Below are 115,343 nucleotides of genomic sequence, written 5' to 3'. Positions count from 1 at the left end.
CCTGCGCCGTTTCGGTGACGAGGGCGGCGTCCGTTCCGGTAACCGGCGGCGCGGGCCGCAGCGACAGCCCGTGGCCGGGCGCGTGCCCGCCGCCGAGCGCATGGGCCGACCACTTCAGCGAGCCGTCCGGCCAGTAGGCCAGCGGCCAGCTCTGCAACACGCGATCCGTCTGGCCGTCTTCGCGCAGCACGAACCCGCTGTCGGCAGGCACCTGCCCTTGCGGCCAGGGCACGCCCCAGGTCACGCCGCCGAAGCTGGCGGGCGGTTGCCGCTCCAGCCAGTTCAGCCGTACCGTTGGCGTAGCGTCGGCAGCCGCGCCGCCGCCCGGTGCGCGCGCCGCCAGCGCCCGGTTCCACAGCGGCGCCGACAGCGCCAGCAGGGCGCCGTTACGGATGAAACGACGGCGCGAGGTATCATGCAGTGGCATCGGCGTATCCTTAGAAGTCATAACCCAGCGTGATCCCCAGCGTGCGCGGTTCGCCCAGTACGCCGTACGCCGACCCGTAATCGCCCGATCTGACGGTGCGGTAGTAAGTCTTATCCAGCGCGTTATTCAGCCACAGGGTGGCGCGCCAGGCGTGTCCGTCCTGTTTGCCGCTCACGCCGGTGGACAGGTTGAGCACGCCGTAAGCCGGAATGCGGGTAAAGTCGGAGTTGTCCACCGTGCCGTATGCCCAGCTGCGCCAGGCCCATCGTCCGGCCACAAACGCCTGCAGATTATTGAAGGCTTGCCACTCATAGCGGATGCGGGCGTTGTAGGTCAGCCTCGGCGAACTGAACACCCGCTCGCCGCTCAGGTCGCAGGAGGCGGGCGGGTTGGCCGCCAGCGTCACTTCCGGCGGGCATTTGGCGTTTTTGAAGTCCAGATAGCTGGCGTCCAGCAGGGTGCCGTTAAGGCTCACCGTCAACCCATCGACCGGGCGCAACGCCAGTTGCGACTCCACGCCGCGCGAGCGGAATTTACCGGCGTTCACCAGATAGCTACTCAGCGTTTCTTCGTCGTAGGCCGTGGTTTGGAACTCGCTGACCTCATTCCAGAACAGCGCGGTGTTCCATTCCACCCGGCGTTGCAGCCAGTGCGTTTTCACCCCCAGCTCCGCGGCGCGGGTTTTCTCCGGTTTGATATACAGGCTATCGATGCCCGCCTGCTTCGCCGCCCCGGAGGAGATGTTGAGGCCGCCGGCCTTTTCGCCGTAAGCCAGCGTCAGGTACGGCGTCACGTTGGGCGTGGCGTACCAGTTAAGGCTGACGGTGGCGGACGGCAGGTGATTACTCTGCGACAGATCGCCGGAGTCGAAATCGTTTTTGTTGATGCGGCGGAAGGTGCCGGTTTTCTTCTCGTAGGTTTCCCGCACGCCGGTGGTCAGGTCGAACCGGTCGCCCAGATGCCAGGTGCTGCGGGCGAAGGCTGAATACACCGTGTCTTCCAGCGAGCCGAAGCGTTGTACGAATTTGCCGGTGTTGCTGGTGTTGCCGTACCAGCGGGTGACGCGCGCATTATTGTAGTAACGGTCATGCGCGAAGGTATCCAGATTCTCGCCCCAGTAATCCACCCCGAACGAATAATCCGCCAGACCGCCTTTGGGCGAATCCACCCACAAGCGCTGCCCCCAGGTGCGGTCGCGGGCATCCGCGCCGCTGTCCTGATACAGCGGAATGCTCAGGCCGTCGGCGGTGCCCGGCAAAAAGCGAAAGTAACGCAGCGATGACAGCGAATTCAGGGTATAGCCGTTGCGCAGCCGCCAGTTGGCTTCCACCGAGCCGCCGCCCTGCGCGACGCGGTTTTTGGTTTCGTCGTCCAGCGCCACCTGACGGCCGTCCACCACCCGCGCCCCGACCGCCGCCGCGCGCGTCCGGAACTGATCCACGCCGCCGACCGGGTAGCTGTCCACCAGCGACATCACCGGGTAGCTGGTCGCCTCGCTGTAATCGCCGATGATACGCAGGCTAAAGCCGTCATCCGGCTGGTACAGCAACTGACCGCGCACGCCGTTGCTGTTGCTGCCGCCCAGTTGGTGGCCGTTTTGCACGTTGTAGACGTAGCCGCCCTTTTCGGTGTGCGACAGGTTGATGCGCCCGGCCCAGTTATCGCTAAGCGCGCCGGACGCCATCAGTTTGGACTGCACGTAGCCGCGCTGGCCGAACGACTGTTCCAGCGACACTTCCGGTTTGAACGTCGGCCTGCGGCTACGGATATCCACCGCGCCGCCGGTAGTGTTAAAGCCGTACAGCGTACCCTGCGGCCCCTTCAGCACGCTAACCGCATCGATATCCAGCAGGTCGTTGGACAACATACCGGGGCGGGACAGGTAGACCCCGTCCAGAAACAGACCGACGCTGCTCGGCATGCCGATGTTGATTTCGCTGCCGCCGCCGTCGCCGATGCCGCGAATGGTCACCCGGGTATCCAGCGCATCCGCCGCGGCGATATCCACGCCGGTGACCGCCTGTGACAGGTCTTCAAAGCGGTAGAGCCGATCCTGCTCCAGTACCTTCCCCTCCACCACCGACGCCAGGCTGGTTTGCTGCTGCGCCTGGCGGCGCTGCGCATTGACCTGTACCCGTTTGAGCCGCACTGCCTGGGCGGGGGCCGCCGTGGCTTCGGCACTGGTCGCGGCGTCCGGCGTCGCCACGGCATTTGCCATCGTCGTCGGCGTATCGGCCGCCTGCGCCATCCCCTGCATCGCCAGCACGCTGCCGATAACGACCGGGTATCGCCAGAACATCATTTTTTTATTGCGCATATCCACCCCAGTTTTTAAATAAAGCCGCCCTTGCCGCGCCAGCGCGACAATAAATAAGGCGGAGAGAAAAAATAATGAATGAAAAAAAATCAGCGCTGATGTTTTAAAAATGTGCTATCAAGCCATTCCTCCACCGCAAAGGATTTACGGATTAATTTCGCGTCATACGCCAGTGCAACGGACTGTTTGAGAATAGCGACAAAAGCGGGGTCCAGTTCCGGCGATAATAATTGGGATAACGGCGGCATACCGTCTAAATCTTCACGCAGCAATTTTTCCGGATAACCGGATTGCGCCGCCAGCAACTGAATATAATTATCCCGGTTGGCGGGCTGACCGGCCCACGCGGACGCTTCTTTCTGCACCTTGATAATACGCGTCAGCAGGTTCTGATTCTGACGGGCAAAATCGCCGGCGACCAGAATCAGCCCGGTCAGTTGGCCCGCGCCCTGCAAATCGCGGGTGGATACCGCGATATCCGCCAGCCCTTTATCGCGCAACGCCAGCGCGTTGCTGCCGCCCCAGGTGGCGTCAATCTGGCCGGCGGCCAGCGCGGCGCTGGCCGCGGCGAAGTCCAGATTAATGATTTTCATATCCGATTCGCTCAGCCCGCGGGAGTGCAGCGCGGTGACGAACGACAGTTCCGCCGCGGTGCCGCGAAACAGCCCCACCCGCTTGCCTTTCAGATCCTCCAGCCGGCGGATCGGCGAGCCGCGGGACACCGCCAGATAGTGGTTGACGCCGCGCGCCGCCGCGCCAATCACCGTCGAATCCAGACCGCGCGAACGGCCGATGATGCTGGCCAGATCGCCCAGATACGCCATGTCGATCTGATGATTGGCGAAGCCTTCGTTAATCACCGGTCCGGCGCCTTTGATAAACAGCCAGCGCACGCTAATGCCGTCGCGGGCGAACTCCCGCTCCAGCAGTTTCTGGCTGTAAATCAGATCCACCAGCCCGCCGCCGCTCGGTTGAGAACCGGCGCCGATATCCGATACCGCAATGCGGATCTCGGTGGCGCCGGCCGCCTGCGCTCCCGCGTGCCAGAACACCGTTAAGGCCAGCAGGCCGGACAGTAACCAGTGTTTTCCCGTTTGCTTCATGTTTCCCCCAGCGTGAAAAGTCATCAGCGGACCCTGTTGTTGTGTTTGCTTCGGCAACATTTAAAGGGTGGGAAATAAACTGGCTAATATAAAAATGTCATTTGTATTTTTATGAATTAACTAAAACAGGAAATACCGGCGTTGTCCGCCTCATGCAGCAAACGCAAAAAAACTATACCGATGATGCATTAGCCTTTTTTTCCCGCCGACGATTAGGGTAAATGCCATCTGAGCGGGGAAATAACATAAATAACGGCTGACGCTGCAGGAATTCCATTCAGGCTCAACCGATAAAAGACGGCATATTGATATAGAGATATGGCATTTGACATCAAAAGCAAATGATTAAAAATCGACAACGCCGTTATTTATTTTATGGCCCGGTATTTTTGCTAAAAACCGATCCACCAGGCGCTCAGCCACGCGAATATTCGCTACGCCGGCCTCATTGACGCGTAAAGCACATCATCGGCGAGTAACGCATACCGCCTGAACGGCCCAGACGGGTCAGGCTCTTATTCAGTTGAGGAGTAACGCCATCATGACTCATCCCCTGTACGCCGGGGCTGCCAGCGTCAACTGGCCGGACACATCAGGCAACGGCGCGGCCCCCCGACCGGCTAGCGCCCGCGCGATTGCGCCGGTCTGGCCGACGGCTTTGTCCGGGCGGCGTTCGGAAACGTGGCTCACCCTCACGCTGGCGCTGGCGTTGCACGCCGCGGTACTGGTGCCGCTGGCGCTGCATCCGTCGCCGACGCTGGTTCCGCCGCGCCCGCTGCCGGTAACCATCGAATTCGCCGCCGCGCCGGCCGAAGCGACGCCGGCTGACACAATACCGCCCGAAGCGATACCGACAAAAACAGCACCGTCGGAACCGACGCCAGCGACCGATAGCGCGCCGGTCGAACCGCCAGTGGATGAGCAGGCGCTGACGCCGCCACCGCCGCCACAACCAACGCGCGCCACTGAAACCGCGGCGCGGAAGACGCCAACACCGGTCAAACCTCTCGCTAAAAAACCGTCGCCGCCGCGCCAGCCGGCGACGCCTGCGCCGCAGAGCGCGCCCGTCAGTACCGCCACGGCGGCCCCTGCCGCGGCACCGGCGGCGGCTGCAACGGTGACGCCGCCTTCCGCCAGCGCGGCGTATCTGCGCAACCCGCCGCCCGCTTACCCGGATGTGGCGATCAACCGCGGCTGGGAAGGCACGGTGCTGCTTAATGTCCAGGTACGGCCGGACGGCAAGGTGCAAACCATTCGTCTACAACATTCCAGCGGCTACCCGGCGCTGGACGACGCCGCCCGCGAGGCGGTGCAGCACTGGTCGTTCGTACCGGCCCGCCGGGGCGACCAGCCGGAAAGCGGCTGGGTCGTGGTTCCTGTCGATTTCACCCTGAACTCATAGAGGCATCCATTATTATGACGCTCGAACACATCGCTCTGCTGTCCCCGGAAGGGGGCGTAATCCTGCTGTTGCTGTTTTTCTCGCTAGTCACCTGGTCCATCGGGCTGCTCAAGCTGGCGCAGTACGCCCGCCAACGGCGGCGTAATCAACAGTTCCGCCAGCTGTTCTGGCAACAGGAAAACATCGATACCGCGCTGCGCGATGTCGCCCATCCCGGCGCGCTGGCGAATCTGGCGCGCGCCACGCAACTGACGCTGGAACGGGTGAAAGACCGCATTACACCGGTCGCGCATCTGCAAGACCGGGTCGAGCGGGCGTTACAGCAGCAAATTCAGCGCGAGCGCCGCTCGCTGGAAACCGGCCTGGCACTGCTGGCCAGCATCGGCACCACGTCGCCGTTCATCGGCCTGTTCGGCACCGTGTGGGGCATCATGGCGGCCTTGCAGACCATTGGCCAGTCGGGCTCCGCCAGTCTGGACACCGTCGCCGGCCCCATCGGCAATGCGCTGATCGCCACCGGCATCGGCATCGCCGTCGCCGTGCCCGCCGTGCTGATTTACAACTATTTTCTGCGCCGACTGAAACTGGAAGTGGCCGACATGGACGACTTTGCCCATGACATTTACAGCGTGGCGCAGGCGCAGGAATTCCGCCTCGCCCCGGAACAACCGGCCGCGCCTTATGCGGTGCAGACGATCCGGGAGGTGGTGTAATCATGGCGTTTGCTTCCCGCGACAATGACGAGGTGATGAGCGAAATGAACATTACTCCGCTGGTGGACGTGATGCTGGTGCTGCTGGTGGTGTTTATCGTCACCGCGCCGATGCTGACCAACAGTATCCCGATTCGTCTGCCTAAAACGACGGCGGTGGCGCCGGCCGACTCGCCACGCCCGCTGGTGGTAAGCCTTGATGCATCGCAGCAGTTGTTTATCGACCAGGAAGCCCTGCCCCGCGAGGCGCTGACGGCGCGCCTGCAACAGGCCAAAGCCGCCAATCCGGAGCTGGTGGTGCAGGTGCAGGCGGAAGACGCCGCCAACTATGGCGCGGTGGCCGCGCTGCTGGCCGATCTGGAAAAAGCGGGCATCACTCGTTTGTCGCTGCTAACCCGTAAGTGACCACGGCGCGCCATCATAATGTCGACGATGCCCAAACTAACGCTGACCCCGCCGTGGCCGACCGCCCGCCTGTCGGCGGTGTGCAGCGCACTGCTGATGCCGTTGCTGCTGCTGTGCGGCTGGTGGCTCGCCAGCCACTACGACTGGATGTCGGAACAAATTCTGCCCTCCCCCGCCACGGTGGCCGACAGCGCCCGCGACTTCATCCCGCAGGAACTGGCGCCCCAGTTGCGGGTTAGCCTTGCCCGGCTGGCGATCGGGCTGGCGGGCGGCATCGCGCTTGGCCTGACGCTCGGCGTGCTGTTCGGCCTTAGCCGCACGCTGGACCGGCTATGCATGCCGCTGTTCAACGTGCTGGCGCAAATCCCGACGCTGGCCTGGATCCCACTGCTGATGCTGGCGCTGGGCATCGGCGAAGCGCTAAAACTGGTGGTGCTGATCAAGGCAGTGACGGTGCCGGTCACGCTTTGCACCTGCGCCGGCATCCGCCAGACGCCGCAGACGCTCTACGAGCTGGCGCGCACGCTGCGCCTGCCCTGGCTGACCCGGCTGCGTCGGCTGGTGATCCCCGCCATGCTGCCGTATGTGATGACCGGCACGCGGCTGGCGTTCTCGCAAGGCTGGGTATCGCTGATCGCGGTGGAGTTGCTGGCGTCCAGCGAAGGGTTGGGTTACCTGATGGTGCAAAGCCGCCAGCTGTTTATGCTGGATCTGGTGTTCGTGTGCATTCTGGCGATCGGCGCTTTCGGTCTGGCGGGCGAGCAGGCGCTGCAACGGCTGGAGCGGCGCTGGATTTTCTGGCCCGCGCCGGTGCTGAGTCACGAAGGCCCGACGCCGCGCGCCGCCTGGCACTCGCTGGCGGGCTGGTGCCTGCCCGCGCTACTGTGCCTGCTCTGGCAACTGGTCACCTATCAGCGCTGGGTGCATGCCGCGTTTCTGCCCGCACCCGATGAGGTCGTGACCGCCCTGCTGGCCGGGTTTGGCAGCGGAGAACTGACATCCGCGCTGAGCGCCAGCCTGTCACGCACGCTGGCGGGGTTCGTGCTGGGGGCGGGTCTGGGTTGTCTGCTGGGCTGCCTGTTAGGCCGCAGCCGCGTTGCCGATCGCCTGTTGACGCCGTTGCTCTCCGCCCTGCGCAGCGTCGCGCTGTTTGCCTGGTTGCCGCTGCTCACCGCCTGGTTCGGGCTGGAAGAGAGCGCCAAAGTGGTATTCATCGCGCTGGCGGCGTTTTTCCCCGCGCTGCTGGCAAGCTATCAGGGCATTCGCCATCTGCCGCCGTCGCTGCTGGAAACCACCCACGTGCTGCGCCTCAGCGCGTGGCAGCGGCTACGGTGGCTGACGCTGCCCGCGATGCTGCCTGCGCTGTTTTCCGGGCTACGGTTGTCGCTGATGCACGCCTGGGTCGGCGCCATCGGCGCGGAATACTTCATCTCCTCCGGCAACGGCCTCGGCAGCATGATGATCCGCGCCCAGCAACTGTTCCAGTCGGAACGGGTGATCGCCGGCGTGGTGCTGATAGCACTGGTCAGCACGCTGTTTTATCGGCTCATCACGCTGGCGGAACGGCGTCTGACCGCCTGGCGTTTCCGCTGACGCCCGAAATCGCGCTTCCCGCATGACCGTTATTTATCGCATAAGCGCCGGGTCATCCGGAAAGTGGTGCGTCCAATCGTCAGCCGGATCGCCGGCGGCCTGACGATTGTCATTACGGTAGGTTTATTGACGGAACAATTAATGTGAGAAAAAGTTAATGCCCGGTATCACTGTGACAGGATTAAAAAGTATAAATCCGTGCGGCGAACCTAGTGAGAAGCCTATCGTCGATGCCGCCCGGATGGCTGCTAACGCGATGATCTATCGCTATATTCTTTCCGTTGCTCTCCTATCCTGACCATCCCCTTATTTATCGCATGCCGATGCCGCCGGGCGCGGGCCAGCGCCAATCACAAAGGGAAACACTACCTCATATTCGTTTGCTTGCTCGTTACGAATTGTCAGAAATAGAATAGAAGGGAAACAGTGCTAAACAGGCTTTTTTCATACCTTTTATCTATAACGATGTATCATACCGGTTCTACGCATGACCCACCGCTGCCAGAACGCAGCAAAGGCCGCCAGCGACATAGCGCCAGGGGAAGGCTATAAACGGAAAGTGGATTGACGGCATGCATCTGAATTTGGCTTTATTTAAAAACGACAGCACCGGGTTAAACAGCCTGAATGTCTTCATGGTGACGCTGATTGGCTGCAACATCGGTGCGCACGCCCGGCTTTCCGAGCTTGACCTGTCCGTCTTCTGGCCGGTGAACATCATCATCGCCGCGCTGTTTTACCGCTGCCGGTATCTGAACACGCCCTGGTACTACGCCGTCTCTTACGCGGCGATGATCCTGCAGGACTCGCTGTTTTACGGCTGGGGACTGACCGCGTTTACCATCAATTCCGCCAATATCGCCTTTATCGTCGTCCTCACCCAGTTGCTCAACTGGCCCGGTTTCCTTGCCCGCCGGGAAACCGACATGATCAGTTCGCTGTATGTTTTCGTCGCCTGCATGATCGCGGCGCTGGCCTGCGGTATCGTCGGCGCGCTGGCGCAACAACCCTGGCCCCGTTTCCCGGCGGCGGTGTTTCGCAGCAACTTTCTCAACTGGTTCAGCGACCAGTTCTACACCGCGGTGCTGTTCCTGCCGCTGCTGTTGACCCTGCGCAGCCAAATCCCGCTGCGTTTCCCGGCGCTGCGGCTGCCGGACGCGCTGCCGCTGTTGCTGTTGCTGCTGTCGATCTGCGTGGCCCCGTTGCTCGGCCCGGTCGCCATTCTGGCGTTTCCGTTACCGGCGCTGACCTGGTGCGCCATCGTCTATCCGCTGTGGCTGATTCGGTTGATCACCTTGTGTATCGGGTCCGCCGAGCTGATTCTGACCGCGGAACATGTTTACGCGCTGTATGGCTCGCAAGATCCGCTGTTTATGCATCAGGTCACCATCGCCCGCATCGGCATTGCCGCCACCATTTTCAGCCCGCTGATGATGGCGACCAACGCCCGCACCATTCGCCAGTTGAACGCCCGTCTGCTGCAACAGGCCAGCCATGATTTTCTAACCGAAACCCTGTCGCGCTACGGTTTTACCGAAGCGCTGACGGCACAGGGCCAGAGCGTCAAATCGCTGCAGAGCTCGGTCAATATCATGCTGATCGACATCGACCATTTCAAAAACATCAACGACAGCTTCGGGCACGACTGCGGCGATGAGATCCTGCGTCAGGTGGCGACCGTGATAAAACAGACCATTCCCACGCCGGGGCTGGTCAGCCGCATCGGCGGAGAAGAGTTCGCCGTGGTCTGCTTCAATCACAGCCCGTCGGCGTTTTACCGGCTGGCCGATGGGCTGCGCCAGACCATCCAGCACACCCCGTTTATGTTCAACCAGCAGCAGGTGCCGGTCACCGTCAGCATCGGCATCGCGCATGCGCCGACGCCGGGCAAATATCTGGTGGATACGGTGCATCAGTTATTTCCGCTGGCGGACAAAAACCTCTACACCGCCAAACGCGAGGGGCGCAACCGCACTATTCAGTAGCAGTAGCCGATACGGACCCAGTAGCCGGTGCGGGCTGGAATCAGCGCCGGAAAGGCCTGATGACCATCACTGCTGACCATCACTGCTGACAACAGCTGTCAGCTGTCGCGTGTACATTCTCTGGGACTCAATCGAGAAGGAAACGCCATGTCATCCCATGCCCCAATCGCGCTATTTACCCATGACCAGAACCCACCGCGCCACTACTGGGTCGGCGTAGTTTCCGCCGAACACGTCCAATACGCGCTCGACGGGGGTTACATTCAGGTTTGCCACGGCAAACTTAGCGCGCTGAAACGCGCAAAGCCCGGCGACGGGTTCGTCTATTACTCACCCAACCAGACTTTCAAAGGGAAGGAACGCCACCAGCATTTCACCGCCATCGGCATCATAAAACGCGGCGATCCCTACCGGTTCGATATGGGAGACGGCTTTGTGCCGCATCGCCGCGACATCGACTGGGCAGGCGGCGTGGAAGCGCCCATCCGCCCGCTGCTGGACCGCCTTGATTTCACCGCCGGCAGGACGAACTGGGGCTACGCGTTGCGCTTTGGCCTGTTCTCCATCAGCGAGCATGACTTCCGCCTGATTGCCGAAGCCATGCAGGCGGACCAGTCCAGACTGTTCCCATGACCGCGCTGGGCGCGGGCATCGACGCTAACGCAACACGCGCCAGCCGGGCAGAGAAGGAGGCCGGACATCATCCGGCCCGACGCGGCATCCGCTGACCAACGCGGTGCAGTACGCCATCAGCGCCTTACACATCACCCGCGTCCTGCGCCAGCTCGCGCATGCGCTCAGAAGCGGCGTGCGCACGGTGGTCACGCGCCAGCAGGGTATAAATCGTCGGCAGTACAAACAGGGTGAAGAACGTGCCGATCAACATGCCGGTGACCACCACAATGCCGATGGCGAAACGGCTGGCCGCTCCCGCCCCGCTGGCAAACAACAACGGCACCAGCCCCACCACCATCGCCGCCGTGGTCATCAATACCGGACGCATACGGATAACCGCCGCACGGTGCATGGCGTCAAGCGGCCCCAGCCCTTCATGCTTCTGAATGTCGTTGGCGAAGGACACCATCAGAATCCCGTGTTTGGAAATGAGGCCGATCAGCGTCACCAGCCCGATCTGGGTATAGATATTCAGCGTGGTGTAACCCAGCCAGAGCGGCAGCAGCGCGCCACAGATCGCCAATGGGACGGTCACCAGAATCACCAGCGGGTCGCGCATGCTTTCAAACTGGGCGGCCAGCACCAGGAAAATCACTACCAGCGCAAACGCGAATGATACCGTCAGGCGATTGCCTTCTTTGACATATTGCCGGCTGTCGGATTGCCAGTCGATTTTCGCCCCCGGCGGCAACGGCTGGTTTTGCAGGAACTCGACCGCCTGCCCCATCGTTACCCCCGGCATCAGCACCGCCGACAGCGTGATGGCGTTCATCTGGTTAAACTGCGGCAGGCGGTTGGCTTCCGGCTGGATATGCACGTCCACCACGGTAGACAGCGGCACCAGCTTGCCGGACTGCGCGCGCACGTAATACCCGCCGAGATCCTCCGGGGAAATGCGCTGTGCCTGCGGCACCTGCGCAATCACGTCGTAGGAGCGATCGAACCAGTTAAACCGGTTGATATAATTCTCCCCGACCAGCACGGCCAGCGTATCGGCAATGGCGCTCATGCTGACCCCCATTTCCCCCGCTTTGGCGGCGTTGATCGTCAGGTTCGCTTCCGGGCTGTCAAACGCCAGGTTACTGTCGACAAACGCAAACAGCCCGCTGCCCCAGGCCGCGCCTTTGATGCGCTCGACCGCGCCGTACAAACTGCGGAAATCGTCCGGCGAGCGCACCACCATCTGCACCGGGAATCCGGCGGTGCCGGCCGGCAACGGCGGCGGCTGGAACGCCGTGGCGTACACGCCGGTGATTTCGCCGCTGCGGGCATTCAGCGTCGCCTGCACCCCGGTCGCGTTCTGATGCCGTTCCGTCCACGGCGTCAGGATCACGCCGCCGAAACCATAGCTTGGCCCGTCGGTGCCGTTGACAAAGAAACTGCTCTGGTAATCCGGCAGCGCGCGAAACAGGTGCTCCACATCATGCGCATAGCGCTCGGTGTAATGAATGTTGGCGTATTGCGGCCCACGGGTCTGAACAAACACGTATCCCTGATCTTCCTGCGGCGCCAGCTCTTTCTGCAGCCCCATAAACAGCAGCACGATCCCGGCCAGCACCGCGGCGCATACCAGCAACACGGCAGCGCTGGCATGCAGCGTGCGCGCCAGCAGCCGCTCATAACGGCCAGCCAGCCCGTGCATGGCATGCTCAATACGTTTAGCCAGACGCCCTTCCGAAACGCTGGCGTTCAACAAATAGCTACTCATCATCGGGGACAGCGTCAGCGCCACAATCCCGGACACGATGACCGAGCCGGCCAGCGTGAAGGCAAATTCCCTGAACAACGCGCCGGTCAACCCGCCCATCAGGCCGATCGGGGCATAGACCGCAGCCAGCGTGATGGTCATCCCGATGACCGGGCCGATAATTTCACGCGCCCCCAGCAATGCCGCCCGCGGCGGAGACAGTCCGTCTTCAATATGGCGATGGATGTTTTCCACCACCACGATGGCGTCATCCACCACCAGACCAATCGCCAGCACCATCGCCAGCAGCGTCAACAGGTTGAGGGAAAAGCCGAACGCCAGCATCAGCATCGCCGTTCCCACCAGCGACAGCGGGATGGTCACTACGGGAATAATCACCGCCCGCAGCGAGCCGAGGAAGAGGAAGATGACCACAATGACAATCACGATCGCTTCCAGCAGGGTATGCATCACCTCATCGATAGCCGCATTCACAAACCCTGCGGTATCAAACTGGCTGGATACCGTCATGCCCGGCGGCGCGGCGCGTTGCAGGTCGGGAATCAGGGCTTTCACGCCTTTTACGATCTCCAGCGGATTGCCGTCCGGCGTCGGTGAGATCGCCAGCGCCACCGTGCGCGTCCCATTGGTTAACGCGCTGCTGTCGTAGTTTTGCCCACCCAGTTCCACCGTCGCCACATCGCCCAGACGCACGATGCCGTTACCCGCCCGCTTAAGCACCATCGCGCGGAAATCGTCAACGCTGCGCAGGTCCGTCGCGGCCATAATCGGAACTTGCGTCACGTCGCCCTTGAGCATGCCCGGCGCCGCCTGCACGTTATTGGCGCGCAGGGCATCGGCCAGATCGGAAGCGGTCAGGCCGCGGGCCGCCAGTTTGACCGGGTCAACCCACAGGCGCATCGCCAGCGTCTGCCCGCCTTCAATACTGGCGGACGCTACGCCGGGAACCGACGTGATCAACGGCTGCGCCACCCGGGTGATAAAATCCGTGATTTCCGGGATGCTCTGCCGTTCGCTGGCGAACCCCAGGTATTGCACCGCGGAGGCGCCGTCGGTGATTTTGGAAATGACCGGATCGTTAACGCCCTGCGGCAGGCGATATTTCACCTGCTGCACCTTGGCGAGAATCTCCATCATTGCCCGGTCCGCATCCGCGTTCAGCACCAGCTTCGCCTTGATCTGACTCTTGCCCTGAGTCGACGTCGATGACAGGTACTCAATGCCGTTGGCGGTCGCAATCGACTGCGCGATCGGCGTCGTCACAAACCCCTGCATGACATTTTGCGTAGCGCCCGGAAAGTTAGTGTCCACCACGATGGTGGCGCTTTCCATTTTCGGGTATTCGCGCATCGGCAGGGAAAAGAGCGACGCGACGCCGACCAGCAGGATCAGAATGCTGAGCGCGACGGATAAAATCGGCCGCCGGATAAAGATATCGGTAAACCGCATGCTTACTCCTTACCCGCATCAGGGCGGGCGACAGCGGCCGCCGGTTTTTGCACTACGTTGACGTCGGCGCCCGGCTGGATGCGCAACTGCCCTTCCGTCACCACCACGTCTCCGTCCTTGAGGCCGCGGGTGATCATGACCCGATCGCCGAGCCGACGCCCCGTCGCCACCGGTACGAACTCCGCCTTGCCGCCTTTTTCCGGCGATTCGCCGCGCACGGCGATCACCGCATCCCCGGACGACGAGGTCATGATGGCGGTCGCCGGCACCAGCAGCCCGTCGGGCGTGTCCGGCAATATCACCGTCGCCGTGACGTACATGCCGGGGCGCAGTTGCTGCGCGTCGTTATTCAGGCGGGCGCGAACGGTGGCGTTGCGGGTATCCGTCCCGACCTGTGGCTCGATAGCCGTCACTTTCGCCACCGACGCCGGCACGTCCGGCATGTCGCTGATGACATCCACATCCTGACCGGGCCGGATGCGGGACAACATCTGCTGTGGAACCGTGAAATCCACATACAGCGCATCAAGCGCCGTCAGCGTCGCCACGGTATCGCCGGCGTTCAGGTACTGACCGGCGTCGACCTGCCGCAGCCCTAACTGGCCGCTGAACGGGGCGCGAATCGCTTTCTGGCGGATCCGCGCCTCAAGCTGCATCACCTGCGCGGCGGTGCGATCGCGCTCGGACTGGCGTTGTTGCAGGACTTCCGTCGAGATGGCGCCGGTTTCCGCCAGTTTACCGGCGCGCTGATACTGCTGCTGGGCGAAGACGGCGGCGGCGTTGGCGGCGACAAGGTCGGCGCGCTCAGGCGCATCATCCAGTTGCACCAGCGGCGCGCCGGCTTTGACGGTCATGCCCGAATCAAAACCGATTGCCGTCACCCGCCCGGCGGTTTCACTGGCCAGCGTGACCTGATTAACGGCGCGCAGATTGCCTAACGCATCGAAACGGTCCGGCACCGGGGCGGCCTGAAGCTTCAGCGCCACAACGTTGACGGGCGCGCCCGGCGCATATCCCCACGCGATGTTGCGGCTGACGCGCCAGAACCAGAGCAGAGAAACAATCACTGCCAGTACAACCACGGTAACAATAACGATCTTCCAGGACCTGTGCCTGTCGGTATGGGCAAACGGCGCGTGCTGTGAATGGTGATTCATATCTACTCCAGAGAAAACAGACTGACAGTCTAATTACGCCGATTTTGTACTTTCAGTCGGTTTTTTGTCAAAGAATTATTTTCAGTGCAAAATACCGTCCGTATACGTCACCGGCGCGCGCTTTACGCGGCCCGGTCCTACCGATGGAAGGAGAAGCCTTTGCCGCAGGAAACGCTGTCTGAACGGAGTGAACACGCCGCGACAGGAAGAAAAACCCAGCCGCGGGGACGCCGCAGCGCCCGTAAGCTACTGGATACCGCCATGGCGCTATTTGCGGCAAAAGGCGTTGAAGCCACCACGGTGGATGAGATTGTTGACGTGGCCGGACTGTCGAAAGGCACCTTCTACCACCATTACGACAGCAAAAGCGCATTGCTGGATGCGCTGCGCGCTGAGTTTATCCGGCGCTTTCACGAGCATATCAACGGCGCGCTGGCACGCTGCGCCAAAGAGGATTACGCATCCCAACTGGAAAGCTGGGTGCAGGCGGCGATCGAAAGCTATCTTGAGCTGGGAGAATTGCACGCCATTGTATTCAGCGGCGCCGACTACCTTCTGTGGAGCGCCAGCGATGAAGCGTTTATGGGGGAGTTCATCGCCATACTGGAACAAGGGCACCGGGCCGGCGCGTGGCGGGTAACTGACGCGCACCTGACCGCCACGTTCATTCTGCGCGGCTTACTGGGCGTGATCGATGACCGTCTGCTCAGTGGTCAAGACGCCCTGTCGGCCTGGCCGACGGTGGCGGCGCTCGTCGCTGCGCTGGTGGGCCTTCCCGGTCAGGTCGAGCCTCGCCAAGAGTAATCAGGCCAGTCGCCCGCACGGTCTGGCTCGCGGCGAACCAGACCTCACCTCACCGTTCGGCGCCTTACCGTTCAGCGCCTTGCCATTGCGGCAGACTGCTCTATGATTAGTGCGTTTCACTACCCTCAACGCGCGCCACAACGCGGAATAACCATGCGAAATCGCCAGCTTGTCGGAAACCTTTTTTTAGCGCTTGCCTGCCTGAGCATGCTGACCTGCCTGATACAGCGGGTCGCCAGTTTGCAACTGCTGCTGGCGAACCCTATTAGCGCGACGGCGTCGGCGTTCGCACCAAGCGAGGATCCGCCCGCCGCCATAACGCCCTGCCAGCTAAGCGCGCATTCGCTGCTGATGGTGCAGCCGCTGCTGATGGAACACATTATCCCGCTCCTCACCCTGGTGTTTGCCGCCGTGGCTCCGCGGGTAAAGATCAGGCTGACGTTTCCGGTCGCCCACCTGTTTTTCCCGCCGCTACTGCGCATACACCTGAAGCATTGCGTTTTTCGTGAATGAGTTAACCGTCCCCCCGGTTTTATTCCGCGGGCACAATGACATTCAACGCATGAAATTTATCGAGATATCACGATGGAATACCGTTACTTACTGCTGTCCGCCCTGCTTGCCGCCGTATCGGCGCAGGCCGAAAAGCCGATTCCCCCAGCCGTCAAACAGTTCGAAAAGCAGGGGATTAAACTCATCAAACCCTTTTCTGCGCCGGGCGGTTTACAAGGCTGGCTGGGCGAATATCAAAAAATGGGCGTCACGATTTACCTGACGCCGGATGGCAAGCACGCCATTTCTGGCTACATGTACGACGAGAAGGGCAACAATCTCAGCGAACAGCTGATTGAAAAAACGCTCTACCTGCCGGCGGGGCGGGAAATGTGGAAAAAACTGGAGCGCGCGCCGTGGATTGCCGAAGGTAAAACCGACGCCCCGCGCACCATCGTGGTGTTCGCCGACCCGTTCTGCCCGTACTGCAAGCAGTTCTGGGAAATGGCCAAACCCTGGGTGGAGTCCGGCAAGGTCCAGATCCGCACCTTGCTGGTCGGCATCATCCGTCCGGACAGCGGCCGTTACGCCGCCGCCATCCTCAGCGCGAAAGACCCCGCCCAGGCCTGGCGCGACTTTGAGTTATCAAACGGGAAAACCGTGCCGCCGTTCCCGGAGTCCACACCTACGGTGATTGTGAAAAAACTGCAGTACAACCAGCAGTTGCTCGACGAGCTGGGCGCCAACGCCACCCCGGCGATCTACTACATGAATGCCGACAACGCGTTGCAACAGGTCGTTGGTCTGCCCGATGAAAAGCAACTGGCCGATATGATGGGGAAATAAACCATGCCCCGGCGCAGGCCGGGACATGCTGTCACCTATTCGCCCGGTCGCGATGGCGCCACCGGGCGAATACCACGATGTGGGTCAGGCGAACGACGGGGTCAGGGCAACGGCAAATCGGCATGCGTCATCTCTCTGATGAAAAATAACCGGGCTGATGAAATAACGGTTTCGATGAAAAAGAACGGTCCTGAGGAAAAACGGGCTTCAGTATGGCAATAAGCCGCCAGTTGCCGCGCCGCGCCCAGCAGCATGGCGGTGTGGCCGTCATGCCTAAAGGCATGGTGCGCGCCGCTGTGCTGACTGCGCCACGGTTGCCCGCTCTGCTCGTCCATCGGCAGCGCGTCCATGTCGGCGCGCAGCCCGACCCAATGGTCGCGGTTTCGGCCGTGCAGTACGCCCACCACGCCGGTACCGCCGATGCCGGTATGCACTTCCAGCCCGCAGGCGGCGAGAAAATCCGCCACCCGTTCAGCGGTACGATGCGCCTGAAACCCTAACTCCGGGTGCGCGTGCCGATCGCGGCGCAACGCCGCCAGCTCGTTATCCGTCATGTTTAATACCCTCGTTGACGGTCGATCACGCCGACCATCGGCTCGCCCCGCTCAAAACGGGCGATGTTGTCCATCAACGCGCTCACCGCACTGTCCGCCTGGGTCTGGCTGGCGATATGCGGCGTCAGCCACAGCGCCGGGTGCGACCAGAACGGATGCGTCGGCGGCAACGGCTCCGGATCGGTGACATCCACCACTGCGCCCCGCAGGCGACCGCTATCCAGCGCCGCCAGCAGATCGTCGTGGTTCAGCTGCGCGCCGCGCCCGACCTGCACCAACGCCGCACCCGCCGGCAACTGGTCGAATAGCGACGCGTTGAGCATGCCGTGGGTGGCAGAGGTCAGCGGCAGCAGGCACACCAGAATGTCGGTGTCGGCCAGAAACGCCGCCCGCTGCGCGTCGCCGGCAAAACACGCCACGCCCGGCAAGGATTTGGGCGTGCGGCTCCAGCCGCGACAGGCGAAACCAAGCGACTGCAACTGCGTCACCACCGCCTGCCCAAGCTCGCCCAGCCCCATCACGCCGACGCGGCGTTGCGACGCCGGCACCAGCGGATGTCCCTGCCAGCGTTGTTCGCGCTGCTGTTGCAGATACAACGGCATGTCGCGGTGCAGCCCCAATACGGCAAAGGTGACGTACTCCACCATGCCGCTGACGATGCCCGGTTCCACCATTCGCGCCACCGGCAGCGACGGCGGCAGCGCCGCATAGTCGAATTGATCGGCGCCGGCCCCTACCGAAAACAACACCTTGAGATTGGGCAGGCTGGCGATCAGGTCCGCCGACGCGTCCCACGCCACCAGATAGTCCACCGCCGCCGGGTCCGGCACCTCGGGCCACTGCCAGAAACGCGCCTGCGGATAACGGCGGGCGATGATTTCCGCCCACAGCCGCCCACGCTCTGCCATCGACTTATACAGAATGTTCATTACGCCATCGCCTGCGTCATCAGCGCCCAGGCGCGCATTCCGCCCGCCTCCGGCTGCCACGGCGCACCCCGGATCATGGTGACCGGCGCGTCCACCTGCTGCAGCCCGCAGTCGGCCAGCCAGCTTCCCAGCCCGAGCGCGGCATCGCTATCGATACGGACAAATTCGCCGCTGACCTCGGCCATCAGCGCGCCGATCAACCGACGGGCGTTATCCGCGCTGTCGGCAATCACCGGGCCGATGGCGTAACCGCGGCCAAAACGGCGCAGCGCGGCAAAACCAGCGGTACGGCCGTGCTGTTCCAGCACCCGACTCTGCGCCGACTGACGCAGCAGCCAGGCGATCAGCGCCGGACGCGCCAGCCCGTGCGCCTGTTGATCCAACGCCGTCAGGTATGGCGCATCATCCAGCGCGGCGGCCCGCAGCCGTTGCCCATCGAGCAATACGGGCGCGGCGAACGCCGGCAACCGCGGACACTGGTACTGATGAATTTCGCCCACCGGCGCAAATCCCAGCCGGGCGTACAGCCCCTGCCCGGCGGCCGTGGCGTGCAGCCGCACCTGATAGCCGTCAAGGCCGGCTAACAACCCTTCCATGAGCATCCGGCCGATGCCGCGCCCCTGCTGCTGCCCGTCCACCACCACCAGACCGATGGTGGCCCAGCGGTCCCCCCAGCGCCAGCACAGCGCGGTGCCCACCGGTTGCCCCCGGTCTTCCGCCACCAGCCCTTCGCCCAGTTGCAGCGCGTCCCGCCAGTCTTCCAGCCGGTGCGGCCAGTTCATCTGCTGAGTCAGCGACCAGCCGTAGTCGGCATCCGCCGCCGTCATGGCGCGTAACGTTATCGTCATGTCTGGTCCTCACATCATGCCCGGTGCCTTCAGCCCGGAACCGTCCACCAGTCGGGCATAGCGGAACGGGGTCGGGTCCACCACCGGCGTCTCGCCGGTCACCAGATCCGCCGCCAGCCGACCGGCGCCCGGTCCAATGCCGAAACCGTGCGCGCTATACCCGGCGGACAACACCAGCCCCGGCAGACTCTCCACCGTCGAAATCACCGGAATGGCGTCCGGCGTGCTGTCTATCATGCCGCCCCACGCCTGTACGGCGCGGATAGCGGCCAGCGCCGGGTATTCACGCCGCATCGCCGCCAGCCCTTCGCTCACCATCGCCATGTCCGGCGCCGGGTCGAGAATGCGGGTTTTCTCGAACGGCGAAACGCCGTCGAATGACCAGCGTGCCCACGCCTCCGGCCCGCACAGGAACGGTTTGATGCCCGGCCGGAACGACAGGTTTTTACGCCGGGCGCGGAAGGTAGGGTAAAATTGACGGGCGTAGCGCAGGCTCTGGAAACCCGGCTCCAGCCGGCCGCGCCCGGACACCGACACCGTATAGCTGCCGTCCAGCTGCGGGCGGCAGGCAAACGCGGCGGTGTAAAACGGCAGGCCGATCGCCTGCTCGATCGGCGCGGTGCGAAACGCGGTGCCAATCACGTTGCCCAGCGGCAGTTCGATGCCGTGACGACGGCAGAACAGCGAGCTCCAGACGCCGCCGGCGCAAATCACCGTTGAGGTTTTCACCCGCCCGCGCTCGGTCCACACGCCGCTGACCCGCCCGCCGCTGATGTCCAGCCCGCGCACCGCGCACTGTTGGATCACGCTGGCGCCGAGGCGCTGGGCGGCGATCGCCAGCCCGGCGCAGGCCAGCGCCGGTTCGGCATGACCGTCGGTGGGCGACGACACCCCGCCCAGCCACGCGGTGATGCTGCCCGGCGTCATCGCTTTGGCCTGCTCGGCATTCAGGATGTCGCTGCGCACGCCATAGCCTTTCGCCATCTTGCCCCACTTGTCCCAGGCGTCGATCTCCGTCTGATCCTGCGTGGTGTACAGCAGGCCGGAGCGGCGGAATCCCAACTCTTCGCCGGTTTCCTGTTGCAGTTCCTCCCAGCGGCGCAGCGCGTAGATAATCAGCGGCAATTCGCGCTCGTCGCGGTTCTGCTGCCGACACCATCCCCAGTTGCGGCTGGATTGCTCGCCGCCGACCAGCCCTTTTTCCAGCAGCAACACGCTGACGCCTTTTTTCGCCAGTTCATACGCTGCCGCCGCGCCGGCAATTCCGGCGCCAATCACCACCACGTCCGCCTGATCCGGCAACTGGCTGCTGTCCTGAACATATCTGATGGGTGCAGGCATGTTGTTCCTCTGTAATTCCCTAAGAATAGAAAAGGCGTCGTTGACGCCGGGGCTGTTAACCAACAGCCCAATTGTTTTTGTTACCAACCCGTCCATGCACGTACGATAAGCGACGCTGCGCAGAATAAACAGCCATGTTGCGTTGCAACGCCCTCGCTCGCCCGCATAAGCGATGACGCTAGCGGTCTGTCGCCACGGCGTTCCGTTTATTCCGCCCGCAACTATTCTGCCCGCAACACGTCGGCCGGTAAGGACTCATGCTCTTCCAGCCAGCCCAGCCGCAATTCCGGCACCGCCCGTTTGAGGCATTCATCATAGCGTTCCGACGACGGCTTATCGTAATCGGCGCGGGCCACCTGCGTCACTTTATGTCCATCTTTCATCACGATAATTTCATCGCATACCACCAACGCCCGCGCGACCGATGCGCATTCGACAGGATGTAACGAAACAAACCACGGTGTTACCGGCGCAAACCGCATTTTGTGCCGTCAGCGGCAGGCGAACGACGCTGACGGACGATGCCGGATTTTCCGGGGTCATATCCTGCAACAGACGGTTATCAGCCGGTCACGATCTCTCAACCCATTCCGATAGCTGTATCAAGCGCATCGTCAACAATGGGCGGGAACCCTACGACCACGAGGTGGATTATCATGCTAACCAAAAGACGTAAATCCCTGCTGGGCTACATTCCTGATATCCCGGATATCCGCGACCATTTCTACGCGCCGGACCCAAGCGTACTGAAAGTCTTGCCGGCCAAAGTAGACCTGACCCCGACGTTCGAAGTGTACGATCAGGGCCCCATCGGCTCCTGTACCGCTAACGCGCTGGCGGGCGCCGTACAATTCAGCCGGTTAAAAATCGGTGAAAGGCCGAACTTCACGCCTTCCCGGCTATTTATCTACTACAACGAACGCACCATTGAAGGAGACGTCAAACACGACTCCGGCGCCATGCTGCGCGACGGTATCAAAACCCTGCACAAACTCGGCGTCTGTCCGGAAGACGAGTGGCCCTACGTGGCGACGCCGCCGCAGGAAGACGGCGGCGAGTTCCCGCCCGGCGCGCCGGCCGCCACCAAGCCACCGGCGCGCTGCTATCAGGATGCGCAGAAATATACCATCACCAACTATCAGCGGCTGCACCAGGACCTGGCGCACCTGCAAAACTGTCTGGCCTGCGGCTTTCCATTTGTGTTCGGTTTTACCGTGTACTCCAGTTGGGTTGATTTGAAAAATCTGCCGGTGGTGGTGCCGTTGCCCTCCGGCAAGGACAGACCGGAAGGCGGTCATGCGGTGCTGTGCGTGGGGTATGACAACGCCACTCAGCTATTCAAATTCCGAAATTCGTGGGGAAAAGACGTGGGGGAGAACGGCTATTTCTACATGCCGTACGCCTACCTGCTGGACCGCCGGCTGTCGCAGGATATCTGGACCATCAATACGGTTAAGAATTAGGCGCTCTGATTGGCCGGTATCCGGCAATACTTCGTGCAGCTTGCGCAGCGTCCCGCACACCGCGATGAAAGTACGGACAAGGCCGGCGTCAGACGGCAGACCTTGTCCTGTCAGATTTCAGGATAGCGTTGTGCGATACGCGGGCTGCGCCTTGGCGCGCGAGCCGGATAGCGTGAACGCCGAAATAATAGTCACCGTCAGGGCGATCGCGCCAAGAATCAGATAGGTGTGCTGAAAACCGATGCGGTCATACAGATTCCCCGCCATCGCCGACAGGAAAATCGCCGCCGACTGTTTGGCGAACTGAAAGCCAATCAGGTAGATGGTGGCGGACAGTCGGGTGTCGAAGGTGGTGGTGATGTACTTGAACGCACCCACCAGCAGGAACGGCACCTCCAGCGCATGCAGCATTTTCAACGCCACGACTTCCACCGCCGTGGTGGCGAATGCCGACCCGCCGATGCGTACCGTCATGATCGTCCCCGCCACCAGTAACGTGTTTTTGGCGCCGATGCGGTTGATGATCCACGGCGAACAGAACATGATGACGGCATTAGCCAGTTCGCCAAGCGTGGTGGCAAAGCCAAATACCTGATTGCCCTGCTGCGGCGTGGCGAAAAACGATTTGAAGAAGTTGGCGAACTGCTGGTCGAACACGTCATACACGCAGGCCACCCCCACCACGTACAGCACAAACATCCACAGTTTACGATCGCCAAATACCCCGGCCGCCATTTTCAGCGTCATTTGCGGTTGATTGGCGCCCAGCGCGTCCATCACCTGCGCCGTCGGATGCGGCTCGGGACGGGCTATCAGCAGCAACACCAGCAGAATCACCGCCGCGCCGGACCCCATCCAGAACACCAGCGCCGGGTTGACGTTAAACAACATGCCCGCCGTCGAGGCGCACAGCCCCCAGCCCAGGCAGCCGAACATGCGCGCCTTGCCGTACTCGAAACCGCTCTGGCGGCTGACGCGCTCAATGTAGGCTTCCACCGCGCCGGAACCGGCGGAAAACACCAGCCCGATATACACGCCGCCCGCCATCGCCCCCAGCAGGCTGTTGACCCTGAGCAGCGGCGCAAACACATACAGAAAGAACGGTGCGAACAAAAACAGCAAGATGGCGATAACCCACAGCAGGTGTTTTTTCAGCCCCAGCCGGTCCGACAATACGCCCATCAGCGGCTGAAACAGAATGGCGAACAGCGAAATGGCGGAAAACACCACCCCGGTCTGGGTTTTGTTCAGGCCGATCACTTCCGCCAGCCAGACCGGCAGAAACGGAAAGCAAGTCGCCATAATGAAGAAGTACAGAAAGAAGAACAGGCCGAAAATCCAGAAATTACGATTATGTTTGTGGGTGGTGATGCGTGGGGTCGGGTGGCTGATGTCCATATTATTATCCTCAGAGGGTCCAGACTGGGGAGAGGTCGCCCTCTCCCGCCGTATTACAGACGTTCCAACGCCAGCAGCAGCGCCGTTTCCGGGTTGAGGATCGGCAGGCGCAGCCCGGCTTTCATCAGCCATTCACCGCTGTATTCCGCCGGCGTCGCCATCCACGCCGGTAACTGGCGCATGGTGCTGCCGCCTTCAATCACCGGCTTCAGGTCAGGATGATCCACCACGGTCAACCGATAGCGAGCCTGCGGGTCCAGGCCGGGGAAGCGCAGCACCCCGGCCAGCGCGTAATCCGGCATCGCCAGTTGCGCCGCCAGAAACAGCGCCTGACGCCGATCGGCGCTGACTACCCCTTGCACCTGGGTGGAGGCGTCCGGCATGTCGACCCGCCACAGGCAGCCGGTGTGCAGCAGCGCGCGGTAACGCCGGTGCAACGCCACGTAATGGCGAAAACCAGCCTGCTCCTGCGCATCGGCGCGCACCGGATCCAGTTCGATGCCCATATGGCCGAACAGCGCCGTCAGGCCGCGAAAGGCAATGCCGTGCCGGCGTCCGGTGGCATGACAGCGATGATGACCGATGTGCGCCCCCATCACCTCGGGCGGAAAGAAGTAGCTCATACCACGTTGAATCGTCTGCCGCTCCAGCGCGTCGTTATTGTCGGACGCCCAGAAGCGGTGGCAACGCCGCAACACCTCATAATCGATACGCCCGCCGCCGGACGCGCAGGACTCAAACTCCACCTGCGGGAAGCGCTCGCCCAGCACATCGAGCAGACGGTAAAACGCCTGCGTCTGGCGGTCGGCCGCCGCCCGTCCCTGATGCGCCGGTTGCACCAGCTCGCGGTTCATATCCCATTTCACGTAATCGATAGGGTGCTCGCCCAACAGCCAACTCAGGCGCGCCAGCAGGTAATCGAAGACCTCGAGGTTAGACAGGTCGAGCACGTACTGGTAACGACCGCTCGGTTGAGCGTAGCCGGGCAGCGCCAGCAGCCAGTCCGGGTGGGCGCGGCAGAGATCGGAATCCGGGTTGACCATCTCCGGCTCCACCCAGATACCAAACTCCATGCCCAGTTCCCGCACATGGTTTATCACCGGCATCAACCCCTGCGGGTACTTGCGTTGGTCCACGTACCAGTCGCCGAGCGCAGCGCGGTCATGGTCGCGGCCGCGAAACCAGCCGTCGTCGATAATGAAGCGCTCAACGCCCAGCGCCGCCGCCTGACTCGCCATCTGCATAATGTAGGCCGGGTCATGCTCGAAGTAGATCCCTTCCCAGGTGTTGAGGTGCACCGGGCGCGGCTTACCGTGCGGAAAACGGATAATCTCCTGACGCAAAAACCGGTGAAACTGCTGGCTCATGCCGTTCAGCCCCTGCCCGGAATAGGCGGCGTACAGCCACGGCGTGGTCAGAGACTCCCCCTGCGCCAGCGCGATTTCGCCGGGCAGATAGAGCGCCTCCGCCTGCAACAGTCGCCGGCCGTCGGTTTTCACTTCCGCGCGCAGCCGGTGATTGCCGCTCCAGCCAAGGTGTACGCCCCACACCTGACCATGCTGCTCGGCAAACCCCGGCTCGCCGCCGATCATCGCCGGAAAATATTCGTGCGACGTGCGCCCGCGGCGGTTTTCCTGCACCAGACTGCCGTGCGACAACAAGGTGCGATGCGGCTGAAACTCCCGCACCCAGCGGCCGTGAAACGCCATCACCTCCGCCGCCGACTCCGGCAGCGGCAGCGTCGTCGCCAGCCGCTGTACCTGCCAGTCGCCCGGATGCAGATTGGTCAGGCTGTGACGCAGTTGCAGTACCCCGCTGTCGGCGTGCAGCCGTAATTCGGTGGTCAGGCGCAGGCCGGCCTGCAGGTCTTCCGCCACGATAACCAATTGCTGTGGGTCGGGTTGCCGTACCTCAACGGTGGCCAGCACCGCAAAGGCGTCGAGGCCGTTGCGATGACCTTCGATCCCCGGCGAGCCGAACAGCCCGCGTCCGGTTTCCGCCGCCAGCGTCACCGGCACATCCACATCCAGCCGTCCGTTCGCCACCGGCCGCGACAGGCTGTCGGCATCCTGCGGTGAAAACGTCGCCAGATGCGGCCCCCAGTACAGTATTTCCGCCGCCGGCCGGCAGCGGACAATCACGTCCGTCGCCGGACTGGCGAGACGAATCAGCGTCGTATCCATCCTCATCCTCCTGAACGATTGATGAGGTTAGTTGTATTCCGAAACGTTTCGGATAGAAACCGAAACGTTTTGGTTTTGTGATCGGGTTAAAAAGCGAACGATGAAAGCGATGATATGAACGCGTCGGCGGGAACGGCTATCCGGCCTGCGCCGGCGGCGGATTATCGGTCTGCCCGGCACGCAATTGCGGTTGCCACAAGACCTGCAACGACGCAGGATCGTCTCCCGCCAGCAGGCGAAATACCATATCGGCGATCTGCTGCCCGACCTGCGCGCGGGTGGCCTGCGTAATAGCGGTGACCGGTATCTCCACCAGCGAGTCAGCCGGCAGGCCGTCATAGACGATCAGCGATACCGCCTGCTCGCCCTGCAGGCGTCCGCTGTCGCGCAACGCCAGCGCTGCCCCCTCCCCCTGCGTACTGCCGTCGACAACGATGGCGGTGGGCGGCGGCGTGAGCGCCAGCCATTGCAAGGTGGTCTGGTATCCTTCCCGCCGTGATGGCGCGACCTGACGCAGCAATTCGTCGCGCCGGTCGATACCGGCGGCGGCCAGCGCGTCCAGATAACCGGCGCGCCGCTGGACAATGAACGACTGCGGGTGGTGTTCGCCAAGAAAGGCGATATGGCGATGGCCGAGCGCGATCAGGTGACGGGCGGCGAGCGCGGCGCCAGCCTGATTGTCGAAATCGAACCAGGCATAGGGCGACGGCAGGTCGCTGCGCCCGAGCGCCAGAAACGGAAAGCGGATCGATTGCAGATACTGCAGGCGAGAGTCCTGTTGCAGGGTGTGGGCGACAATCAGCGCATCCACCCGGCGGCTTTCAATCATGCGCAAAAACGCAGGGTGGTCGGACTGCTCTTCGTCGGCGATCAACAGCAGGTCAATCTCCTGCTTCGACAATTCATGGCTGATCTCCGCCACCATCTCCATAAAGGTCGTATTGCTGAGCGGCGCAGGCTGCAACGGGAACACCAGACCCACCGCATCAATGCGGCCCATTTTCAGGCGGCGGGCAAAGGTATTGGGGCGATAGCCGAGACGCCGCGCCTCCTCTTCCACCCGCAGACGCGTCTCGGCGGCCACGTCATCGTAGCCGTTCAGCGCCCGACTGACGGTAGTGACCGACAGCCCCAGCGTTTTTGCAATCTGTTTCAGTGACATGGCGCACCACCCACCCTGAATTCCGTTACGCGCCAGACTATCACAAATCGCCGCAAGGGGGGATGTGAGAGGCTGTTGACAAACAGCTGGATGTCTTGTGAATGGTATTATCCGTCTGGACTGTGGATGATTTCGTGCGAGGTAAAGCCAATCTTTCCTTTGTAATATTACCGCTCGCACGACAAGGAGAGGTTTGTATCTTGCTCATGTCGTGATTAGCTATCACGACATGAAACAGAGTGAGCTCAAACGCCACCTCTCCTTGACCACTGGCTGAGGGCTAAACAGTGCCGCTTCGCGGTTCCTTCGGCGTTCGCCGCGTCCATGCGGCTCACCCAGCGAAGTCGTCCACCTCAGCACCGTTTTTAACGCCGGAAACCCCTTCGCCTGCCATGAAAGGCACTACGAGAAGGGAGCCTTATTTCTTGTCTTTATTGGCCTTGGCGATCACATCACGCGCCCAGCGCGGGTGATGTTTCAACGCCCACTTCTCGGATACCTTGCCTTCGATCATCCCTTTGATCGAGCCGCGCACCCAGAACGCCATGTACATGTGAATCAGGATGGCGTGGATCAGCACGATGGCCGCCGTGGCGTGCAGCAGAATGGCGTAACGCACCACGTCGATCGGGAACAGGTGCGCGAAGTACGGGCGCCACATGATGATGCCGGTAATCAGCAGCACCAGCGTCAACCCCATGATGCTCCAGAACATCATCTTCTGGCCGGGGTTGTACTTGCCCACGTCGGCGACTTCATGCTCATTACCCTTCAGCACCTCGATGATGTTGAGGAACCACGGCAAATCACGCAGCTTCGGAATGTTATGCCCGACAAAGCGGAAGAACATCGGCACCAGACACACCACAATCAGAATACCGAAGAACGGGTGCATGATGCGTCCCATCTGCGGCGTACCGAAGGTCTGCGTCAACCATTGCAGCGTCGGGAAAAACAGCGCGATGCCGGACAGCGCCACCATAAAGAAGCTGATCACCACAATCCAGTGGCAGACACGGTCAATAAATTTGGTGCGCACAATCATTTTCGGGTTACTCATGCTTATCTTCTCCTTCGTGCGGTTGCCCTTCATGCGGGTGCGCGGTCTCTTCCGTGTTCGGCCCGATGCCGATGTAGTGGAACATCAACCCGGCGAAGGTGGCGACGAAGCCCAGCGTCGAAAGCGGTTTGAGAATGCCTTTCCACAGGTTGACCGGCGTCGAGATTTTCGGGTTGTCCGGCAGGTTATGGTACAGCGACGGTTTATCCGCATGATGCAACACATACATCACGTGGGTGCCGCCGACGCCCTGCGGGTCGTACAGGCCGGCCTGGTCGTAGCCGCGTTTTTGCAGATGCGCGACACGTTCGGCGGCGAGCTGCTTCATCTCGTCCTTGGTGCCGAAGTGGATGGCGCCGGTCGGGCAGGTCTTCACGCAGGCCGGCTCCTGTCCGGTGCTGACGCGATCCACGCACAGCGTGCATTTGTAGACGCGGTTATCCTGCTTGTTTAAGCGCGGAATGTTGAACGGACAGCCGGCGATGCAATAGCCGCAACCGATGCAGTGCTCGGACTGAAAATCGACGATGCCGTTGGCATACTGAATGATGGCGCCCGCCGATGGGCAGGCTTTCAGGCAGCCCGGTTCGGCGCAGTGCATACAGCCGTCCTTGCGGATCAGCCACTCAAGACGGTCTTCGCTTTCCACTTCGGAGAAGCGCATCACCGTCCAGGATTTGGCGCTCAGATCGGCCGGATTGTCGTACACCCCGGCGTTGTGACCGACGTCATCACGGATGTCGTTCCATTCGGAACAGGCCGCCTGACAGGCTTTACAGCCGATGCAGGTGGTGACGTCGATCAGTTTGGCGACTTCGCTTTTATCATCCCGAACCTGTGGCGGCGGCGTCAGGCTACTGGTGGCCGAGCGCTGGATAATATCCTGAGATTGCATTGACATAACGTTTTACCCTTACACCTTTTCCACATTGACCAGGAACGCCTTGTACTCCGGCGTTTGCGAGTTCGCGTCGCCGACGCTCGGCGTCAGGGTATTCGCCAGGAATCCCTTGCGCGTGGCGCCCTCAAATCCCCAGTGACAGGGAATGCCGACGGTTTCGATCGCTTTCCCGGCCACGGTCAGCGTCTTGATGCGCTTGGTCACCACCGCTTTCGCTTTGATGTAACCGCGCTGGCAGGACACTTTCACCATGTCGCCCGCCTGAATCCCTTTGCTTTTCGCCAGGTTCTCGCCGATTTCGACAAACTGCTCCGGCTGAATGATGGCGTTCATCCGCGCGTGTTTGGTCCAGTGGCGGAATAGCTCGGTAATGGAATAGGTGGTGGCGACGTACGGGAAATCGCTCGCCTTGCCCATGGTTTTGGCGTCGCGCGCGAACAGGCGCGCCGCCGGGTTGGACACCACCGCCGGGTGCAGCGGGTTGGTGCCAAGCGGGGTTTCTATCGGTTCGTAGTGTTCCGGGAACGGGCCGTCCGCCAGCTTGTCCAGCGAGAACAGCCGCGCCACGCCTTCCGGCAGCATGATGAACGGCATGGTGTCTTTGCCCGGCGGTACGGTGGCGGCAAAGTCCGGTACGTCGATGCCCTTCCACTTCTGGCCGTTCCATTCCAACAGCTTGCGTTTGCTGTCCCAGGGTTTGCCCTGCAAATCGGCCGACGCGCGGTTGTACAAAATGCGGCGGTTCTGCGGCCAGCACCAGGCCCAGCCCGGCGTGCTGCCCAGACCGACGTCGGTATTGTCGCGGTTAGCCATCTGGTTGCCGGCGTCGGTCCAGCTACCGGCGTAAATCCAGCAGAAGCTGGCGGTAGTGCCGTCGTCGCGCAGTTGCGAGAAATCGGACAGCTGTTGGCCTTTTTTCAGTACCAGATTGCCTTTGTCATCAAACACGTCCGCCAGCGCCATGCCGTTACCTTCGCGGGCGATCTCTTCCGGCGTCGGGTCTTCCGGGTCCTGATAGTTCCAGTTGATGTTCATCACCGGTTCCGGACAGACGCCGCCCTCTTCATGGTACAGCTCACGCAGGCGCATCATCAGCCGACCGAGGATTTTACCGTCGTGCAGCGCTTCACCCGGCGGCTCGGCCGCGGCCCAGTGCCATTGCAGCCAGCGGCCGGAGTTGGCGATGGAGCCGTTTTCTTCGGCAAAACAGCTGGACGGCAGACGGAACACTTCGGTCTGAATGTCAGCCGAATTCACGTCGTTAAACTCGCCGTGGTTCTGCCAGAACGTGGAGGTTTCGGTAGCCAGCGGGTCGATCACCACCATGTATTTCAGTTTCGACAGCGCGGCGGTGGCCTTGTTTTTGTTGGCGAACGCCGCCAGCGGGTTAAAGCCCTGAACGATGTAGCCGTTCATTTTGCCGTCCAGCATCAGTTCGGTCTGGACCATCACGTCATAGCTACGGTCCCACTTCGGCAGCCAGTCATAGCCCCAGTTGTTGGACGCCTGCGCGTTGTCGCCCCAGAAGCTCTTCATCATGCTGATAAAAAACTTCGGCGTATTTTTCCAGTAGTTCACCTGATCCGGCAGTAGCGTGTCCGGCGTGATCTGGCTGAGATAGGTTTTCAGATCGCCCTGTTTCTCGGACGGCAGCGGCATGTAACCCGGCAAATTGAGGCTCAGCAGCCCCAGGTCGGTATAGCCCTGAATGTTGGAATGGCCGCGCAGCGCGTTGATGCCGCCGCCCGCCATGCCGATGTTGCCCAGCAGCAGTTGGATCATCGCCGCCGCGCGGATAATCTGCGCGCCGTTGGTGTGGTGGGTCCAGCCCAGCGCGTACATGAAGGTGGCGGTTTTGTTGGGTACGCAAGTGTCCGCCAGCGACTGGCAAATCTCTTCGTAGGCTTTCGCCGGCGTGCCGCACAGCGAGGTCACCATCTCCGGCGTGTAGCGGGAAACATGTTTTTTCAGCAGGTTCCACACGCAGCGCGGGTGGGTCAGGGTCATATCCCGTTTGGCGAAACCGTCCGCCCCCAGTTCGTACTGCCAACTGCTCTTGTCATACTGGCGAGTTTGTGGGTTATAGCCGCTGAACAGGCCGTCGTCGAAGCTGAAATCCTCACGCACGATCAGGCTGGCGCTGGTGTAAGACTTCACATACTCGTGGTGAATCTTGTCGTGGGTAATCAGGTAGTTGACGATGCCCAGCAGGAACGCGGCGTCGGAACCGGCGCGAATCGGCGCGTACAAATCGGCGACCGCGGCGGAACGGTTGAAGCGCGGATCGACCACAATCAGTTTGGCGTCATTGTGGGTTTTGGCTTCCACCGCCCATTTGAAACCGACCGGGTGCGCTTCCGCTGCGTTGCCGCCCATCACGATAATCACGTTGGCGTTTTTGATATCCACCCAGTTGTTGGTCATCGCCCCGCGGCCAAAGGTCGGCGCCAGCGCGGCAACGGTCGGGCCGTGGCACAGGCGGGCCTGACAATCGATGGCGACCATCCCCAGCGAACGGGCGAACTTCTGGTCGAGAATGCCGGTTTCATTGCTGGCGGCGGAAGAGCACAGCATCCCGGTGGTCAGCCAGCGGTTGACCAGCGCGCCTTTGGCGTTGACGCGCTCGAAATTGGCGTCGCGGTCTTTTTTCATCAGGCGGGCGATGCGGTCAATGGCGTCATCCCAACTGATGCGTTGCCATTTGTCCGAACCGGGCGCGCGGTACTCCGGGTATTTCAGGCGGCCTTCGCTGTGGATGTAGTCCACCAGACCGGCGCCTTTCGGGCATAACGAGCCGCGACTGACCGGATGATCCGGATCCCCTTCGATGTGAAAGATGGCGGGTTTGGCGTTTTTCGCCCCGTCGCCCAGGCTATACATCAGCAGCCCGCAGCCGACGGAACAGTAAGTGCAGTTATTGCGCGTTTCCTTCGCCCGCAGCAGCTTGTACTGACGGACCGATGCCATCGCTTCCGTTGGCGTAAACCCTAAGACAGCGAGTGTCGTCCCAGCCATTCCCCCGGCACAGACTTTAAAAAAGCCCCTTCGATTAACTTGCATGCTTTTCCCTATAAAATTTATGTATTTTTTTTGTTGCGGGAAATCTAACAACACGCCACGAGGAGATTTTGAGCAAAATCAAAAATTACGGTTTTAATGGTACATTCACCCCCTTTATGGGTATTGGCAGACGAATTTTCGTTATGCAATTAAATACATAACGATTAAAATGCTTATTTAATCGACATTGTGGCGCTGTTTCGCCCCCTATTTTTTTCGGTATCAGCACCTCATCTCACCATCACCGCCCACCCGCCATTACCCATACCAATAACCTATCGCTACGAATGCGTAACAATCGCGCCGTTCGGCAATGGCGTGAAGAAACCGGCCTGACGCGATTTTGCAACATACCGTCAACAGCCGGTTTTGCTGATAAACCACTGGGACCGGATGTTCCGGCACGATCAGCCGGCAGACGGCGCGCAGCCATAACGCATGCCCGCGATGAAAATGGGGGTACGCCTTGAATCCTGACGCTTTTGGCACCACATCTATATCCATACGCTGATATAACCTGTAACCACAGTTGCACTGATCCGGAGGCCTTATGGCGGACCCGCAAGCAAAGCATTATTCTCCCGAAACCGGGCGTTTCTTTAACCTGCGTCCGGCTACTGCGCCGCGGATGAGCCTGTGGCAAAGTTTGTCGCTGCTGTGGCGGCTCGGGTTTCAGCGCAAGGGGCGCGTGCCGAACAAACGGCTGCCGGAGGTATCCCCCGACCTCAATGCGTTCCTCGCCGCCGACGAACGCCTCAAATTTATCTGGTTCGGGCACTCGACCCTGCTGCTCAATCTGGATGGCGTTCGAATTCTGACTGACCCGGTGTTCTCCGCCAGCGTCTCACCGTTCAGCTTTATGTTCCGCCGTTTTCAGCCGCCGGCGCTGACGCGCGAAGCGCTGCCGGATATCGACATCATCCTGCTGTCGCACGACCACTACGACCATCTTGACGAGCAGACCATTCGCGCCTTCCGCGATACCACAACCCGCTTTATCGCCCCGCTAAAAGTGGGCGAACATCTGCAAAAATGGGGCATTGCGGCACAGCGGATTCAGGAACTGGACTGGTATCAGTCCCATACGCTCAACGGCATCACCTTTACCGCCACGCCGTCGCACCACTTTTCTGGCCGCAGTTTGTCTGGGCGCAACACCACGCTGTGGGCGTCCTGGGTGATTCAGGGGCAGCGGGAGCGTATTTTTTTCAGCGGTGATTCCGGCTATGGCGAGCACTTCCGCGATATCGGCGAACGCTTCGGCCCGTTTGATCTGGCGTTGATGGAAAACGGCCAGTACAACCACCGCTGGCCGGATTCACACATGCACCCGCAACAGACCGTGCAGGCGGTGCAGGACGTGCGCGCCCGCCAGTTCATGCCGATCCACTGGGGTATGTTCGCGCTGGCCTTTCACGACTGGGCCGACCCGGTGCGCAGCAGCAGCCAACTGGCGCGAGAGCGACAGTTACCGATCATCATGCCGATGCTGGGGGAAGTCGTCACACTGGGAGCGCCGACGACAACGCCGGCATGGTGGGAGAAATGCGCCGACGCCCGGCAGGCATCACTGATCACCGATACCGCCGTGCAGGATGTGGAATAACTGAGGTGGGGGACGAACAGCACGCCAGTATTGCCGATTTCACCCATTCAATCGGCTGGGATCTCAGCAACATAGAGATCCAGCGATCTGGCGTTGCATACCTCCCCTTTTGCTGGTCAGTCATGCGTTTCACGATCTGACGGGGCCTGTAACGCATTCAGCCAGAACGGCAACAGGAATAGGTTGTCGTTACTGTTAGTAACTTGGATAGGGAGATTGCGGGTTGTGAGTAGCCGGTAAGAATGCTAGATGGCTAGGATAGCCAGTTAAGGAAGAAGGGCCACTCGATGGCCCTTACATGATGCTACTGATTTTTTTCGCAGTCTTCTACAGGACATTTCCAGTTTTTACTATTGCTTGGGCGATCCGGGTGAATCTGATTTTCTGGTGGATTAAAATCATGCCAGTTCTGACATTCCTTTTCGAATGCAACTTTGGGTGACGAGGCTGTCGAAAATTTGAAATGTGTACATAAAGGGTGCTTACCAATATGGCTTTTTAGCCGTTGATTTACATCACTATCAGAGCGACCTACATACCGCACTATAAACTTATCTTTACTGATATACCCCAAGGCGTAGTTTCCGACAGTTTTTGGAACAACACGATCAATTTCCTCAGAAGTTAACTCGTAGCGCTCACTTCCCATATTTAATGAAGCCATTTGCTTTTTTCCTCAAAACACCACGCCAATTGCGCATACTTCATATGGTTTTCCCAAATAGCATTCTCAAGCAATATCGAAAAAAACAATTAAAAAAAATTAATGTTTATTTATGGTTATAAGGTGCAAAAAAATCTGCACACAAAGACACAATTAGCCTGTGCATCATTGCGGGAGCCTTGCACGCGCAGGGTGTTGAACGACAAGTCATAAAGCCGCATCTGAGGTGATAAGAAATATAACCCTAATGACTCTATAAAGTTGTTTTTTGGGGTTATCAGAGTTATTCTTTCTTCATGGCAGGACTACAGGGTTTAAGGATGGATAGCAGGACGTTGATAGCAGAAATCAAGGCCGATGGATGGGAGCTGGTAAGGGTTAACGGCAGTCATCACCATTTTACCCACCCAACCAAACCAGGATTAGTGACCATCCCACACCCTAAGAAGGATTTACCGATAGGCACGGTAAAAAGCATCAGAAAACAAGCGGGGATATCATCCTCACTGACTCAAAGAGGCTGAATTATGTTTTATCCAATTGCCATTGAAACAGGCGACGATACTCATGCATACGGCGTGACAGTGCCCGATCTGCCGGGCTGTTTCTCCGCAGGTGATACACTTGATGAGGCTATCGCCAATGCTAAAGAAGCGATCACCGGCCACATAGAGCTGCTGATCGAGATGGGCCAGGATATTCCCGCCGTGTCATCCGTAGGTGTGCTGGCGAAAACACCGGAGTACACCGGTTACACCTGGGCTGTTGTTGATATCGATGTCACTCGGCTGATGGGAGGGGCGGAAAAAATCAACGTCACACTGCCGAAGTCGCTGATTGACCGTATAGACCGCTGCGTAGCGAGTAACCCGGAATTTAAGAGCCGCTCAGGATTTCTTGCTCAGGCAGCGTTAGAGCGGATTTCATCCATTCGCTAACCTTTTATTTTGAAACCTGCTTCGGCAGGTTTTTTTGCCTAAAAAACCATACCATTTTGCATAACGTTTTGGATGCTATTTTCCCCATTTCCGCCGCAGTGCGTTCCGCCGTTCTGTATCAGTGAGTTCCTTGTGTTGTGCCTTCTCCAGCCAGTCACGGGCAGCGGACGGACTGAGAATAAACACCCCATCGTCGTCACCGATCGCCACATCGCCGGGTTGCACCGTCACGCCCGCCACCGTCACCGGTACATTGACCGCCCCTGCCGTTCCCAGCGTGCGGGTGGTAATGGCGCTGACGCCTTTGCAGAACACCGGCAGCCCCAGTTGACGCAGCGCGCGCGAGTCGGTCACCGCGCCGGCCACCACCACGCCCGCCAGCCCTTTCACCCGAGCCGCCAGCGCGCGCAGCTCGCCCCAGCAGGCGCGTTCTTCCTCATCAGACGCATCAATCACCAGCACGTCGCCGGGCTGGCTCAGCAGCAGCGCCTCACGTAATACGCCGCCGTCCGGCGGGCACAGTTTCACCGTCACCACGTTGCCGACCATCTGCACGTCCGGCAGCAGCGGCCGGATGCCGGACAAATACCCCGCCTCCGTCAAATGACCGAGGGTCGAGGTGCTGATGTGGCGGTAGCCTGCCAGCAGGTCATCACTGAGCGGCGGCACGCGGGGAATAATGTGATAATTCATCGTCTATCCTGCAACAGGTTGAACTTCCGGCTTCACGCCATCGGCGCGTCTTCCCGCGGTTTCTCGCGCCCGAACGGAATACACAGCGGCGTATGGAAAAACGGGTCGGGGATGATACGGCAGTCCAGATTGAACACCGTTTTAACCAGCGTTTCGTCGAGGATTTCAGCCGGCGCGCCCTGTGCGAAAGCGGTGCGATCGTGTACCGCCACCATGTGGTCGGCGTAACGGCAGGCCAGATTGAGGTCGTGCAGCACCATAATGATGGTTTTGCCGTGCTGGCGGTTCAACTCACGCAGCAAATCCAGCACCTCGATCTGGTGCGCCAGATCGAGGAACGTAGTGGGCTCGTCCAGCAGCACCACCTCGGTGTCCTGCGCCAGCGTCATCGCTATCCATACCCGCTGACGCTGGCCGCCGGACAAGGCATCCACCGGTCGTTCCGCCAGTTGCTGGGTACCGGTCTGCGCCAGCGCCAGGTTCACCATCCGCTCATCTTCCTGCGACCACTGCTGCAACCAGTTCTGGTAAGGGTAGCGCCCCAGGCTGACCAGCTGTTTCACGGTAATGCCTTCCGGCGCGTCCGGCATCTGCGGCAAAATCGCCAGTTCGCGCGCCACCTCGGCGGTGGACTTGCGGTGGATATCCTCGCCATTGAGGACAACCGTCCCGCTCAGCGGCCGGAGCAAACGGGCGAAGGATTTGAGCAGCGTACTTTTGCCGCACCCGTTGCTGCCAATCAGCACCGACACTTTGCCCTTCGGCAGCTGGATATCCAGATTGTCGATAATGGTCTGGCTGGCATAGCCGAGGGTCAGTTCCCGGCTGGTAATGGCGGTCATCATCCGTTTCCTTAATGACGTTGTTTAATCAATAAATACAGAAAGAACGGCGCGCCCAGCGCCGATACGAAAATCCCGGCGGGCAGATCCAGCGGCAAAAACAACGTTCGTCCGCACAGGTCCGCCACCATCACCAGCCCGGCGCCGCAAAGAAACGCCATCGCCGCCTGCCCGGCAAAGGTCGGCGCCACCAGCCGTTTGGCGATGTGCGGCGCGATCAGCCCGACGAACGCCATCGCGCCGCCCCAGGCAATCGCCGCGCCCGCCAGCGCCACGCTGAGCAACAACAGCGCCAGACGCAGCCACTGCACCCGCACGCCGATGCCCTGCGCCAGCCCATCGTCCAGTTGCTGGACCCGCACCTGACGCGCCAGCCACACCAGCCACGGCGCAATCAGCAGCAGCCAGCCGCCCAGCTCACGGGTTTCGCGCCAGCTGGCGCCGTAGACGCTGCCGGTCAGCCAGACGTAAGCCGACAGCGTGGTGGTCAGCGGGCTGAACACCAGCATAAAGGTGGTCGCCGCCATCAACAGCGCCGACACGCCGACGCCGGTCAGCACCAGCCGCTGCGGCGATACGCCCGCCTGCCACGCCAGCCAATACACCGCCAGCGCCGCCGTCGCGGCCCCGATCATCGCCGCCAGCGGCAGGTAGTGCGCCCCCAGCGTGGTGGCGAGAAACGACAGGTAGAACACCGCCGCGGCGCTGGCGCCGCTGGTGATGCCCAGAATATCCGGCGAGGCCAGCGGATTGCGGATCATCGCCTGCAAAATCAGCCCGGACACCGCCAGCGCGCCGCCCACCAGTGCCGCCAGCACCACCCGCGGCAACCGTAACTGCTGCACGATCAGCGCCGCGCCTTCCGGCTGCGACGACCATAGCGCCCGCAGCACCTCCCACGGCGACAGCATCAGTTTGCCGACGCCGAGCGATGCCACCATGACCGCCAGCGCCAGCAGCAACGCCAGCGCAACCCGGCCTACGGTGGTCAGGTTGATCTGGCGGGAAAAACGCCCCTGCCGCCATACCAGCACATGGCTCATCCCCCCATGCTTATCCATAACGACCTCCGCGCCGCAGCAGGAAAATAAAGAACGGCGCGCCGAACAGCGCGGTCATCACGCCAACCGGCACCTCCTGCGGCACAATCACCACACGCGCCAAAATATCCGCCAGCAACAGCAAAGCGGCCCCCAGCAGCGCGCAGCCGGGCAGCAGCCAGCGGTGGTCGGCGGGCAACAGTTTTCTTGCCATGTGCGGCACAATCAAACCGACAAAACCAATGCTGCCCGCCATCGCCACCGCGCCGCCGGCCAGCGCCACGACCAGCAGGCTCATCAGCAGCCGGATGCGCCCGGTGCGCTGCCCCAGCCCACGGGCTATGGCTTCCCCGGCGTTCAGTACGTTGACCTGCCCCGACAGCAGCAGCGCGCCGACCAGCGCCGCCAGACAGTAACCCATCAGCGGCAGCACCGTCGCCAGCTCGCGATCGGCCACCGAGCCCGCCAGCCAGAACAGTACCGTATCCAGCCCTTCCTGATTCACCACCAGCATCGCCTGGCTGAAGGCGGCGAACATGGCGGTGATGGCCGCGCCCGCCAGCACCATGCGCAGCGGGTTAAGGCTGCCTTTGCCCATCGTGCCGATCAACCACACCAGACACCCGGCCGCCGCCGCGCCGGCAAACGCCGACCACAGCCACACCGACATCGCCACTTTGGGAAACAGCGACACACAGACAATCAGAAAAAACATCGCCCCGGCGTTGATGCCGAACAGCCCCGGCGACGCCAGCGGGTTACGGGTCAGCACCTGCATCAATGCGCCCGCCACCGCCAGACTGGCGCCCACCACGATGGCGATCAGCGTGCGCGACAGGCGGGTAGAGGTAACCAGAATATGGCTGACATTGAGCGGATCCGGATGCCACAGCGCGCCCAGCACTTGCGACGGCGCAATCCACATAGGCCCGACCATCAGACTGAGGACGGCCAGCGCCAGCAGGCAAACGCCGCCGCCCGCCAGCACCTGACCGGGCGCCATCCGCTTCCCGGCCGGTATCACGGCATGACTCATGACGTGCCTCCGGCGATACCGGTGACCCGGGCGATGTCGTCCAGCATCATGTTGGCGCCCAGAATGCCGCCGGACAGACTCCAGGTGACGCCGTTCACCACCCACACCTGATTGCGCCGCGGGGCGCGTAACTGCTGCCACAGCGGGTGACGAATCAGGGACTCATAGTTGCGTTGCACAGACGGACTCTCGGATCGCAGGAAAATGAAAAAGATGTCGGCATCCACCACCGGGATGTTCTCTTTGCTGGTCAGTTTGAGCGAGACGCCCGGCTGGGCGAGGCTGGCGTTGCTCCAGCCAAACCCCAGTTCGCTCAGCACCGAGCCGGGAAAACTGCCGGGCAAATAGCTGCGGATATGGTCTTCGCGGATATCCAGTATCGACACGGTCGGCGGCCAGTCGCCGCCGAACTTGCGTTGCAACTGCCCGCGCAGCCAGCTCACCCGCTGCTGCCAGTCCTCCAGCAACCGATCGGCCACCGCCTGACGCCCAAGCGCCTGCCCCATCACCTGCACCGTTTTTTTGAACTGGTAGATTTCATCCAGCATCACCACCGGCGCAATCTGCGACAACAACGGCTCCAGCCGCTGATGGCGAAAGCGCGACGCGATGATGGCGTCGGGCTTCAGCAGCACGATGTCTTCCAGACTGGGTTGGGTTTCCAGCCCCACATGCGCCACCCCGGCCAGCGCCTGACGCAGGTAGCGGTACATGGGCTTCTCGCTCCACGAATCCACCACGCCGGCGGGCGTAATCCCCAGCGCCACCGCAGTATCCGTGGCGCCCTGAAACAGGGTGATGACCCGTTGCGGCATAAACAAGGACTGGGCCAGCGCAGGCCGGCCCAGTCCCAGTGGCAACAGGCTTAACGACAACCGCAGCAACCTGCGGCGCGAAAGCAAATACTCATTCACGATTCTGTGTGATCTACCTTACAGGTTGAACTGTTGACGGACAGTTGGGGCTGTTAATAAACAGCCGTATTATTTTTGTTGCCGGTGAACTATGCCGGGACCGTGCGACATTTCGTGCTTGATAAACTGAGTGAATTCTTTGCAACCTCATCGCACGCACGACAAGGAGAGGCTCAAACGCCGCCTCTCCTTGACCACTGGCTAAGGGCTAAACTGTGCCGCTCACGCGGTGCCTTCGGCGGTCGCCTTCGCTGTTCGGGCCGCCCGTGACGCGTTTACTCGCCCCATCCCTGGGGCTCGCCCTACGGGCCAGCGTAAACGCTGTTCAAAAACGCTCCCGGCGTTTTTGTCAGACGCGGCACGGGCTTTCGCCGCGTCCATGCGGCTCACCCGGCGAAGTCGCCCACCTCAGCACAGTTTTTGACGCCCAAAAAACCAGCGTATATCCTGCAAGCTCGTCACTAAAAAAGTTAATGACAATCTATTTTCCAATAATCGTCTGGAATGGGTTAATCACTTCCCCTTTACCGAACGGCATACTGCCCGGTCCGCCGGCACGGGCGATCATCGGAGTGATCAGCAGTTTCTGCGGCCAGTTCGGTACGTCGAACAACCGGGTTTTCAGCATTGTCTGCGTATCGGCGGCGAAACCGGCGCGATCAATGGCGCCGTTGATTTCAGCGCGCATCACGCCCCACAACGTCACGGCGTCTATCTCATAAGTCAGCGACAGCGTTTCGATAATCGCCCGCATGTTGACCTGAATACCCAGCGTTTGTAGCCAGAACAGCAGGTCATCCAGACGCTCGTGGTAAAGCGTATTGGCATGGCCTTGCTTGATACGGTACACCGGGTCCTGCATGCCGTTTTGCTCCAGCGTCGGCACATGGATGCGCAGCGAGTCGTGATCGCGCAGCAGCAGACCGTGGGCCTGACCGGCTTTCCATACCAGCACCGCATTCTGACCGTGGATCTCGCCCAGCATCCCCAACCGGAACATGCGGAAATTAATGTCGAAGAAACAATGACAAAGCTCAGCAAACAATGTCAAGACCGAATCAGCGTTCGTCGGCAAGCCGCGATACGCCAGCCAGTCGTCGAAGAAATGACGGCGGTTGCCCGGCAGCGGCGTACCCAATGCGGCCATCGGTAACAGGCGGTAATCCGGATCGTCGAACAGCGCCGACGGATAACTGCGGACCATCGCCGACAGGTGGCGCGGCGCTTCGTCAAACAGCGTGGCCTGCGGCGGCATGAACGCCCACCACTTGCCTTCATCGCACAGATACAGCCGTTCCTGCAACACGGCGTCTTTGTCACGCGCCTGCCGCAGCAGCGCTTCGCTCAGTCCGCCGTTGATCATTTTCACCGCTGGCAGATAGCGCGATGCCCCCAGCGAGTAAACCGCCATCGGCAGCTTGAGGTAATCGGCGCTGGCGAAGCACGGCGTCATTGAGCGCAGTGACGACGTCGGCAGATAGCGGGCGGCGCTGAAATCCAGCCGGTGGCAGTCGCCGTTGCGAAAGGCGTCGCCCAGTTGGGTTTCCAGAATGTGGTCGAACTGCCACGGGTGTACCGGCAGCGCGATATGGCTCTCAGCAAGGCCGCGCGTCGCCAGTTCCTGCTGCAACGCCGCCTGCTCCGCCTGCGGCAGCAGGTAATGCGCCGGGTACGAGTCAATCGCGTCGCTGATGCCGTCGCCGCATTGCAGGCGATTTTTCGCCACCGCCACCCAGTTCAGCGCCACCGGTTCGGCGAACTCGGCCACGTACCGGCGATACTCCTGCGCATTCAGCCCCTGTTTAGCCTTGGCGGTCGGATGGAACGGACGATCGCGCAACGACGCCCACTGCTCCATCACATGGAAGAAATCGGCGTTGCCGCGTGTGAGCAGGTTATCGGTATCGATGCGGTGCTCGCGCGACAGCGCGGTCTGCTCGACGCTGGTGTTAAGCACATCCAGAAACAACGCCTGCCCTTTGGCATTACCTTCTCCAGCCTGCTCTTCTTCGCCATGCTGACCGGCGAACACCAGATTCATGAAGCTCTCCGGCTCCAGCTCACGCCAGTCATCGCCGCCCTGCTGCCAGGCATAAACCTTAGTGCCCGGTACTTTTTCCCAGCGCTGGGTAATACCGGAGCGCAGCGCCACCACCAGATGACGCTGTTCGCGTTCATCGCTGCACCAGCGCCACAGGCGGGCCGCGCTATCCAGCGCGCCAAACGGCGCCGGTTGCCCATACTGCTGCCGCCACTCATCGGTGGTATACAACGCCAGCGGCTGCGGGCCAAAGAACTCCTCGGCCAGCAGGCAATCCACCAGATCCTGCATCACGCTGTGGCCGGCGTCCTTGTAGTGAGACGTGCTCTTAATCACACTACTTTCCATCGCATTACTTTCCATCGGATCACTTTCCTTCTGCTGAAATCGTTGCGGCCAGTCTGGCCTGTAAAGCGCGAAACGCGATACCGCGCTCGTCGCCCAATACAAATGCGCGCACGCCCTGCTCACGCCAGCGTGCATGATCGTCGTGCTGGCGGGGAATAGCGCAGTACGTCAAGCCATGCGCGTCGGCAGCCCGCCGCACCTCGGCCAGCGCCGTCTGCACCGGCGCCGCCGCGGTCTGCCACGGCATCCCCAGCGACTGGGAGAGATCCGCCGCACCCTCAAGAATCATGTCCAACCCCTCTACCGCCGCGATCGCCTCGGCCTGACGCACGCCCCCGGCGCTTTCGATCATCGCCACCAGCATGATTTCCCGGTTTGCCAACGCGACGTATTCCGCCAGGCTGTGCTTGCCAAATGCGCCGGGGCGGCCGCTGTTCAGGCTGCGCTCGCCCTGCGGGTGGTAATGGCAGGCGCGTACCGCCGCGCGTACCTGCTCAGCCTGCTCCACCATCGGCAGCACGATGCCCTGCGCGCCGCCGTCCAGCAGGCGCAGCATGGTCTTGGGGTTATCATCCGCCACCCGCACCAGCGGCGTCAGCGCGTAGCTTTCCGCCACCCGGATCATGTTCTCCACCGTTTCCGGGTTAATCAGCACATGTTCGCTGTCGATAATCACGAAATCGAACCCGGCTTCGGCGATCAACTCCACCGACACCGGCGAGGGAATCGAGGCAATCAGCCCGTATACCGGCGTACCGGCCGCCAGCTTGCGCTTGAGCTGGTTGGTTCTTAGCATGACGACGGCCTGAACGGATGCAGCGGGTTCGGCACCGATTTGAAGCGGCGCTCGCCGTCGCCCAGCAACCGGCGCTTAGTCAGTTCCTCCACCTCGTAGGTCGGCGCGAACACATCGAACAAGGTGTAGCGCGAGCGATGTTGCGGGTGCTCGGCCTGATAACGCAGCACCACCTCCGCCGTCATTTCCCAGAACTGCGCTTCCGGCAGTTGATAATGCTGGCGCAGGAAGACAGCCATTTCCGCCAGACAAATGAAGAAGAACGAGTCACAGGTAAAATCGCGCACCGCGTCGATGTCATCGGTAAGGATGAACGAGTTGCGGTTGATTTTGGCGTGGCTGGCGGGCAGCGGCACCAGATCCGGGCGCATGGCGGGGCGCGCCAGATGGTCCGGCGAATAACGCACGCCGTCATGGAAGTCTTTGAGCGCAATGCGCTGCGGCCAGCCGTCACGCACTATCAGCACGATATTCTGACCGTGCGATTCCATACCGATGCCTTCGGCGTACAGCATGTGGATAATCGGCGACACCGTGACCTGCAACAGTTGTCGGGTCCAGGCTTCCAGCCCGTACTGGCGAATCCAGGCATCGATAAACGGCGCCTGCTCGCCGCCGTCGTAACGGTGTTCGACGTGACTCAAACCGTTGAACGGCACCGCCTGCTCGTCCGGCTGCAGATACTGATGGATGCTTTCACGCCAGATCGCGCCCATCACGCCGTAGGCCTGCGCCATACGCGTGGCGGGCAGCGGCTGGGTATCGAAACTCACGCCGGCGACTTCGCCGAGAATCACGAATTTCAGGTTGCGGGCGGTCTGGTCGGTGTCGATCAACTGCTGCAGCCAGTCGGTAATAATCGGTCCGTTCATTACCGTGTGCCGTGCCAGAATGCGGGTGCTGGAGGTGTTGGTCATGCTCATCGCCAGCTTGACGTAAGGCCGCGTTTTCTCCGTCACGTTAGCCAGCGTGCGGATAGACTGCTGCGCCTGCCAGCGGTCATCGGACGCGCCGAGGTAAATCAGCTCGCCGCTGACCAGCTCCGGATAAAACACCGGCGCAATCACGTTTTTCCACTGCCACGGGTGCACCGGCACCAGTTGGTAGTCTTCCGGCTTACGGCCCTGACGCGCCAGCTGTTCGCCAAACGCCTGCCAGCGCGCCGCACCGAATTCGGTCTGCAGGAAATCGTCCAGATCCAGTTTGGTCGAATGGTTGGCGGACGCCCGCTGCTTCGCCAGCGCCAGCCAGACAATGGCGAAAGGCTGGCCAAACTCCGGCCCCCATTGGGCGTTATCCTGCAGGCTGAAGCCGATGCGCGATTTGTAGCAGGGGTGGTAGCTGTGGGCGTCCATAAAGTGGCGTTCCAGTTCGTCGAAACTGAGCTGATGCGCCGGTTTGCCGGGTTGATAATGTTGCGCCCGCGACTGCAAATCCTTCAGTTGGGTCTGCTCCAGTTCCTGTACAAAACGCGTCAGGAAGGGATTATTCTCCTGCTCGCCCAGCAGTTCTTCCAGCATCTGGTGCAGGTTGGGCGACTGCGCGTCGCCGTCAGGGCCGATGCGTCGCACGCTGGCGTAGTCGAGGCGGATCAGACAGAAGCTGTCGCTAAACAGCCCGCTGCACCGGTACTCCACCGGCACCTGCTGCGCATCGCGCCCGGTTATCGCAAACTGGCTGTTGCCGTCGCCGATCGGCGTGCGGCGATAAGGCAGCACATCCTCGTACAGCAGCGTCTGCAGCAGCTGTCCGACCACACGCTGTTCCACCAGCTGATAACGCTGCGCATCCATTTGCGGCAGCCACTCGCAGGCGATGTCCTGAAATACGGCGGGGGATAATGTCTCCATGCTATTACCTTGTCAGTGTGTCGGTTGAGTCAGACTGAACGGGTGGCGTCGGTTCGAAACATGACGGCGCCCGGCCTGAAGAAACAGTAGGCTGGACCCCGTCGTGCAGTGACCGCCAGCGCCGGTCACACGTCATTACGGGGCACGACCTAAACATCAGCGCGGCCCTCTGACGCCGGTCAGCGCGTCTGGCGCGCCGGACTCGTCGGAGGCGGCCGCCTCATCGGTTGCCGTGGGAAAACGCAGGGCGCACGGCAGCGCCAGCACGATCAAAATGCCGGTGGCAATAAAGGTTTCGCTAATGGCCGCGGCGCGCACGGCTTCGTGCGCCAGCCCGCTGCCCGCCAGCCGGAATTCGAGATACAGCGACGCCACCACGATCGCCAGCGACGACACCAGCCGGCGCGAAATGTTGTTCATGGCGGCGCCCTGCGTGACCAGCGTTTCCGGCAGCACATTCAGCCCGGCGGTGGTGACCGGCATGTAGGACAGCCCCAGCCCGGCGCCGCGCAGCATCATCCAGCCGAACACCACGCCAATTGAGGTCTGCGCGCCCGCCATGCCTAACCCGATGGTCGCCAGCGCGGTCAGCAATACCCCGGCGCCCACCACCCGCGACGGGCCGTGGCGATCCAGCAGGCTGCCGCCGACCTTGCCGAACAGGCTGGCGAACAGCGCGGTGCACAACAGCGCCAGCCCGGTCCAGATAGCGCTGTAGCCCATCACCATCTGCACCAGCATCGGCAACAGCACCAGGCACTCGAACATGCCGACCGACTGCACCACGGCGATCACCACGCTCAGTCGATAGCCGTGCAGTTGAAAAATACGCAGGTTAAGCAGCGGTTCGCGCTTACGCAGTTCGACGCGCACAAAAGCCGCCAGGCAAACCGTAGCCGCCAGCAGCATCAGCAGGTTGAACGGATTCGCCAGCGCCGCGGCATGGTGCAATCGTCCGGCGCCGATCATCAGCAACCCGATGCCGGCGGACACCAGCAGATAACCGGTCATATCGAACGGTTTGCGCTCACCCGGCGCGGTTTTCGGCAACACCACCAGCCCCATCAGCAGCGCCAGCGCCCCAATGGGAATATTCATGGCGAACAGCGCCCGCCAGCTGAACCACTCCAGCAGGATGCCGCCGCACAGCGGCCCCAGCGCCGGAGCCAGCATCACGATAGCGCCCCAGATGCCGGTAATACCGCCCCGCTCCTGTTTGGGGTACACCGAAAAAATCAGCGTCAGCGACAGCGGGATCATCAAGCCGCTGGCGATGCCCTGCACCGTTCGGGCGGCGATCACCAGCGAGATGGAATCCGCCATCATCCCCAGCAACGAACCGGTGATAAACAGCGCCACGCCCAGCAGGTAGAGTGGTTTGTTGCCCAGCCGGTGGCCGAGATAGCCGGTCAACGGCATGGTCATGCCCATGCTGACCATGAACGCCGCCACGATCCAGGTGGCGAGCAGCGGCCCGATCTGGAACACCTCGATAAACGCCGGCAACGCCGGATTGAGCGTACTGTTATTCAGGCTGACGGTAGTGGTGCCGAGCAGCACATTGACCACCACCAGCCAACGGGGAATAGCGTTATTCCACACGGCGCACCGCTCCGGCCGCATCCACCGTCATACCGTCGTCAGTGATGAAATACTGCACGGGACGCGGATGACACAGGAAGTCGGCATGAGAAATGTTGTAGCCGTAGGCGCCCGCCAGCGGCAACACCAGCAGATCCCCGATGTTGACGTCGGTCAGGCGCTGGTCGCGGCTAAGCACGTCCTTCGGCGTGCACAGCTGACCGACCACCGTCCAGTCGCGCGTTTCCCCGGCCGTCGGCGCCGCTGCCAGCGGCAGATGGACCACCGGATGGTCGTGTCCCTGCGCCACCGGCAGACGGAACTGGTGAGTGCCGCCGCGGCACACCAGAAAATGTTTGCCGTGACTGCGCTTTTTATCCAGCACCTCAATGGCGTAATAACCGCAGTAGGCGCTGATGAAACGCCCCGGCTCGAAGCGGACTATCGGCGCGTCCGGCTGTTGCGCCAGCCGCGTGCGCAGGTAATCGCACAGCGCCGGCCAGTCGAAACGCTCCGGCGTCAGATACGGCACGCCGATGCCGCCGCCCACGTTCAGATGGGTGATATGCTGCGGATGCGCGGACAGCGCTTTCCACTGCGGCCAGCGCGTCAGGTAGAGATCCAGCAATTGCTGGTGCCGCGCCACCACCATCTGGTGCGACATCGCGTGGACATGAAATCCTTTCAGTTGCAGGTGGCTGGCGTTATCCACCTCCCGCACCGCGTCCGCCAGGTCGGCCTCATCCATGCCGAACGGCGTCGGCGTTCCGGCCATCGCCAGTTTACTGGTCAGCGACGACGCCAGTTCCGGATTGATACGGATGAACACAGGCTGGACCACGCCATGCTGCTTCGCCCGCTGTTGCAGGCGGGCAATCTCGTGGCGACTTTCCACATGAACCGCTTCCACGCCCTGTTCCAGCGCCAGATCGAAGTCCGAGTCCAGTTTGCCCGGCCCGGAGAACACGAACGGTTTGCGCGTGTCGCAACCGGCCACACGCGCGATTTCACCGCCTGACGAGATTTCAAAGCCATGCACTAACGGCGCGATCGCGTCCAGAATCGGTTTTTCGCTGTTGGCTTTGATGGCGTAATAGAGTTCCACACCCGGCGGCAGCACCGCCATCACTTCGCTGACGTGTTGGCGCAGCGCCGTCAGGTCGTACACAAACGCCGCCAGCGGGTCGGCATGCTGCTGTTGCAGGCGGACAATCACATCGTGGACGTGCAAAGGCAGCTTAGCCATGCTGCACCTCACCATGCTGTACTTCACCAGACGGTACTTCGCTGCCGTGCTGCACGGCCTTACCCCAGGGCGACGGCAATCGGACATAGCTGGCCTGACGGTCGGCTTCGGCCGCCAGCCTGACCTTGAGGTTGGTTTTGCACGCCACCGGATGGCCGGCGATCAGTGCGTCCAGCTCCGGCGACGGTTGTTTCAGTTCCCCCTGAACGGCACGCAGTTGCTGTCGCACCCGTTGCCACATCAAGGGCGCCAGATGCGCACGTCCCTGACTCAAGGCCAGAATGGTTTCGGACAGATGATTAATGAACAGGCAGTACATGATGCGATTCCAGCCCTGCTCGCGCGAGTACAGCAGCGACTGACGCACACGGGGATGGATGTCGTCGCTAATATAGCGGGCACCAAGATCGTCGGTCAGCTTCACGCCTTCAAAGTCGCGCAGCAGCACCTGCTGCGGCCGCCCGTGTTGATGCACCAGCACGCTGTTTTGCAGATGCGGCTCCATCACCACGCCGTGATTGAAGAACAGCGACAGTACCGGGCGCAGCAGTTGCGTCTGGTAGTCATCGAACCAGTACAGCAACGCGTTGTCATCCAGCGCCTCGCCATAGTGCGTGCGCAGGAAGGTTTGAATCATCGGCTGCAAATCCACGCCGCGTGCAAACAGCGTACCGGCCATAATGCTGCGATCCGCGCCGGTACGACGGCAGAAATTCTCGCGCAGGATGCCGCCTGTCTGCTCGCGGAACCAGTGTCTGTCCGACTCGCTGGCGGCGACCGGGCTCCAGCTCACCACGCCGGGTTCGGCTGCGGCGACCAGCCCACCCAGCGTGTCGGCATGCTGATCCAGCAACTGACGGAACAACCGGTCGATCAGCACCGTGCTTTCCAGTTCATACCAGGCGTTTTTGCGCACACAGTTGGTGATGCGCACATTCAGCGAACCTTTGATGAAGTAATCGTGATCGTCGATGAACCAGGTGCGAATAGAGGCGGTCGGGCTGGCGACGCGGCCGCTCTGCCCCAGATCGCGGATCACGTTATCGCGCAACAGCTGCTGCACGCGCTCATCCTGCATAAACAGCTGCGCCTGCACCGGGTGCATACAGATAATGGCGTGCCCTATAGAGGCTGACTGCTGGTCGGCGAACCCCTCCAGCACCTGTTGCGGCGTCAGGCCGTTGGCGCCGATGTGCAATCCGTCCACCGGCACTTCGAACTGATGCAACGCCGCACGGGCCTGGAATTCAGGCGCCCACTGTTCCTGACCAAGATGCGCCGGCCACAGACGCGCTTTGGGCGCGGGGTGGCTGGGGTGGCCGAACCACAAACCCTGTTCGCTCTGCAGATAGTGCTGCAGCGGCGCGTCCGCGCGCTGACGGCCGTTGTGGCTGACAATAGCGCTCACCAGCCGCTGGCTCTGGAGAATCTGCTCGTACAACTCCGGGTTTTTCCTTCCGGCGATTTGCTCGCATGCGGCCAGCAGGCGTGCGACCAGACGTTCAAAATCGGGGCATTGCCATTCACTCTGCGCCTGACGCAGGTAAACATCGGACAGGTAATGTTGGCTGCCGAAGGTGTCGCGGCGGTCTACCATGACAAACAGTTGCAGTTGGTCGGGCAAGCCGATCATCATCGGGATGCCCTTCCAGTTTGCACCATCAAAATAGGCCCCCGGCGGGATCCCTTTCATTTCGTCTGGCCATTCATATCGCAAATACCCTTCCGGTATCGCGAACTCTTTGATAAGACAATTCAGTAACCCATGTAAGGCTGCTTTTTCGCTTATCATTGTGGACAAAACATCATGATTTCGGTTGTTCATCTCTGCTCCGTAAGAATAACAATCGGCCGGTGGTGTAGAGCCTATCCCAATAGGGCTATTTCACTTGCCATTTTGGCCCTGGGCAGTGCTCGAAATCCTCACGTACTACGTGTACGCTCCGGTTTCTCCGCGCTGTCCGAGTCCAAACTGGCGGCGCCAATTACGCCTAGTGGGATAGGCTCTTATTTCGTGGCGAAGGTTAAATATCCTGAATAAATCACTGAATAATGCCCCGCCTTACGGCGGGGTTATTATCAGAAGTCAACGCTGTATCCTAATGTCACGGTTCTTCCCCGACCGGAGAAATAACGCAGGGAGTTCACAATCGCACTTTGCGAGTAATATGTGATGTACTCCTTGTCGAACAGATTGGAGACCGCCAGATTAATTTTACCTTTCGGTAATTTATAACCGACGGCGGCATCCACCAGCAGATAACCGTTAAAGTCCTGCTGACGGTTATCCATAATTCTGTCAAAGGCATAATTAGCCTGAATAAAGGATGACCATTGTGGCGTCCAGTTGGCGGACCAGCTGGCGGTCAGGCGATCCGGCGGGATATTCAGCCCGTCCAGCTTGCCGTCCAGACTGCCGTTGCCATCGCTGTCATACCAGCCCTGAATATGGGAATAACCGAGTTTCAGACGGTGATCGTCATTCACCTTGTAACCCAGCGACGTCTCGATGCCATCGATACGGGTTTTCTGTCGTTCGCTCTGGAAGGTGCCGCTCACATCCACCACGCGCTCGCCCAGCTTGGATGTCGAGCGATAGTAGCTCAGCTCAAACTCCACCGGGTCCTTCTGAATGCGAAAGCCGGTTTCAACGTTGTCAGTCACAATCGGCTCCAGCGGCAGCATGCTGACCGACTGACCGGCGGTTTTAATGCCGCGCAACGTACGGCCCACGTCCGGAATACCGAAGCCCTGCGAGTAGTTGGCGAACAGACTCAGCGGCTGATAAGGCGTGGTCCACACCGCGCCGACGTTGTACAACGTCTTGTTGAAACTCAGGCGCCCGCCCTGAACATCCACGCTGTTATTGGGCGCACGCGCGGTGCTGGCCGCCACCGTGCGGAAGCTGTCGATATCCAGACGCGCGTACTCGTAGCGCACCCCGGTGGTGATTTTCAGCGACTCGATCGGCTGGATATCAAACTGCATAAACGGCGACAGATCGGTGTATTCCATCTGCGGCGCGTACAGGCGTTTGGTCAGCCAGAAATCCTGTTTGCCGGTATCGAACAGGGTATCGAACCCGACCGTCGCTTTCAGGTAATCGTCCCAGATATCATCCTTGGTCAACGCCACTTTGCTGCCGTAGCGGCTGGAGGTCACCCGCGACTGATCGTACAGCTGATTGAGCGGCGCAATGCGGATATCCTGGAAAGATGCGGAATTGTCAGCGCCGAACAGCGACTCGTAATTCTGGTAATACACCAGCGAGTTCAGCTTCATGCCCGCCAGATTGTAGTTATCGTAGGTGGCGCTGGTGGTCCAGACGCTGTTCATCGGCGCATCGCCGACCGGGCGCCCGGATATCGAGGTGGTCGGGATGCCGTTATTACGGTCGCCGGCGACGCCTAAATAGTTCATCTTGCCTTTGATCTGATAGCGGTTAAGGCTGAACTGTATCCGCTGGTCGTTATCCAGCCAGTAGCCCACTTTCGCCATCACATCGTAAGCGCGCGAATCCATCAGGTCGCCCTGGGTGTTATCAACCCCGATAGGACGATCTTTCCCGTCCAGGAACAATCCCTGATCTTCGTAACTGACTGAAAACAGGTAATCCAGATACTCTTCACGGCCACTGAACCCGTAGGTGGTTTTGTAGCTCATGGCGTCCGAGCTGACTTTCGTCGGCGAGGTGGTTTCCACGCTGAAGTGCTGGTTGAACGAGCCTGGCTCCGGGCGGCGGGTAATGATATTGATCACCCCGCCGGTCGCGCCGATGCCGTTGCTGGCGCTGGCGCCGTGAATCACTTCGATGCGATCCACCATCGCGAAATCGATGGTGTGCATTTCACGCCCGGTAGGACGCAACGGGTTGGATTGCGGAATACCATCCACCAGAATCAACGGGGCGCGGCCGCGGAAGGTCTCGCCGCTACCGCTCATTTTCTGACGGCTCGGCGCCATTGACGGCAATAAGTTGCTTAATATCTGGGAAGAATCACTGGTAATTTGGCGCTGCTGTTCGATCTGCTCTTTAGTAATAATCGTCACGACCTGAGGTGAATCTTTTTTCTCGGTATCCGTTCGGGATGCCGTCACCACCATTTCGTTGTCATTTTTGTTTGTGCTGTCTGCTGCGTTAGCCTGTGCAAATAAAAATAATGGCGTCAACGCATATAATGCCCGAACCTTCATTCATTCAACCTCATTATTATCTTCCCAGTAAATAAACGCTGGCGGTTCCGCCAGCATACGTCGTTAATATTATTGTTTAGCCTCAGGCTATATCCGTAATAACGCCGGTTACGTTTTCTTTTTATTATCTCGTCGTCATTATCATTACGGACCATATACTTACCTCTGGCATTATGGATGACGGACTTGCGCCACGGCTTCGATCAACGCGCGCTCGAAGCGCTCCACTACGCTGCGGCACTGCTCCTCGGTAATAATCAGCGGCGGCAGCAGCCTGACCACGTTACCCTGTCGTCCGCCCCGCTCCAGCAACAAGCCCTGGCGGAAACAGTGTTGTTGAATCGCGACCGCCAGTTCGGCATCCAGCGGATAACAGCCGCCCGCCAGCGTTGGCCGGCGCTCATCCACGACTTCAATTCCCAGCATCAGGCCGCGGCCGCGTACCTGTCCCAGGCAGGGGAAACGCGTCTGTAACTGGGTAAACTGCTGCTTCAGCCAGTCGCCGCGGGCAGTCGCCTGCGCCGCCAGCTTGTCGCGCAGCAGAATCTCGATGGTGGTTTTGCCGGTGGCCATCGCCATCTGGTTACCGCGGAACGTGCCGGTATGGGTACCCGGTTTCCAGACATCGAACTCGCGGCGAATGCCCAGCACCGCCATCGGCAAGCCGCCGCCCACCGCTTTCGACATCACGATGATGTCCGGCTCGATGCCGGCTTGTTCGAAGGCGAACAGCGTGCCGGTACGGGCGAATCCGGCCTGCACTTCATCCACAATCAGCAGAATGCCGTGACGGCGGGTCACCTCGCGCAGCGTTTGCAGCCAGCTGGCCGGCGCCGGGTTGACGCCGCCCTCGCCCTGCACCGCTTCGACAATGACGGCGGCCGGCAACGACATGCCGCGCTCGACATCCTCGATAAACGTGGTGAAATAGTGACTCAACGCCTGTACGCCCGCCTCACCGCCAATCCCCAGCGGGCAGCGGTATTCATGGGGGTAAGGCAGGAACTGGACGCCGGGCATCAGATTCTGCACCGCATCCTTGGGACCGGTATTGCCGGTGACGGCCAGCGCGCCGTGCGTCATGCCGTGGTAGCCGCCGGAGAAGCTGATGATGCCGCCGCGGCCGGTATAGGTTTTCGCCAGTTTTAATGCGGCCTCAACCGCATCCGCTCCCGAGGGGCCGCAGAATTGCAGGCAGTACTGGTTTTCGCCGCCGGGCAGCTGCGCCAGCAGGGTTTCGCAGAAGGCGTCTTTCAGCGGCGTGGTGAGATCCAGCGTATGCATCGGCAGGCCCGACGCCAGAAATTGCTGGATGCTGGCCACCACTTCAGGGTGGTTATGCCCCAGCGCCAGCGTACCGGCACCCGCCAGACAGTCCAGATACGGATTGCCGTCTACATCCGTCACCCACACGCCTTGCGCTTTCTGGATCACCAGCGGCAGTTTGCGCGGATAACTTCGAACATTCGACTCAAACCATCCCTGTCGCTCCAGATAATCTGCATTGGTTCTCTGCACATGATCCGTAACCGCAAACTGTGTCTCTGACATCGTCTTCACCCCCTGTGATATTGATAATGACAACAATTATCATTAACAATAATGACGCTCAAGTGTTATTTAAATGACAGTTTTCATAACCAAATCCTTACAATTAATGACGCTATATTCACTAAATGCATACAGCGCGAGGGTTTTGGCAACACGCTATCGCCTAAAAACGGGGGAATCGCCGGTAAGATGAAAAAACGATTTTGTGACGCAAATCACAAAATATGCGCTAAATAAAATCTGCATTTTGCCGAGAGGCAATTCCAGCGGAAATATGCTGCCAATGGCGGCGATTTGGCATGGAACAGACGGAATCCGTCGCTATCCGGCATTAGACGGGGCGGCCAGCGATAAAAACCGGTTTTCGCCTCGACAAACCGGTTCGCTGATAAACGCTTTTTGGCAAACGCTGTTGAGAAACAAAAAAGCGGCTTAGCGCGCTGATGTCTCCGACTCAAACAGCGGCAACGGCTTGCCGATGATGTAGCGCCGGCGCAAATGCGCGGACAAGACATCCATCAGCATCACCACCGCCACCAGAATCAGGGTGATGAACATCACCACATCCCAGTTCCACAGTCGCATGTTTTCGGCGTACACCAACCCGACGCCGCCGGCGCCGACAAACCCCAGCACCGCCGCCGACCGCACGTTGGACTCCATCTGATACAGGCTTAGCGCCAGAAAAGTGGGAAACGATTGGGTGAAGATGCCGAAACGGTGTTTTTGCAGGCTGTTGGCGCCGACCGCGCCAAGTCCGCGGCTGGGTGAACGTTCTACCGCTTCATGCCCCTCCGCGTACAGCTTGCCGAGCAGACCGGCGTCCTGCATCAGGATCGCCAGCGCGCCGGACAACGGCCCCATGCCCACCGCCCGCACGAAAATCAGCCCCCAGATCGCCATGTCGATGCCGCGCAAGATATCCAGCAAACGACGCACCAGCAACGCCACCGGCCGCAACATCGGTTCGTGCATCACGTTGCGAGCCGCCAGGAACGACAACGGCAGCGCCACTATCGTAGCGGTCAGGGTACCGGCGAACACGATGGCGATGGTGATGAATACCTGCGACAGGTAGTAACCGAACGGCCAGTCGAGAAAGTCATGCCACACGAACATACGCACAAAATAGCGCCCCAGCTCGCTGAAGCCGCGCAGCCACTGTTCGGCGCTGATGCCGAAAAACGTCAGAAACGCCAGATAGTAAAGCAGCACGGCCGCCGCCATCAGCCCGACGCGCCGCAAGTAGCGGCGTTGCTGGCTGAACAGCGCCGGGTGCTGTTGTTTCATCGCGGCGATGTCCGCCGGCGTCAACGGGGTCATGTTCATTTGCCGCCCTCCACCACTTGCCGCCGCAACCGCCCGGACAGCGCATCCAGAATCGAGACCACCACGATGATCAGCAGCATGGTCATGCTGACCTGATCGTAGCGGTCCAGCTTGATATTGGTCATCAGTTCCTGACCGATGCCCCCGGCGCCCACCAGCCCAAGAATGGTGGACTGACGGAAGTTAATTTCCAGCCGCATAAAACTGTAGGACAGCACGATCGGTTTGACCTGCGGCCACAGCCCAAAACGCATACGCTGCAACACGCTGGCGCCACAGGCGGCCAGCCCGCGCACCGGCCGTTCCGAGGCGCTTTCAATCGCTTCATAAAACAGCTTGGTCAGGCAACCGACGGTATGCAGCGCCAGCGCCAGAAAGCCGGGAATAACGCCGATACCGAATGCCATCACGAACATCACCGCCCATGCCAGCTCCGGCATGGTGCGCAGAAACGCCAGCAACGCACGGAGAGTAAAACGCACGCCCGGCGGGCTTTGCGTATTGTTGGCCGCCAGAAACCCCAGCACCACCGACGCCGCCACCGACAGCAGCGTCGCCGCCAGCGCCAGGTTGAGCGTCTCCCAGATCAACGGCAACTGGATATTGAGGCGGTATCCCCAGTAGGCCAGCGAGCCTTCGGTATGACCGTCGGCGAACAGCAGCGGCCAGTGCAGCACCGGCAGCGTCTCGATCAGGTAGTCAAAAAAGTGGGGAAACGACGTCCACAGGGTATGCAGATTGAATTCGGACAACGCGCCCGCGCCGATGTACAGCACGACCAGCACCAGTGTCCATATCAGCGACTCGCGCTTCTGCCGTGTGCGTATCCGCTGGTAATAGCGTTCAAAATCAGGGTTCAGCATGAGTTTGGTCTGAATGGTGGAAAAGCGATGATGGGTTTGGAACCGCAACAGTGTGAAAAAATAGGCATCCTGCCTGTGCCGCAGTCCGTCAATGTTGCGCCGTTGCGCACCGCCGGTCGGGAAAACGCCGAGCCTGACGACCCGGCGCGCCACCCTCAGCGGTTGCCTTTGGTCAATTCACGCTTCATGGCGATAATGGTTTTGTAATCGTCCACGCTGGCCGGGCCGATGTGCTGTTTGCCGCCCATCGCCTTGATGAAACAGGTATGATCTTCTTTATCCAGCTTGTTCACCGCGGTAATCAGTTTGGCTTTGAAGTCGGCCGGCAACGCGTTGCTCACCAGAATCGGGCCGTTCGGGATCAGCGGCGATTGCCAGATGATGCGAATCTGTTTCATCAGATCCGGGTGGTCCATGCGAATCAGACGGCCGAACGCGCCGCTGGTGTAGCCGGTGTTGTAGTCGCCAATCATCGACGCCCAGGTCACCGCGCCGTCAAACTGGCCGTTCAGTACGCCGAGGATGTCCTGCTCATGCCCGCCGGAGAAGGTGACGCTGGAGAAGAAATTGTTGTACTTGTTATCGGTGCTGCCGCCGAATTTCTCTTTAAACGCCTGATTGGGAATCAGGTAGCCGGAGGTGGAATCCGGGTCGGCGAAACCGACCGCCTTACCTTTCAGATCTTCCAGCTTCTGGTACGGGCTGTCGGCCTTAACGATCACCACCGAGTGATAGCCGCGCGACTGGTCGACGTCGTCCACCGCGATACCGACGACATCCACCGCGTTGGGGTCCTTGATGTAGACCGACGCATACGACGACGGCGACATGCTCAACACCAGATCAATCTTCTTGCCCAACAGCCCCTGAATAACCCCGGCATAGTCGGATGAGTTGCGCAATTGGGTATCGACATTCAGCTCTTTATCGAGAAACTGTTTAACGCACTGGTTATCGCCGATCTGCTGAGTCGCGTTCTGACCGCCCAGGATGCCCAGATTCAGCGTTTTCGGTGTTTCCGCGGCGAATACGCTGGCGGACACTACCGCACCGGCCAGCAAGGTGGTCAACGTGAAGGTTTTTTTCATCAGTTTTGCCTATGTTGTCGTTATGCCAAGGTGTAGCGATGTGATGTCGAAAAATCCTGCGTCCGCGTTAAAACCACCGAGACGCGGGCAGTGCCAAAAAGGGAATTAATGAATTAATGCACCGGCTGCAGATCGTCGCCGTACAGGGTACGCAGCAGGCTGTCGGTCAGTTCTGACGGCGGGCCGTCAAACAGAATGCGGCCCTGAGCGATGCCTATGGCCCGGGTACAGTATTCTTTCACCAGCTCGACCGAGTGCAGGTTCACCACCACGGTGATACCGTTGTCACTCACCTGTCGCAACACGTCCATGATGCGGCGGGTGTTTTTCGGGTCGAGCGACGCCACCGGCTCGTCGGCCAGCAGGATTTTGGGGTTCTGCATCAGCGCGCGGCAGATAGCGACGCGCTGCATCTGGCCGCCGGACAGGTTTTCCGCCCGCTGCAACGCCTGCGGCAACAGGTTCATCCATTGCAGCAGCCCAATGGCGTGCGCACGATCCTCATCGGAAAACAGTTTGAAGAACGACTTCAGGGTGGAGGTCCGGCTCAGGCGGCCCAGCAGTACGTTGGTCAGCACATCCAACCGCGGCACCAGACAAAAATCCTGAAAGATCATGCCGCATTCGCTGCGCCACTGGCGCATCTGCCGGCTGCTGAAACGCAGAATGTCCTGCGTGTCGCCCTGCCCGCCATCGTGCTGGGCAGGATAGCGCAGGATTTGCCCTTCGCTGGCCGGAATAGTGCCGTTCATCACGTGCAACAAGGTGGACTTACCGGCGCCGGAACGGCCAATCACCGCCACCATCTCGCCGGCGTGCAAATCAAAACTGAGGTTCTCCAGCACCCGTTTCTGCTGACCGGAATAGGCCTTACACAGCTGACGCACCGACAGAATGGTCTGCTGCGGTTGCGTCTGGAAATGATGTGCGCGCAGTGGAGTAGCGCTTTCGGATGCCAACAGTGCCTGTGCCATGAGTTTCGTCATCGTTTAGTCAACAATATGGACGTTATTAAGCGCAGCGCAGATGAATACCTGATGACAGCTTTATGATTAAAAAATGAACTCACGGACATTCCACCTCGCCTCATAACCGTTTCTGTCGCCGCTTTCGATGAGGGAATTACGCCGACTCCCCGAAGCGCATTCTGAGCGCGTCGACAACGCTTTTAATTTTAACGGTCTGCCGCCGCCCTGCCGGCACCAGCACATGCATAGGGCGAGCAGGTCCTTCATACTCAGGCAACACCTGAACAAGACGCCCTTGCCGGATTTCTTCGCGCAGCACATCTTCTGGACCTAACGTGACGCCATAACCCTCTATCGCAGCATGTAGCAACGCCTTCCAGTCATTTGAGCGGAACCGGCCTTGCGGCCTGACTTCTTCGGTCTTGCCCGCTCGATGGAACACCCAACGGCAAGGGGCGGCGGGTGACCATATTCCGTAAACGAGGCAGGCGTGATGTGCGAGCTCAGCCGGTACTGCCGGTAAACCTTCGCGCGCGACATAGTCTGGCGAGGCACAGGCGATTAAACGGTAAGGCCGCAGCGGCCACGCCAGCATTGAACTGTCGGCCAGTTCACCGATGCGAATGATGACTTCAAAACCCTCTTCAATCGGGTCGACCAGACGATCACTCAACGTCAGTTCCACCTGCGTATCCGGATAATTTCCGAGATAGTGTGTAAGAAAAGGGGCCAGAGTATACGAGCCAAAGGTCACCGGCGCGTTTACCCGAATAACACCGGAAGGTGTGGCCTTCATGTCCAGCACAATGGCATCGGCGGCTTCTGCTTCAGCCAGTACCATCCGACACCGTTCGTAATAACTGCGGCCAATATCGGTCAGACTCTGGCGGCGCGTGGTGCGATTCAGCAATCTGACGCCGAGCCGTGCTTCCAGCCAGGCCACATGTTTCGCCACCATTTGCGCAGAGAGACTCAACGCCTCGGCTGCCGCTGCAAAAGAGCCAAGCTCCGCCGCCTTCACAAAAACGCTCATGCTGGTCAGCCTATCCACCATTCCCTCCATTTTGTTGTTTATTTATGTTTTATATTGCGCTTTATCTCCGATTTGTAGGGAACTATTTTCTTGTTATCTCAACACGAAAAAGGAAAAAACGATGAAGATTGGCATTATTGGCGCAGGTTTCGTCGGACGGGCAATAGCAACGCTTGCCATTAAAAACGGCCATCAGGTGATGCTCAGCAACTCACGCGGTCCACAGACGCTGTTCAGTCTCCGGCCGATGGTTGGCTGTGACGTCGGCACCGCCACCGAAGCCGCCATTTTTGGCGATATCGTCGTCATCGCGGTTCCCCTCTCGGCTATCAGCCAGCTTCCTGTCGCGGAACTACGGGGAAAACCGGTGGTGGACGCCGTCAACTACTATCCTGAACGCGATGGGCAAGTTGAGGCGCTGGACAGACTGGAAACCACTACCAGCGAGCTTCTGGCCGGCTATTTGCCCGGCGCGCTGATAACAAAAGCATTTAACGCCATCCCCATGACACAGCTTGAAAGTGACGGGCTTCCCTCTGGCGCGCCGACGCGCCGGGCGCTACCGCTTGCCGGAGATGATGCGACAGGTAAACGGCTGGTCACCGAACTATACGAAGCTTTTGGTTTCGATGTCGTTGATGCAGGTGCTCTCGCCGAAGGATGGCGCTTTGAGCGGGGAATGCCGACTTATTGTGTACGGATGACAAAAGAGACGCTGAGCACAGCACTGGATAATGCTCAACGCAGTGACGTCGCTGTTTCCGGCAGATGACGCCGCAGCAATACCGCGACACGGGCACGCCGCAACATATTCCGGCTTAGACCTATCCGGTCGACTGATTTCTGAGCGGGAACTGACGCTATCTTCCCGTCTCAGCTTATTCAGTTGCGGTTTTCGTCGCTACACGTTGATCCATGCCCCATCGGCCGCCGCGCGCACCCCGTCCGGCAGGTCGTTTAGCATCAGCCAGGCGTCGGTTTCGTGGCTGACGTGGGTCAGCCAGGTTTGCGTCGGCCGCAGCTGTTCGCGCACCCGCAGCACGGTGTTGAGGTCGCTGTGGTTGAGCGGCGGCCTATCCCGCGGCGGCTGGGTGCAGTCCATCACCATATGATCGAGCCGTTTGCCGCGCAGGAAATCCAACGTATCGTCCGGCAAACCGCAGGTGTCGGTCAGGTAGGCCACGCTCTGCCCGCCATGTTCCAGCAGATAGCCGAAGGTGGGTTTGGAATGATTGAGCGGCAGCGCCGTGACCCGCAGCGCCCCCATCGTTACCGCCTGAAACGGCGTCATCGCCAGCTGAAAATCAAGCCGACGCGGATGCTTGTACAGGTCGTCGCATCCCTGTTCATCCGGCGGACCGAACACCGGGATGCGATCGCCGATGCCCCAGCGCAGCGAAAACAGCCCCTGCACATGGTCGACATGGTAGTGCGTCAGCAGGATGCGCCGAATCTCGTTGACGCCAAAGCGCTGCTCCAGTTGCGTGACGCCGGCGTCCAGCAGCGTCGCCTCGCCGTCGCACCGAACCAGCATGCTGCTCGGTCCGCGCCGAAAGCGCGGATCCAACCGCGCCCGCTCGCAGGCGATACACTCACAACCGGTCAGCGGCACCTGCTGCGCGTCGCCGGTCCCCATAAACATTAGCTCCATAACATTAGCTCCACTTTTGAGGCTGTTAACAAACGGCCGTGTTGTTTTGTTATTGGCGAATAGATGTCAACGCCGTGAAATGTTTCGTGCGTGATGACCTCAATGATCTCTTTGTAACGTCATCGCACGCACGACAAGGAGAGGCTCATCGCCGCCTCTCCTTGACCTCTGGCTGGTGGCTAAACTGTGGCGCTACGCGCTACCTTCGGCACTCGACTTCGCTATTCGGGCCGCCCGTGACGCGTTTACTCGCCCCATACCTGGGGCTCGCCCTACGGGCCAGCGTAAACGCTGTTCAAAAACGCTCCCGGCGTTTTTGTCAGACGCGGCACGGGCTTTCGCAGCATCCATGCTGCTCACCCGGCGAAGTCGCCCACCTCAGCACAGTTTTTGACGCCGGAAAAAAACACTCCCCCCGGGCTAAAGGGGGGTATCAGCAATCTCATTTTTCAGCCGCTAACAGGGTGTGAAACGCCAGCAGCGTTTGCGCCAGCGCACCATCGTTATTCAGTCGCCGGCACGCCGCCGGAACCGGCATCTCGCTGGCCCGCTGCAGCCGCTGCGCGATCGCCGCGTCATCTTCCCGCCCGCGCTGACGCAAACGCTGCGCCAGCACCTCCGGGGAGACCTGCAGGCACACCGGCAATAAGCGGTCGCCGTAGCGCGTTTGCGCCTGCTGATGATGAAAGCGCGATCCATTGACCACCACATCCAGCCCGGCGGACAGCCACAGGTCGATTTCAATGCCGATGCCGTACTGATAGTGGTGCGCCTGCCAGTGCAATGCGAACAAACCGCACTCGCGGCGCTGCGCGAACTCCGCGTCGCTCAGCGCAATATGGTTTTCGCCGCCGGCCTGCGCCGGGCGGGTAATATAGCGATGCGCCACCAGCAGGCGCGGCGGATTCGTCTGCCGCAGGGCATCCAGCAGGGAATCTTTGCCGGAGCCGGACGCGCCGGTCAGCCAGATTAGCCGCGCCATCAGAACACCTGTCGCCCCTGCGCCCACACCTGACGAATCCGTACCTGACCGTGCGAGTGGTGCGCCAGCACCAGATCGGCGCGCAGCCCGTCGGCAATCCGCCCCCGATCGTCTAACCCGACCGACTGCGCCGGATTAGCGCTGACCATCGCCACCGTCTGCGGCAACGTAAACGGATTACGCTCATCCGTCGCCAGGCGAAACGCCGCATCCAGCAGGCTGGCGGGGTAATAGTCGGATGACAGAATATCCAGCAGCCCTTGCTCCGCCAGCCGGGACGCCGCCACGTTGCCGGAGTGGGAGCCGCCGCGCACGATATTGGGCGCCCCCATCAGCACCTTCATGCCGCTGGCGTGCGACGCCTGCGCCGCCATCTCGGTGGTGGGGAACTCAGCGATCACGCTGCCCAGCGCCAGCGATTCATGCACATGCGCAGCGGTAGCGTCGTCGTGGCTGGCCAGCGCGATGCCGCGCTCGCGGCAATGCGCGGCAATCGCCAGCCGGTTCGGCGTCGACCAGCGTTCGGACAGCGCCCGCTGTTCGGTTTCAAACGCATCCATCTCGGCATCGTTCAGGTGGTATTTGCCCTGATAATACTCGCGGTATTTTTCCGGCGTGGCGAACTGCCGCTGCCCCGGCGAGTGGTCCATCAGCGACACCAGCGCCACTTCCGGCGTGTTCATCAACGCTTCAAACAGCGGCAAGGTGGTGTGGTGCGGCAATTCGCAACGCAGGTGAATCAGATGCTGCGCCCGGTTCACCCCCAGTTGCTGGCTGTGAACGATGGCGTCGATCATGCGACGCAGGTTATCGAGCCGGTGGCCGCCGTCGCGCACATCGCCTATCGCCACCGCATCCAGCACCGTGGTGATGCCGCTGGCGACGATCAGCGCATCGTGGCTGCTCATCGCCGAATGCGCCGGCCAGTCGACATTCGGGCGCGGCATGAAAAACTTGTCCAGATTGTCGGTATGCAGCTCCACCAGCCCCGGCAGCAGCCAGCCGCCTTCGCCGTCCAGCGCCTGCGGCAGTTGACTGGGGGTGGAGGAAAACGCCTCGATCGCGCCGTTGCGCCAGGCCAGCGATCCGCTGACCACCTCATCCTGCAACACCAACTGCACGTTATTGATAATCCGGGTCGTATTGCTGATCTGAGTCGTCGCGCTCATGGCGTGAGCTCCTGCGTTACGGGTGTCATGTGATGCAGGCGGTCCGCCACGCGGGCGCGCACCTGCGCATCGTGGAAAATGCCGACCACCGCCGCGCCGCGGGCACGCGCTTCCTCCACCAGTTCCACCACCGCGTCGCGGTTGGCGGCGTCCAGCGAGGCGGTCGGTTCGTCCAGCAGCAGCAACGGATAATCGGCGATAAACCCGCGGGCGATGTTGACCCGCTGCTGCTCGCCGCCGGAGAAGGTGGCGGGCGCCAACGTCCATAGCCGGCGCGGGACGTTGAGCCGGGTCAGCAGCGCGTCGGCGCGCGCTTCGCATACCGCCCGGTCTTCGCCGCGTTCCAGCAGCGGCTGCATCACCACCTCCAGCGTCGGAATGCGCGGGATCACCCGCAGAAACTGGCTGACCCAGCCGATGGTGTCGCGCCGCACCGCCAGCACCTGCCGGGCCGGGGCGGTCACCAGATCGACCCACGCCTCGCGGTGGCGCACCCATACCTGACCGCTGTCCGGCTGATAGTTGGCGTACAGCGACCGCAGCAGCGTGGACTTGCCGCTGCCGGAATGGCCGTGCAGTACCACGCATTCGCCGGCGGCCACCGTCAGGCTGGCCTGATGCAACACCGGCAGCCGGGCGGCGTGCTGGTTGTGCAGTACAAAAGTTTTACTCAGATTTTCCACGCGCAGAACCGTCATGGACGTGCCTTCGGTTGTCATGTTTCACCTCATCGCCATTCACGCTTATCCCAACACCGACGACACCAGCAACTGGGTGTAAGGGTGATGAGGATCATCCAGCACCCGGTCGGTCAGGCCGCTTTCCACTACCCTGCCCTCGCGCATCACCAACAGCCGGTGCGCCAGCAGACGCGCCACGCCGAGGTCATGGGTAACAATCACCACCGCCAGACCGAGGTCGCGCACCAGCGTGCGCAGCAGATCCAGCAATCGCGCCTGCACCGACACATCCAGCCCGCCGGTCGGTTCGTCCATGAACACCAGCTTCGGATGGGTGACCAGATTGCGGGCGATCTGCAACCGCTGCTGCATCCCGCCGGAAAAGGTGGTGGGCAGGTCGTCGAGCCGGGACAGCGGGATCTCCACATCCTGCAGCCACTGACCGGCCTGACGACGAATATCGCCATAGTGACGGGCGCCGACCGCCATCAGCCGTTCGCCGATGTTGCCGCCCGCCGACACGCGGGGACGCAGGCCATCCAGCGGATGCTGATGCACCACGCCCCACTCGGTGCGCAGCAGGCGGCGACGATCGCTTTCGCTCATCGCGTACAGCGAGCGGCCCTGGTAGTCAATCTGCCCGGACTGCGGCGTCAGCCGGGCGGAAATCGCCCGCAGCAACGTGGTCTTGCCGGAACCGGACTCGCCGACAATACCCAGCACTTCGCCGGGGTACAGATCGAACGACACCTCGCAAAACCCCTTTCCGGGCGCGTACAGGTGGGTCAGGTTGCGTACCTGCAACAGCGGCGTCTCGTCGTCGCGGCCAGCGGGGGCGCCCGCAACCGGCACGACAGCCTGATCCACGCCAGCCTGATTAATGTGATTCATGGTGCCCGGCCTCCTGACGCTCGCGGCAATAATCGGTATCGGAACAGACGAACAAGCGAGTGCCCTGATCGTCCATCACCACCTCGTCGAGGTAACTGTCGTGCGAACCGCACAGTGCGCAGGGCTGGTCCCAGCGCTGAACGCTGAACGGGTGGTCGTCAAAATCGAGGCTTTCCACCCGGGTATAGGGCGGCAGGGCGTAAATGCGCTTCTCGCGCCCGGCGCCGAACAGTTGCAGCGCCGGCATCATGTGCATCTTCGGATTGTCGAATTTCGGGATCGGCGACGGGTCCATGATGTAGCGGTCGTTCACCTTGACCGGGTAAGCGTAGGTGGTGGCGATGTGGCCGAAGCGGGCGATGTCTTCGTACAGCTTCACCTGCATGATGCCGTACTCCTCCAGCGCGTGCATTTTGCGTGTTTCCGTCTCACGCGGCTCGATAAAGCGCAGCGGTTCCGGGATCGGCACCTGATAAATCAGGATTTGGTCTTCGCGCAGCGGCGTTTCCGGGATGCGGTGCCGGGTCTGGATCAGCGTGGCGTCTACCGTACGTTCGGTGACGGCGGCTTCGCTGACCCGCTGGAAGAAACGGCGGATCGACACCGCGTTGGTGGTGTCGTCGGCACCCTGATCGATCACTTTCAGCACGTCGTCATCGCCGATCAGGCTGGCGGTCAGTTGTATGCCGCCGGTGCCCCAGCCGTAGGGCATCGGCATTTCCCGCCCGCCAAACGGCACCTGATAACCGGGGATCGCCACCGCTTTGAGGATGGCGCGCCGAATCGTGCGTTTACTCTGTTCGTCCAGATAACCGGGGTTATATCCGCTCAGCGTGTTCATCGCGCTCCTCCTGCGGTGACTGGCGCAACTGGCGCAGCAGCGCCAGTTCAGCCTGAAAGTCGACGTAATGCGGCAACTTGAGGTGGGAGACGAAACCGGCCGCCTCGACATTGTCCGCGTGCGACAGCACAAACTCTTCGTCCTGCGCCGGGCTGCCGACCGGCTCCTGATAGGCCGGCGCCTGCAATGCACGGTCCACCAGCGCCATCGCCATCGCCTTGCGCTCGGCGCGGCCAAACACCAGCCCGTAGCCGCGGGTAAAGTGCGGCGGCTCATCCTCCGGCACGGTAAAACCGTTGACCATCTCGCATTCGGTCAACAGGATGTCGCCGATTTCCAGCGCAAAGCCCAGTTCTTCCGGCTCGATCTCCACCGTGACATAACCGGTGCGAATCTCGCCGGCGAACGGATGGGTGCGGCCGTAACCACGCTGGGTGGAATAGCCCAGCGCCAGCAGGAAACCTTCGTCGCCGCGCGCCAGTTGCTGTAACCGGGCGCTGCGCGGCATCGGGTAGGCGGGCGGATCGCGGGTGATATCCAGCGGCTCGCCGCCGTCGTCATGTTCGGCCGCCGCCAGCCCTTCCGCCGTCATCATGGCGAACATGTGCGGGCAGTGGTCCGCCAGCGGTTCCTGCGCCTTTGGCGCGAGCGGCGGCTCGCCTTCCGCCAGCAGGACAAAATCCAGCAGCCGGTGGGTATAGTCATAAGTGGGGCCAAGCACCTGCCCGCCGGGCAGATCCTTGTACACCGCCGAAATACGCCGCTCCAGCTGCATGCGGCCGGTATCCAGCGGCAGGCTGTCCGCCAGCCGCGGCAGCGTGGTGCGGTAGGCGCGCAGCAGAAAAATCGCCTCCACCAGGTCGCCGCTGGCCTGCTTGATCGCCAGCGCCGCCAGTTCCCGGTCGTAAATACCGCCTTCGGTCATCACCCGATCCACCGCCAGCCCCAGTTGCTGTTCAATCTGCGCCGTCTGCACCTCTGGGAGCCGGGTGTCGCCGCGCCGCAGGTTAGCCTGTAACTGATGAGCGGCCTCAATGGCTTTTTCGCCCCCTTTCACCGCGACATACATCAGCACACCTCCACATGCGTAGTGCGCGGCAGCGCCATCAGCGTGCCGCCGCAGGTAAAAATGAAGTCCAGCCCGGCGGGAAACGGATGCGGGCGCTGTTCCAGATAATCCCGCACGCTGGCGGGTAGCTGCGGCGCAATCATGCGCGCTTCGGCAATCCCCGGCCCGGTCAGGCGCAAGGCGCGTCCGCCGCCCAGCGCGGGCACCTCCAGCACCAGCGTGACGCTGTTTTCCGGCGTCATCTCGTCGCCGGCGGTAAAACCGTCCAGCGACAGTTCCCGGCTGACCGGCAACAGCGCGAACGCCGCCGCCTCGCGTTCCACCAGCTTCACGCCGGTGTGAAACCGCAGGTTGGTCAACAACGTCTCCTGCGACAACGCCGGGTCCAGCCACAGCGGCGTTTCGCGGTCCATCAGCGTCAGCGCCACCGCGGTGGCGGACGGCGATAAGCCATCCCAGCCGATATCGTGATTCAGCGACACCACCACACCCGGTTCGCTCATCGCTTTAAGAATGCGGCGAAACGCGTACTGCGCATCGCGCCAGGGATGGGAAAATCCTGCCAGTAGCGTCATGCGTTATCTCCCCGCACCAGCGTAAAGAAATCGACCTTGCTGCTGGCAATCTCCCGCGCCCGTTGCTGACGCAGCTCGTCACGGGTAGCGGCCAGCGGCACGATCAGTTGTTGGTAGAGCGCGCTTTGCGTCCCCTGTTGTTGCAGCAGGGCGTCGATTAACGCGCACAGTTCGGCGTGAGGCTTGTTACGGCCGGTGACGTAGCTGTAGCCGCAGGTACCGTCTTCCAACCGCACCACCGCGCGGGTGACGGTGACATCACCCAGCACGAAGCGATTGCCGGTAGCGCCGATACGCGCCTGCAAACGAGCCAGCCCGGTTTCAGGCGCCCGTAGCGTTTGCCAGATCGGATGCAGACTCAGCGGTTGCCAGTGGCGCCGCAGTTGATCCGGGTCGCTGTGCGCCAGTACCGACAGCCAGCGTTGCCTTGCGGTTTGGGTTGCCATTCAGTGCTCCATTGTCAGTTCGATCATGTCGGCGCGCGCCAGACTGACGGAGTACTCCGCCACCCGGCCGCTGCCGCTACAGATATTGAGCGTGCGAATGCACATCAGCGGGGTTTGCCGCGCCACTTCCAGCAATTGCGCTTCTTTCGCCTGCGACGCCCGGGCGCTGATGCGGGTCTGGCGACGGGTCAGGGATTGCTGTAGTTCGCGGGCCAGAAAATCGTGCAGCGAGCCGCTGGTGAAACGCTGTAACGACGGCCACCATTTCAACTCCGGCAGGTAGTGATCGATCACCGATACCGGCACGCCGTTGACCCGACGCAGGGTGCGCAGGTGGATCACTTCATCGCCCTCTTCCCGCCCCAGCGCCGCCGCCACCTCGGCGTTGGCCGGGCGCAACACCGCCAGCAACCGCTCGCTGGTGGGATGGCTGCCCTGCTCCAGCAAGTTCTGGCTGAAACGCGCCTGCGCATGCAGCGGATAGTCATAGGGACGCATCAGCACCAGAATGCCGACGCCATGCCGACGCTGTACCAACCCTTTGTTGACCAGTTCGTCCACCGCACGCCGCAGCGTATGGCGATTAACCTCGTAGTGCGCCGCCAGTTGCTGCTCGGACGGCAGATAGTCGCCGCAGCGGTAGACGGTGCGCAGTTCTTCTTCCAGCCGGGCGGCGATGGCCTGATACACAGTGGTAGGATGTCTAGATATCATGTCCATAAAAAAACTCCTGCTCGCAGGGAGCCTTTCCGGGCGGACATTCGCTCACGGATCGGTTAGCTACGAAGCGCGACCGGAGTGCTGCCAGCGGGCAACGCGGTACATCGCTTCAATCAGGGGGATTGGCGATTATGTTGGCAAAGCTGTGTGACAGACTGGCGAAGCGTGGATGACGAAATAGTGAAGGAAAAAGGACAGGGGGTGAGGCGAGTTAATTTAATAGAGGGGCGGGTAGTGAACGATGAACGTTTATTCGCTCAGATTTGAGCTGACACGTTGTGGTTTAGGGCGTGAAGCGGACAAACGCAGTCCGGTGTAGCTTTACAGTGTCCCCAAAAAGCTTCAAAATCACTGGTAAAAAAACAGCAAATGACAATGAATTAATTTTCGAACAACTGGCAAATAGATAGTACGGATTTTGTCGGGATTGTTTTCTCGGATTGAGTGAAAACTGTTTAAAAATAGATAGTTAGTTATTAATTTGGGTTGAGTGGAAATCACAAAAGAAGGCAAAAAAAGCAACGGACCGCAAAACCTGTTACTTAAATTACTGGCGCAATTCTGTGCCAGATTCTGTAGCTACTAGGGCCGGCATTAAGCAATCGAGGAAAATATGAATTTACCCAAATATAACCAGACTAATTCTCAAGAAAGATTAGGTGTAAATGCTGTCGCAGAAGCTATAGCAAAAATTGGCCAGATTTGGCGTGAAACTCCAATGGCTGACGTTGGAATTGATGGTCAGATTGAGTATGTTAGCCCCGAGGGATTTGCCACGGGAAGGATGATAGCTGTTCAAATAAAGTCAGGGCCATCCTTTTTTAAGGAAAGCAACGGAGATTGGGTTTTCCACCCAGAAGAGAAGCACCGATTTTACTGGGAAATATTTCCGTTGCCTGTACTCATAATTATTCACAACCCAGATACTAATTTAAGTTATTGGCAAGATGCTCGCCAAGTGTTAAGAGTTGCCAAGCCAACAGATGTAAAGGGTATTACCATACCCAAATCAAATGTCTTACAATCTACCAGTGCTAAAACACTCTTTGAAGGATTTGCGGTCATAGATCAAGACTTCATGTCGGTCGAAGAGGTTCTTGACTATTTGATTAAGTCTAAAAGTGACAATGCTTCATTTCCTGTCTCATATTTCAATCTTTTCTGCTCCGGCTTAACTAATATCTGTCGCTCTTTATATTTTAGTATGGATGTAGCAATGACCGTGGCAGAAGTTGAATTGCATAATCAAAATTCACCTTTTGGTGTCGGAGTGGGCGACTCAGAACATAATTTTCTGTTTGAGTATATAAAGTTCATCGTGCACCAGCGTATAGCTGATGTTGATTTCTCTGACTGTATGATTGACTGGTATGATCGTGCAATGCAGCCATCTTTTATGGCACCACTGACCTCTAGAGGTAAAGAATTAGTACGGCTCATCCATGAATTAGAATATAGGTTAAAAGCGGAAGAAAAAATAGAAGATACTGGGCTTTTACACGCCGCACAAGAGGGTTTTGTGCAGTTGCTATTTACCCCAAGCGAGATACAGAGGATTGAACTTACTAATAAAATTCAACGGGAGTACTTAAAAAATGCCTAACAAGCGCATGTTGTCGGACTGTTTTTCTGCTGCGATCTAAACCAGCCGTAAATGCGCGCGTTATGTCCGCAATTCGCTCAAAGCTGCCCCTAACACTTTCGGCTTGACAGCTTCGTGTCAGGAGCGGACGTTGCTAATATTGTGCAAGATTAATCTATTGGGAGCAGGTCAGTATGTCGAAGCCAAGTTCAGATGTCCGCATGTCAGCAAGGTTGAAAAGACCGCTACGAAAATCGAATCCTGCAGCGGCCTCTTGAGCACAACGTCATTATGCGAACCGATTATTTTTTCTCTAATCCTCTGATATTGTGAATTAATTTAGCGACATCACCGTGTTTTGTGTTCGCCGGTAGATTATCTTTAAGTAATTTTCTGTTCGCTGCTGTTTCTCTATATCCATACTTGCTTAGAAGGTCGTTAAGTTCGTAATCTTGTGAGGTATTTACATAGTCCCAGTCTGACTTAGGCATTCATCTTCCTCCTTTCTTGTTGTACATAAATCGACAGTAATCCCTTGCCAAAAACCAAACAAGCATTCCTTGGTGCTTTTGTTAACTATTTGATTTCGATCAACTAAATGTGGGTTGGTAATGTAATGAATGGCACTGTATATTGTGATTAGGGTTATTCTCATCACTTTTGGGCTAGGCTAAAAAGCATATAACGAGGTGTAAGCGCACCCGTTTTAGTTCCACACACTTTTTGAGATTTCCGGGTCTTCAGCCATCAGCCGATATTCCTCCGGCGTCAGGTTATTCAGCGATTCATGGGGACGCTCGCTGTTATATTCATGCAGCCAGCGCTCCGTAATTTCCCGCGCTTCATTCAGTGTCCTGAATAGGTAAAAATCCAGTATTTCTGTCCGGTACGTCCGGTTAAAACGTTCGATAAAGGCATTCTGTGTCGGCTTGCCCGGTTTAATAAATTCCAGTGCTACACCATGCTCTTCCGCCCATTGTGCCAACGTCAGCGAAACCAGCTCCGGGCCGTTATCCATCCGCATCTTTAGCGGATACCCTCGGTTTGCCACTATCCTGTCCAACACCCGAACAACGCGTTGTGCCGGTATATTCAGGTCAATTTCTATCGCCAGCACTTCACGATTAAAATCATCCACCACGTTAAACGTACGAAAACGTCTGCCGCATACCAGCGCATCATGCATAAAATCCACTGACCAGCTCTGATTCAGGTGTTCCGGCGTCGCCAATGGTGCTGGATCACGCACGGGCAAACGTTGCTTTCCTTTACGACGAAAATTCAGTTTCAGTAAGCAATAAATACGATGAACGCGTTTGTGATTCCATGCATGCCCCTGCCTGCGTAGCTTCTGGAACAACTTCTTGAAGCCGTATCGCGGATAGCGTTCCGCCATGTCGGTCAGTGCCTGAATGACCGGCTCATCACGCCGGGTGTCAGGCTGATAAAAATAGACCGTCCTGCTCAACGATAACGTCCTGCATGCCTGGCGGATGCTCATCGTAAACTGCGCGGTCAGATAACTGACGAGCTCACGCTTTATCGCTGGTTTTAAAGCTTTTTTTCAATAACATCTTTGAGTGCCCGGCACTCCAGACTGAGATCGGCAAACATCTGTTTCAGTCGCCGGTTTTCGTCCTCCAGATCTTTCATCTTTTTGATATCAGAGGCTTCCATTCCGCCAAACTTCGCTTTCCAGTTAATGGGATGGACTACCTCCTCCCCCTGCGGTTAACTGTACGAAATATGCTCAACAGGAGAGTCACCATGAATATCGTATTTCTGGGTATTGATCTGGCTAAAAATGTTTTCCAGCTTTGCGGATTAAACCAGGCTGGCAAACCGGTTTATACAAAACGTACCGGCCGAAAAGAATTACTCCAGACGGTGGCAAATATTCCTGCCTGTCTGATTGGTATCGAAGCGTCAACAGGGGCATTTTACTGGCAACGCGAGTTTGAAAAACTGGGACATAAAGTAAAAGTCATCAGCCCACAGTATGTAAAACCTTTTGTTCGCGGGCAAAAAAATGACGGTAATGATGCACAGGCGATAGCTGTGGCCCTTATGCAACCCACGATGCAGTTTGTTCCGCCTAAAAGTCCCGAACAGCAGGATATTCAGGCTCTGCACCGTGCAAGACAACGTATTGTCAATCATCGTACTGCAACCGTCTGTCAAATCAGAGGACTGCTGCTCGACCGGGGAATAACAATCGGTGCAGCGATCTCAAGAGTTCGTCATGCAGTTCCGCTGATCCTTGAAGATGCAGAAAATGGTCTCAGTACCAGAATGCGCAGGACGATTGCAGAACTCTATGATCTCTTTAACGATCTTGGTCGTCGCATAAACTTTTTTGATAAAGAAATAGAGGCTGTGTTCAGGCAATCTGAAGCCTGCCAGCGCATTGCCAAAGTTAAAGGTATTGGTCCTAAAACGGCAACGGCTGTTGTTGCCGCTATTGGCAAAGGAACTGAATTTAAAAATGGTCGTCACTTCGCCGCGTGGCTTGGTCTGGTTCCCCGGCAACACTCAAGTGGTGACAGGCAAGTTCTCATGAATATGACGAAAAAAGGCGACAAGCATCTGCGGACTCTTTTTATTCATGGTGCCCGCGCTGTCGTCAGGGTTGCCACGAATAAGAATGATAGCTGTCTGCATCAGTGGGTTAATCAGTTGAGGGAACGGCGAGGGTTTAATAAAACGACCGTGGCGGTAGCTAACAAGAACGCGAGAATAATCTGGTCGATGCTGAGAAATGATACAGAATATCAGGCAGCCGGAAGTTAATTCCCAGCCAGAAAAGTTGCAGTGTACTGAGAAATGGTGACAGGTTGCACCTGCACAATCGGAACCTGATTTTTATACTGGCCTCAGAGGCCGTCCAGTTGTTGAGGCGATCGTGTGCGGATTACCCATTTGGGCACAGGTTTTCCTGATGCCGGATAGATGTAAGCAACAACCCAAAACCAGAATCAGTGCTTGCAAAACGGAGGTAGTCCATAGATGTAGTACGAAGCCTCGGATATTCCCGCTTCGCGGCAGACGTCTTTGACGGTACGTCCGGCTTCAACGGACTTCAAAACGGCGATGATCTGGTGCTCGGTAAATCGGGCTTTGCGCATAGCGATCTCCTCAACGGGACATAATCAGTATGTCGGAAGATCTCTAAAAGTGAATGGTTCGGTTTGGTGGGATACTTACAGAGGGACATCATGGCACTATATTTTATGAGTTATGATTTGGTTAAAAACAAAGATTATTCAAAAATTATTGATGAATTAAAAAGACTTGGTGCTCGGCGTATGCCTGAGTCTAACTGGTGTTTAACTCGACCTACATCTGGTGAATCAAAAAATTTACGAGATCACTTTCAAAAATTCATTGATAGTGACGATAGCCTAGTTGTATCAGAGGTAACTGATTGGGCTGGTTTGAGAATGATGGATAATCCAAATAATCTTTGATGATTAAATGCATGGTTGGTAAAATCCCAGCCACGTAATTTAAATAAAGTTCTAATCAGCTACTTACTACATGCAGGGCATGCATTTACATCGCCAAATTTGATGATACAATACTTGTCAAAGCTAAGTTCAAATGTCCGAAAAATTAAAAAGACTTCTGCGAAAATATCTTCCACAGCAGCCTCTTTGGCATAAAGTAATCATGTGAATTATTTTATAAAGAAATGAAAAAATCCTCTTCATTTCCTCTCTTATAATCATCATCCCATATGAGTTTTATTCGATATTTGGTTTTGCTTCCGAAACTTAGTCCCGCTATGATCTCAATCCCATGTTGCGGGTGCAATATCTCATATGGGAACTTGTCTTCTACATCAGACAATACAAGGTATTCATCACCGTCGTTATCAGGGAAATGAATTTCAACATTTCTAGCTTCGACTTTACCTCTGTTGTATATTTTTAGCCTGTAATCATTCCTGGCTATTTTTACGAGGCGAGCACCAAGCTCAGCTTTCATCTCATTAATAGCTGACTTTGTTTCTTTTTCCAGAAGAAGCTTACGTAATCTATCTTGCTCATCCTTGATAACCTTCTGCTCTATATTGTTTTTTCTTGATTTAATTTCGGATGATATGATGGTGTAGATTGATACTACAAGCGCAGCTAAAGCGATAACGTCACTTGTCGTCATTATTTGATCCTTATGTTTTTACTTCCTTTAAACGCTTTCTTCAGTGTGTCTTTAAACTGCCTTTGTATATCTTTCGTTAATTTTTCTTTTATTTCATCGACATATACATCAATGCTTACGCCATTTTCTTGGATTAACTCATCATTAGTGAATACCTTTCCGCATCCTACGCATTTGACGATCTCAGACTCTTCAACATATTCCATCTCTGAATTCCCGCATACAGGACATAGTAGGGTGATTTTTCTATTGTATTTTTCAGGATTCAATTTCATATATTTCCTCATTTTTATATACCAATTTTAATTTCCAGAAATATGAATTTTATTGGTTCAAAATTTAGAAACTAAAATCAATTATTCCTTATATATTATATCACTGAAGTCATTTCTTCGTAAAGAAGGAGAGGCCAAGAAAAACGCTAGACTATGAATCACTCACAGAGCGGTTAACCAGTGTGTTGCATCCATCGGTTGAACTCACAGCTCAAAGCTGACTGTAAGATTTGATTGTGTGCTGCACTGAATCAAACCAGAGTTAATACAAGCCAGGCATCTTTCCACAACGGCTGCAACTCGACAGGAAGATGCTCCTTATCAAACCCCACAAACCAGTAAACAGTACCTTTTAGCCCAACCATCGGCACCTCTCCCCAACCCGGATGAAACAATGCGCGATCCCAGTCAGGATTGAGACGGCCACGTCGTTTAAGGTATTCCCCATTGCAGACAGCTGCACGTATTGAAGGGAAGTTAACAAAGAATCTTAACAACATTCCTTTACTTTGCGCACGTCGCAATTGCATAGAGATCCAAGCCTGTTAGCAAGCCAAATTTAAAAAGATCACGCAACATCAGGAATCCTCATTAAAATATAAATCAATTGCATAATCACATAGCACGGTAGACATTTTCGTATATAATTCGTGAGACAAAAACGCTTATGTGAGGAAAACCCAGTAGCATAGCTATACCACTGTTATTTTCTATACCAAACACAGACCAAAACCACTGCTGTAAATCCTAACGTTAATCGCCCCCATACTTCTGGAAAAAACTCCAATGTGATAACGGCACACATTACAATGAGAATAACGGGAATCACACCCCATAAAATATCGCTTGCAAGCGCCCTTAGAAACTTGACAATATATCTCACCACATCAATCACCAAGTTTAAAATTACTAATTTTCAATTCTATGGTAAGAACCATGTGATTACTACCTCTATAACAACACTATTGAAACATCAGTCGATATCAAATCGATATTTGTCATTTTGATTTGCAACAGTTTTCTTTACCTCTCCCAATATAAGTGAATAAAATGCAGAGAATCCGTGACAACAGTTCAAGAATCACCATCCTTTTTTTCCTGTTACCGTGGCAGGTTACGTTAGCGAATACCGTTCATTTTCCTGATGACGTGCAACGTTTTTTAAATAACGCGGAGGAATGCCAATATTTCTCCGGAGAGTGGGACAGCGCGTTGCCTAAATCACGCCAGCGGGACATTGAGCGGAAAGTGGATAAATACTGCAAGCCGGCGAAAAAGCAGCAGAACGAACGCAGACATAAGTACAAGGGAAATCAGCCGATAGCAGACAATCTCAGCGAATATAATTTTTAATTTCGCCTCAATACCCGACAGATTTGCCAAAAAAAAGCCAGTCGAATAATCAGACTGGCTTAACGTATCGGCTCAGCACCGGGCTGAACGCATAAGGGTGGGTGTTCACTGGAGTGCGAGTTCCTTATTGATAGGTTTGGGTTTGGCGTCATCCACACCGGTTGCCCGTAGCCTCGCCAGCGCTCGTTCAGCCTCCTGCAGTACGTGCTGACATTGTTCGTGGGTGATGGTCAACGGTGGTTCGATGCGAATCGACTTGGCGTTGTTCAGCGTGCCCGCCACCAGCACCCGGCGCTGGAACAGTTCGCTGGCAAAGGCATAGCCAATCGCGTTTTCTTTAAATTCAATTGCCTGCAACAGCCCTTTACCGCGCGCTTCCACGATCAGGTCCGGGTACGCCGCCGCCAGCCGTCGCAGCCCAGCCAGCAAAAACGCCCCCTGACGCGCCGCCTGCTCCGCCAGATTGTCGCGCAACAGCACGTTGACCGTCGCCAGCGCCGCCGCGCAGGCCAGCGGGTTGCCGCCAAACGTGGTGGTATGCAGGAACGGGTTGTCAAACAGCACCGAAAACACCTCTTCGGTGGCGACCGTCGCGCCAATCGGCATTACGCCGCCGCCGAGCGCCTTGGCCAGACAGAGGATATCCGGCTGTACGCCATAGTGCTCGCAGGCGAACATCTTGCCGGTGCGCCCCATGCCGGTCTGCACTTCATCCAGAATCAGCAACGCGCCAATTTCATCGCACAAGGCGCGAACGGCGGGCAGATACTGCTCGGGCGGCACGATTACCCCGCCTTCACCCTGAATCGGCTCCAGAATCACCGCGGCGATGCCTTCGCCGTTGCGCTGACACTGTTCGACTTTCTGCCGCATAGCCTGAATATCGCCAAACGCCACGTGGTGGAAATCCGGCAATAACGGCATGAACGGGCGACGGAACACCGGCTTGGCGGTAGCAGACAACGCCCCCAGCGACTTGCCGTGGAACGCGCCGTGGGTGGCGATGAAGCTGAACTTGCCGCGCGGAGACTGATAGGCTTTCGCCAGCTTCAGCGCCGCTTCCACCGACTCGGTACCGCTGTTGCTAAAGAAGCTGTACTTCAGCTTGCCGGGCGTGATGGCCGCCAGCGTTTTCGCCAGCATGGCGCGCAGCGGGTCCAGCAGTTCCTGGCTGTGCAGCGGCTGTTTGGACAGCTGTTTTTCCACCGCCGCCACCACCGTAGGGTTACGATGACCGACGTTGAAAATGCCATAGCCGCCAAGACAGTCGAGGTATTCATTGCCCTGCGTATCAAGCAGCGTGTTGGGGCCGCTGGCGCGCCATTCTACCGCACCGTAGCTGCCACCGGAGGTGACGGATTTTCTGTACTCCAGAAAACCGGGATTGACGTATTCACGAAAAGCGTTAAGGGTTTCATGGTTGAGCGCCGCCATCGCGTCGGCGGATAGGGTATCGCTCATAATCAAGTCAAGGGCCTGCTGAGAACACTCTAGCGGGTTAAGATGTGACAGTGGTCTGGACAAAATGAGCTCCTTGGGGGTGAGGTATCACGTGATACCAATTTAAGTAATGCATATAACGCACCACTTGCCCACCCGATTTGGAAATCACGATTTCCTCCTGCCATTGTCTATTTTTGAAACACTTTATAAACAAAATAATATATTTCGTATCACCCCCTGCCGTTAGCAGCCTTATAAAGAGCAAAAAACGCTCAAAAAACAAGGCGGACGCACTATTGCTGTGCAATCCGCCCCAGCACCGGGCACTTTTTCGTCACCGGTCCATACTCGTCATACCGTCAATGACGGATCATGACGTGCCGCACCACGGTGTAATCCTCCAGACCGTAGACAGACATGTCCTTGCCGTAGCCGGACAGCTTCTGGCCGCCGTGCGGCATCTCGCTCACCAGCATAAAGTGGGTATTGACCCAGGTGCAGCCGTATTCCAGGCAGGCGGCGACGCGATGGGCGCGACCGATGTCGCGGGTCCACACCGAGGACGCCAGCCCGTAGCGTGAGTCGTTAGCCCACGCCACCACCTGCGCTTCGTCGTCAAACGGCGTAATGGAGATGACCGGGCCAAACACTTCCCGCTGGACGATTTCGTCCTCCTGCCGGGCATCCGCCAGAACCGTGGGCTGAAAATAGTAACCGCCGCCGGGCACCCGCTCCCCGCCGGTGATCAGCCGAATATGTGATTGCGCGCGGGCGCGATCGACAAAACCGGCGACCCGCTCCAGTTGCTCGGCGGTAATCAGCGGCCCCAGTTCGGTGGCAGGGTCGTCGGGCGCGCCAATCTTCAGGGTAGCGACCGCCTCGCCCAGCTTCGTCACCAGTTGTTCATACACCGGGCGCTGCACATACAGGCGGCAGGCGGCGGTGCAATCCTGCCCGGCGTTGTAAAAACCGAAACTGCGAATACCGTCCACCACCTGCTCCAGGTCGGCATCGTCAAACACAATCACCGGCGCCTTGCCGCCCAGTTCCATGTGGGTGCGTTTTACGCTGGCCGCCGCATTACCGATGATATGCGAACCGGTGGCGATCGAACCGGTCAGCGATACCATGCGCACCCGTTCGTGGCCGGTCAGCGCATCACCGATTTCTCGTCCCTGTCCGAACAAAATATTGACCACGCCCGGTGGGAACAGGTCGGCCAGCAGGCTGGCCAGATACAGCGTCGTCAGCGGCGTTTGCTCCGCCGGCTTCAGCACCGCGCAGTTCCCCGCCGCCAGCGCCGGGGCCAGCTTCCACGCCGCCATCATCAGCGGATAATTCCAGGGGGCGATAGAGGCGACGACGCCGACCGGATCGCGGCGAATCATTGAGGTGTGCCCTTCCAGATACTCGCCCGCCGCCGAACCGTTCAGGCAGCGCGCCGCCCCCGCGAAGAAGCGGAACACGTCCGCCACCGCTGGAATTTCATCATTCAGCGCCGCGTGATAGGGTTTGCCGCAGTTTAGCGACTCCAGCCGGGCCAGCGTTTCGCCGTGCGCCTCAATCAAGTCCGCCAGTTTCAGCAGCAGCGCGGCGCGTGTTTTCGGCGTGGTCTGCCCCCAATGGGCAAACGCGGCGTCCGCCGCCATTACCGCGGCATCCACCTGTGTCAGGTCCGCCTGCGCAATGGCGGCGATGGCTTCGCCGGTCGCCGGGTTGTATACCGTGTAAGGCTCCCCTTTGCCCGACACCCGTTTTCCGTCAATCAACATGTCAGTCAGTAAATTGTCGTGCATACCCTGTCCCTCGAAGCGATAGCTGTAGACGTACCGTAGCGGTTGTATTGCGAAACACTCGTGTAAAAGACCTCTGTGCCAAATAGTGCAAAATACCTGCCATCTTCACGGCGACGACGCGCGCGCCGCTGAAAAACCGCATTTACCCTACTTCAGGCGTAGCTGAACCCTTCAAGCGTAGCTGAGAGATTGCAAAGAGAGCGTGACCGGGAAACAACATCAATAACATCAGACGGGCGCGATTAGAGCATCGCCCAACTTAACGGCAGCGTAGGGTTGGAAACCCCGATCGCGACACTCGACGGTAAATGGAAAGTCAGCCAGAACAGAACGCCGGAAGACCGACAGGGGGTGATTGATGGGTTGCAACGTGAGAACGGCTGCCCGGCGATAGCCGAATGGGTCGGCGCCTGCGGGGCAAAATGAATGCTGACCTGTCATTCCTGTTTCAACAGACTTTAGGCTGAACCCCGTAATGATGCGTGACGCACGCTTAATAGACAAAAACACGCATGACTGTTTTATTTTAATAACCAGAAAAACTATTAATCGTTCTTCGTCATAGTCATTTTACCCACAAATGAAATAATGTGATGCCATCGGTAGATTTATAAAATAACGCACTCAGGACCGCTGGGAATTATTATCATTTATTCCCAGTCACCTCCACACTCGGTTGACATTAAAAAATAGAGTGATAATCAGGAATGACATTTATATAAAACCATTTAAAATCATAGTTTTATTATAAAGATCCATTATTATTACATTTTTAAAACGGTGTTCGCTTTCACTCCACTCACTCTACCGGAGCAAAAACACAACCATAAAAAAACACCGACACAACAAAAATAAAACACTTGCTAAAACAAACCGCTGCAATAACAAAACCAATGAAACAAATTCACGACAACTCATCTTTATTAAGAATTATAAAATTAATCTTATAATTAATAAACTAAAAAAATCAGACGTTTTTTATTCTCGCCGCACCTCCCGTTAATTCGCCATCAGGGAAAGAAACAATTGAAATAGTAGATTTAGATCAAGAAAAAACAGACGGAATAATCTCTATAGTACCCATGACGACAGTAATCCAATCTCAATTAATTAACTCGTCATTTTGAGCAATGGGGAATCTATGGACTTTATCATTCAACTTATCATAGTCCTGATCTGCCTGTTTTACGGCGCGCGAAAAGGTGGTATCGCGCTCGGATTATTAGGGGGTATCGGGCTCGTCATTCTGGTTTTCATTTTTAAACTGGAACCTGGGAAACCGCCGGTCGACGTGATGCTGGTCATCATTTCCGTGGTGGCCGCTTCTGCTACGTTGCAAGCCTCCGGCGGGCTGGATGTGATGCTGCAGGTGGCGGAAAAAATGCTGCGACGCAACCCGAAATATGTGTCGATCATTGCGCCGTTCGTGACCTGTACGCTGACGATTCTGTGCGGCACCGGCCACGTGGTGTATACCATTCTGCCGATTATTTACGACGTCGCCATCAAGAACAACATCCGCCCGGAACGGCCGATGGCCGCCAGTTCGATCGGCGCGCAGATGGGGATCATCGCCAGCCCGGTATCGGTAGCGGTGGTGTCGCTGGTCGCCATGCTGGGTAAATTCACCTTCCACGGCAAGCACCTTGAATTCCTGGACTTACTGGCAATCACGATTCCCTCTACCCTGCTGGGTATTCTGGCCATCGGGATTTTCAGTTGGTTCAGGGGTAAAGACCTGGACAAGGATCCGGACTTCCAGAAATTCATTTCCGTGCCGGAAAACCGCGAATACGTTTACGGCGACACCGCCACCCTGCTGGACCGCAAACTGCCGCGCAGCAACTGGGTCGCCATGTGGATCTTCCTTGCCACTATCGCTGCGGTAGCACTGCTGGGTGCGGTGGAAAGCCTGCGTCCGTCCTTCGGCGGTAAACCGCTGTCGATGGTGCTGGTGATTCAGATGTTCATGCTGCTGTCCGGCGCCGTCATCATCATCGCCACCAAAACCAATCCGGGGTCGATTTCGAAAAACGAAGTGTTCCGCTCTGGGATGATCGCGATTGTCGCGGTGTACGGCATCGCCTGGATGGCCGAAACCATGTTCGGCGCGCACCTGACGCAAATCAAGGATACGCTGGGCTCGCTGGTGAAAGAGTATCCGTGGGCGTATGCGCTGATCCTGCTGCTGGTGTCCAAGTTCGTCAACTCGCAAGCCGCTGCGCTGGCCGCAATCGTGCCGGTAGCGTTGGCGATTGGCGTTGACCCGGCGTACATCGTGGCGTCCGCGCCGGCTTGCTACGGTTACTACATTCTGCCGACCTACCCCAGCGATCTGGCCGCCATCCAGTTCGACCGCTCCGGTACCACCCACATCGGCCGGTTTGTGATTAACCACAGCTTCATCCTGCCCGGTCTGATTGGCGTCAGCACCTCCTGCGTGTTCGGCTGGGTGTTCGCCGCCATGTACGGGTATTACTGAGTTATCCCGCTGCGCCGGGCACATCGGCGCAGCGGACGTTTCTCCCTCCAACCGCCCGTTCGGTCCCAGCCGTCGGGCGGTTTCTCGTTACAGGTCCGCCTGTTCCCGCCACAGCGCGACGCAGCGCCGGGCCAGCGCCTCGGTGCTGTCGATACTGCGCGCCAGCCAGCACGACTGCGCTGCCGCCAGCCCAGGCGCCACTTCAGTGCAGGCCAGAATCAGTTGGGTGGCGCCGCGTGCAGCCAGCCGATCGGCCAATTGCCCGAACAGCGCTCCGCCCGCTGCGACTTCGCCACGTTTCACCGCATAACAACCCGGCACGAACAGATTATCCATCTCCTGTTCGTCGGGCAGCACCGTTTCGATATCCAACGCCGCCAGCCGCTGCTGATACCAGCCCGCCGCCAGCGTACCGTGGGTGGCGATTACTCCCACCCGCGGCGACGGCGTGCCGGCCAACGCCAGCTGCGTCTGCGCCAGCGTAGCGTCGGCGATGTGCAACACCGGCGCACGACTGGCCGAGCGAAGTTCATCAAACCAGTGATGCGCGGTATTGCAGGGAATGATCAGGTGACTGACGTTCAGCCGGTTGAGGTGTTCAACGCCGTCCAACAACGCCGGCAACGGCGATGCGCCAATCCCGGCCAGCGCCCGCTGGCGATCCGGAATCTGCGGCACATTCCATACCGCCATCGGTACATGTTGCTGGTCGCGCTCCGCAGGCGTGGCGGCGATGATTTTCTGCAACAGATCGACGGTGGCGAGCGGCCCCATCCCGCCCAGCACCCCGATCAGAAAACGCGTCGGCATCACCAGCCTTCCTGCTGCTCGAACGCCTGACGGTAACCAAACAGTCCCGCCGCTCCGCCGGTGTGAATAAACAGCACGGTGTCGTCTTTACCAAATTGCCCTTTACGCACCAGATCGATCAGCCCGGCCAGCGCCTTGCCAGAATAGACCGGGTCCAGCAAAATCCCTTCCAACTGCGCCGCCAGTTTCAGGGCTTCCAGCGTCCCGGCGGTGGGGATACCGTATCCCTGCCCGACGTAATCACTGTTGACCTGAACAGCCTCGCGCGGCACCTCGCCCGCCAGCCCCAGTTTCTGCCAGGTGCGCTGCGCCAGTAGCCAGACATTCTCTTCCTGTTTCGCCTTCGGCGCCCGCACGCTGATACCCAGCACCGGAATGCCGCTGTTGCTGGCGGTCAGCCCGGTAACCAGCCCCGCCTGAGTGCCGGTGCTGCCGGTGGCGTGCACAATATGATCGATGCGCAGCCGCTGCTGGCTGGACTGATACAACAGTTCTTCGGCGCAGGCGACATACCCCAGCGCACCGGTCGGGCTGGAGCCGCCGCCGGGGATCACATAAGGCCGGTGGCCTTGTTCGCGCAACGTCGCCGCCAGCGCCTCCATCGCCTGCTGCATGTCGGTGCCGGCCGGCAGATGATCGACAATGTCGCCGCCCAGCAACTTGTCCAGCAACACGTTGCCGGAGCGCTGGTAATCAATACCGTAATCCTCAACCCGCTTTTCCAGCAGGACCTGGGTTTTCAGCCCCAGCTTCGCTGCGGCGGCGATAGTTTGGCGCACATGGTTGGACTGAGTGGCGCCCTGAGTGATGATGATGTCGGCGTCCTGTTGCAACGCTTCCGCCAGCAGAAATTCCAGTTTGCGGGTTTTATTGCCGCCGGTCGCCAGCCCGGTGGCGTCATCGCGTTTGATATAAATCGTCGGGCCGCCGAGATAAGCCGATAAACGCGGCAGCGGTTCCAGCGGCGTGGGGAAATGGCCCAGCGACAAACGGGGAAAACGGGCGAGATGCATATTCTGCTCCTTGGAAAATAATCGATGTGTTTTAGTCGTCTCTTTTTTCATCTTATTTCGGCCACGATAATGAACAGACGAAACCATAAAAATGTGTTGTAGAGAACGTCATGAAATAAGGCGAAACGCAGGTTGAGCAAAGTAATAAAAATAAGCGCGGCGCACAGACTGGTCGCCGGATCAGGCCACTTGACGCTCCAGCTCGGCTAATTGCCGCCAACTGGTGTCGTCGACGAAAATACCGTTCGCCAGCCGCTGGCGATACGCCTGCTGTTCCGGATCGCCGGGCAGCAGCAATTCGCCGTCGGGCCGCGACTGACGCACCCAATCCAGCAACGCCGGAATTTCCTGTTGATAGCTGGCCGCGCCGCCCAGCCGTTCCGGGTCGATCAGTATCGACAGCATGCTGTTGATGATCTGCTTACCCTGACCCGTGGCGGTGCGTTCAGTCGCCCCGCCGGTCAGCGCCGCGCCAAGCAGCGAGCACACCAGCGCCAGACCGGAACCTTTATGCTGGCCGAACGCCAGCAGCGCGCCGAACGGCTCTTCCATCAGCCAGCGCGGGTCCACCGATGGCTGACCCTGATTGTCGACAATTTGCCCCGACGGCAATGATCGGCCTTCGTTCCAGGCGATGCGCGCCTTGTTGCCGGCAATCACACTGGTGGCAAAATCGAGAATCACCGGTGAGCCGCCCGCCACCGGGATCCCGGCGCAGAACGGGTTGGTGCCGAAACGCGGTTGCTGCCCCTGCCAGGGCATGACGATCGGACGGGTGTAGACATTGGCGAAATGCAGCGACACCAGCCCCGCTTGCGCCGCCTGTTCCGCCCAGGCGCCGATACGCCCGAGATGGTGCGCGTCCGCCAGGCTGAGTACCGCCACGCCCTGCTGTTTCGCACGTTCAATCCCCTGAGCGATCGCCTGCCGGGCCACCACCTGGCCGAAGCCATGCTGCCCGGAAAACGCCAGCATCGGCCCGGCGTCAAGCGTCTTTTCCGCCTGCGCATGCGGCGCCAGCCCGCCTTCGCGAATCGCGGCGATATAGCGCGGCAACATGCTGACGCCGTGAGAATCATGGCCTTTCAGGCTGGATTCCACCAGATTATCCGCCACCAGACCGGCCACCTCCGCGTTCACCTCCGCCTCGTTCAGGCGTTCGCGCAAATAATGACGTAAATAATCGTGAGAAAAGACAGGCATGCTCCGGGTCCCCGTAAATCAGAAAGGTTTTACTATAATCCTCGCGGAAACCGGGGTAAGTGAATAATACGGGAAACCATAGCAATATTATTGCTTAGCAGAATATCGACCCTACTTAGCAAAAATAACTATAAATAGAATTTAAATAACTTATTTCCAAATAAGCTTTGCCGCCGGGGATTATAAAAATAGCATGCGAAAATTATCTGGTTAGAAATGAAAAAATGATCGCCGACTTTTATTAATTAAATAATTAACTGTGAGACTATACCGATGGCGCCAGTGGAAATGCAATTCATAGAAATAAACCGGGTTGTAGAAATAAACCGGGTCGTAAAAATAAATCGAGCTGAAAACACGACCGGGCAGAATACATCCTCCAGCCACGTCAAACGCGGTTGGCTACTGGCACTGATGCTCGCGCTGGGTGCAGCGCCGCTGGCGGCACAGGCGGAGGGCAGCATCAGCATCGCCCAGCAGTTCGGCATCGGCTACCTGATTCTGGATGTGGTGCGCGACCAGCAGTTGATTGAGAAACACGGTAAACAGCAAGGGCTGGACATCAAGGTCGACTGGCGCACGCTGTCCGGCGCCACCGCGATCAACGAGGCGTTGCTGTCCGGCGCGCTGGATGTGGCGTCCGCCGGGGTGCCGCCGATGCTGACCCTATGGGACCGCACGTTGGGCAAACAGAATGTGCGCGCCATCGCCTCACTGGGGTCGATGCCGAACTATCTGCTGAGCAATAACCCGGCGGTGAAAACCCTGCGCGACCTGAGCGACCGCGACCGTATCGCCACCCCTGCCGCCGGTGTCGGCTTTCAGTCGCGCACGTTGCAGATTGAAACCGCCAAACTGTTCGGCGACGGCGACTACAAACGCTTCGACAATATTACCGTCAGCCTGCCGCACCCGGACGCCAACGCGGCGCTGATCGCCGGCGGGTCGGAAATCACCGCCCATTTTTCCAGCCCGCCGTTCCAGTATCAGGCGCTGGAACACCCGAACGTGCACAAGATTCTGAGTTCCTATGACGTGCTGGGCGGGCCGGGCACCTTCAACGTGCTCTACACCACCCAGAAATTCCACGATGAAAACCCGAAAACCTACCGCGCCTTTTACGACGCGCTGAAAGAAGCCTCCGACATTATCAACGCCAACAAGGCCGCCGCCGCTGAAACCTATATCCGGGTGGAAAACTCGCGCCTGCCGCTACCGCTGGTCAAACGCATCGTCGAAGACCCGGAGGTGAACTTCACCATCGTGCCGCAACGAACGTCGGTATACGCCGAAAAACTGCAACAGCTTGGCGTACTGAAAAACAAGGCCGCGTCATGGAAAGACTACTTCTTCAATGAAATCCACGATCAGCCGGGCAGTTAACTATCCGGCTACAGGAGATTGCGATGTCCGCTCATCCATTGCATCCGCTGTTGCAGGTCAACGGCGTTGACCTGCGTTACCGCACCCATCGCGCGCAGATACAGGCGACCCATGACGTCAGTTTTGACGTGTTCCCGGCGGAGCGCTTCGTGCTGCTGGGGCCGTCCGGCTGAGGCAAGTCCAGCCTGCTGAAAGCGATCGGCGGATTTCTGTCGCCAGTCGGCGGTAGTATCCAGCTGGAAAACCAGCCGGTCACCCGCCCCGGTCCGGATCGCATGATGGTGTTTCAGGAATTCGACCAGTTGCCACCGTGGAAAACCGTGCTGGAAAACACCCTGTTCCCGCTGGTCGCCAGCGGCACACTGACCAAATCAGAAGCGCGCGAACGGGCATTGCACTTTCTCGACAAGGTCGGGCTGGCGAAATTCGCCGATGCCTACCCGCACACGTTGTCCGGCGGCATGAAGCAGCGGGTGGCGATCGCCCGCGCGCTGGCGATGCAGCCGAAAATCCTGCTGATGGATGAACCCTTCGCTGCGCTGGACGCCCTCACCCGCCGCAAGATGCAGGAGGAATTGCTGGCGCTGTGGGAAGAGGTGCGCTTCACGCTGCTGTTCGTCACCCACTCCATTGAGGAAGCGCTGGTGGTCGGCAGCCGGATCCTGCTGTTGTCCCCTCATCCCGGCCGGGTGCGGGCGGAAATCAACTGCCATCAGTTTTCGCTGAACGATGCCGGCGGCGATGCTTTCCAGCACACCGCCCGACGTATCCACGATCTGTTATTCCCGTCGACGCCGGCCTCTCGCGGCGCATCGGCTTCACCTGAGGTATCCCATGAATACATCTCCCCCGGTCAGGCCCGAGTATCAGCGTGAGCTGACGCCGCTGCCGCCCGACACGCTGGAAGCGCCGCTGCCGTGGCTGACCCGGCTGGCGCAACACACCTTACTGCGTCGGCTGATATTGGTGCTGTTGCTGCTGGCGTTGTGGGAAGTCGCCGCCCGCTGGCAGAACAACGACCTGATGCTGCCCGGCTTTCTCCAGACATTACAGGCGTTCCGTCAGGATATGTTGAGCGGCGAACTGCCGCAGAAAATAGCGGTATCCCTCGGCACGCTGCTGAAAGGTTATGTCATCGGCAGCGTGCTGGCGCTGTTGCTCAGTACGCTGGCGGTGTCGGTGCAACTGGGGCGCGACTTACTGGCGTTGCTCACCGCGATGCTTAACCCATTACCCGCTATCGCGCTGCTGCCGCTGGCGCTGCTGTGGTTCGGCCTCGGTGAAAAAAGTCTGGTTTTCGTGCTGGTGCATTCGGTGATGTGGCCGATGGCGCTCAACGCCTACAGCGGTTTTCTCGGCGTTTCCGACACCCTGCGCATGGCCGGGCGCAACTATGGCCTGACCGGCTGGCGCTACGTCGTTCACATGCTGATCCCGGCGGCGCTGCCGGCGATCATTTCCGGGCTGAAAATCGGCTGGGCTTTTGCCTGGCGCACGTTGATCGCCGCCGAACTGGTGTTTGGCGCCTCCAGCGGCAAAGGCGGGTTGGGATGGTACATCTTCCAGAACCGCAACGAGTTGTATACCGACCGCGTGTTCGCCGGGCTGGCTTCGGTGATCCTGATCGGGTTACTGGTGGAAGGGCTGATCTTCTCCACGCTGGAGCGCCTGACCGTCCGCAAATGGGGTATGCAGCGCTAGGCTGCGCAGAAAAATCGACAGGAGAAGCGAGAGCATGATCGCCATACAGGTTCCAGACACGTACCTCAATCAGGACGGCTTGCTCGCCCAGGTGGGCGACTATATTCAACCACTGGCTAAACGGGTGCTGATCATCACCAGCCCAACCGCCTGGCGGCACACTGCCGCCACGCTGGAAGCCAGCCTCAGGCAACACGGCTTGCACTACCGGACCTTATTTCTCGAAGGCTATTGCACCGAAGAGAGTATCGCCGCGCTGCGCGAACAGGCGCACATCGAACGCGCGGAGCTGATTCTCGGCGTCGGCGGCGGCAAGGTGCTGGATACCGCCAAAGCGGTGGCCGACCAGTCCGGCGCGTTACCGATGATCGCCGTGCCGACGGTTGCCGCCACCTGCGCCGCCTGGTCGCCCATCAGCGTGCTGTACAGCCGCGACGGCATGCATCAGGGGCGGCTTAGTCTGCGTCGCCTGCCGGTGTGGGTGCTGGTGGATAGCACCGTGATTGCCCGCGCGCCGGTGCGTTATCTGAAAGCCGGCATTGTTGACGCGCTCGCCAAATGGTACGAATTTCAGCCCTACCTACGGCACGGCGACGATGCCCTGTCGCTGCAGATCAACGCGCGTATCGCCCGGCTGGCGGTCGATATTTTTGACGCGGACGGTGAGCAGGCGCTGGCGGACAACCAGCGACAACAGGCGACGCCGGCGCTGCGCCGGGTAATCGACGCGGTGATTGCGCTGGCCGGTATCGCCAACAGCGTCAAGGACGAGCGTGCCCGGCTGGGCGTCGCACACGCCATTCATAACAGCCTGACCCGCCAGCCGGAATCCAAGCGCTGGCTGCACGGCGAAAAGGTCGGCTTTGGCCTGGCAGTACAGGCGCAACTGGAAGCACGCCACGGATTCGACAGTCAGGAGCTACTGACGCAATTGCGCCGCTACGACAGCCCGCAGACGCCGCAGGCGCTGGGCCTGACCGACGAAGCACGCTGGGACCTCGTTGCCGCACAGGTGACTATCCCGGCCGATATCGCCGCCCGGCTGCCGTTCGCCGTAGACCGCAGCGCGTTAAGGCAGGCGCTGGCCGCTACGGCGGAACCCGCCACGACCGAGGCGCACTAATGCTGCGCTTCAATCAGAAAGCGGGTTAATCCCCGCAAATGCATTGATAATGTCATCCCGCACATACGCAGCACCCGACCTGTTGACTGTACGCTTATGCCAGATAAGGTATCGCTCGTTGGTCGGCGCGCCGTCGGGTTTGATTATGGCGACCTTCAACGTCATTTGGCAGCCAATGCCAATTTCTGGGGGATTTCACTAAATCAATGCCACCACTTTCGCCGGTAAGGGAACAATCGCAATCGCATGCCAGATTGTTTGGGGTAGGATATTAAACGGTGTCCTGCGCCGAGGCGTACCGAGGAATGCTCGCCTGCCGTGATCACACATACGTGATCACACATAAATGACGGGGCACCAGCTACGACTCATATACGCCAGCCATGAAAACAGGAGACACCCGGTGACATCCACCCCTTTGCACCTTTACGTCGACGCCCAGTTCGTCAGCCCGTTTGCAATGTCGGCGTTCGTTGCCCTGCGCGAGAAAGCATTGCCGTTCGAACTGTCAACGGTAGACCTGGGTAACAAGGCGCAGCACGCGCCGGAGTATGCCGCGGCATCGTTGACCAGCCGGGTGCCGACACTGGTTCACGACGGTTTTTCGCTGTCCGAATCGTCGGCGATTACCGAGTACCTTGACGAGGCGTTCCCCGGCACGCCGCTCTACCCTCAGTCTCCACAGCAGCGGGCGCGGGCGCGTCAGATACAGGCATGGCTACGGACGGACCTGATGCCCATCCGGCAGGAGCGCTCATCGGAAACGATGTTCTACGACGCCACGTCGGCGCCGCTGTCCGCACCAGCGCAACAGGCGGCGGAAAAGCTGTTCACGATCGCGGATAAACTGCTGCCGGCAGGCGCGCTGACGTTGTTCGACGCATGGAGCATCGCCGACCTTGATCTTGCACTCATGCTAAACCGGCTGGTGATGAACGGCGATGCCGTACCACAGCGGCTGGAAGAATACGCCCGGCACCAGTGGCAACGACCGTCGGTGCAAGCGTGGGTTATGATGGAACGTCCATTGCGTTAACCGCCCTTTCTCTGACGAATGTAATTATCAGGAGGTTTGCCATGTCCCACTCATCCGAATACATCCCGCCGAAAGTCTGGACCTGGAATACAGCCAGCGGCGGCCTCAATCGCCCAATCGCCGGCGCCACGCACGACAAAGACCTGCCGGTCGGTCGTCATCCGCTCCAGCTCTATTCGCTGGCGACGCCAAACGGCCAGAAGGTGACCATCCTGCTTGAAGAACTGCTGGCGCTGGGTCATAGCGGCGCGGAATACGACGCCTGGCTAATCAGAATCGGCAACGGCGAGCAGTTCAGCAGTGGCTTCGTGGAAGCCAACCCTAACTCCAAGATCCCGGCGCTCGTGGACCACTCCGGGCCGCAGCCGGTGCGCGTGTTTGAGTCAGGCGCCATTCTGCTTTATCTGGCGGAGAAATTTGGCGAATTCCTGCCGACCGACGCCGCCGAACGCGCCGAATGCCTGTCGTGGCTATTCTGGCAGATGGGCAGCGCGCCCTATCTTGGCGGTGGTTTCGGTCATTTCTACGCTTACGCGCCGATCAAGATCGAATACGCTATCGATCGCTTCGCGATGGAAACCAAACGCCTGCTTGATGTGCTCAATCAGCGGCTGGCGCAAAGCGACTATCTGGCCGGTTCTCACTATACGATCGCCGATATCGCCGCGTTTCCCTGGTACGGCGGTCTGGTGAAAGGCTGGCTTTACGACGGCGCCGAATTCCTGTCGGTTCACGAATATCCGCACGTGCAGCGCTGGGCGGACGCTATTCTCGCCCGTCCTGCGGTTCAGCGCGGCCGCATGGTCAACCGCCTGAGCGGCGATCCCGCCACCCAGTTGCATGAGCGTCACGACGCCAGCGACTTCGAAACGCAAACACAGGACAAAGTGTCGGCACCGCGCTGACTGTACTCATCCCGCCGCTGCACTGACGGGCGGCGGGCTTATTCTTCGGTGAGAGGGAAATGAATACCGCAACATTCCCTGGCCTGCTCCAGCACATTAGAGACGATAAGAGCAATATCCAGCAATTGATGGCACCGGGACATATCCTGTGCGTTGACGATATCCCTGAACGCCTCAAATTCATAAATCATGTGATTTTTATCCGTCGTGTCGTCATGTTTTATCAGCGTTCCCGCTGTCGAAAATTCAACATGCTTACATACACTCGGTATATCGGTAATTTTCACATAGCCAGCCGTTCCCTGAACGGTTAAATAACCCGGACTGGCCGAATCTTTCGCACCGGTGCAGACAGCAATAAATTTCCCGTAATTCATGACCAGAATACCGGAAGTGTCGATGCCGTTGTGTCCCTTATTACAGCTATAGCTCACGCTCTCCGGCGCCCCAAATAAGGCGCAGACATCATAAATATTATATAAGTTGATATCGTAAAGCGCGCCGCCCGATTTGGCGGGGTCGAATGCAGGATGCACGATACCGTTGAGGTAGTCGTCATAGCGGCTTGAATATTGCGAGTAATTCGCCTGTATCAGCTTAATCTCACCGATGTCGGCGACATGAGTCGCCAGATAATGAAAACCAGGCGTGTGAATCGAGGTGATGGCCTCAAAAAGATAACGCCCTGTTGATTTCGCCAGCGTGACCAGTTCCAGTAATTGCGCATAATTCGACGTGAACGGCTTTTCACAAATAACATGCTTTCCGGCGGACAGCGCTTTATGGGAATAGGAAAAATGCAGGTGATTGGGTATCCCGAGATAAACAAAATCAATGTCGCTATCCTGCAACAGGGCATCATAATCGGTATAAATCGCATGGATATTATATTGGCTTTTTAATGCTTCGCCTTTTTGCAGACTTCCCTGCCGGACGCATAAGGCAGCAATATCAATGCCTTCAATGTTTTTCAGTGCATCAAGACAGGACAGCACAATTTTGCCTGCCCCTACCAGCGCGATTTTCATGGGATAACTCCTGAGCGTATTACCGAAATACGACTGACTATACAAGATAGTCGTTATCGGTTATAGCCATCAGCGCTCAGGCTGCGTCCCGCCATTCTCTGCACCGGGCTGCGGTGAAATGCTGTCACGCCTCATTACGAGTACAGCCGAAACAACAGGCCACACCGGCGTGGCCTGTCAGCATGGTTCAGAACGGTTATCTGACTCTCTCACTCAGCGACTGATTGCTCATTAGTCGCTCCCATGCCCGCGTGACCTCATCAGGAATATCCACATGTCCAATAAAACCGGCGCCTGACGGCCCATAGCCATTCTGATCATCTCTCAGGCGTTTAACCTCGCCTAAAACCATCGCGGTATAACGCTCAATTTCCCACACTTCCGGCATTTGCCCGCCGGTAATCATCGGCTCGCCGCCAATCATGATGAGCGACGGGGTAAACACCGGCCAGCTGATAAACCGGCTGTCCATCCCTTTCTTATTCCAGCTGAACAGGAAAGTTTCTGTCGTGCGCCGTTGCATCAGGGGATCCTGCACCAGAATAATTTCCTGACGCGCTATCTCTTTATCAAGCACCAATTCCCGACTAAAGTCGGCGTTTTCTCCGCAGTTTCTGGAAGCGCTTTCAATAAATAGTTTCTCCGCGGCGATGCCGAATACGCTCATGGCGATGCTGGCAAGCATTTCCGCCTCGCTTTTATCCGCGGTATCGATCGCAGCGGTCAGACAATTATTTTTCACCGCCTGCTGTAACAGCACCGTTGAATGGCCGATCCCACCGCTCAACAAGACCGGAATATCCGCCTTCTTCGCCAACGTCAACGCGCCGAAAATGTTGGGTAAAATGGCATGACCAGCGATAATCATCAGGTCGGGATTCATGGTTTTCACCTGCGGGAAATCATCCAGCGCCAGCCAACTTGCGATATCGTTAAGGTCGTGAATCACTTCATCGGATAAATCCATAACACCTCTCTTCGCCATCGCCACATGAAAAAATCCATCGTGTGGATGGCTATTCCATACCCGAAAGCTCGGGCAGCCAGATTTGCCAGCCGCCAGTATGCATCATTCAATTCAACTTCGTCGCCGCTGACGATTGCACAGGCTGAAAGACGGCGACCTGCCGACGTAAAAAAACCGGGCCAGGGCCCGGTTGTCTGACATCACGCGGCAGGATTATTCCTGACCGGCGGGACGTGTCGCCAGCGTCGCCCGTTCCTGCTCGTACGCACGCGCCTTCTCTTCATCGAACTGCCCTTCCCATTTGGCGATCACCAGCACCGCCAACGCATTGCCCACCACGTTAAGCGCGGTGCGCGCCATATCCAGAATGCGGTCCACCCCGGCGATGAACGCCAGCCCTTCCAGCGGAATGCCGACGCTGCCCAGCGTCGCCAGCAACACCACAAAGGAGACGCCCGGCACGCCGGCAATGCCCTTGGAGGTGATCATCAACGTCAACACCAGCACCAGTTCCTGCCACAGGCTGAGATCGATACCGTACAACTGGGCAATGAAAATGGCGGCGATGCTCTGGTACAGCGTGGAGCCGTCCAGATTGAACGAATAACCGGTCGGCACCACAAAGCTGGTGATGGCTTTCGGCGCGCCATAGGCTTCCATCTTCTGGATAATGCGCGGCAGCACCGTTTCCGAGCTGGCGGTGGAGTAAGCCAGGATCAACTCATCCTTCAGAATGCGGATCAGCGTCATGATGCGCAGCCCGCACAGCCGCGCCACCGCGCCCATCACCACCAGCCCAAAGAACAAAATCGCGATATAGACCAGAATCACCAGCTTGGCGAGCGGCCACAGCGAGGCGAAACCGAAGTTGGCGACAGTAACGGAAATAAGCGCAAATACCCCGACCGGCGCATAGCGCATGATCATGTTGGTGACGCGGAACATGGTTTCCGACGCGCTGCGAAACACGTTCAGCAGCGGTTCACGCTGTTCGCGCGCCAGCGACGACAACCCGAGGCCGAACAGCACCGAGAAAAAGATCACCGGCAGCATTTCGCCCTTGGCCAGCGCGGCGAAAATGTTGGGCGGAATCAACGACAGAATGGTGCTCACCAGGCTGTGCGAACCGCTTTGCACCTGCTCGGTGGTTTTCTCGTATTGGGAAATGTCCACCCGGGTGAGCATCGACATGTCAATGCCGTGCCCCGGCTGGAATACATTGGCCAGCGTAATGCCGATCACAATCGCCAGCGTGGTAATAACTTCAAAATACAGGATGGTTTTGAAACCGATGCGCCCCAGTTTTTTGGCGTCGCCGACGCCGGCGATGCCCACCACCAGCGTGGTGATAACAATCGGCACCACAATCATCTTAATCAACCGAATAAAAATATCCCCGGCCGGGCTCAGGACGTTGGCGATCAACCACTGCTTATTGGCCGGGTTTTCATGCAACCAGGCTCCGACGGCAATACCGATGACCAACGCGATGAGAATTTGCCAGGCAAGGCTAACTTTCTGTTTTTTCATGATACGAATCCATTGTCTGTGCTCCCTGCGACTACTTGCCGATGGTGAAACCACTGCCATCGGACATTCCAGCTAACTGCTGAACTACGACAGATAAGGGGAGAGGTGAAGGTTGTTTTTTGCACAATTACGTGATCCACAGGCAAACATGTGACTCACCAAAACAGAGTGCGTAATCAAATAGTTATGCATTTAAAATGCGCAACTATTTGTATCGCAAAAGAAAATAAAAAAGCATAACCTGTTGTTATGCCGCGGCATGCTACTATCCCCTCCCCCTGAGATCAAGCGCTTCATTCAGGGAACTTTTCATAATTATGCGTTTCATCACTGTGTGCCGGCTGCCCCAGCGCCGATGACCATCACAAAAAAATCCGGACGCGCAGCAACAACACGCGGCCGGATTTTCGGGGACTGGCGGTTGAATCGCCGCCGTCAGATTTGATAATCGATCACCGCTTCGTTGTCTTCGGCGAACACCCGAGCCTTGATGTCATCCTGCGTCAGCTCCGGGTTGCACAGTTGAATAAACTTCCAGGTGTAATTGCGTTGCAACTGCCCGCGTTTAAGACCCAGCCAGACCGTGCTGGCTTCAAACAGATGGCGCGCATCCAGCCGCACCAGTCCGGGATCGCGCGTCGCGTCAAACGACATGTCGGCGACGATGCCCACCCCCAGCCCCAGTTCGACGTAGGTCTTAATCACATCCGAGTCCTGCGCGCTGATGGAAATATGCGGCGTCAGGCCGGCGGCGGCGAACGCGCGATCGATACGGGAACGACCGGTGATGCCCTGCCGGTAAGTAATCAGCGGCACCGCGCTGAGCTTATCAAGCGTGACCGCCGGCTCGTCCGCCAGCGCATGCCCTTCCGGCACCAGAATAGCGTGATGCCAGCGGTAGTAAGGAAATGCCGCCAGCGAATTCACGTTCATCAACTGCTCGGTAGCGATGCCAATGTCCGCTTCGCCGGATTCCAGCATCGCCACGATTTCATCCGGCGTACCCTGATTGAGCACCAGTTGCACCTGCGGATAAAGCGCGCGAAACTCCTTGATCACGCCCGGCAAGCTGTAACGCGCCTGCGTGTGAGTGGTGGCGATCACCAGTTGCCCGACGTCGTTGTCGCTGAACAGGTTCGCCAGCCGCCGAATATGATTGGCATCGTTGAGAATACGTTCGGCCATGACCAGCAGCTCTTTGCCCGGCTCCGTCATACCCAGCAGACGCTTGCCGCGGCGGATAAAAATCTCAATACCCAGTTCTTCTTCCAGCTCGCGGATGTGACGGCTCACGCCAGACTGGGAAGTGAACAGGGTATTGGCGACTTCGGTCAGGTTATAGTTGCACCGCGCCGATTCACGGATAATCTTCAGTTGTTGAAAGTTCACGCCCTTGTCCCTTGTCCGTCGTTCTTGTTATCACTATTCATACGAAGTATTGTTATTCCGTACAAATAAGGAAAATTTACTATTTATAACTTTTTGTGATATGACGGCGTATTTCACCCCGTCGTGCAACGGCAGTCCGCGGTTGCTTTTCGCAATGTGCGTGATGGCGGGTATATATAAGTGATTGCAGGAACATAGCCGTATCAACAGGAAAAAACATGCTAAGTGGGATCTTTTTTGCCCTGTCCGCCGGGCTGATGTGGGGACTGGTGTTTGTCGCGCCCTTGCTGGTGCCGGATTACCCCGCCATGCAATTGTCCACCGGACGTTACCTGGCATTCGGGCTGATTGTATTGCCGCTGGCATGGATAGACCGAAAACGGCTGCTACAGCTGACGCGCCGCGACTGGCTGGAGGCATTCAAACTGGCGGCGGTAGGCAATTTACTTTATTACCTGTTCCTGACCGCGGCGATTCAACGCATCGGCGTGCCGATCACCAGTATGCTGATCGGCACGCTGCCGGTGGTGATGGCGGTAAGCGCCAACCTGCTGTACGGCCGTCACGACGGACGTATGCCCTGGCGGCGGCTGGTTCCGGCGTTACTGTTGATTGCATTGGGTTTGCTGCTGGTGAATATGGCGGAACTGAACGGCGAAGCGGCCGATGTGCCGGCCGGGCGTTACCTTGTCGGTATAGCGTTGGCGCTGCTGGCGCTCGTCTGCTGGACATGGTATCCGCTGCGCAACGCGCGCTGGCTGCGTCAGAACCCGGATCGACAGCCTGCCACCTGGGCCACCGCGCAGGGGCTGGCGACGTTGCCGATCGCGCTGGCCGGATTCATCCTGGTCAACAGTTATCTCGCTGTCACGACGCCGGATTTTACGCTGCCGTTCGGCCCGCAGCCGTGGCGTTTCCTGACGCTGATAGCGGTCATCGGCCTGTTCAGTTCCTGGCTCGGCACCCTGTGCTGGAATGCCGCCAGCCAGCGTCTGCCCACCGTACTGGTAGGGCCGTTGCTGGTGTTTGAAACCCTGTCGGCGCTAGCGTATACCTTTATACTGCGCCAGTCGTGGCCGCCGCTGATGACCGCCGTCGGTATTCTGTGCCTGATCGTCGGCGTGATTTACGCCATGCGTATCAAGCTTGAGCCGGTGGTCACCCGGCATTCTCCCGATATGACCGGCGCCTGACGCTGCCAGCCGCGACACCGCTATTAAGAGATAACGGTGTCGCCTGGCAGTATAAACAGGCTGCATCTTCAATGAACTGCGGCGCCGGCACGCCCTTTGCGCAGTAGCCATGCCGATAAAAGAGACACGGTCTGGTATTTGTAAATTACGACCCGGCCCGGCTGTCATAATCACTAGAGCCGCTCAATGTGGCAGTGACTGAAAAAGTTTGTCACTTCATGAAAACAGCCAGTCCATTCCCCGGAGGGAAACAGGGTCTGGCAAAGTGTAGCGGTATTAGGTTCAACCATTTAGTTAACCCTTCCCTCTTGATGTCCTTTTTTAAGGTATTTACGTCCTTTACGCCACAACCTATCACTTCCAGAATGAAACGAAAGATCGGGCCAGGGTAGCGCTATCACAGGGATTGCGCATCGCTCCTCTGGCTTGATCACTCCCAAACAGGATTTTCTGTGAAGGCTTTCCGCTGACCCAGCAAGACTGCAAGGAATCTCAACCCTGGAGATAATTACCATGACAGATGATATTAAAAATAACGCCCCTGGCGCTCAATTAAGCAGCAGGGGCCAGGTTTCAAACGAACCTCTCAACATTGTTTTTGCTGTATACAATGGAGGTACGCTTCTCGACTTTGCCGGCCCCAGCGAGATCTTTCACCGACTGCCAAATACAAACGTTCGCTATGCCAGTCTCAACGGAGGAACCGTAACTCTCGAATTCGGCGTTAAGTACGGCAATACAGAGCGACTGATAGATATATTTAAGACTGATTTGATCATGGTACCTGGTGGCTCAGATATGACTGAAGCCATGCACCCTGAGTATCTGGCTCAGATAGGCCGACTGGCTAAAAACGCTAAATATATAACGTCGGTATGCACAGGCTCGCTCTCGCTTGCTGCGGCAGGCGTCCTTAAAGGCAAACGAAGTGCCTGCCATTGGGCTTTCGTCAACAGACTGGCAGAATACGGCGCCATTCCGGTTTCGGATCGTTTCGTTGAGGATGACAACGGCCGATTTATGAGCGGCGGAGGTGTAACGTCAGGTATTGATTTTGCGCTTCATGTTGCCGAAAAGCTGAAGGGAAAGCAGCATGCCGAATTCACACAGCTTGTCATCGAATATGATCCCGCTCCGCAATTCAGTTCCGGTCACCCAAGAAGTGCTTCGCCGGAGGTGCTTGCGATGGTTGAAAAAGTACTGCCTGGTGCCACCAAGGGCCTTGCACGAATTCCTGTCATTAAATAAGGGCCAACTGCTGAATGCGCAGGACTACAGTCGTGGTCTAACCATTACTCAATCCGCCATTTCCTCAACAGATCTAAGATAGGCTGTCACAACCGGCAGCAACCGGATGAGATGCGGCTATATAATTTATGGTGTAGGCGCTGGAGCCTAAATAAGCTCAGAGTTCTCTATCCATTCTGCCAGCTCTTCTTATTGATTGCGGCGGGTGTCCAAGAAGTTTGATAAAAGCACGTCGCATACGCTCGGGGTCATTGAACCCCACGGCAAGGGCGATTTGCTCTATGGGTTCGCTACCATCCTGCAGTCGCAATCGGGCAGCCTCAACACGTAAGCGTTCGACAGCCTTAGCCGGTGTTTCTCCCGTTTCACGGCGAAACACCCGTCCAAATTGCCGTGGGCTTAGCCTGGCTGCTTCTGCGAGACGCTCTATAGGCAACGTTTCATCCAGATGTTCTCTGGCAAAATTCAGCGCCATGCGAATACGGTCCGACTCAGGTTCCATTTGTGACATAGCTGAAAACTGAGACTGGCCTCCAGGCCGACGATAGGGAACAACTAAATGCCTGGCAATAGCGCGTGTAATTTCAGCACCCAAATCTTTTTCAATCATAGCGAGCGATAAATCGATTCCAGCCGTGTGCCCTGCCGATGTCCAGATTGGTCCGTCAGCGATAAAGATACTATCAGCGTCGACCGTGATGCGCGGAAAGGCAGACTGTAGCTGGGCGGCATGACGCCAATGAGTCGTTGCCCGACGCCCATCCAGCAAACCGGTTTCAGCCAGCAGAAACGCGCCCGTACATACGCTTGCTATCCGCGAGGCGTTGGTGCTCAATTGCCTGGCCGCGTCTATGTTCTCAGGCGACTGCATGGCGTCAATATTTCCCCCGACAAATATGACGGTGTCAAATGTATGTACCCCAAACGGTTTCGTCTCAAGTGCAAGACCCGCATTACCCACGATCGGGTTCCCGAATCGCGAGATTACATACAGTTCGTACGGGCTATACCCGGCAACCTTAGCCACATGAGCAAACGCTGCAAGTGGGCCGGCAAGATCAAGTACCTCGTGGCCGCTGCAAACGAAGAATCCAATACGATGCATGATCATGCTAATCCCAAAATCCCACCGAGTGTCTTATTTTACTGAAAAGCCTCCATTAAAGCCAAAATGTTATTTCCTGACGAGATCGAGTTGATCCATTTTTGTCTTTAAATAGGGGAGTACTTTATTTCCGACAAACCTGAGCCTTCCTGCCGCCATCTGCACCGCTCAATCCGGCAGTTACTGCATAAAGTGCACCATTTCAAGGAAACGACCAGCCCGTTCCGAGAAGAAAACATAGTTTGGCGAAAGTGTAGCGGTATGAGGATCAGCAAACTCAGACCGACTTAGCCAGAAAAACGCCGACATCCGACTCCACCTCTTCCATCTGCCGTAGCGCATCCAGCGTATCGCGCGCTTCCTGCTCGTCCAGCCGGCTCATGGCAAACCCGACGTGTACCAGCACCCACTGGCCTACCAGCGATGACGGTTGCCCGTCTTCCAGCACCAGCGCCACATTGACTTCGCGCCGCACGCCGCACACATCCACCCACGCCAGTTGATGATCCGCCGACGCCCATTCCACCACCTGCCCCGGAATTCCCAGACACATAACGATTTCCCGTTTTTCCTGACCACACTTGCTCGTCACCTCATTCCGGCGACAGCACCGTCTCCTGCTGATTCTCAGCGCGCACATAACGACCCGGACGACCGCAAGCACAACCCGCCATCGCCGCCTGCCGTTTGAGGCCGACTTGTCACGCCAGCATGCTAAGCAAATTCGGTGCCAGCCGCCTTGATCCTGCGCCGGCCGCGAGCGGAAAGCGCCCGAGCCATAGTATGTTGTAACTAACTTACCGTTATCCCTTAGAAAACCGGCGACGCTCGTCAAAAGTGTCGAGTTTTTACCCCCGCCCGATGCTGTCGGCGGTGACGACGATCGGGTAAAAACCGGCGGCAAAATGTCGTCACTAATGTCGAGCGGCAGGTTCGACTAGCCGCCGTTGATTTCGCGGTTTTATCTAACTGACTGATTTTAAAAACCATCACTCCACTGTTTTTCTTATGGCATGGAATATGCTTCCGGCGCAGGAAACATTTCTATCACCCCGGAGGGTATGGCTATGAACCGCTTCGTCATTGCGGAGCCAACGCGTTGTATCGGATGCAACACCTGCATGGCGGCCTGTACGCAGGTGCATCGCCAGCAGGGCCTGCAGTCTCATCCGAGGCTGGCGGTCGAGCGCGATGCCAACGGCACCGCGCCGGTGTTATGCCGTCACTGTGAGGATGCGCCCTGCGCCAGAGTGTGCCCGGTCAACGCCATCAGGCATCAGGACCACGCCGTGCTGCTGGACGAAAACACCTGCATCGGCTGCAAACTGTGCGCCATCGCCTGTCCGTTCGGCGCCATCACGCCATCCGGCAGCACGCCGCTGGCAATCCCTACTACGTTTGATCACCACATCCCGCTGTCGCTGCTGTCCGATGTGCCGGTGAGTCAGCCGTCGGTTCATCCGATGCTGGCGTGGAACGCCGGGGTGCGCAGCATCGCGGTGAAATGTGATCTGTGCGACTTCCGCGAACAGGGGCCGGAGTGCGTGCGCGTCTGTCCGACACACGCGCTGTATCTGGTGGATGACGCCGCGCTGGACGACGCTATCGCCGCCAAACGCCGTCAGGCGGCGGAATGGCCGGAAGGCAACATCCCTTTTCCCGCCGCAGGGACTGACAGGGAGCAAACTTTATGATGATGCCGCTGCAATTGATGACGTCTCTGCAATGGCTGGGCCTGTCGCTCACGCTGTATCTGGCCGGCGCGCTGCTGTCGTTATGTCTGTGCCGCCAGGAGTCGCTGGCGATTCGCTTAAGCGGGCTGTGTGCGCTGGCGGGCGGCTGTGCCGGTGCGCTGGCGGCTGCGCCCGTCCTGCTCGGCGGCGGCGTACTGACCGCCGTGTTCGACGGGCCGTTTGACGCCTTCGCTCACCTCACGCTGCGCTTCGATACTCTGGCCGCCTTCATGACGCTGGTGATCTCGCTGCTGGTGGCGGTGTCCGCCCTGTATTCGCTGGCTTATCTGGAGGAGTACCGCGGGCGCGGCGCCTGGGCGATGGGTTTCTTCATGAACCTGTTTGTCGCCTCAATGGTAGCGCTGGTGGTGGTGGACAACGCCTTCTATTTCATTGTGCTGTTCGAAGTGATGTCGCTCAGCTCCTACTTCCTGGTGATCGCCGATCAGGATGAAGAGGCGGTCGGCGCCGGGTTGCTGTATTTCCTGATCGCCCATGCCGGTTCGGTGCTGATCATGATTGCCTTCTTCCTGCTCTATCGTCATAGCAGCAGCCTCGATTTCGCCGATTTCCGCCACGCCGCGTTGTCGGCGCCGCAAGCCTCGGTGGTGTTCCTGCTGGCGTTCTTCGGCTTCGGCGCCAAAGCCGGGATGCTGCCGTTGCACGGCTGGCTGCCGCGCGCGCACCCGGCCGCGCCGTCGCACGCCTCGGCACTGATGTCGGGCGTGATGGTCAAGATCGGCGTATTCGGCATCATCAAAGTCGGTGTTGATTTGCTGGGCGCTACCGAAGCCTGGTGGGGCGTGGTGGTGCTGGCGTTCGGCGCGGTGTCGTCGGTGCTGGGCGTGCTGTACGCACTGGCCGAACACGATATCAAGCGTTTGCTGGCGTACCACACGGTGGAGAACATCGGCATCATTCTGATGGGGGTCGGCGTCGGCATGATCGGCATCGCCACCCATCATCCGCTGCTGGCGCTGCTTGGCCTGCTGGGCGGGCTGTATCACCTGCTCAACCACGCGGTGTTCAAGGGGCTGCTGTTTCTCGGCGCCGGCGCGGTGATCTACCGCGTTCACACCAAAGACATGGAAAAAATGGGCGGCCTGTCGCGACTGATGCCGCGTACCGCGCTGGCGTTTTTGGTCGGGTGTATGGCGATATCCGCCCTGCCGCCGCTCAACGGTTTCGTCAGCGAATGGTTTACCTACCAGTCGCTGTTCACCCTCAGCCATGACGGCGGCATCGGCCTGCGGCTGGCCGCGCCGATCGCCATCGTGATGCTGGCGATCACCGGCGCGCTGGCGGCGATGTGTTTCGTCAAAGTGTACGGCATCAGTTTCTGCGGCGCGCCGCGCAGTGAGAAAGCCGCTCACGCCCGCGAGGTCCCCTGGCCGATGACGGTCGCCATGTTACTGCTGGCGCTGCTGTGCGTGCTGCTCGGCGTCGGCGCCAGCGTGGTGGTGCCGGTGATGACCCGCATCGCGGCGGATCTGGCGCACACCCCGGCCGTCATGATGGCCGCGGGGCTGGGCGTCTTCCCCGGCGACCACCTGCAAACCCGTCTCAATACGCCGCTGATTTTCATCCTGCTGCTGGCGCTGCCGTTGCTGCCGCTGATGCTCTACAGCCTGCTGCGCGGGCCGCGTCTCGGCTTTCGCCACAAGGGCACGCCCTGGGCCTGCGGCTACGGCTACGAGTCCGCCATGTCGGCGTCGGCCGGCAGCTTTACCCAGCCGCTGCGGGTGATGTTCGCACCGCTCTACCGCGTGCGTAAAACCCTCGATCCGGCGCCCGCGATGCAACAGGCGCTGGAAAAGACCACGCAGGCGGCGGCGTACGTCGAACCGGTATGGGACGACCACGTGGTGATGCCGGTGGTCAGCGGCGTGCAGCGCATCAGCCGCGCGGTGCAATGGATTCAGCACGGCGATTTCCGGGTGTACTGCCTGTATGTGGTGGCGGCGCTGGTTGCCCTGCTACTGGCCACTCTGGCTTAAGGAGACCGGAACATGACTTACGTTTCACTCGTTTTTCCGCTGCTGGGCGCGCTGTTGCAGGCCGTCCTGCTGATGGCGGCGGCTCCGCTGTTGTCCGGCATGTCGCGCGTGATCCGCGCCAAAATGCACTCCCGGCAGGGGCCGGGCCTGCTGCAGGATTACCGTGACATATTCAAGCTGCTGCGCCGTCAGGAAGTGGCGCCCGAGCATAGCGGCGGCGTGTTTCGCCTGATGCCGTTCATCCTGCTCGCCACCATGCTGCTGGTGGCGATGACGCTGCCGGCCGTGACCGACAGTTCTCCGTTCGGCGCGTCGGGCGACGTCATCACCCTGCTGTATCTGTTTGCGGTATTTCGCTTTTTCTTCTCCCTGTCCGGCCTGGACTCCGGCAGCACCTTTGCCGGTATCGGCGCCAGCCGCGAACTGACGCTCGGCATTCTGGTCGAGCCGATTCTGATGCTGGCGTTGTTGGTGGTGGCGCTGGTCGCCGGCTCCACCAACATCGGCAACATCAGCGTCAAACTGGCGAGCGGCCACTGGGTGTCCCCCACCGCCACCGCGCTGGCGCTGCTGGCCTGTGCCTTCGCCACCTTTATTGAGATGGGCAAAATCCCGTTCGACGTGGCGGAAGCGGAGCAGGAACTACAGGAAGGGCCGCTGACCGAATACGCCGGCGCCGGGCTGGCGCTGGTGAAATGGGGCATCAGCCTCAAGCAGGTGGTGGTCGCCACGCTGTTTCTGTCGATTTTCGTGCCGTTCGGCAAGGCCGAAACGCTCACGGCGGTCAGCCTGCTGTGGGGCACGCTGGCGCTGATCATCAAGCTAGTGGTGGTGTTCGTCATCGCCGCGATTATCGAAAACAGCCTGGCGCGTGGGCGCTTTCTGCTGACCGGCCGGGTAACCTGGCTCGGCTTCGGCGTGGCGGCGCTGGCGTTCGTTTTCTACCTGACCGGACTATAAGGAGTCGGCATCCATCATGGAGAATATTGCTCTTGCGACCCTGCTGCTGCCGTTTCTCGGCGCGTTGTTGGTCGCCTTTGCGCCGCAGCGCTTCGCCAAAGGGGTGTGTACGCTATTCGCCCTGCTGGCGACGCTCGGCATGGCGCTGCTGGCCTGGCGTTACCTCGACGGCGGCAAAACCGACCAGGTCGTCACCCTTTACCGTTACGGTCAGGCCGATCTGTTCGGTTTTGTGTTTGACCGCATCAGTCTGTTGATCGGCTTTGCGGTGGTGTCGCTCGGTTTTCTGGTCAGCCTCTACTCCTGCTGCTACCTGACGCTGGGCAACCGCGAACATCCGCACGACGGCAGCAATCGCTACTACGCGTTTCTGCTGGTGTTCATCGGCGCAATGGCCGGGCTGACGCTGTCATCCACTATCCTCGGCCAGTTGCTGTTCTTTGAAATCACCGGCGGCTGTTCCTGGGCGTTGATCGGTTACTACCAGAAACCGAAATCGCTGCGCTCGGCGCTGAAAGCGCTGCTGGTGACCCATATCGCGTCTGTCGGCCTGTATCTGGCGGCGGCCTGGCTGTTCGCCACCACCGGCACTTTCGCGCTCAGCGCCATCGCGCAACTGGACGACAGCAGCAAAATCATCGTGTTCGGCGGCATTCTGTTCGCGGCCTGGGGCAAGTCGGCCCAGTTGCCGCTGCATGTCTGGCTGCCGGATGCGATGGAAGCGCCGACGCCGGTGAGCGCCTACCTGCACGCCGCCTCGATGGTGAAAGTCGGCGTGTATATTTTCGCCCGCGCCATTCTGTCCGCCGTCGAGGTGCCGCACATCATCGGCGTGGTCGGCGTCATCATGGCGACCATCACGCTGGTGTACGGCTTCCTGATGTACCTGCCGCAAAAAGACATGAAGCGGCTGCTGGCCTACTCCACCATCACCCAGCTCGCCTACATCTTTCTGGCGCTGTCGCTGTCTATTTTCGGCTCGCGCATGGCCTTCGACGCCGGTATGGCCTACATCTTCAACCACGCTTACGCCAAGAGCCTGTTCTTTCTGGTGGCCGGCGCGCTCAGCTACAGCTGCGGCACCCGTATGTTGCCGCAGTTGCGCGGCATGATGAAGCGCCTGCCGCTGCTGGGCGTGGGTTTCTGCGTGGCGGCGCTGGCGATCACCGGCGTGCCGCCGTTCAACGGCTTCTTCAGCAAATTCCCGCTGTTCGCCGCCGGGTTTGCGCTCTCAAACGACGCCGTGTGGCTGCTGCCGCTGCTGATCATCGCGCTGGTGGAGTCGGTCGCCAGTTTCGCCTGGTTCCTCTACTGGTTTGGCCGCACCGTGCCGGGCGAGCCGTCTGAGGAAGTAGCGTCGGCCACGGCGGTGCCGGCGTCGATGAATCTGGTGCTGCTGGTGCTGATCGTGATGTCGCTGTGCTCCAGCGTTATCGCCGCACTCTGGCTGAAATAAGGAACTCCCATGACTGGATCTCTTCTCGTCAATAATCTGGCTGGTTTGCTGATCATCACCTCGCTGCTGGTGATCGCCGCCAGAAAACCCACGGTGTCCGCCGCGCTGTACGCGTTGCAGTCGCTGGTGCTGGTGCTGATCTTTGTGGCGCTGGGCGGATTGCTGGGCTCCCACGAGCTGTATCTGTGGTCGCTGACCGCCTTCATCACCAAGGTGGTGATGGTGCCCGCCATTATGAGCTTCGCCTTCTGCCGGCTGGCTGACCCGAAAGCCGACGGCGGCGTAATCGGCACCGCGACCCTGATACTGATCGCCACCCTGATTGTGTTGTTGAGCTACTTTGCCGTCGCGCCGGTAAAACTGCCGATGGTCAACGACCTTAAACCGGTGCTGGCGGTATCGCTCGGCCACTTCCTGATCGGCCTGCTGTGCATCGTCAGCCAGCGCAACATTCTCAAACAGGTGTTCGGCTACTGCCTGATGGAAAACGGCGCCCACCTGACGCTGGCGCTGCTGGCCTACCGCGCGCCGGAGCTGGTGGAGATCGGCATCGCCACCGACGCCATTTTCGCCGTCATCGTGATGGCGCTGATGGCACGCAAAATCCACCGCACGCTGCACACGCTGGATGTTCAGCAACTGACCGCGCTGAAAGGATAATCACATGACGACTTTGGATCTTTTTTCCCTGCTGCTGGGCGTGCCGTTTGCTGCCGCCCTGCTGGCGTTCGCCTGCCGCTTTACCGGCTCGGCGGCGCGTGCGCTGGTGAGCCTGATTCATCTGCTCGGCATCAGCGCGCTGCTGCTGACGGCATTGCTGGCGGTATGGACGGTGTACCAGCAGGGCGAGCTGCTGGCGGCCCACCGCTGGCTGCATCTCGACAGCCTGAGCGCGCTGTTTCTGGCGATTCTCGGGGTAATCGGCTTTCTCACCGGCCTCTACTCGATGGGGTACATGCGCCACGAAGTCGACGGCGGCGAGATTAGCGTCACCACGCTGTGCCACTACTACGGCTTCTTCCACCTGTTCCTGTTCACCATGCTGCTGGTGATCACCAGCAACAACCTGATCCTGATGTGGGCGGCGATTGAAGCCACCACGCTCAGTTCGGCGTTTCTGGTGGGCCTGTACGGCCAACGCTCGTCGCTGGAAGCGGCGTGGAAATACATCATTATTTGTACCGTCGGCGTCGCGTTCGGCCTGTACGGCACGGTGCTGGTGTACGCCAATGCCGCCAACGTGATGGCGGAACCGGGCAACGCCATTTTCTGGACCGAGGTGCTGCAACACGCCGGCGAGCTGGACAGCACGCTGATGCATCTGGCGTTCATCTTTATTCTGATCGGCTTTGGCACCAAAACCGGCCTGTTTCCGATGCACGCCTGGCTGCCGGACGCCCACAGCGAGGCGCCCAGCCCCACCAGCGCCCTGCTCTCCGCCGTGCTGCTCAACTGCGCGCTGCTGGTGATCGTGCGTTACACCATCCTGATCAGCGCCGCCATCGGCCCGGAATTTCCGCAACGGCTGTTGCTGGTGTTCGGCCTGCTGTCGGTGGCCGTCGCCGCGTTCCTGATTCTGGTACAGCGCGACATGAAGCGCCTGCTGGCCTACTCCAGCGTGGAAAACATGGGGTTGATCGCCGTGGCGCTCGGCATCGGCGGCCCGCTCGGCATTCTGGCGGCGCTGCTGCACACCCTGAACCACAGTCTGGCGAAAACCCTGCTGTTCTGCGGCTCCGGTAACGTACTGCTGAAATATGGCACCCGTGATATGGACGCGGTGAAAGGCATCCTGCGCGTCGCGCCGGTGACGGGCGCGCTGCTGGCCGGCGGCGCGCTGGCGCTCGGCGGTATGCCGCCGTTCAACGTGTTCCTGAGCGAGTTCATGACGGTGACCGCCGGCATCCACGCCGGTCAGTTGCCGCTGGTGCTGGTGTTGCTGGCGCTGCTGACCGTGGTGCTGGCCGGGCTGGTTCGCATGATCGCCACCAGCGTGCTGGGCAGCCAGCCGGAAGCGGTCAGCAAAGGCGAACTGGGTTGGCTGACCACCGCGCCGATGCTGATTCTGCTGGTGTTGATGCTGGTGATGGGTACCCGCATTCCGCAGCCGGTCATCCATTTGCTGGAACAGGCCACCGCCATTGTTTTAAACGGCAGCCATGCCGGCGAGCCAACGCCGCCGAGTCTGGGCTGGCCGTCGCTGAGCGCCCGTACTACCACGTCGGGTACTACCACGTTGGATACTACCACATTGGGTACTACCACGCCGGACACGGCGCCTGCGTCATCGTTAACCCCTTCCCGTCAGGAGATGTACCGTGATTAATTCATCCGCCGCGACCAGCGCTGAAAATTTAGGCGCTAATTACGTCGCCCATGTCAGACAGCAATTCCCGACGGCGATTCTGGAAGAAGAACGGCAAACCGCCAATCAGTTGACCATCACCGTCAAACTGCACCAGTTGCCGGAGGTGGTGGAATATCTCTACTACCAGCACGGCGGCTGGCTGTCGGTGTTGTTCGGCAACGACGAGCGTACCCTCAACGGCCATTTCGCCGTCTACTATGTGCTGTCGATGGAACAGGGCGAGAAGTGCTGGGTGGTGGTGAAAGCGCTGGTCAACCCAACGGTGCCGGAGTTTCCGTCGGTGACGCCGCGCGTGCCCGCCGCCGTGTGGGGAGAGCGCGAGGTGCGCGACATGTACGGGCTGATCCCGGTCGGCCTGCCGGATGAGCGCCGGCTGGTGCTGCCGGACGACTGGCCGGACGAACTCTACCCGCTGCGCAAAGACGCGATGGATTACCGCCAGCGCCCTGCCCCCACCCGTGACGACGAGTCCTACACCTTCGTCAACGACGCCACCGGCGACACCCGGGTAGTGCCGATCGGTCCGCTGCACATCACCTCCGACGAACCGGGGCACTTCCGGCTGTTTGTCGACGGCGAACAGATTATCGATGCCGACTACCGCCTGTTCTACGTCCATCGCGGCATGGAAAAGCTGGCGGAAACCCGCATGGGCTACAACGAAGTGACGTTTCTGTCCGACCGGGTGTGCGGCATCTGCGGTTTCACCCACAGCGTGGCGTATACCTCGTCCATCGAGAACGCGCTGGGCGTAGTGGTGCCGGCGCGCGCCCATACCATCCGCAGCATTCTGCTGGAGGTAGAGCGCCTGCACAGTCACCTGTTGAATATCGGGCTGTCCAGCCATTTCGTCGGTTTCGACACCGGCTTCATGCAGTTCTTCCGGGTGCGCGAAAAATCAATGCAGATCGCCGAGATGCTCACCGGCGCGCGCAAAACCTACGGTCTTAACCTGATTGGCGGCATCCGCCGCGACATCCTGAAAGAAGATCGGCTGAAGACCATCCGGCTGATCCGTGAAATGCGCGCAGAGGTGACGCAGTTGACCGATATGCTGCTCAACACCGCCAACATGGCGCAACGCACCCAGGGCGTCGGCGTGCTGAACCGTCAGGTGGCGCGCGACTACAGCCCGGTGGGGCCGATGATTCGCGCCAGCGGTTTTCAGCGCGATGTGCGCGTCGACCACCCGTTCGCCGGCTATCTGGACCTGCCGATGGAGCTGCATCACCTCGACGGCGGCGACGTTTACTCCCGCGTACTGGTGCGGGTGCGTGAAGTGTTCACCTCTTTGGCGATGATCGAATTCGGGCTGGACAACATGCCGGACGGGCCGATCCTCAACGAGCACATCCATTATCAGCCGCACAAGTTCGCGCTGGGCTTTACCGAAGCGCCGCGCGGCGAAGACATCCACTGGAGCATGACCGGCGACAACCAGAAGCTGTTCCGCTGGCGTTGCCGCGCCGCCACCTACGCCAACTGGCCGGTGCTGCGCTTTATGCTGCGCGGCAACACGGTGTCGGACGCGCCGCTGATCATCGGCAGCCTCGACCCCTGCTACTCCTGTACCGACCGCGTCACGCTGGTGGATGTCCGCAAGAAGAAAGTCACCACCGTGCCGTACAAAGAGATCGAGCGCTACGGACTGGAACGCACCCGTTCGCCGCTGAAATGAGGGAGGCCCCATGATTAAATTGTTCAAAACCATCCTCAAGGCGGGCAACAGCACGGTGAAATACCCGTTCGCGCCGCTGGCGGTGCCCGCCGGATTTCGAGGCAAACCGGAGTACGACCCGGAGCAGTGCATCGGCTGCGCCGCCTGTACCATGGCCTGCCCGGCCAATGCCCTGACGATGGCTAACGACCTGGACAACGGCACCCGCACCTGGCAGTTGTTCCTCGGCCGCTGCATCTTCTGCGGCCGCTGCGAAGAAGTGTGCCCGACCCGCGCCATCGTGCTGTCGCAGGAGTTCGAAATGGCGGTCGCCAGCAAGGCCGACCTGTACCAGCGCGCCACCTTCCAACTGCTGAACTGCCATGTCTGCCAGCGGCCGTTCGCGCCGCAGAAAGAGGTGGAATACGCGATGGCGCTGCTGGCGCACGCCGGGGTGCCGGAAAACGAGGTGGAGGCGCGTCGCCACCAGTTCGAAACCTGCCCGGACTGCAAACGCAAACAGAACATGAACCATCAGGGCAACGTGCGGCTGAGTCAGCACCTGCCCGCCCCGACCACTCACAAGGGGAATGCGCAATGAGTATGCTGCCCAACGGGGTCGATCACTACCACACCACCCCGATTACGCTCGACGAACAGGCCCAGCAGCTGAAAAAGACGCTGCTGAAAGATATCCAGCGCTCCGCCTACGTCTACCGCGTGGACTGCGGCGGCTGTAACGGCTGCGAGATCGAGATCTTCTCCGCCATTACGCCGCTGTTCGACGCCGAACGCTTCGGCATCAAGGTGGTGGCGTCGCCGCGCCACGCCGACATCCTGCTGTTTACCGGCGCGGTGACCCGCGCCATGCGAAGCCCGGCGCTGCGCGCTTATGAATCGGCGCCGGATCCGAAAATCTGTATCTCCTACGGCGCCTGCGGTTGCGGCGGCGGCATCTTCCACGACCTGTACTGCGTGTGGGGCGGCAGCGACAAAATCGTGCCGATCGACGTCTACATCCCCGGTTGTCCGCCGACCCCGGCGGCGACGATTTACGGTTTTGCGGTGGCGCTGGGGCTGCTGGAGCAGAAACTGCACGGCAGCGACCACCAGCAGGCCGAACATGAGAAAGCGGCGCTGATTCATCCGGCGGTGCCGCTGGATTTGCGGGTGCGGGTGGAGCGGGAAGCCCGTCTGATGGCGGGGTATCGCCAGGGGCGGGAAATCAGCGACCGTTTCCTCGACTTGCTGGAAAACCAGCCGCTGGAAGGCTTTGAGCATCGCGTCACCCGTTGGCTCAACCAATATGAAGACCCGCGGCTAAACGAGATCGTCGGTCATCTGCTACAGATTTATCACGCCATGCTGCGCGGGGAGATCCTGTCATGAGCAGCGTTCGTTTTTATGCCCTGAACCGCAAGTTTCTCGACAGCCGCGACAAGATACCGGAGCAGGCGCAGCAGGTGATGTATTACTCGCTGGCTATCGGCCATCACGTCGGCGTCATCGACTGCCTGAAACAGGTGTTGCATTGCCCGCTGGCGGAGTACGAAGGCTGGGTCGGTCAGTTGAGTGATGAGGAAGCCCGCCGCAAGATGCTGGGTTTGCTGCGCTTTGGCGAAATCACCATTGACCACACCCACACCGCGCTGCTGGGCGCGGCCTTCACCGCACTGGCGGCGGGGGATCGCTACCCGGAATGGACCGCTACGCTGGTGGACTATCTGGCGGCGATGCAACGGGAACCGGCTATTTATCTAATGGTGAAACGCCTTGATGACTGAACACCCTTTACACACCGAAGCCCCTTTATATATCGAAAACATGGTGCTGACCGTCGGCAACACCCTGATGGGGGACGACGGCGCCGGCCCGCTGCTGGCGGAACGCATGAGTCAGCAACCGGTAGCGGGCTGGTCGGTGATTGACGGCGGCGCCATTCCGGAAAATGCCGCTCACACGCTGCGGGAACTGAAGCCTCGCCGCCTGCTGGTGGTGGACGCCACCGACATGGGGTTGGCGCCGGGCGCCATCCGCATCGTCGATCCGGATCGTATCGCCGAAGACATGCTGATGAATACCCACAGCCTGCCGCTGAACTACCTGATCGACAGCCTGAAGGAAGACATTCCCGAGGTCATTTTCGTCGGCATCCAGCCTGCGCTGGTGGCGTTTTATTTTCCCATCAGCCTAGAAGTAACCCGGGCGGTGGACACCCTGTATCAGCGATTATCCGGCTGGGAGGAGAACGGCGGGTTTGAGGTGCTGGCGTAAGGCGCACGTGCATTGACGTGATATTGGCCCTGATAGGGCTACGGGCGGAGCAGACGCCAGCTCCGCCCCTGGCAGGCCCACGGCTTACTTCTCTTCCAGTTGCAGCACGGTATGCGCCAGGCTGACCACCGTCGCAAGACTGACATGGGTATTTTTATTCAGCGACTTATACAGACTGGTGCGACTTTTCGCCCCCGCCTCTTTGGCTACTGTGCTGTTGCCATGTTTTTCCACCGCGATTTTCAACGCCGCTTGCAGAATTTCCGGCCGGTTCTCAATCACGGCATCATAGAAGGCGCGAGAGATGACATCAGCGAAGTTCTTTTCTCGCACCGCAAGCGTGTGGCTGACATACTCCCCTTTTTTCCGCAATTCCGACGCGGAAATCTTAATATCCGGCGACCATTCCAGCGAACCATCCGGCAGCAGCCCAAACTTGATAAATAGGCTGGCGTTCGAAAATACCGGGCTGGAGGCATATTGATAAAGATTGATGTCGCAAACCAAACCATCCTCATAGGTCAGGCGCAACGAAAAGTCGCCAATCACGTCAACTTCCACGATTTTATGCATAAATGCCTCACAGTTTTCCCGGATTTCTCCCCACAACCGCCCGCTCCCACATACTCAGCAGTTGTTCCCGATGGGCTCTGATATGCGCAAGCGCCAGCTTGCGCTTGTTATTCGGCAGATATCCTTCGATCTCTGTTCCAGTACGAATACTGATGATCAGCTCATGGTTGCCATAACAGACATGAACGTGCGGCAAGTGGTGCCGTTCATCATCGTAAAAGTACAAATGGAAAATCAGCCCTGCCAGTCTGTCAATCTCAGGCATTGGCACTCCTTGTCAATGAACAGAGTAACACCGTATCCCAAAGGATACAACCATTCGATTCCCGTCTTCTTGCCTGTAAAAGGCTCCATGTTGATTTCACTGAAAAATAAAAAACTATTGCGCGCCGCTGAAATGTGCGGGTAAAGCGCCATCGCGCTGAAGACACAATAAGGGCCAGACTTTCTAACCTCGATAGACAGTTTTCAGAGCTGGAACACGCTTCGCAACAGATTGGTTTTTCTCTGCCTGTTGCTGCGGCCTGCATCGCGCCGGGCACACGTCGTCAAATCTGCCGAACCTCGTCGACTGACACTCGTCACCGGCCGGTCACAGGCTGTCTTTTCCCCAAAAACTCACTTTAAATCTCTGATAAATCAAATTGATAAACCATAAGCATTCATTCTGGCATAAACCCTGCTTTATATGTGGCGATGTGTCGGCGGCCGAGCCTTCGACATAACCCTTAGTCCATCAGAGCCGCGGAAGGAGACCCTGTCATGAACCGGTTCGTTTTAGCAGACCCCAGGAAATGTATTGGCTGCCGCACCTGCGAAGTCGCCTGCGTGCTGGCGCACAGCGACGGTAACCCGTCGTCGCTGTCGCCAGAGCATTTCACACCGCGCCTGAAAGTGGTGAAGGGGCTGAATGTCAGCACCACGATTCAATGCCGCCACTGTGAAGACGCCCCCTGCGCCAATGTTTGTCCCAACGGGGCGATCGTACACGCCGGCGATCATATCCGGGTGCAGCAGGAAAAATGCATTGGTTGCAAAACCTGCGTGGTGGCCTGCCCGTACGGCGCCATGACGGTGATCAGTAAACCGGTGGCGCGTATCAGCCATTATCAGACACTGGGTAACTGCATCAAGGCGGAGGCGCACAAGTGCGACCTGTGCGAAGGACGCGTCAACGGCCCGGCCTGTGTCGAAGTCTGCCCGACCAAAGCCCTGCGCCTGATCAGTCGGGAAGACATTCAGGAGATGATTCAACGTAAACAGCGGCGCGCAGCACTTGATGAAGCCGCGGAAATGAAATTCTGAGCGTGCCGCCGGTACGATGAAGGAGAGCAATGTCATGCAGAAAGTGATTACCGTCTGCCCTTACTGTGGGTCAGGCTGCAAAATTAACCTGTTGGTGGAAAACGGTAAAGTGGTCGGCGCGGAAGGCGCCAACGGCCTGACCAACGAAGGCGAACTATGCCTGAAAGGCTATTACGGCTGGGATTTTCTCAACGACACCAAGCTGTTAACCCCGCGACTGAAGCAACCGATGATCCGCCGTCAGAAAGGCGCGCCGTTTGAGGTAGTGTCCTGGGACGAAGCCATCGACTTCGCCAGTTCCCGCCTGAAAGCCATCAAAGAAAAATACGGCCCGGACGCCATCATGCACACCGGTTCTTCCCGCGGGCCGGGCAACGAAACCAACTATGTGATGCAGAAATTCGCCCGCGCGGTCACCGGCACCAACAACATCGACTGCTGCGCCCGCGTTTGCCACGGCCCGTCAGTCTCCGGTCTGCAGGTGACGCTGGGCAACGGCGCGATGAGTAACTCGATCTGCGAAATCGAACACACCGACTGCATTCTGGTGTTCGGTTACAACGCCGCCGATTCTCACCCGATTGTGGCGCGCCGCATCATCAAGGCCAAAGAACGCGGCGCCAAAATCATCGTCTGCGACCCGCGCCATATCGAAACCGCGCGTATCGCCGACCTGTGGCTGCCGCTGAAAAACGGCTCCAACATGGCGCTGGTCAACGCCTTCGCCAACGTGCTGATCAATGAAGGGTTGTATAACGCGAATTTCGTGGCCCAGCATACCGAAGGGTTCGAGGAATACCGCAATCTGGTGGCGAAATACACGCCAGAATACGTAGCGGACATCACCGGTCTCGACCCGCAGTTGATTCGCGACGCCATTCGCCTGTACGCCGCCGCGCCGTCCGCCACCATTTTGTGGGGCATGGGCGTCACCCAGTGGACGCAGGGCGTGGATGTGGTGAAAGGCTTGTCCGGTCTGGCGTTGCTCACCGGCAACCTCGGCCGCCCGAACGTCGGCGTCGGCCCGGTGCGCGGTCAGAACAACGTACAGGGCGCCTGCGACATGGGCGCCCTGCCGAACCAGTTCCCCGGCTACCAGAAAGTCACCGACGCGGACCTGCGCGAAAAATTTGCCAAAGCCTGGGGCGTACCGTCGCTGTCCGACCGTATCGGCTACTCGCTGACCGATGTGCCGCACATGATCAAGGAAGGCAAGATCAAAGCCAATTACCTGATGGGCGAAGATCCGCTGCAAACCGAACCGGATTTGTCGGTGGTGCGCGAAACCTTCAACCAGTTGGAACTGCTGATCGTTCAGGACATCTTCATGACCAAGACCGCCGCCGTGGCGGACGTGATCTTCCCCGCGACGTCCTGGGGCGAACATGAAGGGGTGTATTCAGCCGCCGACCGTGGTTTCCAGCGTTTCTACAAGGCGGTGGAGCCGAAGGGCAACGTCAAGCCGGACTGGGAAATCATCAGCCTGATGGCAACCGCTCTGGGTTACCCGATGCATTACAACAACACTCAGGAAATCTGGGATGAGTTGCGCAATCTGTGCCCGCTCTACTACGGCGCCACCTACGAGAAAATGGCCGGTCTGGGCTATGTGCCGTGGCCGTGTCTGACCGAAGACAGCCCAGGCACGCCGTGGCTGTATGCCGGTAACCAGTTCGACCGCCCGAACGGTAAAGGCTTGCTGTTCGCGACAGAATGGCACCCGCCGATGGAGCAGACCGACGCCGACTACCCGCTGGTGCTTTCCACGGTGCGCGAAGTCGGTCACTACTCCTGCCGTTCCATGACCGGCAACTGTACCGCGCTGCAAACGCTGGCGGACGAACCGGGTTACGTACAGATGAACCCGGAAGACGCCGCACGCCTCGGCATTCGCGATCAGCAACTGACGTGGGTGGCGTCACGCCGCGGCAAAGTGATCAGCCGGGCGATGGTCAGCGAGCGCATCAATAAAGGCGCGGTTTACATGACCTATCAGTGGTGGATCGGCGCCTGTAACGAACTGACGCTGGACGAAGTGGACCCGATCGCTAAAACACCGGAATACAAACACTGCGCGGTGAAACTGGAACCGATCGCCGACCAGAACTGGGCGGAGAACTACGTCACACAGGAGTACAGCGCGCTGAAAGCCCGTCTGCGTAAAGAAGCGGAAGTCGCGGGTTGATCCTTCGCCATCCTCCCCGGTCGGGGAGGAGGTTTTTTTCAGACCCTCTCACCACCTCATCGCCTTAATCAGGAAATCCCTTCGATTTCCCGGGCGGAAATCCCCATGCGTTGCATCCGCGACAACAATGTGGTGCGTTTAAGCCCAAGCCGGGCGGCGGCGCCTTTCGGACCGGCGACGATGCCGTTGGTTTCCCGCAATACCCGGATAATCCGCTCGCGTTCCGATTCCTCTTCGGCATCCAACTGCCCAGATGACGGCTCGGCCGCCACCGGCGGCGGCGGCGTAAAGTCGCGGTGCGCCGGTTTGGGCACCTCCAGCGGCGACAGATGATGCTGCAATTCATCTATCTGCAAATTAAGCGTGGTGCCGCGCGTCAGGATCACCGCCCGCTCCACCACGTTTTCCAGTTCCCGCACGTTGCCGGGCCACGGTAAACAGCTCAGCTGACGCAGCATGTCGGACGGAATGCTGTCGATAGTGCGGTTCA

Annotated in this window: 103 protein-coding genes and 4 pseudogenes (2 of these 107 cut by a window edge); 42 read left to right on the top strand and 65 right to left on the bottom strand. The window is 59.0% G+C overall.

The genetic code is table 11. The annotated features are described in order from the left end of the window. From CVE23_RS08615 to CVE23_RS08605, 3 genes are all read right to left on the bottom strand, one after another. Nucleotides 1–427 carry the 5' end (the start) of an exo-rhamnogalacturonan lyase family protein gene (locus CVE23_RS08615; RefSeq protein ID WP_100849325.1) on the bottom strand. The gene continues 2,342 nt to the left of window position 1, outside the view, so only the first 427 of its 2,769 coding nucleotides appear in the window; its start codon is at nt 425–427; the stop codon falls past the left edge of the window. Nucleotides 428–437: 10 nt separating this feature from the next. Beyond that, nucleotides 438–2,744, bottom strand: coding sequence for a TonB-dependent receptor (locus CVE23_RS08610; RefSeq protein ID WP_100849324.1), 2,307 nt, complete (start codon nt 2,742–2,744; stop codon nt 438–440). A gap of 89 nt (nt 2,745–2,833) precedes the next feature. Beyond that, nucleotides 2,834–3,847 carry an ABC transporter substrate-binding protein gene (locus CVE23_RS08605; RefSeq protein ID WP_100849323.1) on the bottom strand — a complete coding sequence of 338 codons (1,014 nt, stop codon included), beginning with the start codon at nt 3,845–3,847 and terminating at the stop codon, nt 2,834–2,836. A gap of 541 nt (nt 3,848–4,388) precedes the next feature. Here CVE23_RS08605 and CVE23_RS08600 point away from each other — a divergent pair. The 6 genes from CVE23_RS08600 (at nt 4,389) to CVE23_RS08575 (ending at nt 10,577) form a co-directional block, all read left to right on the top strand. Continuing rightward, complete coding sequence (locus tag CVE23_RS08600; RefSeq protein ID WP_100849322.1) at nt 4,389–5,249, top strand: energy transducer TonB; 861 nt, start codon at nt 4,389–4,391, stop codon at nt 5,247–5,249. A gap of 14 nt (nt 5,250–5,263) precedes the next feature. Continuing rightward, complete coding sequence (locus tag CVE23_RS08595; RefSeq protein ID WP_049855188.1) at nt 5,264–5,962, top strand: MotA/TolQ/ExbB proton channel family protein; 699 nt, start codon at nt 5,264–5,266, stop codon at nt 5,960–5,962. Nucleotides 5,963–5,964: 2 nt separating this feature from the next. Then, the gene (locus CVE23_RS08590) at nt 5,965–6,366 is read left to right on the top strand and encodes an ExbD/TolR family protein (protein WP_038918599.1); all 402 of its coding nucleotides are present in this window, start codon (nt 5,965–5,967) and stop codon (nt 6,364–6,366) included. A gap of 27 nt (nt 6,367–6,393) precedes the next feature. After that, nucleotides 6,394–7,959, top strand: coding sequence for an ABC transporter permease (locus CVE23_RS08585; RefSeq protein WP_323710325.1), 1,566 nt, complete (start codon nt 6,394–6,396; stop codon nt 7,957–7,959). A gap of 572 nt (nt 7,960–8,531) precedes the next feature. After that, on the top strand, nt 8,532–9,944 hold the full coding sequence (locus CVE23_RS08580) for a GGDEF domain-containing protein (RefSeq protein WP_038660035.1): 1,413 nt from the start codon (nt 8,532–8,534) through the stop codon (nt 9,942–9,944). Nucleotides 9,945–10,091: 147 nt separating this feature from the next. Next, on the top strand, nt 10,092–10,577 hold the full coding sequence (locus CVE23_RS08575; protein ID WP_100849320.1) for an EVE domain-containing protein: 486 nt from the start codon (nt 10,092–10,094) through the stop codon (nt 10,575–10,577). Nucleotides 10,578–10,701: 124 nt separating this feature from the next. Here CVE23_RS08575 and CVE23_RS08570 read toward each other — a convergent pair whose 3' ends face one another. Continuing rightward, entirely contained in the window at nt 10,702–13,776 is a 3,075-nt protein-coding gene (locus CVE23_RS08570) for an efflux RND transporter permease subunit (RefSeq protein WP_100849319.1), read from the bottom strand. Between the two features lie 2 nt (nt 13,777–13,778). After that, complete coding sequence (locus CVE23_RS08565; protein WP_100849318.1) at nt 13,779–14,933, bottom strand: efflux RND transporter periplasmic adaptor subunit; 1,155 nt, start codon at nt 14,931–14,933, stop codon at nt 13,779–13,781. 159 nt (nt 14,934–15,092) lie between these two features. Between CVE23_RS08565 and CVE23_RS08560 the strand changes: the two genes are divergently transcribed. The 3 genes from CVE23_RS08560 to dsbG all read left to right on the top strand — a co-directional run bounded on the left by CVE23_RS08560 (nt 15,093) and on the right by dsbG (nt 17,075). Further along, entirely contained in the window at nt 15,093–15,737 is a 645-nt protein-coding gene (locus CVE23_RS08560; protein ID WP_100849317.1) for a TetR/AcrR family transcriptional regulator, read from the top strand. A 153-nt stretch (nt 15,738–15,890) separates the two neighbouring features. Beyond that, nucleotides 15,891–16,250, top strand: coding sequence for a copper resistance protein (locus CVE23_RS08555; protein WP_100849316.1), 360 nt, complete (start codon nt 15,891–15,893; stop codon nt 16,248–16,250). A gap of 72 nt (nt 16,251–16,322) precedes the next feature. Then, nucleotides 16,323–17,075 carry a thiol:disulfide interchange protein DsbG gene (gene dsbG / locus CVE23_RS08550; RefSeq protein ID WP_049855180.1) on the top strand — a complete coding sequence of 251 codons (753 nt, stop codon included), beginning with the start codon at nt 16,323–16,325 and terminating at the stop codon, nt 17,073–17,075. A 101-nt stretch (nt 17,076–17,176) separates the two neighbouring features. On the opposite strand, the gene CVE23_RS08545 is transcribed toward dsbG, so the two are convergent. The 5 genes and pseudogenes from CVE23_RS08545 to CVE23_RS08525 all read right to left on the bottom strand — a co-directional run. Beyond that, nucleotides 17,177–17,629 carry a M20/M25/M40 family metallo-hydrolase gene (locus tag CVE23_RS08545; protein WP_100849315.1) on the bottom strand — a complete coding sequence of 151 codons (453 nt, stop codon included), beginning with the start codon at nt 17,627–17,629 and terminating at the stop codon, nt 17,177–17,179. Between the two features lie 2 nt (nt 17,630–17,631). After that, on the bottom strand, nt 17,632–18,558 hold the full coding sequence (locus CVE23_RS08540; RefSeq protein WP_100849314.1) for a 2-hydroxyacid dehydrogenase: 927 nt from the start codon (nt 18,556–18,558) through the stop codon (nt 17,632–17,634). Then, nucleotides 18,558–19,406, bottom strand: coding sequence for a GNAT family N-acetyltransferase (locus tag CVE23_RS08535; protein ID WP_100849313.1), 849 nt, complete (start codon nt 19,404–19,406; stop codon nt 18,558–18,560). The genes CVE23_RS08540 and CVE23_RS08535 overlap by 1 nt, the downstream gene beginning before the upstream one ends. A 9-nt stretch (nt 19,407–19,415) precedes the next feature. Further along, nucleotides 19,416–20,747, bottom strand: a complete 1,332-nt coding sequence (locus tag CVE23_RS08530) for an NAD(P)/FAD-dependent oxidoreductase (RefSeq protein ID WP_100849312.1) — start codon at nt 20,745–20,747, stop codon at nt 19,416–19,418. 221 nt (nt 20,748–20,968) lie between these two features. Next, nucleotides 20,969–21,151: pseudogene (locus CVE23_RS08525) on the bottom strand (ABC transporter); the annotation flags it as partial. A gap of 252 nt (nt 21,152–21,403) precedes the next feature. On the opposite strand from CVE23_RS08525, the gene CVE23_RS08520 reads away from it, so the two are divergent. Continuing rightward, nucleotides 21,404–22,210 carry a C1 family peptidase gene (locus tag CVE23_RS08520; protein WP_038918588.1) on the top strand — a complete coding sequence of 269 codons (807 nt, stop codon included), beginning with the start codon at nt 21,404–21,406 and terminating at the stop codon, nt 22,208–22,210. Nucleotides 22,211–22,327: 117 nt separating this feature from the next. On the opposite strand, the gene CVE23_RS08515 is transcribed toward CVE23_RS08520, so the two are convergent. The 6 genes from CVE23_RS08515 to fdnG all read right to left on the bottom strand — a co-directional run bounded on the left by CVE23_RS08515 (nt 22,328) and on the right by fdnG (nt 31,974). Then, the gene (locus CVE23_RS08515) at nt 22,328–23,608 is read right to left on the bottom strand and encodes an MFS transporter (protein WP_100849311.1); all 1,281 of its coding nucleotides are present in this window, start codon (nt 23,606–23,608) and stop codon (nt 22,328–22,330) included. Between the two features lie 53 nt (nt 23,609–23,661). Continuing rightward, nucleotides 23,662–25,791 (bottom strand): alpha-galactosidase, encoded by a 2,130-nt coding sequence (locus CVE23_RS08510; RefSeq protein ID WP_100849310.1) that lies wholly within the window; start codon nt 25,789–25,791, stop codon nt 23,662–23,664. 136 nt (nt 25,792–25,927) lie between these two features. Next, the gene (locus CVE23_RS08505) at nt 25,928–26,953 is read right to left on the bottom strand and encodes a LacI family DNA-binding transcriptional regulator (RefSeq protein WP_100849309.1); all 1,026 of its coding nucleotides are present in this window, start codon (nt 26,951–26,953) and stop codon (nt 25,928–25,930) included. Between the two features lie 418 nt (nt 26,954–27,371). Beyond that, nucleotides 27,372–28,013 (bottom strand): formate dehydrogenase-N subunit gamma, encoded by a 642-nt coding sequence (fdnI, locus tag CVE23_RS08500; RefSeq protein ID WP_042859393.1) that lies wholly within the window; start codon nt 28,011–28,013, stop codon nt 27,372–27,374. Further along, nucleotides 28,006–28,914 (bottom strand): formate dehydrogenase subunit beta, encoded by a 909-nt coding sequence (fdxH, locus tag CVE23_RS08495; protein ID WP_042859392.1) that lies wholly within the window; start codon nt 28,912–28,914, stop codon nt 28,006–28,008. The genes fdnI and fdxH overlap by 8 nt, the downstream gene beginning before the upstream one ends. Before the next feature lie 12 nt (nt 28,915–28,926). Further along, complete coding sequence (fdnG, locus tag CVE23_RS08490; RefSeq protein ID WP_100849308.1) at nt 28,927–31,974, bottom strand: formate dehydrogenase-N subunit alpha; 3,048 nt, start codon at nt 31,972–31,974, stop codon at nt 28,927–28,929. Nucleotides 31,975–32,524: 550 nt separating this feature from the next. On the opposite strand from fdnG, the gene CVE23_RS08480 reads away from it, so the two are divergent. Further along, on the top strand, nt 32,525–33,580 hold the full coding sequence (locus CVE23_RS08480; protein ID WP_100849306.1) for an MBL fold metallo-hydrolase: 1,056 nt from the start codon (nt 32,525–32,527) through the stop codon (nt 33,578–33,580). Nucleotides 33,581–33,884: 304 nt separating this feature from the next. On the opposite strand, the gene CVE23_RS08475 is transcribed toward CVE23_RS08480, so the two are convergent. Continuing rightward, nucleotides 33,885–34,244 carry a hypothetical protein gene (locus CVE23_RS08475; protein ID WP_100849305.1) on the bottom strand — a complete coding sequence of 120 codons (360 nt, stop codon included), beginning with the start codon at nt 34,242–34,244 and terminating at the stop codon, nt 33,885–33,887. A gap of 320 nt (nt 34,245–34,564) precedes the next feature. Here CVE23_RS08475 and CVE23_RS08470 point away from each other — a divergent pair, with 320 nt between their 5' ends. Then, complete coding sequence (locus CVE23_RS08470) at nt 34,565–34,768, top strand: type II toxin-antitoxin system HicA family toxin (protein WP_071842437.1); 204 nt, start codon at nt 34,565–34,567, stop codon at nt 34,766–34,768. A 3-nt stretch (nt 34,769–34,771) separates the two neighbouring features. Continuing rightward, nucleotides 34,772–35,182 (top strand): type II toxin-antitoxin system HicB family antitoxin, encoded by a 411-nt coding sequence (locus tag CVE23_RS08465; protein WP_100849304.1) that lies wholly within the window; start codon nt 34,772–34,774, stop codon nt 35,180–35,182. 75 nt (nt 35,183–35,257) lie between these two features. Here the strand turns inward: CVE23_RS08465 and CVE23_RS08460 are convergent, their stop codons facing one another. The 13 genes from CVE23_RS08460 to CVE23_RS08395 all read right to left on the bottom strand — a co-directional run bounded on the left by CVE23_RS08460 (nt 35,258) and on the right by CVE23_RS08395 (nt 53,314). After that, nucleotides 35,258–35,875, bottom strand: a complete 618-nt coding sequence (locus tag CVE23_RS08460; protein WP_100849303.1) for an RraA family protein — start codon at nt 35,873–35,875, stop codon at nt 35,258–35,260. Between the two features lie 32 nt (nt 35,876–35,907). Next, nucleotides 35,908–36,717, bottom strand: coding sequence for an ABC transporter ATP-binding protein (locus tag CVE23_RS08455; protein ID WP_049854931.1), 810 nt, complete (start codon nt 36,715–36,717; stop codon nt 35,908–35,910). A gap of 11 nt (nt 36,718–36,728) precedes the next feature. Continuing rightward, nucleotides 36,729–37,760 (bottom strand): FecCD family ABC transporter permease, encoded by a 1,032-nt coding sequence (locus tag CVE23_RS08450; RefSeq protein ID WP_039695444.1) that lies wholly within the window; start codon nt 37,758–37,760, stop codon nt 36,729–36,731. Between the two features lie 10 nt (nt 37,761–37,770). Next, the gene (locus CVE23_RS08445) at nt 37,771–38,793 is read right to left on the bottom strand and encodes a FecCD family ABC transporter permease (RefSeq protein WP_100849302.1); all 1,023 of its coding nucleotides are present in this window, start codon (nt 38,791–38,793) and stop codon (nt 37,771–37,773) included. Then, nucleotides 38,790–39,707 (bottom strand): iron-siderophore ABC transporter substrate-binding protein, encoded by a 918-nt coding sequence (locus CVE23_RS08440; protein WP_100849301.1) that lies wholly within the window; start codon nt 39,705–39,707, stop codon nt 38,790–38,792. The genes CVE23_RS08445 and CVE23_RS08440 overlap by 4 nt, the downstream gene beginning before the upstream one ends. Nucleotides 39,708–40,188: 481 nt before the next feature. Continuing rightward, a complete protein-coding gene (locus CVE23_RS08430; protein ID WP_225622656.1) occupies nt 40,189–42,111 on the bottom strand; it encodes an IucA/IucC family protein in 1,923 nt (640 codons plus the stop codon). A 4-nt stretch (nt 42,112–42,115) separates the two neighbouring features. Next, nucleotides 42,116–42,892 (bottom strand): HpcH/HpaI aldolase family protein, encoded by a 777-nt coding sequence (locus tag CVE23_RS08425; RefSeq protein ID WP_100849300.1) that lies wholly within the window; start codon nt 42,890–42,892, stop codon nt 42,116–42,118. Beyond that, complete coding sequence (locus tag CVE23_RS08420) at nt 42,886–44,742, bottom strand: IucA/IucC family protein (protein WP_100849299.1); 1,857 nt, start codon at nt 44,740–44,742, stop codon at nt 42,886–42,888. The genes CVE23_RS08425 and CVE23_RS08420 overlap by 7 nt, the downstream gene beginning before the upstream one ends. Nucleotides 44,743–44,898: 156 nt before the next feature. Then, nucleotides 44,899–46,344 carry a DHA2 family efflux MFS transporter permease subunit gene (locus CVE23_RS08415; protein ID WP_100850437.1) on the bottom strand — a complete coding sequence of 482 codons (1,446 nt, stop codon included), beginning with the start codon at nt 46,342–46,344 and terminating at the stop codon, nt 44,899–44,901. Further along, nucleotides 46,334–47,569: a type III PLP-dependent enzyme gene (locus CVE23_RS08410; protein WP_100849298.1), complete on the bottom strand. Its 1,236-nt coding sequence runs from the start codon at nt 47,567–47,569 to the stop codon at nt 46,334–46,336. The genes CVE23_RS08415 and CVE23_RS08410 overlap by 11 nt, the downstream gene beginning before the upstream one ends. Further along, nucleotides 47,562–49,394 carry an IucA/IucC family protein gene (locus CVE23_RS08405; protein ID WP_100849297.1) on the bottom strand — a complete coding sequence of 611 codons (1,833 nt, stop codon included), beginning with the start codon at nt 49,392–49,394 and terminating at the stop codon, nt 47,562–47,564. Before CVE23_RS08405 ends, CVE23_RS08410 begins: the two co-directional genes overlap by 8 nt. A gap of 254 nt (nt 49,395–49,648) precedes the next feature. Continuing rightward, nucleotides 49,649–51,763: a TonB-dependent receptor gene (locus CVE23_RS08400; RefSeq protein WP_100849296.1), complete on the bottom strand. Its 2,115-nt coding sequence runs from the start codon at nt 51,761–51,763 to the stop codon at nt 49,649–49,651. A gap of 171 nt (nt 51,764–51,934) precedes the next feature. Then, nucleotides 51,935–53,314 (bottom strand): diaminobutyrate--2-oxoglutarate transaminase, encoded by a 1,380-nt coding sequence (locus CVE23_RS08395; RefSeq protein ID WP_100849295.1) that lies wholly within the window; start codon nt 53,312–53,314, stop codon nt 51,935–51,937. Nucleotides 53,315–53,519: 205 nt separating this feature from the next. On the opposite strand from CVE23_RS08395, the gene CVE23_RS22710 reads away from it, so the two are divergent. Then, nucleotides 53,520–53,750, top strand: a complete 231-nt coding sequence (locus CVE23_RS22710; protein WP_145958414.1) for a hypothetical protein — start codon at nt 53,520–53,522, stop codon at nt 53,748–53,750. Here the strand turns inward: CVE23_RS22710 and phnE (CVE23_RS08390) are convergent. From phnE (CVE23_RS08390) to CVE23_RS08370, 5 genes are all read right to left on the bottom strand, one after another. Then, nucleotides 53,747–54,637, bottom strand: a complete 891-nt coding sequence (gene phnE / locus CVE23_RS08390) for a phosphonate ABC transporter, permease protein PhnE (protein WP_100850436.1) — start codon at nt 54,635–54,637, stop codon at nt 53,747–53,749. The genes CVE23_RS22710 and phnE (CVE23_RS08390) overlap by 4 nt on opposite strands. Before the next feature lie 2 nt (nt 54,638–54,639). Further along, complete coding sequence (gene phnE / locus CVE23_RS08385; RefSeq protein ID WP_174213735.1) at nt 54,640–55,506, bottom strand: phosphonate ABC transporter, permease protein PhnE; 867 nt, start codon at nt 55,504–55,506, stop codon at nt 54,640–54,642. A 155-nt stretch (nt 55,507–55,661) separates the two neighbouring features. Next, a complete protein-coding gene (gene phnD, locus CVE23_RS08380) occupies nt 55,662–56,594 on the bottom strand; it encodes a phosphonate ABC transporter substrate-binding protein (RefSeq protein ID WP_100849294.1) in 933 nt (310 codons plus the stop codon). Between the two features lie 113 nt (nt 56,595–56,707). Continuing rightward, nucleotides 56,708–57,568, bottom strand: coding sequence for a phosphonate ABC transporter ATP-binding protein (phnC, locus tag CVE23_RS08375; protein ID WP_100849293.1), 861 nt, complete (start codon nt 57,566–57,568; stop codon nt 56,708–56,710). Between the two features lie 148 nt (nt 57,569–57,716). Further along, nucleotides 57,717–58,613: a LysR family transcriptional regulator gene (locus CVE23_RS08370; RefSeq protein WP_100850435.1), complete on the bottom strand. Its 897-nt coding sequence runs from the start codon at nt 58,611–58,613 to the stop codon at nt 57,717–57,719. 103 nt (nt 58,614–58,716) lie between these two features. On the opposite strand from CVE23_RS08370, the gene CVE23_RS08365 reads away from it, so the two are divergent. After that, the gene (locus CVE23_RS08365; RefSeq protein ID WP_100849292.1) at nt 58,717–59,367 is read left to right on the top strand and encodes an NADPH-dependent F420 reductase; all 651 of its coding nucleotides are present in this window, start codon (nt 58,717–58,719) and stop codon (nt 59,365–59,367) included. Between the two features lie 129 nt (nt 59,368–59,496). On the opposite strand, the gene phnP is transcribed toward CVE23_RS08365, so the two are convergent. From phnP to phnF, 10 genes are all read right to left on the bottom strand, one after another. Next, complete coding sequence (gene phnP / locus CVE23_RS08360) at nt 59,497–60,246, bottom strand: phosphonate metabolism protein PhnP (protein ID WP_100849291.1); 750 nt, start codon at nt 60,244–60,246, stop codon at nt 59,497–59,499. A gap of 442 nt (nt 60,247–60,688) precedes the next feature. Further along, complete coding sequence (gene phnN / locus CVE23_RS08350; protein WP_100849290.1) at nt 60,689–61,228, bottom strand: ribose 1,5-bisphosphokinase; 540 nt, start codon at nt 61,226–61,228, stop codon at nt 60,689–60,691. Next, nucleotides 61,228–62,397 (bottom strand): alpha-D-ribose 1-methylphosphonate 5-triphosphate diphosphatase, encoded by a 1,170-nt coding sequence (gene phnM, locus CVE23_RS08345; protein ID WP_100849289.1) that lies wholly within the window; start codon nt 62,395–62,397, stop codon nt 61,228–61,230. Before phnM ends, phnN begins: the two co-directional genes overlap by 1 nt. After that, nucleotides 62,394–63,116, bottom strand: coding sequence for a phosphonate C-P lyase system protein PhnL (phnL, locus tag CVE23_RS08340; RefSeq protein WP_100849288.1), 723 nt, complete (start codon nt 63,114–63,116; stop codon nt 62,394–62,396). The genes phnM and phnL overlap by 4 nt, the downstream gene beginning before the upstream one ends. A 24-nt stretch (nt 63,117–63,140) precedes the next feature. Further along, nucleotides 63,141–63,968 carry a phosphonate C-P lyase system protein PhnK gene (gene phnK, locus CVE23_RS08335; protein WP_225622655.1) on the bottom strand — a complete coding sequence of 276 codons (828 nt, stop codon included), beginning with the start codon at nt 63,966–63,968 and terminating at the stop codon, nt 63,141–63,143. Beyond that, nucleotides 63,955–64,809, bottom strand: a complete 855-nt coding sequence (locus CVE23_RS08330) for an alpha-D-ribose 1-methylphosphonate 5-phosphate C-P-lyase PhnJ (RefSeq protein ID WP_038918559.1) — start codon at nt 64,807–64,809, stop codon at nt 63,955–63,957. Before CVE23_RS08330 ends, phnK begins: the two co-directional genes overlap by 14 nt. Then, on the bottom strand, nt 64,787–65,878 hold the full coding sequence (locus tag CVE23_RS08325; RefSeq protein ID WP_100849287.1) for a carbon-phosphorus lyase complex subunit: 1,092 nt from the start codon (nt 65,876–65,878) through the stop codon (nt 64,787–64,789). Before CVE23_RS08325 ends, CVE23_RS08330 begins: the two co-directional genes overlap by 23 nt. Next, nucleotides 65,878–66,453: a phosphonate C-P lyase system protein PhnH gene (gene phnH, locus CVE23_RS08320; protein WP_049854946.1), complete on the bottom strand. Its 576-nt coding sequence runs from the start codon at nt 66,451–66,453 to the stop codon at nt 65,878–65,880. Before phnH ends, CVE23_RS08325 begins: the two co-directional genes overlap by 1 nt. Continuing rightward, nucleotides 66,450–66,899 (bottom strand): phosphonate C-P lyase system protein PhnG, encoded by a 450-nt coding sequence (gene phnG / locus CVE23_RS08315; protein ID WP_100849286.1) that lies wholly within the window; start codon nt 66,897–66,899, stop codon nt 66,450–66,452. Before phnG ends, phnH begins: the two co-directional genes overlap by 4 nt. After that, on the bottom strand, nt 66,900–67,619 hold the full coding sequence (gene phnF, locus CVE23_RS08310) for a phosphonate metabolism transcriptional regulator PhnF (RefSeq protein ID WP_038918555.1): 720 nt from the start codon (nt 67,617–67,619) through the stop codon (nt 66,900–66,902). It lies immediately after the preceding gene. A 613-nt stretch (nt 67,620–68,232) separates the two neighbouring features. Here phnF and CVE23_RS08305 point away from each other — a divergent pair. After that, entirely contained in the window at nt 68,233–69,222 is a 990-nt protein-coding gene (locus tag CVE23_RS08305) for a DUF4365 domain-containing protein (RefSeq protein ID WP_100849285.1), read from the top strand. A gap of 281 nt (nt 69,223–69,503) precedes the next feature. Here the strand turns inward: CVE23_RS08305 and CVE23_RS08300 are convergent, their stop codons facing one another. Together CVE23_RS08300 and CVE23_RS08295 are read right to left on the bottom strand one after the other, a co-directional pair. After that, entirely contained in the window at nt 69,504–69,692 is a 189-nt protein-coding gene (locus tag CVE23_RS08300; protein ID WP_100849284.1) for a hypothetical protein, read from the bottom strand. 215 nt (nt 69,693–69,907) lie between these two features. Then, nucleotides 69,908–70,902: pseudogene (locus CVE23_RS08295) on the bottom strand (IS3 family transposase); the annotation flags it as partial. Nucleotides 70,903–70,968: 66 nt separating this feature from the next. Between CVE23_RS08295 and CVE23_RS08290 the strand changes: the two are divergent. Then, nucleotides 70,969–71,991, top strand: a complete 1,023-nt coding sequence (locus CVE23_RS08290) for an IS110 family RNA-guided transposase (protein ID WP_100849283.1) — start codon at nt 70,969–70,971, stop codon at nt 71,989–71,991. Between the two features lie 218 nt (nt 71,992–72,209). On the opposite strand, the pseudogene CVE23_RS08285 reads toward CVE23_RS08290, so the two are convergent. Then, a pseudogene (locus tag CVE23_RS08285) lies at nt 72,210–72,326 on the bottom strand (transposase); the annotation flags it as partial. 90 nt (nt 72,327–72,416) lie between these two features. Between CVE23_RS08285 and CVE23_RS08280 the strand changes: the two are divergent. Beyond that, a complete protein-coding gene (locus CVE23_RS08280) occupies nt 72,417–72,668 on the top strand; it encodes a hypothetical protein (protein ID WP_100849282.1) in 252 nt (83 codons plus the stop codon). Between the two features lie 214 nt (nt 72,669–72,882). On the opposite strand, the gene CVE23_RS08275 is transcribed toward CVE23_RS08280, so the two are convergent. From CVE23_RS08275 to CVE23_RS22705, 3 genes are all read right to left on the bottom strand, one after another. Next, entirely contained in the window at nt 72,883–73,362 is a 480-nt protein-coding gene (locus tag CVE23_RS08275; RefSeq protein ID WP_100849281.1) for a hypothetical protein, read from the bottom strand. Continuing rightward, nucleotides 73,362–73,637, bottom strand: coding sequence for an ECs_2282 family putative zinc-binding protein (locus CVE23_RS08270; protein WP_100849280.1), 276 nt, complete (start codon nt 73,635–73,637; stop codon nt 73,362–73,364). Before CVE23_RS08270 ends, CVE23_RS08275 begins: the two co-directional genes overlap by 1 nt. Before the next feature lie 251 nt (nt 73,638–73,888). Then, nucleotides 73,889–74,167, bottom strand: a complete 279-nt coding sequence (locus tag CVE23_RS22705; protein ID WP_145958413.1) for a hypothetical protein — start codon at nt 74,165–74,167, stop codon at nt 73,889–73,891. A 520-nt stretch (nt 74,168–74,687) separates the two neighbouring features. Here CVE23_RS22705 and CVE23_RS08265 point away from each other — a divergent pair. After that, nucleotides 74,688–74,990, top strand: coding sequence for a hypothetical protein (locus CVE23_RS08265; RefSeq protein WP_100849279.1), 303 nt, complete (start codon nt 74,688–74,690; stop codon nt 74,988–74,990). Nucleotides 74,991–75,095: 105 nt separating this feature from the next. Here the strand turns inward: CVE23_RS08265 and ygjG are convergent, their stop codons facing one another. Together ygjG and patD are read right to left on the bottom strand one after the other, a co-directional pair. Continuing rightward, the gene (ygjG, locus tag CVE23_RS08260) at nt 75,096–76,514 is read right to left on the bottom strand and encodes a putrescine aminotransferase (RefSeq protein ID WP_100849278.1); all 1,419 of its coding nucleotides are present in this window, start codon (nt 76,512–76,514) and stop codon (nt 75,096–75,098) included. A gap of 278 nt (nt 76,515–76,792) precedes the next feature. Continuing rightward, nucleotides 76,793–78,229 (bottom strand): aminobutyraldehyde dehydrogenase, encoded by a 1,437-nt coding sequence (gene patD / locus CVE23_RS08255; protein WP_100849277.1) that lies wholly within the window; start codon nt 78,227–78,229, stop codon nt 76,793–76,795. A gap of 276 nt (nt 78,230–78,505) precedes the next feature. Here patD and CVE23_RS08250 point away from each other — a divergent pair, with 276 nt between their 5' ends. Both CVE23_RS08250 and CVE23_RS08245 read left to right on the top strand, forming a co-directional pair. Then, complete coding sequence (locus CVE23_RS08250; RefSeq protein WP_225622654.1) at nt 78,506–78,655, top strand: hypothetical protein; 150 nt, start codon at nt 78,506–78,508, stop codon at nt 78,653–78,655. Nucleotides 78,656–79,370: 715 nt separating this feature from the next. Further along, nucleotides 79,371–80,711, top strand: coding sequence for an anaerobic C4-dicarboxylate transporter (locus CVE23_RS08245; protein ID WP_100849276.1), 1,341 nt, complete (start codon nt 79,371–79,373; stop codon nt 80,709–80,711). A gap of 87 nt (nt 80,712–80,798) precedes the next feature. Here CVE23_RS08245 and cuyB read toward each other — a convergent pair whose 3' ends face one another. From cuyB to CVE23_RS08230, 3 genes are all read right to left on the bottom strand, one after another. Then, nucleotides 80,799–81,521 (bottom strand): cysteate racemase, encoded by a 723-nt coding sequence (gene cuyB / locus CVE23_RS08240; RefSeq protein ID WP_100849275.1) that lies wholly within the window; start codon nt 81,519–81,521, stop codon nt 80,799–80,801. Continuing rightward, a complete protein-coding gene (cuyA, locus tag CVE23_RS08235) occupies nt 81,521–82,534 on the bottom strand; it encodes a D-cysteate sulfo-lyase (RefSeq protein WP_100849274.1) in 1,014 nt (337 codons plus the stop codon). The genes cuyB and cuyA overlap by 1 nt, the downstream gene beginning before the upstream one ends. A 180-nt stretch (nt 82,535–82,714) precedes the next feature. Beyond that, nucleotides 82,715–83,737, bottom strand: a complete 1,023-nt coding sequence (locus tag CVE23_RS08230; protein ID WP_100849273.1) for a malate/lactate/ureidoglycolate dehydrogenase — start codon at nt 83,735–83,737, stop codon at nt 82,715–82,717. A 414-nt stretch (nt 83,738–84,151) separates the two neighbouring features. On the opposite strand from CVE23_RS08230, the gene CVE23_RS08225 reads away from it, so the two are divergent. The 6 genes and pseudogenes from CVE23_RS08225 (at nt 84,152) to yghU (ending at nt 89,885) form a co-directional block, all read left to right on the top strand. Next, nucleotides 84,152–85,120, top strand: coding sequence for an ABC transporter substrate-binding protein (locus CVE23_RS08225; RefSeq protein WP_087881248.1), 969 nt, complete (start codon nt 84,152–84,154; stop codon nt 85,118–85,120). Between the two features lie 23 nt (nt 85,121–85,143). Then, nucleotides 85,144–85,995, top strand: a pseudogene (locus tag CVE23_RS08220) (ABC transporter ATP-binding protein). Next, nucleotides 85,955–86,821, top strand: a complete 867-nt coding sequence (locus CVE23_RS08215; RefSeq protein WP_038918543.1) for an ABC transporter permease — start codon at nt 85,955–85,957, stop codon at nt 86,819–86,821. Before CVE23_RS08220 ends, CVE23_RS08215 begins: the two are co-directional and overlap by 41 nt. A 34-nt stretch (nt 86,822–86,855) precedes the next feature. Next, on the top strand, nt 86,856–87,944 hold the full coding sequence (locus CVE23_RS08210) for an iron-containing alcohol dehydrogenase family protein (protein ID WP_100849272.1): 1,089 nt from the start codon (nt 86,856–86,858) through the stop codon (nt 87,942–87,944). Between the two features lie 403 nt (nt 87,945–88,347). Further along, nucleotides 88,348–88,980, top strand: a complete 633-nt coding sequence (gene yfcF / locus CVE23_RS08205) for a glutathione transferase (RefSeq protein WP_188726090.1) — start codon at nt 88,348–88,350, stop codon at nt 88,978–88,980. Between the two features lie 41 nt (nt 88,981–89,021). Continuing rightward, on the top strand, nt 89,022–89,885 hold the full coding sequence (gene yghU / locus CVE23_RS08200; protein WP_038918540.1) for a glutathione-dependent disulfide-bond oxidoreductase: 864 nt from the start codon (nt 89,022–89,024) through the stop codon (nt 89,883–89,885). Between the two features lie 38 nt (nt 89,886–89,923). Here the strand turns inward: yghU and CVE23_RS08195 are convergent, their stop codons facing one another. The 4 genes from CVE23_RS08195 to cbl form a co-directional block, all read right to left on the bottom strand. Further along, entirely contained in the window at nt 89,924–90,913 is a 990-nt protein-coding gene (locus CVE23_RS08195; protein WP_038918538.1) for a Gfo/Idh/MocA family protein, read from the bottom strand. A gap of 196 nt (nt 90,914–91,109) precedes the next feature. Continuing rightward, nucleotides 91,110–91,880 (bottom strand): YdcF family protein, encoded by a 771-nt coding sequence (locus CVE23_RS08190; protein WP_049854958.1) that lies wholly within the window; start codon nt 91,878–91,880, stop codon nt 91,110–91,112. Between the two features lie 213 nt (nt 91,881–92,093). Continuing rightward, nucleotides 92,094–93,410 carry a glutamate/aspartate:proton symporter GltP gene (gene gltP, locus CVE23_RS08185; protein WP_038918534.1) on the bottom strand — a complete coding sequence of 439 codons (1,317 nt, stop codon included), beginning with the start codon at nt 93,408–93,410 and terminating at the stop codon, nt 92,094–92,096. Nucleotides 93,411–93,845: 435 nt separating this feature from the next. Continuing rightward, nucleotides 93,846–94,799 carry an HTH-type transcriptional regulator Cbl gene (cbl, locus tag CVE23_RS08180; RefSeq protein ID WP_038918533.1) on the bottom strand — a complete coding sequence of 318 codons (954 nt, stop codon included), beginning with the start codon at nt 94,797–94,799 and terminating at the stop codon, nt 93,846–93,848. A gap of 218 nt (nt 94,800–95,017) precedes the next feature. Here cbl and CVE23_RS08175 point away from each other — a divergent pair, with 218 nt between their 5' ends. Together CVE23_RS08175 and CVE23_RS08170 are read left to right on the top strand one after the other, a co-directional pair. Then, entirely contained in the window at nt 95,018–95,992 is a 975-nt protein-coding gene (locus CVE23_RS08175) for a DMT family transporter (protein ID WP_049854959.1), read from the top strand. A gap of 513 nt (nt 95,993–96,505) precedes the next feature. Then, nucleotides 96,506–97,240 carry a DJ-1/PfpI family protein gene (locus CVE23_RS08170; protein WP_100849270.1) on the top strand — a complete coding sequence of 245 codons (735 nt, stop codon included), beginning with the start codon at nt 96,506–96,508 and terminating at the stop codon, nt 97,238–97,240. A 157-nt stretch (nt 97,241–97,397) separates the two neighbouring features. Here CVE23_RS08170 and CVE23_RS08165 read toward each other — a convergent pair whose 3' ends face one another. Beyond that, nucleotides 97,398–98,345 carry a GlxA family transcriptional regulator gene (locus tag CVE23_RS08165; RefSeq protein WP_038920885.1) on the bottom strand — a complete coding sequence of 316 codons (948 nt, stop codon included), beginning with the start codon at nt 98,343–98,345 and terminating at the stop codon, nt 97,398–97,400. A gap of 277 nt (nt 98,346–98,622) precedes the next feature. Then, the gene (gene hybG, locus CVE23_RS08160) at nt 98,623–98,898 is read right to left on the bottom strand and encodes a hydrogenase maturation factor HybG (RefSeq protein WP_038918529.1); all 276 of its coding nucleotides are present in this window, start codon (nt 98,896–98,898) and stop codon (nt 98,623–98,625) included. Nucleotides 98,899–99,412: 514 nt separating this feature from the next. Here hybG and CVE23_RS08155 point away from each other — a divergent pair. From CVE23_RS08155 to hycI, 11 genes are read left to right on the top strand one after another with little or no spacing between them, the layout of a single operon-like run. Next, on the top strand, nt 99,413–100,039 hold the full coding sequence (locus CVE23_RS08155; protein ID WP_038660206.1) for a 4Fe-4S dicluster domain-containing protein: 627 nt from the start codon (nt 99,413–99,415) through the stop codon (nt 100,037–100,039). Then, on the top strand, nt 100,036–102,075 hold the full coding sequence (gene hyfB, locus CVE23_RS08150; RefSeq protein ID WP_162942919.1) for a hydrogenase 4 subunit B: 2,040 nt from the start codon (nt 100,036–100,038) through the stop codon (nt 102,073–102,075). The genes CVE23_RS08155 and hyfB overlap by 4 nt, the downstream gene beginning before the upstream one ends. A 12-nt stretch (nt 102,076–102,087) precedes the next feature. Further along, nucleotides 102,088–103,035, top strand: coding sequence for a respiratory chain complex I subunit 1 family protein (locus tag CVE23_RS08145; protein ID WP_100849269.1), 948 nt, complete (start codon nt 102,088–102,090; stop codon nt 103,033–103,035). 16 nt (nt 103,036–103,051) lie between these two features. Beyond that, complete coding sequence (locus CVE23_RS08140) at nt 103,052–104,491, top strand: hydrogenase 4 subunit D (protein WP_100849268.1); 1,440 nt, start codon at nt 103,052–103,054, stop codon at nt 104,489–104,491. A gap of 9 nt (nt 104,492–104,500) precedes the next feature. After that, nucleotides 104,501–105,151 (top strand): hydrogenase 4 membrane subunit, encoded by a 651-nt coding sequence (gene hyfE, locus CVE23_RS08135; RefSeq protein ID WP_013317235.1) that lies wholly within the window; start codon nt 104,501–104,503, stop codon nt 105,149–105,151. 4 nt (nt 105,152–105,155) lie between these two features. After that, the gene (locus tag CVE23_RS08130) at nt 105,156–106,817 is read left to right on the top strand and encodes a hydrogenase 4 subunit F (RefSeq protein ID WP_100849267.1); all 1,662 of its coding nucleotides are present in this window, start codon (nt 105,156–105,158) and stop codon (nt 106,815–106,817) included. After that, complete coding sequence (locus CVE23_RS08125; RefSeq protein WP_038918525.1) at nt 106,810–108,537, top strand: hydrogenase large subunit; 1,728 nt, start codon at nt 106,810–106,812, stop codon at nt 108,535–108,537. The genes CVE23_RS08130 and CVE23_RS08125 overlap by 8 nt, the downstream gene beginning before the upstream one ends. Nucleotides 108,538–108,547: 10 nt before the next feature. Then, complete coding sequence (hyfH, locus tag CVE23_RS08120) at nt 108,548–109,117, top strand: hydrogenase 4 subunit H (protein WP_039691199.1); 570 nt, start codon at nt 108,548–108,550, stop codon at nt 109,115–109,117. After that, nucleotides 109,114–109,905 (top strand): NADH-quinone oxidoreductase subunit B family protein, encoded by a 792-nt coding sequence (locus CVE23_RS08115; RefSeq protein WP_038918522.1) that lies wholly within the window; start codon nt 109,114–109,116, stop codon nt 109,903–109,905. Before hyfH ends, CVE23_RS08115 begins: the two co-directional genes overlap by 4 nt. After that, nucleotides 109,902–110,300 (top strand): formate hydrogenlyase maturation HycH family protein, encoded by a 399-nt coding sequence (locus tag CVE23_RS08110; RefSeq protein ID WP_038660229.1) that lies wholly within the window; start codon nt 109,902–109,904, stop codon nt 110,298–110,300. The genes CVE23_RS08115 and CVE23_RS08110 overlap by 4 nt, the downstream gene beginning before the upstream one ends. Beyond that, complete coding sequence (hycI, locus tag CVE23_RS08105; RefSeq protein WP_038918521.1) at nt 110,293–110,790, top strand: hydrogenase maturation peptidase HycI; 498 nt, start codon at nt 110,293–110,295, stop codon at nt 110,788–110,790. Before CVE23_RS08110 ends, hycI begins: the two co-directional genes overlap by 8 nt. An 84-nt stretch (nt 110,791–110,874) precedes the next feature. On the opposite strand, the gene dhiA is transcribed toward hycI, so the two are convergent. Both dhiA and dhiT read right to left on the bottom strand, forming a co-directional pair. Continuing rightward, entirely contained in the window at nt 110,875–111,363 is a 489-nt protein-coding gene (gene dhiA, locus CVE23_RS08100; protein ID WP_038918520.1) for a type II toxin-antitoxin system antitoxin DhiA, read from the bottom strand. Between the two features lie 7 nt (nt 111,364–111,370). Further along, complete coding sequence (dhiT, locus tag CVE23_RS08095; RefSeq protein WP_038918519.1) at nt 111,371–111,628, bottom strand: type II toxin-antitoxin system toxin DhiT; 258 nt, start codon at nt 111,626–111,628, stop codon at nt 111,371–111,373. A 497-nt stretch (nt 111,629–112,125) separates the two neighbouring features. Between dhiT and CVE23_RS08090 the strand changes: the two genes are divergently transcribed. Together CVE23_RS08090 and fdhF are read left to right on the top strand one after the other, a co-directional pair. After that, nucleotides 112,126–112,668, top strand: coding sequence for a 4Fe-4S dicluster domain-containing protein (locus tag CVE23_RS08090; protein ID WP_100849266.1), 543 nt, complete (start codon nt 112,126–112,128; stop codon nt 112,666–112,668). A 34-nt stretch (nt 112,669–112,702) separates the two neighbouring features. Further along, nucleotides 112,703–114,853, top strand: coding sequence for a formate dehydrogenase subunit alpha (gene fdhF, locus CVE23_RS08085; protein ID WP_049854965.1), 2,151 nt, complete (start codon nt 112,703–112,705; stop codon nt 114,851–114,853). A 68-nt stretch (nt 114,854–114,921) separates the two neighbouring features. On the opposite strand, the gene flhA is transcribed toward fdhF, so the two are convergent. Next, nucleotides 114,922–115,343, bottom strand: the final stretch of a protein-coding gene (flhA, locus tag CVE23_RS08080) for a formate hydrogenlyase transcriptional activator FlhA (protein ID WP_100849265.1). The gene runs 1,759 nt beyond the window's last position; only the last 422 of its 2,181 coding nucleotides appear in the window; its start codon lies beyond the right edge, outside the window; the stop codon is at nt 114,922–114,924.

Source organism: Dickeya fangzhongdai, from assembly GCF_002812485.1.
GTDB classification, from domain to species: domain Bacteria; phylum Pseudomonadota; class Gammaproteobacteria; order Enterobacterales; family Enterobacteriaceae; genus Dickeya; species Dickeya fangzhongdai.
Note: the sequence above shows the minus strand (reverse complement) of the source record. Positions and strands in the feature narration are given on the sequence as shown.

What these genes read in the sequence shown, in the direction of transcription:
- CVE23_RS08535 (WP_100849313.1), bottom strand. Translation starts at nt 19,406, where the DNA reads ATGACGATAACGTTACGCGCCATGACGGCGGCGGATGCCGACTACGGC.
- CVE23_RS08460 (WP_100849303.1), bottom strand. Translation starts at nt 35,875, where the DNA reads ATGAATTATCACATTATTCCCCGCGTGCCGCCGCTCAGTGATGACCTG.
- CVE23_RS08585 (WP_323710325.1), top strand. Translation starts at nt 6,394, where the DNA reads ATGCCCAAACTAACGCTGACCCCGCCGTGGCCGACCGCCCGCCTGTCG.
- CVE23_RS08245 (WP_100849276.1), top strand. Translation starts at nt 79,371, where the DNA reads ATGGACTTTATCATTCAACTTATCATAGTCCTGATCTGCCTGTTTTAC.
- CVE23_RS08455 (WP_049854931.1), bottom strand. Translation starts at nt 36,717, where the DNA reads ATGACCGCCATTACCAGCCGGGAACTGACCCTCGGCTATGCCAGCCAG.
- hybG (WP_038918529.1), bottom strand. Translation starts at nt 98,898, where the DNA reads ATGTGTCTGGGAATTCCGGGGCAGGTGGTGGAATGGGCGTCGGCGGAT.
- phnF (WP_038918555.1), bottom strand. Translation starts at nt 67,619, where the DNA reads ATGGACATGATATCTAGACATCCTACCACTGTGTATCAGGCCATCGCC.
- CVE23_RS08365 (WP_100849292.1), top strand. Translation starts at nt 58,717, where the DNA reads ATGAAGATTGGCATTATTGGCGCAGGTTTCGTCGGACGGGCAATAGCA.
- CVE23_RS08410 (WP_100849298.1), bottom strand. Translation starts at nt 47,569, where the DNA reads ATGGCTAAGCTGCCTTTGCACGTCCACGATGTGATTGTCCGCCTGCAA.
- CVE23_RS08475 (WP_100849305.1), bottom strand. Translation starts at nt 34,244, where the DNA reads ATGGCTTCATTAAATATGGGAAGTGAGCGCTACGAGTTAACTTCTGAG.
- CVE23_RS08595 (WP_049855188.1), top strand. Translation starts at nt 5,264, where the DNA reads ATGACGCTCGAACACATCGCTCTGCTGTCCCCGGAAGGGGGCGTAATC.
- CVE23_RS08110 (WP_038660229.1), top strand. Translation starts at nt 109,902, where the DNA reads ATGAGCAGCGTTCGTTTTTATGCCCTGAACCGCAAGTTTCTCGACAGC.
- CVE23_RS08580 (WP_038660035.1), top strand. Translation starts at nt 8,532, where the DNA reads ATGCATCTGAATTTGGCTTTATTTAAAAACGACAGCACCGGGTTAAAC.
- CVE23_RS08165 (WP_038920885.1), bottom strand. Translation starts at nt 98,345, where the DNA reads ATGCATCGTATTGGATTCTTCGTTTGCAGCGGCCACGAGGTACTTGAT.
- dhiA (WP_038918520.1), bottom strand. Translation starts at nt 111,363, where the DNA reads ATGCATAAAATCGTGGAAGTTGACGTGATTGGCGACTTTTCGTTGCGC.
- CVE23_RS08575 (WP_100849320.1), top strand. Translation starts at nt 10,092, where the DNA reads ATGTCATCCCATGCCCCAATCGCGCTATTTACCCATGACCAGAACCCA.
- CVE23_RS08505 (WP_100849309.1), bottom strand. Translation starts at nt 26,953, where the DNA reads ATGTCACTGAAACAGATTGCAAAAACGCTGGGGCTGTCGGTCACTACC.
- CVE23_RS08470 (WP_071842437.1), top strand. Translation starts at nt 34,565, where the DNA reads ATGGATAGCAGGACGTTGATAGCAGAAATCAAGGCCGATGGATGGGAG.
- hyfB (WP_162942919.1), top strand. Translation starts at nt 100,036, where the DNA reads ATGATGATGCCGCTGCAATTGATGACGTCTCTGCAATGGCTGGGCCTG.
- CVE23_RS08425 (WP_100849300.1), bottom strand. Translation starts at nt 42,892, where the DNA reads ATGCTAAGAACCAACCAGCTCAAGCGCAAGCTGGCGGCCGGTACGCCG.
- CVE23_RS08140 (WP_100849268.1), top strand. Translation starts at nt 103,052, where the DNA reads ATGGAGAATATTGCTCTTGCGACCCTGCTGCTGCCGTTTCTCGGCGCG.
- CVE23_RS08480 (WP_100849306.1), top strand. Translation starts at nt 32,525, where the DNA reads ATGGCGGACCCGCAAGCAAAGCATTATTCTCCCGAAACCGGGCGTTTC.
- CVE23_RS08090 (WP_100849266.1), top strand. Translation starts at nt 112,126, where the DNA reads ATGAACCGGTTCGTTTTAGCAGACCCCAGGAAATGTATTGGCTGCCGC.
- CVE23_RS08175 (WP_049854959.1), top strand. Translation starts at nt 95,018, where the DNA reads ATGCTAAGTGGGATCTTTTTTGCCCTGTCCGCCGGGCTGATGTGGGGA.
- yghU (WP_038918540.1), top strand. Translation starts at nt 89,022, where the DNA reads ATGTCCCACTCATCCGAATACATCCCGCCGAAAGTCTGGACCTGGAAT.
- phnH (WP_049854946.1), bottom strand. Translation starts at nt 66,453, where the DNA reads ATGACGCTACTGGCAGGATTTTCCCATCCCTGGCGCGATGCGCAGTAC.
- CVE23_RS08130 (WP_100849267.1), top strand. Translation starts at nt 105,156, where the DNA reads ATGACGACTTTGGATCTTTTTTCCCTGCTGCTGGGCGTGCCGTTTGCT.
- CVE23_RS08155 (WP_038660206.1), top strand. Translation starts at nt 99,413, where the DNA reads ATGAACCGCTTCGTCATTGCGGAGCCAACGCGTTGTATCGGATGCAAC.
- CVE23_RS08400 (WP_100849296.1), bottom strand. Translation starts at nt 51,763, where the DNA reads ATGAAGGTTCGGGCATTATATGCGTTGACGCCATTATTTTTATTTGCA.
- CVE23_RS08225 (WP_087881248.1), top strand. Translation starts at nt 84,152, where the DNA reads ATGCTCGCGCTGGGTGCAGCGCCGCTGGCGGCACAGGCGGAGGGCAGC.
- phnN (WP_100849290.1), bottom strand. Translation starts at nt 61,228, where the DNA reads ATGGCGCGGCTAATCTGGCTGACCGGCGCGTCCGGCTCCGGCAAAGAT.
- CVE23_RS08190 (WP_049854958.1), bottom strand. Translation starts at nt 91,880, where the DNA reads ATGGATTTATCCGATGAAGTGATTCACGACCTTAACGATATCGCAAGT.
- patD (WP_100849277.1), bottom strand. Translation starts at nt 78,229, where the DNA reads ATGCACGACAATTTACTGACTGACATGTTGATTGACGGAAAACGGGTG.
- CVE23_RS08330 (WP_038918559.1), bottom strand. Translation starts at nt 64,809, where the DNA reads ATGAACACGCTGAGCGGATATAACCCCGGTTATCTGGACGAACAGAGT.
- cuyB (WP_100849275.1), bottom strand. Translation starts at nt 81,521, where the DNA reads ATGCCGACGCGTTTTCTGATCGGGGTGCTGGGCGGGATGGGGCCGCTC.
- CVE23_RS08540 (WP_100849314.1), bottom strand. Translation starts at nt 18,558, where the DNA reads ATGAACATTCTGTATAAGTCGATGGCAGAGCGTGGGCGGCTGTGGGCG.
- CVE23_RS08210 (WP_100849272.1), top strand. Translation starts at nt 86,856, where the DNA reads ATGATCGCCATACAGGTTCCAGACACGTACCTCAATCAGGACGGCTTG.
- dhiT (WP_038918519.1), bottom strand. Translation starts at nt 111,628, where the DNA reads ATGCCTGAGATTGACAGACTGGCAGGGCTGATTTTCCATTTGTACTTT.
- CVE23_RS08600 (WP_100849322.1), top strand. Translation starts at nt 4,389, where the DNA reads ATGACTCATCCCCTGTACGCCGGGGCTGCCAGCGTCAACTGGCCGGAC.
- CVE23_RS22705 (WP_145958413.1), bottom strand. Translation starts at nt 74,167, where the DNA reads ATGCAATTGCGACGTGCGCAAAGTAAAGGAATGTTGTTAAGATTCTTT.
- CVE23_RS08265 (WP_100849279.1), top strand. Translation starts at nt 74,688, where the DNA reads ATGCAGAGAATCCGTGACAACAGTTCAAGAATCACCATCCTTTTTTTC.
- phnE (WP_174213735.1), bottom strand. Translation starts at nt 55,506, where the DNA reads ATGCTGAACCCTGATTTTGAACGCTATTACCAGCGGATACGCACACGG.
- CVE23_RS08145 (WP_100849269.1), top strand. Translation starts at nt 102,088, where the DNA reads ATGACTTACGTTTCACTCGTTTTTCCGCTGCTGGGCGCGCTGTTGCAG.
- CVE23_RS08555 (WP_100849316.1), top strand. Translation starts at nt 15,891, where the DNA reads ATGCGAAATCGCCAGCTTGTCGGAAACCTTTTTTTAGCGCTTGCCTGC.
- fdxH (WP_042859392.1), bottom strand. Translation starts at nt 28,914, where the DNA reads ATGTCAATGCAATCTCAGGATATTATCCAGCGCTCGGCCACCAGTAGC.
- CVE23_RS08405 (WP_100849297.1), bottom strand. Translation starts at nt 49,394, where the DNA reads ATGAACAACCGAAATCATGATGTTTTGTCCACAATGATAAGCGAAAAA.
- phnE (WP_100850436.1), bottom strand. Translation starts at nt 54,637, where the DNA reads ATGACCCCGTTGACGCCGGCGGACATCGCCGCGATGAAACAACAGCAC.
- phnC (WP_100849293.1), bottom strand. Translation starts at nt 57,568, where the DNA reads ATGGCACAGGCACTGTTGGCATCCGAAAGCGCTACTCCACTGCGCGCA.
- phnD (WP_100849294.1), bottom strand. Translation starts at nt 56,594, where the DNA reads ATGAAAAAAACCTTCACGTTGACCACCTTGCTGGCCGGTGCGGTAGTG.
- dsbG (WP_049855180.1), top strand. Translation starts at nt 16,323, where the DNA reads ATGGAATACCGTTACTTACTGCTGTCCGCCCTGCTTGCCGCCGTATCG.
- phnP (WP_100849291.1), bottom strand. Translation starts at nt 60,246, where the DNA reads ATGGAGCTAATGTTTATGGGGACCGGCGACGCGCAGCAGGTGCCGCTG.
- CVE23_RS08420 (WP_100849299.1), bottom strand. Translation starts at nt 44,742, where the DNA reads ATGGAGACATTATCCCCCGCCGTATTTCAGGACATCGCCTGCGAGTGG.
- CVE23_RS08545 (WP_100849315.1), bottom strand. Translation starts at nt 17,629, where the DNA reads ATGACGGATAACGAGCTGGCGGCGTTGCGCCGCGATCGGCACGCGCAC.
- CVE23_RS08530 (WP_100849312.1), bottom strand. Translation starts at nt 20,747, where the DNA reads ATGCCTGCACCCATCAGATATGTTCAGGACAGCAGCCAGTTGCCGGAT.
- CVE23_RS08115 (WP_038918522.1), top strand. Translation starts at nt 109,114, where the DNA reads ATGAGTATGCTGCCCAACGGGGTCGATCACTACCACACCACCCCGATT.
- fdnI (WP_042859393.1), bottom strand. Translation starts at nt 28,013, where the DNA reads ATGAGTAACCCGAAAATGATTGTGCGCACCAAATTTATTGACCGTGTC.
- CVE23_RS08300 (WP_100849284.1), bottom strand. Translation starts at nt 69,692, where the DNA reads ATGCCTAAGTCAGACTGGGACTATGTAAATACCTCACAAGATTACGAA.
- CVE23_RS08515 (WP_100849311.1), bottom strand. Translation starts at nt 23,608, where the DNA reads ATGGACATCAGCCACCCGACCCCACGCATCACCACCCACAAACATAAT.
- hyfH (WP_039691199.1), top strand. Translation starts at nt 108,548, where the DNA reads ATGATTAAATTGTTCAAAACCATCCTCAAGGCGGGCAACAGCACGGTG.
- CVE23_RS08270 (WP_100849280.1), bottom strand. Translation starts at nt 73,637, where the DNA reads ATGAAATTGAATCCTGAAAAATACAATAGAAAAATCACCCTACTATGT.
- gltP (WP_038918534.1), bottom strand. Translation starts at nt 93,410, where the DNA reads ATGAAAAAACAGAAAGTTAGCCTTGCCTGGCAAATTCTCATCGCGTTG.
- cuyA (WP_100849274.1), bottom strand. Translation starts at nt 82,534, where the DNA reads ATGCATCTCGCCCGTTTTCCCCGTTTGTCGCTGGGCCATTTCCCCACG.
- CVE23_RS08305 (WP_100849285.1), top strand. Translation starts at nt 68,233, where the DNA reads ATGAATTTACCCAAATATAACCAGACTAATTCTCAAGAAAGATTAGGT.
- CVE23_RS08565 (WP_100849318.1), bottom strand. Translation starts at nt 14,933, where the DNA reads ATGAATCACCATTCACAGCACGCGCCGTTTGCCCATACCGACAGGCAC.
- CVE23_RS08510 (WP_100849310.1), bottom strand. Translation starts at nt 25,791, where the DNA reads ATGGATACGACGCTGATTCGTCTCGCCAGTCCGGCGACGGACGTGATT.
- fdnG (WP_100849308.1), bottom strand. Translation starts at nt 31,974, where the DNA reads ATGCAAGTTAATCGAAGGGGCTTTTTTAAAGTCTGTGCCGGGGGAATG.
- phnK (WP_225622655.1), bottom strand. Translation starts at nt 63,968, where the DNA reads ATGAATCACATTAATCAGGCTGGCGTGGATCAGGCTGTCGTGCCGGTT.
- CVE23_RS08610 (WP_100849324.1), bottom strand. Translation starts at nt 2,744, where the DNA reads ATGCGCAATAAAAAAATGATGTTCTGGCGATACCCGGTCGTTATCGGC.
- CVE23_RS08230 (WP_100849273.1), bottom strand. Translation starts at nt 83,737, where the DNA reads ATGCCTGTCTTTTCTCACGATTATTTACGTCATTATTTGCGCGAACGC.
- CVE23_RS08195 (WP_038918538.1), bottom strand. Translation starts at nt 90,913, where the DNA reads ATGAAAATCGCGCTGGTAGGGGCAGGCAAAATTGTGCTGTCCTGTCTT.
- CVE23_RS08445 (WP_100849302.1), bottom strand. Translation starts at nt 38,793, where the DNA reads ATGAGTCATGCCGTGATACCGGCCGGGAAGCGGATGGCGCCCGGTCAG.
- CVE23_RS08290 (WP_100849283.1), top strand. Translation starts at nt 70,969, where the DNA reads ATGAATATCGTATTTCTGGGTATTGATCTGGCTAAAAATGTTTTCCAG.
- CVE23_RS08275 (WP_100849281.1), bottom strand. Translation starts at nt 73,362, where the DNA reads ATGACGACAAGTGACGTTATCGCTTTAGCTGCGCTTGTAGTATCAATC.
- hyfE (WP_013317235.1), top strand. Translation starts at nt 104,501, where the DNA reads ATGACTGGATCTCTTCTCGTCAATAATCTGGCTGGTTTGCTGATCATC.
- CVE23_RS08590 (WP_038918599.1), top strand. Translation starts at nt 5,965, where the DNA reads ATGGCGTTTGCTTCCCGCGACAATGACGAGGTGATGAGCGAAATGAAC.
- CVE23_RS08395 (WP_100849295.1), bottom strand. Translation starts at nt 53,314, where the DNA reads ATGTCAGAGACACAGTTTGCGGTTACGGATCATGTGCAGAGAACCAAT.
- CVE23_RS08465 (WP_100849304.1), top strand. Translation starts at nt 34,772, where the DNA reads ATGTTTTATCCAATTGCCATTGAAACAGGCGACGATACTCATGCATAC.
- CVE23_RS08325 (WP_100849287.1), bottom strand. Translation starts at nt 65,878, where the DNA reads ATGTATGTCGCGGTGAAAGGGGGCGAAAAAGCCATTGAGGCCGCTCAT.
- CVE23_RS08520 (WP_038918588.1), top strand. Translation starts at nt 21,404, where the DNA reads ATGCTAACCAAAAGACGTAAATCCCTGCTGGGCTACATTCCTGATATC.
- CVE23_RS08215 (WP_038918543.1), top strand. Translation starts at nt 85,955, where the DNA reads ATGAATACATCTCCCCCGGTCAGGCCCGAGTATCAGCGTGAGCTGACG.
- CVE23_RS08450 (WP_039695444.1), bottom strand. Translation starts at nt 37,760, where the DNA reads ATGAGCCATGTGCTGGTATGGCGGCAGGGGCGTTTTTCCCGCCAGATC.
- CVE23_RS08280 (WP_100849282.1), top strand. Translation starts at nt 72,417, where the DNA reads ATGGCACTATATTTTATGAGTTATGATTTGGTTAAAAACAAAGATTAT.
- CVE23_RS08570 (WP_100849319.1), bottom strand. Translation starts at nt 13,776, where the DNA reads ATGCGGTTTACCGATATCTTTATCCGGCGGCCGATTTTATCCGTCGCG.
- phnL (WP_100849288.1), bottom strand. Translation starts at nt 63,116, where the DNA reads ATGACAACCGAAGGCACGTCCATGACGGTTCTGCGCGTGGAAAATCTG.
- CVE23_RS08430 (WP_225622656.1), bottom strand. Translation starts at nt 42,111, where the DNA reads ATGGAAAGTAATGCGATGGAAAGTAGTGTGATTAAGAGCACGTCTCAC.
- CVE23_RS08605 (WP_100849323.1), bottom strand. Translation starts at nt 3,847, where the DNA reads ATGAAGCAAACGGGAAAACACTGGTTACTGTCCGGCCTGCTGGCCTTA.
- phnG (WP_100849286.1), bottom strand. Translation starts at nt 66,899, where the DNA reads ATGGCAACCCAAACCGCAAGGCAACGCTGGCTGTCGGTACTGGCGCAC.
- fdhF (WP_049854965.1), top strand. Translation starts at nt 112,703, where the DNA reads ATGCAGAAAGTGATTACCGTCTGCCCTTACTGTGGGTCAGGCTGCAAA.
- hycI (WP_038918521.1), top strand. Translation starts at nt 110,293, where the DNA reads ATGACTGAACACCCTTTACACACCGAAGCCCCTTTATATATCGAAAAC.
- CVE23_RS08170 (WP_100849270.1), top strand. Translation starts at nt 96,506, where the DNA reads ATGACAGATGATATTAAAAATAACGCCCCTGGCGCTCAATTAAGCAGC.
- phnM (WP_100849289.1), bottom strand. Translation starts at nt 62,397, where the DNA reads ATGAGCGCGACGACTCAGATCAGCAATACGACCCGGATTATCAATAAC.